At 63.8% G+C, this 111,639-nt stretch carries 117 protein-coding genes, 1 tRNA gene and 1 pseudogene (2 of these 119 cut by a window edge); 88 read left to right on the top strand and 31 right to left on the bottom strand.

The genetic code is table 11. The annotated features are described in order from the left end of the window. The 10 genes from AB7245_RS27515 to AB7245_RS27470 all read right to left on the bottom strand — a co-directional run. Positions 1-545: the 5' portion of a hypothetical protein gene (locus tag AB7245_RS27515; RefSeq protein WP_439035087.1), read on the bottom strand. Its footprint begins 256 nt before the window's first position; 545 of the gene's 801 nt are visible here — the first part of the coding sequence; its start codon is at positions 543-545; the stop codon falls past the left edge of the window. Positions 546-818: 273 nt separating this feature from the next. Then, entirely contained in the window at positions 819-1,415 is a 597-nt protein-coding gene (locus tag AB7245_RS27510) for a hypothetical protein (RefSeq protein WP_439035086.1), read from the bottom strand. A 4-nt stretch (positions 1,416-1,419) separates the two neighbouring features. Further along, entirely contained in the window at positions 1,420-2,154 is a 735-nt protein-coding gene (locus AB7245_RS27505; RefSeq protein WP_439035085.1) for a hypothetical protein, read from the bottom strand. After that, positions 2,151-2,447: a hypothetical protein gene (locus tag AB7245_RS27500; protein WP_439035084.1), complete on the bottom strand. Its 297-nt coding sequence runs from the start codon at positions 2,445-2,447 to the stop codon at positions 2,151-2,153. Before AB7245_RS27500 ends, AB7245_RS27505 begins: the two co-directional genes overlap by 4 nt. Before the next feature lie 150 nt (positions 2,448-2,597). Then, positions 2,598-2,891 (bottom strand): hypothetical protein, encoded by a 294-nt coding sequence (locus tag AB7245_RS27495; protein WP_439035083.1) that lies wholly within the window; start codon positions 2,889-2,891, stop codon positions 2,598-2,600. Between the two features lie 391 nt (positions 2,892-3,282). Then, the gene (locus AB7245_RS27490) at positions 3,283-3,933 is read right to left on the bottom strand and encodes a recombinase family protein (RefSeq protein WP_439035082.1); all 651 of its coding nucleotides are present in this window, start codon (positions 3,931-3,933) and stop codon (positions 3,283-3,285) included. Between the two features lie 451 nt (positions 3,934-4,384). Next, on the bottom strand, positions 4,385-4,888 hold the full coding sequence (locus tag AB7245_RS27485) for a hypothetical protein (RefSeq protein ID WP_439035081.1): 504 nt from the start codon (positions 4,886-4,888) through the stop codon (positions 4,385-4,387). Between the two features lie 352 nt (positions 4,889-5,240). Beyond that, positions 5,241-6,482: an AAA family ATPase gene (locus tag AB7245_RS27480; RefSeq protein ID WP_439035080.1), complete on the bottom strand. Its 1,242-nt coding sequence runs from the start codon at positions 6,480-6,482 to the stop codon at positions 5,241-5,243. After that, on the bottom strand, positions 6,479-7,213 hold the full coding sequence (locus AB7245_RS27475) for a DUF7146 domain-containing protein (RefSeq protein ID WP_439035079.1): 735 nt from the start codon (positions 7,211-7,213) through the stop codon (positions 6,479-6,481). Before AB7245_RS27475 ends, AB7245_RS27480 begins: the two co-directional genes overlap by 4 nt. 218 nt (positions 7,214-7,431) lie before the next feature. Next, complete coding sequence (locus tag AB7245_RS27470) at positions 7,432-7,752, bottom strand: hypothetical protein (RefSeq protein ID WP_439035078.1); 321 nt, start codon at positions 7,750-7,752, stop codon at positions 7,432-7,434. A 736-nt stretch (positions 7,753-8,488) separates the two neighbouring features. Here AB7245_RS27470 and AB7245_RS27465 point away from each other — a divergent pair. Together AB7245_RS27465 and AB7245_RS27460 are read left to right on the top strand one after the other, a co-directional pair. Further along, a pseudogene (locus AB7245_RS27465) lies at positions 8,489-8,656 on the top strand (GDP-L-fucose synthase); the annotation flags it as partial. A gap of 236 nt (positions 8,657-8,892) precedes the next feature. Continuing rightward, positions 8,893-9,096 (top strand): hypothetical protein, encoded by a 204-nt coding sequence (locus tag AB7245_RS27460; protein ID WP_063986285.1) that lies wholly within the window; start codon positions 8,893-8,895, stop codon positions 9,094-9,096. 124 nt (positions 9,097-9,220) lie between these two features. On the opposite strand, the gene AB7245_RS27455 is transcribed toward AB7245_RS27460, so the two are convergent. Beyond that, entirely contained in the window at positions 9,221-9,985 is a 765-nt protein-coding gene (locus AB7245_RS27455) for an IclR family transcriptional regulator (protein ID WP_245344277.1), read from the bottom strand. Between the two features lie 202 nt (positions 9,986-10,187). Between AB7245_RS27455 and AB7245_RS27450 the strand changes: the two genes are divergently transcribed. The 14 genes from AB7245_RS27450 (at position 10,188) to AB7245_RS27385 (ending at position 23,589) form a co-directional block, all read left to right on the top strand. Continuing rightward, positions 10,188-11,018, top strand: coding sequence for a transporter substrate-binding domain-containing protein (locus tag AB7245_RS27450; RefSeq protein WP_354115495.1), 831 nt, complete (start codon positions 10,188-10,190; stop codon positions 11,016-11,018). A 17-nt stretch (positions 11,019-11,035) separates the two neighbouring features. Continuing rightward, positions 11,036-11,752: an amino acid ABC transporter permease gene (locus tag AB7245_RS27445; RefSeq protein ID WP_085405391.1), complete on the top strand. Its 717-nt coding sequence runs from the start codon at positions 11,036-11,038 to the stop codon at positions 11,750-11,752. Next, on the top strand, positions 11,749-12,567 hold the full coding sequence (locus AB7245_RS27440; protein ID WP_245344279.1) for an amino acid ABC transporter permease: 819 nt from the start codon (positions 11,749-11,751) through the stop codon (positions 12,565-12,567). Before AB7245_RS27445 ends, AB7245_RS27440 begins: the two co-directional genes overlap by 4 nt. Then, the gene (locus AB7245_RS27435; protein ID WP_085405393.1) at positions 12,564-13,310 is read left to right on the top strand and encodes an amino acid ABC transporter ATP-binding protein; all 747 of its coding nucleotides are present in this window, start codon (positions 12,564-12,566) and stop codon (positions 13,308-13,310) included. The genes AB7245_RS27440 and AB7245_RS27435 overlap by 4 nt, the downstream gene beginning before the upstream one ends. An 86-nt stretch (positions 13,311-13,396) precedes the next feature. Beyond that, positions 13,397-14,713, top strand: coding sequence for an NAD(P)/FAD-dependent oxidoreductase (locus AB7245_RS27430; protein ID WP_085405394.1), 1,317 nt, complete (start codon positions 13,397-13,399; stop codon positions 14,711-14,713). A gap of 59 nt (positions 14,714-14,772) precedes the next feature. Beyond that, a complete protein-coding gene (locus tag AB7245_RS27425; protein WP_085405395.1) occupies positions 14,773-16,089 on the top strand; it encodes an NAD(P)/FAD-dependent oxidoreductase in 1,317 nt (438 codons plus the stop codon). Positions 16,090-16,564: 475 nt separating this feature from the next. After that, positions 16,565-17,962, top strand: coding sequence for an MFS transporter (locus AB7245_RS27420; protein ID WP_439035077.1), 1,398 nt, complete (start codon positions 16,565-16,567; stop codon positions 17,960-17,962). A 119-nt stretch (positions 17,963-18,081) separates the two neighbouring features. Continuing rightward, positions 18,082-18,909, top strand: a complete 828-nt coding sequence (locus tag AB7245_RS27415; RefSeq protein ID WP_085405397.1) for a 3-keto-5-aminohexanoate cleavage protein — start codon at positions 18,082-18,084, stop codon at positions 18,907-18,909. Positions 18,910-19,054: 145 nt separating this feature from the next. Beyond that, a complete protein-coding gene (locus AB7245_RS27410; protein ID WP_085405572.1) occupies positions 19,055-20,260 on the top strand; it encodes an MFS transporter in 1,206 nt (401 codons plus the stop codon). A gap of 137 nt (positions 20,261-20,397) precedes the next feature. Next, positions 20,398-21,084, top strand: a complete 687-nt coding sequence (locus AB7245_RS27405) for an outer membrane protein (RefSeq protein ID WP_085405398.1) — start codon at positions 20,398-20,400, stop codon at positions 21,082-21,084. Positions 21,085-21,302: 218 nt separating this feature from the next. Continuing rightward, complete coding sequence (locus AB7245_RS27400; protein ID WP_085405399.1) at positions 21,303-22,532, top strand: CaiB/BaiF CoA transferase family protein; 1,230 nt, start codon at positions 21,303-21,305, stop codon at positions 22,530-22,532. Between the two features lie 25 nt (positions 22,533-22,557). Next, positions 22,558-22,671 carry a 3-keto-5-aminohexanoate cleavage protein gene (locus AB7245_RS27395; RefSeq protein WP_085405400.1) on the top strand — a complete coding sequence of 38 codons (114 nt, stop codon included), beginning with the start codon at positions 22,558-22,560 and terminating at the stop codon, positions 22,669-22,671. 105 nt (positions 22,672-22,776) lie between these two features. After that, entirely contained in the window at positions 22,777-22,992 is a 216-nt protein-coding gene (locus tag AB7245_RS27390) for a hypothetical protein (RefSeq protein WP_014494475.1), read from the top strand. Positions 22,993-23,196: 204 nt separating this feature from the next. Then, a complete protein-coding gene (locus tag AB7245_RS27385; protein WP_085405401.1) occupies positions 23,197-23,589 on the top strand; it encodes a RidA family protein in 393 nt (130 codons plus the stop codon). A gap of 180 nt (positions 23,590-23,769) precedes the next feature. Here AB7245_RS27385 and AB7245_RS27380 read toward each other — a convergent pair whose 3' ends face one another. Beyond that, positions 23,770-24,441, bottom strand: a complete 672-nt coding sequence (locus AB7245_RS27380; RefSeq protein WP_085405402.1) for a TetR/AcrR family transcriptional regulator — start codon at positions 24,439-24,441, stop codon at positions 23,770-23,772. A gap of 209 nt (positions 24,442-24,650) precedes the next feature. On the opposite strand from AB7245_RS27380, the gene AB7245_RS27375 reads away from it, so the two are divergent. The 3 genes from AB7245_RS27375 (at position 24,651) to AB7245_RS27365 (ending at position 27,912) form a co-directional block, all read left to right on the top strand. Then, a complete protein-coding gene (locus AB7245_RS27375; protein ID WP_063982561.1) occupies positions 24,651-25,886 on the top strand; it encodes an acyl-CoA dehydrogenase family protein in 1,236 nt (411 codons plus the stop codon). A gap of 131 nt (positions 25,887-26,017) precedes the next feature. Beyond that, positions 26,018-27,076: a phosphotransferase family protein gene (locus AB7245_RS27370; protein ID WP_063982562.1), complete on the top strand. Its 1,059-nt coding sequence runs from the start codon at positions 26,018-26,020 to the stop codon at positions 27,074-27,076. Between the two features lie 209 nt (positions 27,077-27,285). Continuing rightward, positions 27,286-27,912 carry a LysE family translocator gene (locus tag AB7245_RS27365; RefSeq protein WP_063982563.1) on the top strand — a complete coding sequence of 209 codons (627 nt, stop codon included), beginning with the start codon at positions 27,286-27,288 and terminating at the stop codon, positions 27,910-27,912. 199 nt (positions 27,913-28,111) lie between these two features. Here AB7245_RS27365 and AB7245_RS27360 read toward each other — a convergent pair whose 3' ends face one another. The 3 genes from AB7245_RS27360 to AB7245_RS27350 form a co-directional block, all read right to left on the bottom strand. Beyond that, positions 28,112-28,414 carry a hypothetical protein gene (locus tag AB7245_RS27360; protein WP_085405403.1) on the bottom strand — a complete coding sequence of 101 codons (303 nt, stop codon included), beginning with the start codon at positions 28,412-28,414 and terminating at the stop codon, positions 28,112-28,114. 167 nt (positions 28,415-28,581) lie between these two features. After that, positions 28,582-29,769, bottom strand: a complete 1,188-nt coding sequence (argE, locus tag AB7245_RS27355) for an acetylornithine deacetylase (RefSeq protein WP_085405573.1) — start codon at positions 29,767-29,769, stop codon at positions 28,582-28,584. A gap of 93 nt (positions 29,770-29,862) precedes the next feature. After that, a complete protein-coding gene (locus tag AB7245_RS27350) occupies positions 29,863-30,513 on the bottom strand; it encodes a TetR/AcrR family transcriptional regulator (protein WP_085405574.1) in 651 nt (216 codons plus the stop codon). 94 nt (positions 30,514-30,607) lie between these two features. Between AB7245_RS27350 and AB7245_RS27345 the strand changes: the two genes are divergently transcribed. Beyond that, a complete protein-coding gene (locus tag AB7245_RS27345) occupies positions 30,608-31,090 on the top strand; it encodes an anthrone oxygenase family protein (protein WP_085405404.1) in 483 nt (160 codons plus the stop codon). A gap of 883 nt (positions 31,091-31,973) precedes the next feature. Here AB7245_RS27345 and AB7245_RS27340 read toward each other — a convergent pair. Further along, on the bottom strand, positions 31,974-32,759 hold the full coding sequence (locus tag AB7245_RS27340) for an SDR family NAD(P)-dependent oxidoreductase (protein ID WP_028152877.1): 786 nt from the start codon (positions 32,757-32,759) through the stop codon (positions 31,974-31,976). 134 nt (positions 32,760-32,893) lie between these two features. On the opposite strand from AB7245_RS27340, the gene AB7245_RS27335 reads away from it, so the two are divergent. Both AB7245_RS27335 and AB7245_RS27330 read left to right on the top strand, forming a co-directional pair. Then, entirely contained in the window at positions 32,894-33,592 is a 699-nt protein-coding gene (locus tag AB7245_RS27335; RefSeq protein WP_085405405.1) for a histidine phosphatase family protein, read from the top strand. Between the two features lie 69 nt (positions 33,593-33,661). Then, the gene (locus AB7245_RS27330) at positions 33,662-34,429 is read left to right on the top strand and encodes an SDR family NAD(P)-dependent oxidoreductase (protein ID WP_063982568.1); all 768 of its coding nucleotides are present in this window, start codon (positions 33,662-33,664) and stop codon (positions 34,427-34,429) included. Positions 34,430-34,714: 285 nt separating this feature from the next. Here the strand turns inward: AB7245_RS27330 and AB7245_RS27325 are convergent, their stop codons facing one another. After that, positions 34,715-35,938, bottom strand: coding sequence for a serine hydrolase domain-containing protein (locus tag AB7245_RS27325; RefSeq protein WP_085405406.1), 1,224 nt, complete (start codon positions 35,936-35,938; stop codon positions 34,715-34,717). A gap of 152 nt (positions 35,939-36,090) precedes the next feature. On the opposite strand from AB7245_RS27325, the gene AB7245_RS27320 reads away from it, so the two are divergent. The 12 genes from AB7245_RS27320 (at position 36,091) to AB7245_RS27265 (ending at position 54,473) form a co-directional block, all read left to right on the top strand. Beyond that, positions 36,091-36,166 (top strand) — tRNA-Trp (locus AB7245_RS27320). Positions 36,167-36,511: 345 nt separating this feature from the next. Continuing rightward, positions 36,512-36,703, top strand: coding sequence for a preprotein translocase subunit SecE (gene secE, locus AB7245_RS27315; protein WP_007611620.1), 192 nt, complete (start codon positions 36,512-36,514; stop codon positions 36,701-36,703). After that, the gene (nusG, locus tag AB7245_RS27310) at positions 36,703-37,260 is read left to right on the top strand and encodes a transcription termination/antitermination protein NusG (RefSeq protein ID WP_063982569.1); all 558 of its coding nucleotides are present in this window, start codon (positions 36,703-36,705) and stop codon (positions 37,258-37,260) included. The genes secE and nusG overlap by 1 nt, the downstream gene beginning before the upstream one ends. A 131-nt stretch (positions 37,261-37,391) precedes the next feature. Beyond that, positions 37,392-37,820, top strand: a complete 429-nt coding sequence (rplK, locus tag AB7245_RS27305; protein WP_006611824.1) for a 50S ribosomal protein L11 — start codon at positions 37,392-37,394, stop codon at positions 37,818-37,820. 6 nt (positions 37,821-37,826) lie between these two features. Next, positions 37,827-38,519, top strand: a complete 693-nt coding sequence (gene rplA, locus AB7245_RS27300; protein ID WP_014494487.1) for a 50S ribosomal protein L1 — start codon at positions 37,827-37,829, stop codon at positions 38,517-38,519. Between the two features lie 106 nt (positions 38,520-38,625). Continuing rightward, the gene (locus tag AB7245_RS27295; RefSeq protein WP_085405451.1) at positions 38,626-39,579 is read left to right on the top strand and encodes a 2-hydroxyacid dehydrogenase; all 954 of its coding nucleotides are present in this window, start codon (positions 38,626-38,628) and stop codon (positions 39,577-39,579) included. Positions 39,580-40,163: 584 nt separating this feature from the next. Beyond that, the gene (rplJ, locus tag AB7245_RS27290) at positions 40,164-40,682 is read left to right on the top strand and encodes a 50S ribosomal protein L10 (RefSeq protein ID WP_063986291.1); all 519 of its coding nucleotides are present in this window, start codon (positions 40,164-40,166) and stop codon (positions 40,680-40,682) included. A 54-nt stretch (positions 40,683-40,736) separates the two neighbouring features. Beyond that, positions 40,737-41,114 (top strand): 50S ribosomal protein L7/L12, encoded by a 378-nt coding sequence (gene rplL, locus AB7245_RS27285; RefSeq protein WP_063982571.1) that lies wholly within the window; start codon positions 40,737-40,739, stop codon positions 41,112-41,114. A gap of 483 nt (positions 41,115-41,597) precedes the next feature. Then, complete coding sequence (gene rpoB, locus AB7245_RS27280; RefSeq protein WP_085405453.1) at positions 41,598-45,716, top strand: DNA-directed RNA polymerase subunit beta; 4,119 nt, start codon at positions 41,598-41,600, stop codon at positions 45,714-45,716. A gap of 129 nt (positions 45,717-45,845) precedes the next feature. Beyond that, entirely contained in the window at positions 45,846-50,042 is a 4,197-nt protein-coding gene (rpoC, locus tag AB7245_RS27275) for a DNA-directed RNA polymerase subunit beta' (protein WP_071912831.1), read from the top strand. A 192-nt stretch (positions 50,043-50,234) separates the two neighbouring features. Further along, entirely contained in the window at positions 50,235-52,298 is a 2,064-nt protein-coding gene (locus AB7245_RS27270) for an FAD-dependent oxidoreductase (protein ID WP_085405454.1), read from the top strand. 132 nt (positions 52,299-52,430) lie between these two features. Next, a complete protein-coding gene (locus AB7245_RS27265; RefSeq protein WP_439035076.1) occupies positions 52,431-54,473 on the top strand; it encodes an ABC transporter ATP-binding protein in 2,043 nt (680 codons plus the stop codon). Here AB7245_RS27265 and AB7245_RS27260 read toward each other — a convergent pair. Beyond that, the gene (locus AB7245_RS27260) at positions 54,386-55,639 is read right to left on the bottom strand and encodes an FAD-dependent oxidoreductase (protein ID WP_085405456.1); all 1,254 of its coding nucleotides are present in this window, start codon (positions 55,637-55,639) and stop codon (positions 54,386-54,388) included. The genes AB7245_RS27265 and AB7245_RS27260 overlap by 88 nt on opposite strands. A gap of 683 nt (positions 55,640-56,322) precedes the next feature. On the opposite strand from AB7245_RS27260, the gene rpsL reads away from it, so the two are divergent. From rpsL to AB7245_RS27095, 33 genes are all read left to right on the top strand, one after another. Next, positions 56,323-56,694 carry a 30S ribosomal protein S12 gene (rpsL, locus tag AB7245_RS27255; RefSeq protein ID WP_007603006.1) on the top strand — a complete coding sequence of 124 codons (372 nt, stop codon included), beginning with the start codon at positions 56,323-56,325 and terminating at the stop codon, positions 56,692-56,694. 15 nt (positions 56,695-56,709) lie between these two features. Further along, on the top strand, positions 56,710-57,180 hold the full coding sequence (rpsG, locus tag AB7245_RS27250; RefSeq protein ID WP_063982575.1) for a 30S ribosomal protein S7: 471 nt from the start codon (positions 56,710-56,712) through the stop codon (positions 57,178-57,180). A 30-nt stretch (positions 57,181-57,210) separates the two neighbouring features. Then, complete coding sequence (gene fusA / locus AB7245_RS27245) at positions 57,211-59,283, top strand: elongation factor G (RefSeq protein ID WP_063982576.1); 2,073 nt, start codon at positions 57,211-57,213, stop codon at positions 59,281-59,283. Between the two features lie 40 nt (positions 59,284-59,323). Next, a complete protein-coding gene (gene tuf / locus AB7245_RS27240; protein WP_063982577.1) occupies positions 59,324-60,514 on the top strand; it encodes an elongation factor Tu in 1,191 nt (396 codons plus the stop codon). Positions 60,515-60,598: 84 nt separating this feature from the next. Beyond that, positions 60,599-60,907 carry a 30S ribosomal protein S10 gene (rpsJ, locus tag AB7245_RS27235; RefSeq protein WP_002712302.1) on the top strand — a complete coding sequence of 103 codons (309 nt, stop codon included), beginning with the start codon at positions 60,599-60,601 and terminating at the stop codon, positions 60,905-60,907. Positions 60,908-60,960: 53 nt separating this feature from the next. After that, positions 60,961-61,674 (top strand): 50S ribosomal protein L3, encoded by a 714-nt coding sequence (gene rplC, locus AB7245_RS27230; protein WP_085405457.1) that lies wholly within the window; start codon positions 60,961-60,963, stop codon positions 61,672-61,674. Position 61,675: 1 nt separating this feature from the next. After that, positions 61,676-62,296: a 50S ribosomal protein L4 gene (gene rplD, locus AB7245_RS27225; protein WP_011088150.1), complete on the top strand. Its 621-nt coding sequence runs from the start codon at positions 61,676-61,678 to the stop codon at positions 62,294-62,296. Further along, positions 62,293-62,595 (top strand): 50S ribosomal protein L23, encoded by a 303-nt coding sequence (locus AB7245_RS27220; protein WP_007603019.1) that lies wholly within the window; start codon positions 62,293-62,295, stop codon positions 62,593-62,595. Before rplD ends, AB7245_RS27220 begins: the two co-directional genes overlap by 4 nt. Positions 62,596-62,607: 12 nt before the next feature. Continuing rightward, entirely contained in the window at positions 62,608-63,441 is an 834-nt protein-coding gene (rplB, locus tag AB7245_RS27215; protein ID WP_028152985.1) for a 50S ribosomal protein L2, read from the top strand. Between the two features lie 12 nt (positions 63,442-63,453). After that, complete coding sequence (gene rpsS, locus AB7245_RS27210; RefSeq protein WP_008136357.1) at positions 63,454-63,732, top strand: 30S ribosomal protein S19; 279 nt, start codon at positions 63,454-63,456, stop codon at positions 63,730-63,732. Positions 63,733-63,742: 10 nt separating this feature from the next. Continuing rightward, positions 63,743-64,132 (top strand): 50S ribosomal protein L22, encoded by a 390-nt coding sequence (gene rplV, locus AB7245_RS27205; protein WP_011088147.1) that lies wholly within the window; start codon positions 63,743-63,745, stop codon positions 64,130-64,132. A gap of 18 nt (positions 64,133-64,150) precedes the next feature. Further along, positions 64,151-64,876, top strand: coding sequence for a 30S ribosomal protein S3 (gene rpsC, locus AB7245_RS27200; protein WP_063982580.1), 726 nt, complete (start codon positions 64,151-64,153; stop codon positions 64,874-64,876). Between the two features lie 32 nt (positions 64,877-64,908). Continuing rightward, positions 64,909-65,322, top strand: coding sequence for a 50S ribosomal protein L16 (rplP, locus tag AB7245_RS27195; protein WP_063982581.1), 414 nt, complete (start codon positions 64,909-64,911; stop codon positions 65,320-65,322). A gap of 5 nt (positions 65,323-65,327) precedes the next feature. After that, positions 65,328-65,534 (top strand): 50S ribosomal protein L29, encoded by a 207-nt coding sequence (gene rpmC, locus AB7245_RS27190; RefSeq protein ID WP_063986292.1) that lies wholly within the window; start codon positions 65,328-65,330, stop codon positions 65,532-65,534. Positions 65,535-65,547: 13 nt separating this feature from the next. Next, positions 65,548-65,796 (top strand): 30S ribosomal protein S17, encoded by a 249-nt coding sequence (gene rpsQ, locus AB7245_RS27185; protein WP_063982582.1) that lies wholly within the window; start codon positions 65,548-65,550, stop codon positions 65,794-65,796. Positions 65,797-65,880: 84 nt separating this feature from the next. After that, positions 65,881-66,249: a 50S ribosomal protein L14 gene (rplN, locus tag AB7245_RS27180; RefSeq protein WP_007603030.1), complete on the top strand. Its 369-nt coding sequence runs from the start codon at positions 65,881-65,883 to the stop codon at positions 66,247-66,249. Next, a complete protein-coding gene (rplX, locus tag AB7245_RS27175) occupies positions 66,249-66,563 on the top strand; it encodes a 50S ribosomal protein L24 (protein ID WP_063982583.1) in 315 nt (104 codons plus the stop codon). Before rplN ends, rplX begins: the two co-directional genes overlap by 1 nt. Continuing rightward, on the top strand, positions 66,556-67,113 hold the full coding sequence (rplE, locus tag AB7245_RS27170) for a 50S ribosomal protein L5 (RefSeq protein WP_063982584.1): 558 nt from the start codon (positions 66,556-66,558) through the stop codon (positions 67,111-67,113). Before rplX ends, rplE begins: the two co-directional genes overlap by 8 nt. 46 nt (positions 67,114-67,159) lie before the next feature. Beyond that, positions 67,160-67,465 carry a 30S ribosomal protein S14 gene (gene rpsN, locus AB7245_RS27165; protein WP_063982585.1) on the top strand — a complete coding sequence of 102 codons (306 nt, stop codon included), beginning with the start codon at positions 67,160-67,162 and terminating at the stop codon, positions 67,463-67,465. Between the two features lie 14 nt (positions 67,466-67,479). After that, positions 67,480-67,878 (top strand): 30S ribosomal protein S8, encoded by a 399-nt coding sequence (rpsH, locus tag AB7245_RS27160; protein ID WP_008136338.1) that lies wholly within the window; start codon positions 67,480-67,482, stop codon positions 67,876-67,878. 16 nt (positions 67,879-67,894) lie between these two features. Beyond that, complete coding sequence (gene rplF / locus AB7245_RS27155; RefSeq protein ID WP_063982587.1) at positions 67,895-68,428, top strand: 50S ribosomal protein L6; 534 nt, start codon at positions 67,895-67,897, stop codon at positions 68,426-68,428. Positions 68,429-68,439: 11 nt separating this feature from the next. Continuing rightward, positions 68,440-68,802, top strand: a complete 363-nt coding sequence (gene rplR / locus AB7245_RS27150; RefSeq protein WP_007603036.1) for a 50S ribosomal protein L18 — start codon at positions 68,440-68,442, stop codon at positions 68,800-68,802. A 44-nt stretch (positions 68,803-68,846) separates the two neighbouring features. Next, positions 68,847-69,437, top strand: coding sequence for a 30S ribosomal protein S5 (gene rpsE, locus AB7245_RS27145; protein ID WP_028152981.1), 591 nt, complete (start codon positions 68,847-68,849; stop codon positions 69,435-69,437). 25 nt (positions 69,438-69,462) lie between these two features. Further along, complete coding sequence (gene rpmD / locus AB7245_RS27140) at positions 69,463-69,657, top strand: 50S ribosomal protein L30 (RefSeq protein WP_011088137.1); 195 nt, start codon at positions 69,463-69,465, stop codon at positions 69,655-69,657. Positions 69,658-69,732: 75 nt separating this feature from the next. Beyond that, entirely contained in the window at positions 69,733-70,218 is a 486-nt protein-coding gene (rplO, locus tag AB7245_RS27135; protein ID WP_014494508.1) for a 50S ribosomal protein L15, read from the top strand. A gap of 148 nt (positions 70,219-70,366) precedes the next feature. Continuing rightward, positions 70,367-71,698: a preprotein translocase subunit SecY gene (gene secY, locus AB7245_RS27130; RefSeq protein WP_071912844.1), complete on the top strand. Its 1,332-nt coding sequence runs from the start codon at positions 70,367-70,369 to the stop codon at positions 71,696-71,698. 275 nt (positions 71,699-71,973) lie between these two features. Beyond that, a complete protein-coding gene (locus tag AB7245_RS27125) occupies positions 71,974-72,855 on the top strand; it encodes an adenylate kinase (RefSeq protein WP_085405458.1) in 882 nt (293 codons plus the stop codon). Between the two features lie 187 nt (positions 72,856-73,042). Beyond that, a complete protein-coding gene (rpsM, locus tag AB7245_RS27120; RefSeq protein ID WP_014494511.1) occupies positions 73,043-73,411 on the top strand; it encodes a 30S ribosomal protein S13 in 369 nt (122 codons plus the stop codon). A gap of 121 nt (positions 73,412-73,532) precedes the next feature. Then, positions 73,533-73,922 (top strand): 30S ribosomal protein S11, encoded by a 390-nt coding sequence (rpsK, locus tag AB7245_RS27115; RefSeq protein ID WP_007603045.1) that lies wholly within the window; start codon positions 73,533-73,535, stop codon positions 73,920-73,922. A gap of 112 nt (positions 73,923-74,034) precedes the next feature. Beyond that, complete coding sequence (locus AB7245_RS27110) at positions 74,035-75,066, top strand: DNA-directed RNA polymerase subunit alpha (protein ID WP_085405459.1); 1,032 nt, start codon at positions 74,035-74,037, stop codon at positions 75,064-75,066. 120 nt (positions 75,067-75,186) lie between these two features. After that, positions 75,187-75,603: a 50S ribosomal protein L17 gene (gene rplQ, locus AB7245_RS27105; RefSeq protein ID WP_014494513.1), complete on the top strand. Its 417-nt coding sequence runs from the start codon at positions 75,187-75,189 to the stop codon at positions 75,601-75,603. Between the two features lie 121 nt (positions 75,604-75,724). Beyond that, a complete protein-coding gene (locus tag AB7245_RS27100) occupies positions 75,725-76,564 on the top strand; it encodes a c-type cytochrome (RefSeq protein ID WP_085405460.1) in 840 nt (279 codons plus the stop codon). Positions 76,565-76,774: 210 nt separating this feature from the next. Continuing rightward, positions 76,775-77,563 carry an SDR family NAD(P)-dependent oxidoreductase gene (locus tag AB7245_RS27095; RefSeq protein WP_354115493.1) on the top strand — a complete coding sequence of 263 codons (789 nt, stop codon included), beginning with the start codon at positions 76,775-76,777 and terminating at the stop codon, positions 77,561-77,563. 187 nt (positions 77,564-77,750) lie between these two features. Here AB7245_RS27095 and AB7245_RS27090 read toward each other — a convergent pair whose 3' ends face one another. After that, positions 77,751-78,764 carry a zinc-binding alcohol dehydrogenase family protein gene (locus AB7245_RS27090; RefSeq protein WP_354115492.1) on the bottom strand — a complete coding sequence of 338 codons (1,014 nt, stop codon included), beginning with the start codon at positions 78,762-78,764 and terminating at the stop codon, positions 77,751-77,753. A gap of 133 nt (positions 78,765-78,897) precedes the next feature. On the opposite strand from AB7245_RS27090, the gene AB7245_RS27085 reads away from it, so the two are divergent. Further along, complete coding sequence (locus tag AB7245_RS27085) at positions 78,898-79,281, top strand: winged helix-turn-helix transcriptional regulator (RefSeq protein ID WP_028151187.1); 384 nt, start codon at positions 78,898-78,900, stop codon at positions 79,279-79,281. 41 nt (positions 79,282-79,322) lie between these two features. Here the strand turns inward: AB7245_RS27085 and AB7245_RS27080 are convergent, their stop codons facing one another. After that, complete coding sequence (locus AB7245_RS27080; protein WP_354115491.1) at positions 79,323-80,954, bottom strand: OprO/OprP family phosphate-selective porin; 1,632 nt, start codon at positions 80,952-80,954, stop codon at positions 79,323-79,325. Between the two features lie 313 nt (positions 80,955-81,267). Here AB7245_RS27080 and AB7245_RS27075 point away from each other — a divergent pair, with 313 nt between their 5' ends. From AB7245_RS27075 to AB7245_RS27065, 3 genes are read left to right on the top strand one after another with little or no spacing between them, the layout of a single operon-like run. Next, positions 81,268-82,674 carry a DegQ family serine endoprotease gene (locus AB7245_RS27075; RefSeq protein WP_166342277.1) on the top strand — a complete coding sequence of 469 codons (1,407 nt, stop codon included), beginning with the start codon at positions 81,268-81,270 and terminating at the stop codon, positions 82,672-82,674. Further along, positions 82,671-84,008 carry a replication-associated recombination protein A gene (locus AB7245_RS27070; RefSeq protein ID WP_085405466.1) on the top strand — a complete coding sequence of 446 codons (1,338 nt, stop codon included), beginning with the start codon at positions 82,671-82,673 and terminating at the stop codon, positions 84,006-84,008. The genes AB7245_RS27075 and AB7245_RS27070 overlap by 4 nt, the downstream gene beginning before the upstream one ends. 52 nt (positions 84,009-84,060) lie before the next feature. After that, positions 84,061-85,275, top strand: a complete 1,215-nt coding sequence (locus tag AB7245_RS27065; RefSeq protein WP_085405467.1) for an RluA family pseudouridine synthase — start codon at positions 84,061-84,063, stop codon at positions 85,273-85,275. A 137-nt stretch (positions 85,276-85,412) separates the two neighbouring features. Here AB7245_RS27065 and AB7245_RS27060 read toward each other — a convergent pair whose 3' ends face one another. After that, positions 85,413-85,859, bottom strand: a complete 447-nt coding sequence (locus AB7245_RS27060; RefSeq protein ID WP_085405468.1) for a hypothetical protein — start codon at positions 85,857-85,859, stop codon at positions 85,413-85,415. A 74-nt stretch (positions 85,860-85,933) separates the two neighbouring features. Between AB7245_RS27060 and AB7245_RS27055 the strand changes: the two genes are divergently transcribed. The 5 genes from AB7245_RS27055 to AB7245_RS27035 all read left to right on the top strand — a co-directional run bounded on the left by AB7245_RS27055 (position 85,934) and on the right by AB7245_RS27035 (position 90,303). Then, complete coding sequence (locus tag AB7245_RS27055) at positions 85,934-86,728, top strand: ATP12 family chaperone protein (protein WP_085405469.1); 795 nt, start codon at positions 85,934-85,936, stop codon at positions 86,726-86,728. 56 nt (positions 86,729-86,784) lie between these two features. Further along, positions 86,785-88,377, top strand: coding sequence for a flagellar hook-length control protein FliK (fliK, locus tag AB7245_RS27050; protein WP_085405470.1), 1,593 nt, complete (start codon positions 86,785-86,787; stop codon positions 88,375-88,377). After that, a complete protein-coding gene (locus tag AB7245_RS27045) occupies positions 88,374-88,637 on the top strand; it encodes an EscU/YscU/HrcU family type III secretion system export apparatus switch protein (RefSeq protein ID WP_028151179.1) in 264 nt (87 codons plus the stop codon). The genes fliK and AB7245_RS27045 overlap by 4 nt, the downstream gene beginning before the upstream one ends. A gap of 88 nt (positions 88,638-88,725) precedes the next feature. After that, positions 88,726-89,583 carry a class D beta-lactamase gene (gene blaOXA / locus AB7245_RS27040; protein WP_434057414.1) on the top strand — a complete coding sequence of 286 codons (858 nt, stop codon included), beginning with the start codon at positions 88,726-88,728 and terminating at the stop codon, positions 89,581-89,583. Positions 89,584-89,646: 63 nt separating this feature from the next. After that, positions 89,647-90,303: a carboxymuconolactone decarboxylase family protein gene (locus AB7245_RS27035; protein ID WP_085405471.1), complete on the top strand. Its 657-nt coding sequence runs from the start codon at positions 89,647-89,649 to the stop codon at positions 90,301-90,303. A gap of 138 nt (positions 90,304-90,441) precedes the next feature. On the opposite strand, the gene AB7245_RS27030 is transcribed toward AB7245_RS27035, so the two are convergent. From AB7245_RS27030 to AB7245_RS27020, 3 genes are all read right to left on the bottom strand, one after another. After that, on the bottom strand, positions 90,442-91,437 hold the full coding sequence (locus AB7245_RS27030) for a dienelactone hydrolase family protein (protein WP_085405472.1): 996 nt from the start codon (positions 91,435-91,437) through the stop codon (positions 90,442-90,444). A 73-nt stretch (positions 91,438-91,510) separates the two neighbouring features. Continuing rightward, the gene (locus tag AB7245_RS27025; RefSeq protein ID WP_085405577.1) at positions 91,511-92,104 is read right to left on the bottom strand and encodes a hypothetical protein; all 594 of its coding nucleotides are present in this window, start codon (positions 92,102-92,104) and stop codon (positions 91,511-91,513) included. A gap of 143 nt (positions 92,105-92,247) precedes the next feature. Beyond that, a complete protein-coding gene (locus tag AB7245_RS27020; protein ID WP_085405473.1) occupies positions 92,248-92,652 on the bottom strand; it encodes a DUF4260 domain-containing protein in 405 nt (134 codons plus the stop codon). 149 nt (positions 92,653-92,801) lie between these two features. Between AB7245_RS27020 and AB7245_RS27015 the strand changes: the two genes are divergently transcribed. Together AB7245_RS27015 and AB7245_RS27010 are read left to right on the top strand one after the other, a co-directional pair. Continuing rightward, entirely contained in the window at positions 92,802-94,334 is a 1,533-nt protein-coding gene (locus AB7245_RS27015) for an acyl-CoA carboxylase subunit beta (protein WP_038943754.1), read from the top strand. A gap of 65 nt (positions 94,335-94,399) precedes the next feature. Continuing rightward, positions 94,400-94,747: a hypothetical protein gene (locus tag AB7245_RS27010; RefSeq protein WP_085405578.1), complete on the top strand. Its 348-nt coding sequence runs from the start codon at positions 94,400-94,402 to the stop codon at positions 94,745-94,747. A gap of 105 nt (positions 94,748-94,852) precedes the next feature. Here the strand turns inward: AB7245_RS27010 and AB7245_RS27005 are convergent, their stop codons facing one another. After that, positions 94,853-95,509 (bottom strand): glutathione S-transferase family protein, encoded by a 657-nt coding sequence (locus AB7245_RS27005; protein ID WP_354115489.1) that lies wholly within the window; start codon positions 95,507-95,509, stop codon positions 94,853-94,855. A 196-nt stretch (positions 95,510-95,705) separates the two neighbouring features. Continuing rightward, positions 95,706-97,664 carry an alpha/beta hydrolase domain-containing protein gene (locus AB7245_RS27000; RefSeq protein ID WP_439035075.1) on the bottom strand — a complete coding sequence of 653 codons (1,959 nt, stop codon included), beginning with the start codon at positions 97,662-97,664 and terminating at the stop codon, positions 95,706-95,708. 107 nt (positions 97,665-97,771) lie between these two features. Here AB7245_RS27000 and AB7245_RS26995 point away from each other — a divergent pair, with 107 nt between their 5' ends. Further along, positions 97,772-98,101 carry a hypothetical protein gene (locus tag AB7245_RS26995; RefSeq protein WP_085405474.1) on the top strand — a complete coding sequence of 110 codons (330 nt, stop codon included), beginning with the start codon at positions 97,772-97,774 and terminating at the stop codon, positions 98,099-98,101. Positions 98,102-98,235: 134 nt separating this feature from the next. Beyond that, positions 98,236-98,517, top strand: coding sequence for a hypothetical protein (locus AB7245_RS26990; protein ID WP_028154910.1), 282 nt, complete (start codon positions 98,236-98,238; stop codon positions 98,515-98,517). 148 nt (positions 98,518-98,665) lie between these two features. Here AB7245_RS26990 and AB7245_RS26985 read toward each other — a convergent pair whose 3' ends face one another. The 3 genes from AB7245_RS26985 to AB7245_RS26975 all read right to left on the bottom strand — a co-directional run bounded on the left by AB7245_RS26985 (position 98,666) and on the right by AB7245_RS26975 (position 101,102). After that, a complete protein-coding gene (locus AB7245_RS26985; protein WP_063982626.1) occupies positions 98,666-98,914 on the bottom strand; it encodes a GCG_CRPN prefix-to-repeats domain-containing protein in 249 nt (82 codons plus the stop codon). 282 nt (positions 98,915-99,196) lie between these two features. Then, complete coding sequence (locus tag AB7245_RS26980; RefSeq protein WP_085405475.1) at positions 99,197-100,207, bottom strand: alpha/beta fold hydrolase; 1,011 nt, start codon at positions 100,205-100,207, stop codon at positions 99,197-99,199. A gap of 196 nt (positions 100,208-100,403) precedes the next feature. Then, on the bottom strand, positions 100,404-101,102 hold the full coding sequence (locus tag AB7245_RS26975; RefSeq protein ID WP_085405476.1) for an ArsR/SmtB family transcription factor: 699 nt from the start codon (positions 101,100-101,102) through the stop codon (positions 100,404-100,406). Between the two features lie 149 nt (positions 101,103-101,251). Here AB7245_RS26975 and AB7245_RS26970 point away from each other — a divergent pair, with 149 nt between their 5' ends. The 3 genes from AB7245_RS26970 to AB7245_RS26960 all read left to right on the top strand — a co-directional run bounded on the left by AB7245_RS26970 (position 101,252) and on the right by AB7245_RS26960 (position 102,816). Next, positions 101,252-101,560, top strand: coding sequence for an NIPSNAP family protein (locus tag AB7245_RS26970; protein ID WP_028151164.1), 309 nt, complete (start codon positions 101,252-101,254; stop codon positions 101,558-101,560). A gap of 24 nt (positions 101,561-101,584) precedes the next feature. After that, positions 101,585-101,935 carry an antibiotic biosynthesis monooxygenase family protein gene (locus AB7245_RS26965; protein ID WP_085405477.1) on the top strand — a complete coding sequence of 117 codons (351 nt, stop codon included), beginning with the start codon at positions 101,585-101,587 and terminating at the stop codon, positions 101,933-101,935. Positions 101,936-102,006: 71 nt separating this feature from the next. Next, entirely contained in the window at positions 102,007-102,816 is an 810-nt protein-coding gene (locus AB7245_RS26960; RefSeq protein ID WP_063982628.1) for an isocitrate lyase/PEP mutase family protein, read from the top strand. 162 nt (positions 102,817-102,978) lie between these two features. Here AB7245_RS26960 and AB7245_RS26955 read toward each other — a convergent pair whose 3' ends face one another. Beyond that, positions 102,979-103,374, bottom strand: a complete 396-nt coding sequence (locus AB7245_RS26955; protein WP_085405478.1) for a hypothetical protein — start codon at positions 103,372-103,374, stop codon at positions 102,979-102,981. A 167-nt stretch (positions 103,375-103,541) separates the two neighbouring features. Here AB7245_RS26955 and AB7245_RS26950 point away from each other — a divergent pair, with 167 nt between their 5' ends. Then, a complete protein-coding gene (locus AB7245_RS26950; protein ID WP_354115487.1) occupies positions 103,542-104,186 on the top strand; it encodes a trimeric intracellular cation channel family protein in 645 nt (214 codons plus the stop codon). A gap of 161 nt (positions 104,187-104,347) precedes the next feature. On the opposite strand, the gene AB7245_RS26945 is transcribed toward AB7245_RS26950, so the two are convergent. After that, a complete protein-coding gene (locus AB7245_RS26945; RefSeq protein WP_085405479.1) occupies positions 104,348-105,556 on the bottom strand; it encodes a c-type cytochrome in 1,209 nt (402 codons plus the stop codon). Between the two features lie 272 nt (positions 105,557-105,828). Between AB7245_RS26945 and AB7245_RS26940 the strand changes: the two genes are divergently transcribed. The 4 genes from AB7245_RS26940 to AB7245_RS26925 form a co-directional block, all read left to right on the top strand. Continuing rightward, positions 105,829-109,320, top strand: a complete 3,492-nt coding sequence (locus tag AB7245_RS26940; RefSeq protein WP_085405480.1) for an indolepyruvate ferredoxin oxidoreductase family protein — start codon at positions 105,829-105,831, stop codon at positions 109,318-109,320. 494 nt (positions 109,321-109,814) lie between these two features. Continuing rightward, complete coding sequence (locus AB7245_RS26935; protein WP_039147548.1) at positions 109,815-110,972, top strand: thiolase domain-containing protein; 1,158 nt, start codon at positions 109,815-109,817, stop codon at positions 110,970-110,972. Then, positions 110,972-111,361: a Zn-ribbon domain-containing OB-fold protein gene (locus AB7245_RS26930; protein WP_085405481.1), complete on the top strand. Its 390-nt coding sequence runs from the start codon at positions 110,972-110,974 to the stop codon at positions 111,359-111,361. The genes AB7245_RS26935 and AB7245_RS26930 overlap by 1 nt, the downstream gene beginning before the upstream one ends. Positions 111,362-111,562: 201 nt before the next feature. Next, positions 111,563-111,639, top strand: the beginning of a protein-coding gene (locus AB7245_RS26925) for a MaoC family dehydratase (RefSeq protein ID WP_085405482.1). The gene runs 784 nt beyond the window's last position; the window shows 77 of its 861 coding nt (coding positions 1-77); its start codon is at positions 111,563-111,565; its stop codon lies beyond the right edge, outside the window.

Below are 111,639 nucleotides of genomic sequence, written 5' to 3'. Positions count from 1 at the left end.
CGCTTATTGTCAGCCAGCATCTTGCTGATATTGTCGATGACAAATCCTCTAAGGCTCGGCCCGTCTCCTTGCACGAATGCCGCAGCACTCCCGTAGTGCTTGACCTCGTTCGGGCAATACCAGCCATAAACCAGCACCCCGAGCGAGATGGCACACAGGCCCAGGTACAAGAATATGAGACGGTAAGACACTCCTGCGTCCGGCGAGCCGTTTAGCTCCTTTATCAGATTAAGGAAGCTGACGACCGTTTGGTTGAAAAGAACCAGGTACCCGATCAGTGGAATCAGTATCGTTGCCTTTGCGGCAGACGAATTGCTCACGAACCTAAGCCGCGCCCACAAGGGAATCTGCCAAATCATGACGGTATCCAGCACAAGAAAGCCGCTGGATAACCTAAAGTAAGCTGACGCGCTAGATACACCCCCTTCTCGGCCTGCGGTTTCCCGATCGAGTGTCTCGCTAATGGCTTCTATCTCCTCTTTCGAGAGGACAATGGCGCGGCGCTCAAATAGCCTCTCCTTGGCGTGGCGCGTTATGTGCCACATCTACCGGCAACCAACCTCTGCATAATTGACCGGCTCATCAAACTGGTTATCCAGCACGCGCCCGTCATCCAGCAAAGAAACCCGTGTCCCTCGCCTGTCGTGAGATTGCAGACGAACATGGTGGCATAGATACCGGCCTTGGCCAGCTCAGCCGTCTTGGTGAAGCGACGTCGGTACAGTTGGCCGCCTCTCTCGGTTTTTAATTGCCGCTCGCCTTCAGCGCATTCGAGCCAATGTTAGGATACGCTTTCCGGGTCGATATTATCTCGCAATCTAAGCAAAGCCCGGCCGCGGCTTGGCCGCTGCGTGCGAGGGCAGCGTCGATGGCGTCGGCGTGCGCAGCGGGCTGCGGATGGTCGTAGCCATCGCGTCGCGAAGCGCGTCCGCTGCGGCTGCGATGCGCGGATTTGGATGACACCAAGGGCCCGGCGCCACGCCGAGCGTTTGCGGCTGGTGCCTGTGCGCACTGTCGAGCAGATCGCGCGCGGCATCGTAAATCACGTTGCCGCCGTGCAAAAAGTTTGCAAGCCCGTTCTTGATGATCGGGTCAAGGTTAATGGTCCCGTAAGCGAATTGTTCGAGACGCTGCCCGGTGATGATTGTGGTCTTGACATCGATCGTGCCGATCAGCGAATTCGCCAAGGCCTTGATGGCGATCTCGTCGCCGCCTGGTAACATCGAGTCCGCGATGCTGCGCGCCTTGGCCTTGGCCGCGGCTGCGTTGAAATCGTCGCAGATGTCGGCGGCGATCCTGGCACAGCTTGTGCCGCTCGGCCGCTCGATGCGCGAGCGAAGGTGCATTCGCAGAGCGTCGGTGCCGCTGATCGTTGGTTCGGCTGCGGGCTCGGCCTTGCGCGTGAACGACACCATGACGTCATCCTCCTATTGGCAATCGCGCGACCAGGTCGGCGAATTGCGAGCGCCGCGGCTTCAAGATCGCCTGCGGCAATTTTGTAATGATGTGCGCGGGCGCCGTGCGTGTCGGCTGCGGTGATGGTGCCGGCGACATCTCAGCCTTGCTCTCGGCGTTGCTCGACCATGCGGCTCGCAACTGTTCGAGCGCGGCCCGGCAGCGCGTGACCGACGCGAGCACGTCATCGGTGGCGGTGTCGCTGGCGCCGACGTCGCGGCGGCTCAAGATCAGCGCGGTCGAGCAGCTCGGTTTATCGGTCAGCGAGCATTCGTCGAGCACAGCCTTGCGAATCCTGAAGTGCCATCCGCTCGGCGAGTGTGCGTTGATGGTCTCGGCCTCGACGACGGTCGCCGCGATCGACAGCGCCGGCATGCGGCGCGCGACCGCGTCCTCGACCAGGGCCTCAATGCGGAGCCGGCCGGAATCATCATAGTGGAGATCAAGTATCCGGCCGATGACCTTGCCGGCATCATGCCGGAGCAACAGCGGCACACTGGCGAGATTCGACCATATGAGCGCGTGAGGTGCGAAGCTCATCCTTTGTGCGTCAACATCGGGCGATGACGCGATTCCATTGATGACCTGGGGAGCGGTCGCTGCCGAGAGCAGAGCGAGCACCTCCCGCGAGATCGGCCGGCAATGGTGCAGCCGCAGCAGCTCGCTATATTTTGCCTTCAGCTCGGCGCCGCGCATCATTTGAGCTTCCTTGCCTTGGCGACAGTGTCGAGCCCTTCGCGCAATCTGGCGAAGCGCCGCGCGAGGTCGTGGATCTTGTCTTCGACCGTGAGCTGGTCGGCGAGGTTCGCGGCCTGCTCGAATTCCTGGAACTGCGTCGGCAGTTTGTAGCGCTTCGCGGCCTTGCCGACAGCCGGCGTGCTGGTCAGGAACATGCCGCGCCGGATCGCATCCTTTTTCACGTGCACCTGCGCGGGCTCGGGCCCGGTGCCGCCGAGGATGAAATCGCCTTTGCGAATGTCGTTGCGCGGCATCGTCACCTCCATTGCGGCGTGGAGGCCGGCACGCCGTTACATTTTCCGGCCTCCCGCTCCATGCCGGCGCGATGGGTTGGGGGCAACGCCGGAGAGCCGCGAACACCTTGGACGCGGCGGATCATATCACTTTGGCGGAATCGTCAAGCTTCAACGCGCCGGCTGCGGCACGTCCTGGGGCAAGCGTTCGGCCTCGATGCGCAGCGCGGTCGCGAACGCCATGGCAGCGGTGCGGCCGAGCCGCTGTGCGGTCCAGTGTGCGGTCGGGACGGGCCAGCGACGGGCATGCTCGATGTTGATGCCGCCGCTTTCGCCGGGCCCTGGAGCCCTGCGCGCGCTCGCGGCAGCAGCCTTCAACTCGGCCAGCTCGACCGCGAAACGCTCCCGGCGGGCGCGCTGGCGCTCGGCTGCGGTCTTGTCCTTGGGAGGCTTGGTGCGCGGCATCGGATCACCCGTGACGTCACGGCAGTCGATGTTAATTTTCGCGGTCCGGCAAGAGGGAATTTCGAGAGGTCGAGCAGGCGGATAGCCGGCCGCGAGGGAGAGGCGTGGCGATGCGCCACCCGGTCCGCACCCAGTCCCCACCCGAGTCCCCACCCTGCTCGACGGGCCGGTTCCCGGCGCGCTTTTTGGAAAAAATCCGCCGGAAATAGGCAATTTCCGAGAAGTAGCGGTTTATTTTGAAGTTTATTGGAGGTTGTGGAGGAATTTTGGGAAAAATCCCCAGCCGGCGGTTTAGCCGCTTTGTGCGGCGCACCATGAAAAAGGTCCGAAATATGGATGTTCGAGGCCAGCCGCCTCAAGTTGCATGACAGATGTTGTACTACCTCCCCCCCTATGTCGTCAGCATATTGGAGATCGACTGCGGCGAGAACGGCTTGCCGGAGCTGTTGAGGTGACCGGCTTCAGCGAGCGCGGCGGAGATCTCACGCAAGGTGCGCCGGCCGCCCTTGGGACGCTTCCTGTGCAATTGTTTCGCGAGCGCGACCGCTTCAGGGTTGGTCTCTCCGAGAGGCCTGCGGCCCTCGACGCGCACGCCTGTTGCCCTTAGACGATCGCGTGCGCCCTTGAGCTTACTGACCAGCATTGACTTCTCGAACTGACTGACCGCACCGAGCACCTGACGGATCAGCACCGCGGTCGGGCCATCATCCAGGAACGCGGTCGGCGAATCCGCTGCGATCAGTTCGATGCCGCGGGCCTTCAGCATCTCGAAGCCGACCTCTTGCACGATAAGGTCGCGCGCGAATCTTGAGGCGGTCTCGACCACGATGGTGCGGCAGCCGTTGCTGAGCAGCCGTTCCATCATGGCCGCGAAGCCGGGCCTGCTCTCGATCGCGTCGGCGCCCTTGACGGCATCGTCGGTGAAGGTGGCTACGATCTCGGAACCGGTGGCCTTGGCATAGGCCTTGATCGCCGCCAGCTGGCGAGTCTGGCTATCGCCCTCGACGTTGGTCGCTGAGGAGGTCCGCAGATAAGCGACCATATGTTTCTTTCCGTTATTTTTCATCGTCTTAGGTCAAGTCCTGTCCATCGTTCTCAGGATATATGGACAAGATTCAGCCTGTTTACAAGCGGAAAAGGGCCCTCGGGATGAAGATCCACGGTAGCCCTGCAAGGCGATTAGGAGCCCGCTGGAGCGGGTAGCGTCTTCCGGGCTCCGATGTGCCGGCCGATCCTGGCCAACGCCCAGGCGCGGCCGGCCCTGGCTATGTCATCGGTCCCAGCTCGGACGTCGAGGCGGCTTTGGCGGCTTGAACGTGCGCAGCAAGTCGTTCATGTCGAGGCCTGGATCGCGGGAAGGCGCCGGCAATGTCCGGAACCATGCCTGCGAGCCCGGCTTCGGCCTGAGCTTGCGCACTGGCTCGGGCTTCGATGAAGGCGACGGCTCGGGCTCGACGGGCTCGCTCTCGCGGCCGAAGATAAACTCGACGATCTTAGTCCTCGACCACATCGGCGATATCGACTCCCGCAAGCTCAGCCAATCGCTCCAGCGGCATCGCTTTCAGTTCAGCGAGGCGACGTGATTTCGCATCCTGCACTGGCGCGCATTGCGGTGTGTGCTCGATGATCGGCGGATTCACGACAGCCATTGGCGAGCCGTCTTCGTTGTGGCCGGCAGGGACGCTGACGATGTTGATCGTGCCGACCATGACGGCGCTCGAATTGTCGGCGCCGATAGTCATCGGCAGAACTTTTCCGAGCAACCCGGCAAACGCTTTTTTGTGATGCAAGGCCAAGTCTTCGAGGAAGCCGGTCAACCCGCCTTCGCCATTGCCGTCGCGGCCAACATTGGCCGCAGCATCAACGATGCCTTTCTTCAGATCGCGAGTGAGCTTGTTGGCGACGCCGCGCCTGCGGCTCGGCGGAGGATGACCAGGGCCGATTTTTTGGGCCTTCGGATTAATCGGATCGAGCTGGAAACTGTCGGGCGTTGGCATCCCAGCGTTCTTTCCTACTTCATGGAGACAGGTCGAGAACGTTACACCCGCCCCGCGCGCCGTCCAATCCTCGCTTCCCTCTCAATCAAACTCGGACCCCTCATCGACGGACGCGGGCCTGCAGCCCGTCGTCTACGTTAGTAGGGTTTATTCTTCGCTTTTCGCCATCAACGATTTCAACCACTTACCTGCCATTCTTCGCCACTCTTCGCCTTTTACTTTTCGCCACTTTCGCCAAGTCAACTTTCGCTTGTGATATCAACAAGGTCCGGCGAGGAATAAGGGCGAAGAATACAATCTTTACACTGTCACACTTCGCCACTCTTCGCCTTACTCTTCGCCGCTTTTATTCCTATAAATCGATCAGTTTGCGGTATCCGGAGACGTGGTTTTTCTTGTCCCGGTCGGTGTGCTCGATGATCCCATTGGCCATCCAGCTGGCCAGCATTTGAGCGGCGACACCCTTCTTGGTTTTCCATCTCGCCTCGATCATCAGGCGCGCTGATCTGGCACTGTTGGGGGCACTGGACCACGGCGCGCCCTTGATCCAGGCCGCGTGGAGTTCGGTCAGAATCTCCTTGCAGACCGCCCGGCTGGGCCAGCCGCTGCCGCCTGCATTCTTGGGCGGAGCACCGACCGCCTCGACCACCAGCGAGGCGCTGCCACCTCCCAGCTCGATTTTGGTAGCCTTGAAATGCAGCTCCCAGCCGTCTTCGCCGTCCCGGACTTTTTCGACAAACATCAAGCCGCTCATCGATCCAGGATCGCGCCGTGCCACCATGATAAAATCGCCCGCGCCGGGAATGACGGTCGAGCCGCGGATGCCGCCCTCCTTGTTGGTGTGGTGAAGGCCGAATACGACAGTCCGGAAACGCTGGCGCACGGCGGTGCAGGCTTCCACGAACAGGCTCATGTCCTCCTGCAGGTTCTCGCGCGCGCCGGGCAGTACCTTTGAGACCGTGTCGACGAACACCGCGGCGATCGGCCCGTTGATCCTGGCGACGACGTCGTCCACCGTGGCCAGCAAGGCACTGTTATCGTCTTCCTTCATGAAGTTGATCGTTTCCTCGATCAGGTAAAACGGCACATCGTCGGCGCTCACCTTGTTGTGCTGCTCCCACGCGCTAATGCGGTCCTTGAATCGTGCGGTGCCCTCGCTGCAGATGTAGATCACCGCGCCATGGCATCGCAGATCACGCCCCCACCACTGACCTTGTCCGGTAGCGAGGCCCAGCGCGATGTCGAGCGCCGTGAAGGTCTTCAGCGAGCTTGGCGCGCCATAGATGAAGCCGAGCGATTGCTCCGACACCAGTCCGTCGATCATCCAGACCGGATCTGGTCGGGACTTGATCTGACGAACATTGGAAGTCTTGAAAAGCCGGCGTTGCGGACCACCAGGATTGCTGTTTGCCTTCGCACCCTGATCCGATGATTGCTTGGAGCCCTGCGACTTCGCATCATCACCAGGGGGTACCGTGCCGTTGCCCGGCTTATGATGATGCGACTCGCCATTCCTGAACGCAGTGTCCGGCGAGGGATCAGGCTCCTCCGGTGGCATATTCCGCTGCGGTCCTGCCTTGTTGAAGTCGATCATGACAGCGCCTCCAACCAATCGGTGCCTGGGACAGGTGGAATGCGAACGAAAACCTCGCAGCCAGCGACGGCCCAGCGTCTCGCGCAGACGTCGGCAGCTTGTTGACCGATACCGCTCTTGTCGTTGTCGGCGAAGATCGTCAGGCATTCGATGCCGGCCATCGGCGGCAATGTTCGAATAGCGTCGGCACAGCCCAGGGCCCAGACCGGACGCCACCCGGTGGCGCGGATCTTGAGCGCGGTCTCGATGCCCTCGGCGATGCCGAGTCCGAGACCGACGTCGGTGTCGGCGTCGAGCTTGACAGCGGCGCCCCCAACCGGGGCAAGCATTTTCTTTTTGAGCTGGCTACCATCGGGATTGAGAAAGATGCGATGGATCGCTGCCGGGGGCGTGGTCTCATCATCACCGATAATCGGCCGGAAGGCAGCGATCAGCGCCGGCTTGTAGATCGAGATTGCTTCCTCGGTCTCGCCGAACTTGACGCACGGATGGAATCGCAGCACGCGACCGCACAAATCATCGTCGAGTTCGAGGCCGCGACCGTCGAAATATGTCTTCACTAACGTGTCGCGCGGATCGTGCGCCTCGCGCCAGATCCTGTGCATCGAATTGTTGTTGCCGGTTTCCGCAGGCTTGATGACCGGAGCGGGCCGCGGTGTGTGGGCCAATCGGTCGCTATCTCCCATCAGTGTCCGGACTGCTTCACGGAATCCGACGCCGTCGAGAAACATCACCAGCGAGATGGCGCCACCGCCGCCCTTCGGATGACACTGACGGCATAGAAAGGCGTTCTTGCGGATCGAGATCGAGAACCGATCAGTGCCGCCGCAATGCGGACACGGGCCCTCATGATCGCCATGACGATTGAAGCTGAAGCCGCGCTGGCTTGCGACGTCACCGACATTGACGGCCCGCGCTTCAATGATCGTGTCGGCGTTGATGCGGCGGTTCATGCGTTCCCCTCCGAGCTTGGCCCGCGAAGCCGCACCACGCTGCCCAAATCAGGCAGCTGGCACTGCGCCGCTTCCGCCAGTGTCGTCTTCTCCTCCTGGCCGTCATCGGCATCGCGGAAGATGATCGGCATGGTCGGATCGCGGCCCTCTGCAAGCAGCGCGCGCGCCGCGCAGGTCATAGGATTGCGTGAAACGCAAATCGCACGGCCGCCCAACGCAGCAAGGAATTTGCGCCGGCCGCGGCGGTCGGTGATGTGATGAATGATAACGACATCGTCCGGGCGTGCGTGGTGGTTGGCCGTCACCCAATTCGGCATGACGACCTCCGCACGCTGCCGATGGATGATCTAGGTGGTCCGTCGCCGGGATCGTTACCGCGGCCTTTGATCGAGCCACCACGGGACCGAGATCGGCGCCGTCGGGCGCGGGGTCGGCGGCGGCTGCAAGCGCCGGCATTGGCGCTTAAGGAGCACGGGCAGAACGCGACGATGATCTCGTGCGGCCCGCGTGCGCGTGCCTGGGCGAGACGCAACAGCCGGTAGAATGATTGATCTGACAACATGGGCACGGACCTCGGTTCGGGTGAGGTCGCGCGGCGGGCACCTTGGAACCTAAAAGCTGGCGTGGTATTGATCGGCTGTTCGATGACCCATCAGATACGCCAGCTCTCCCGGTCGCGCAGTGCCTACTGCGCGGCCGTTTGCTTATGACAAACCCAAATTGTCATTAGTGCTCAGTGCGCCGGAAGGGGGCAAAATGTCATAATTGGCGTTGGGCCAATTAGATTGTCTGCTGCCTTCCAAGCTGAATACGAGGGTTCGATTCCCTTCACCCGCTCCAAATTTTTCGAAGATTTTGCGAGAGTGGTCAGGTTTCAGTCTGACAAATCGGCTGCTTGACACGTCCTGATGCTCGCTTTGCGATCGACTGTTTCGCGGTGGAACGATCGTGGTGTGTACTCTGGCGGGGGCCGCGCTCGGACCGCGGCTACTGCGGTGGTGAGGTGTTGCGTCAATACCGACGTCGAACTCGAAACCGCGACAAATGCGTGTCGGCGATATCAGTGTCGATAGCTCGCGTCCCGATGGAAGGCCGCGCAAACTGCTCGACGTCAGCCGTCTCGCCAAGCTCGGCCGGCGCGCCACGACCTCGCTTCACGATGGCTTGAAGTGCGCCTATGCGGGGTATCGGGCCGGCGCGCCGGTGGCGGCGCGAGAGTAGGAACCTTCACCGCAAGCAAGAGTTGGCCGGTCGGGCAGGGCGAAAGGCCACACGAGGCCGACCGTGCAAGGAGCTGTGCGCGTGCGCTCCACCGCGCAAATCGCGGTTCATCCGATGCTGGTGCCATCGACAAGACCGGCGCATTGCTGGTCGCCGACGACAGCGGCAACGCCGTGTGGCGGGTGACGGCGGCCCATCCGCAGGTCACGCAGCGCTGGATATCGAGGAGTTGCACCATGGGCCTTGCTCAATACGCGATCGTGCCGGTCGAGGACGAATGGGGCGTGCTGCATGACGGCGACGTCAAAAGCAAATACGCGACCAAGGAAGCCGCGTTCGAGTCCGCGGTCGCTGCCGCCTCCCTGGCGATCCGTCAGGGGCATGAGGTGCATGTCAGCGTGCCCGGTCGCGAAGCCGGCGAGAATGCGCTGGGAAGCTAGGGATACGATCAAGCCCGTGCGCTTGTGATCTTGAGCGAGTACCGCGCCACGACTGCGCATCATCCCTACGTGAACGAGATCCGCTAACCTGTTTCCGGCCGTCGCCACGCCACCCTGATCCTTCCTACTGACCGACGATGGCGTCGATTTCCTCTTTCAGGAGGGCGCCGTAATGTTCGAGGACGCCCGGCGTCAGCTTGGCGCAGAGCAGCGTGAAACTGAGCGCCGCGCCCGGCTTTTCGCCCGGCGTCATGATCGGCAATCCAACTCCGGCAATGCCGGGAATGAGCTCGCCCACATCCACCGCGTAACCGCGGCGACGGGTGTCGGCGATCAGCTGTCGAACCTTGTTCTCGGTGAGGTTGCGATAGGTCGCGTAGCGCCCGAGGTTGGCGCGGATGATGTAGTCCTGCTCGTCCTCGTCCAGGAATGCGAGCATTGCGATCGAGCCCGGGCCCACGCCGAGGGGGACGAAGCCGCCGATCGATCCCGTCAGCGTCGGCACGATGCATTCGCCGTCGCGCCGGTCGAGACAAACGGAATCGTGGTTGAAGCGGGCCATCAGATGGGTCGTGTCGCCGGTGCGGCGCCTGAGCCGGGACAGCGCGATCTCGCAGCGGCTGATGATGCCGGGGCCGCGAGCCGCGCGGACGCCGTAGATCGCCATGCGTGCACCCAACCTGTAGCGCCGTTTTTTGTCGTCGCGGGCAAGCAGCTTGTGACCGACCAGCGTGTTGAGGATGCGGTGACAGGTGGCGGTGTTTAGCCCGGAGCGGGCCGCCAGGTCCTTGAGCGATAGGCCCTCGACGCCGCCATCGGCGACGAGATCCAGCAGGATGACGGTCCGGTCGAGCAGCTGGGCTCCACCGGAGGGCGGTTGGGCGATCACCGGCACAGTATCTCACATTATGAAAAAAGAGGCCTCGGCAACTTGTACATTGAGAAAGATGCGTCTCCAATGATGAAAATTAGGTCGCTTGAGATTGATGCATATTTTTTGAGCGACCTGATTTCTGCATTCGCAAAGCTGATGGCTGACGCGGCGCTGTGGCAACAGCGCTGGAAGGCCGTGATTTATCCAGAGGAACAGGATGACAGGCTTCAAAACGATGATGGGCGTTTCCGCTGTTGCGCTCGCTGCTTTTTTTGCTGGTAGCGCCGCCGTGGCGGGCACGCTTGAGAACGTCAAGGCACGCGGCAAGCTCGTCGTCGGCGTGAAGAATGATTACGTGCCCTATGGCTTTCTGAACGACAAGGGCGACATCGTCGGCTTCGAGGTCTCGCTTGCGAAGTACGTTGCCAAGGAGCTCCTTGGCTCCGAGGATAAGATCGAGCTCGTGCCTGTCGTCGCGTCCAATCGCATCGAATTCCTGACCGCCGGCCGCATCGATGCGATCTTCGCCACGCTCGGCGTCACGGCCGAGCGCGCCAAGGTCATCGACTTCACGACGGAATACGTTTCCGCTGCCGGCCCGTCCGTGCTGGCGGCCAAGGAAGCGACGGTCTCCAAGTGGGAAGAGCTGAAGGGCAAGTCGGTCTGCGGCATCCAGGGCTCCTACTACAACAAGAAGATGACCGAGGAGTACGGCATCAATCTCGTGGCCTTCAAGACCCAGCCGGAAGCCTATCGTGCGCTGAAGGACAATCGTTGCATCGGCTTCGTCTTTGACGACATGACGCTTCAGCAGAAGCTCAAGGAGCCCGATTGGGCGAGCTACAAGATCGCGGTGGCGCCGTATGAATTCCAGCCGATGGCCGGCGGCCTCCGCAAGGGAGACACGGAATTCCACGAAGCCGTCGACAAGGCCATCGCGAAGGCCGAGGCCGAAGGCAAGCTGATTGCGTGGGAGACCGAGTTCGGCATGCCGCACTCCGACTACATCGCCGCGCGGGCGAAGGCTGCGGTCGCGAAGAAGAACTGACGCACACGGAGCGGCCTTTGTTCGGACTCGACTATTCCTGGCTCGCGGATCCTGCGTACCAGCAATGGCTGCTGACCGGTGTTGTCAACACGCTGAAGCTGGCGGCGCTCTCATCGGCGGCCGCCATCCTCATCGGGATGCTCGGGGCCCTCGGGCTCACGCTGCGGATTTTCTGGCTCGATGCCCTGATCGAGCTGTTCGTAGAGGTGTTCCGCAACACGCCGCCGCTGTTGCAGATGTTGTTTGCCTATTTCACCTTCTCGAACCTCGGCCTCAAGGTGACCGATCCGTCGACGGGATTATCAGTTCCGCTTCTCAGTGCCTTTGCCTGTGCTGCGATTTCGCTCAGTCTCTTCGGCGGGGCGCTGGCGACCGAAGCCTTCCGCTCCGGCATCGAAACCATGCCGCGGTCGATCATCGATGCCGCACGGTCGCTGGGGTACGGCCGATGGGGCCGCTTCTGGCGCATCGAGGCGCCGATCGCCACCCGCATCTGCCTGCCGGGACTGACGAACATCCTGACCAACCTCTTCAAGACGACGTCGCAGGCATCCGTCATCACCGTGCCGGAACTGATGTACTACGCGGGACAGATCTACAATGACACGTTTCGCACGCTGGAGGTCATGATTCTGGTCCTCCTCATATACGTGGTGCTGGTGTCCATCCTCACATTTGCGATGGCGAGGCTCGAAGCCTTCATGGCCTTCCCGGGTTACGGGAGGGGGCATTGATCGCGGGCTCCATGCTCTCCTATGAGGGAAAGAAGCGCGCCGTTCTGCTGCTGATCGCCCTTGGCGTCGCGGTCTGGATCGCGGTCGATGCGGCGGCGGGCGGCGCGGCGCACTGGAGCCGCGTGCTGGCGCGGCTTCCTCTGCTTCTCACCGGCTCGGCGTCCGGCTGGCCGATCACGGGCGGCTTTGCCCTCAATATCATTCTCTCGATCGCCTCCATGGCACTGGCGACGGTGCTCGGTACGATCATGGGTCTTGCGACGCTCGCCAGGTTCGGACCGATCCGGGTCCCGTCTCTTCTGCTGATGAATTTCCTGCGCAATTCACCCTGGCTCGTTCTGCTTTTTGCAACGCTCTATTTCCTGCCGTTTGAGATGCATGTCTTCGGCACGACCATTGCGTTCCCGCCGTTCGTGAAGGCCGTGATTGGCCTTGCGCTGCCGACGGCGGCGAATTTCTCCGAGGTGATCCGGGGCGCCGTTCAGTCCATTCACAGCGGTCAGTGGGAAGCGGCACGTTCGCTCGGCTATGGCACCGGCCAGATCTATCGCCACGTGATCATGCCACAGGCGCTGCGGCGCATGATCCCGGGCTGGATGAATTCCTACGCGTTGCTGATGATCGCGACAGCGCTCGCCACGGTGACCGGTATCCAGGACGTGCTGACAATTCTGAATACTTTGCTCGCCATGGAGAACGAGCGCGTGATCGTCTACTTCTATTTGACCATCCTCTTCCTGTTCATCGCCTATTGCTATCCGATCGCGGTCGTCGCGCGCCGGTTGGAACGCGCCGTGAAGGGAGAAAGCCTGTGAGCCGCATCGACGCGCTGATCGAGCTCGACAACGTCCGCAAGTCCTTCGGTGACGTCCCTGTTCTCAAGGGCATTTCGATGTTCGTGCAAAAGGGCGAGGCAGTCTGCATTATCGGTCCTTCCGGGTCGGGAAAGTCCACCATTCTGCGCTGCATCAACGGCCTGATTCCCGTGGACGAAGGCTTTGTCCGCGTCGGCGCACACCGGGTGCATGAAATGAGGTCGGAAAAGCAGATGCGGGTGCTGCGCCATCAGGTCGCGATGGTGTTCCAGCAGTACAATCTTTTCCCGCATCGTACGGCACTGGAAAACATCATGATGGCGCCGATCCAGGTTCTCGGACACGATCGCGCCGAAGTCGAGGAGCGGGCCCGCAAGCTCCTGAAGAAGGTGCGGCTCTCGGAGAAGGCGGACAGCTATCCGGGGCAGCTGTCCGGCGGCCAGCAGCAGCGCGTGGCAATCGCCCGCGCACTCGCGATGCAGCCGGAAGCGATCCTGTTCGACGAGGTGACGGCTGCGCTCGATCCCGAAACGGTAAAGGACGTGCTGTTCGCGATCCGCGAACTGGTGGAGGAGGGCCTCACCTGCATTCTCGTGACGCACGAGATGAAGTTCGCCCGGGAGGTCTCGCAACGCGTTTGTTTCACCGATCGTGGTCTGATCGTGGAAAGTGCGCCTCCTGCGGAACTCTTCGACAATCCGCGAGACCCGCGCACGCGCGAATTCCTCGGTCAGGTTCTCTGATCGCACCACCGGGGCGGACGCGCTGCGTGGTGCGGCCATCCCACGTGCAATGAAAATGAAAGGTGAGCCGGAAGGCCCAATACATCATGCCTCGTTTTGATGACATCTACGCCAAGGACTTCAAGGAGACGCCTTACTGGTGGGAGGCCGCGGAACCGGAGACTGATCTCGATCCGCTGCCGGAGCGAGCCGACGTCGTGGTCATCGGCTCGGGCTATGCCGGGTTGAATGCAGCGACTCATCTGGCGCGCGCCGGGCGCTCCGTCGTCGTCATCGACGGTGACCGGATCGGGGAGGGAGCCTCGACGCGTTCGGGCGGGATGGTGTCGAGTGGCCAGAAGCTGGTGGTTAGTGGTGCGATCAAGGGAATCGATCCCGTGCTCTTCTCGCGCCTGATCGGCGAGAGCAACGAGAGCTTCGATTATCTGAAGATGCTGGTCGAGACGGAGAAGCTGGATGCGGGGCTTGCGCTCAGCGGCCGCTTTTTCGGCGCCCACGCCGTGGGCGATTACGAAACTCTGAAGCGGCATGGCATGCTTCTGGCGGAAAAGACCGGCGTGACCGCACATTTCCTCGATCGCGCGCATCAGCGATCGGCGATCGGTTCGGACTATTATCACGGCGGCATGGTGATCGACGAATATGGCGGTCTGCATCCGGGCAAGTATCACAAGGCGCTGCGCGACCGGGCGCGCGCCGCCGGCGTCATGCTGCGCTCGCATGCGCGCGCGGGTATGGTGCAGGATGGTACGAAAGGAGAGAAGATCGTGCCGACCGCTCGAGGTGCCATCCGGGCTGCCCACGTGGTCGCAACCACAAACGGTTACACCGCCGCCGATGCGACGCCTGGCCTCGCCAGCCGTATCGTGCCGGTCAAGAGCTATCAGATTGCCACCGCGCCGCTGCCGGCCGATCTCTTGGCCGAGCTCGTTCCGCAGGCCCGCATGGTGTCCGACACACGCCGTGATTTGATCTACGCCAGGCCGTCGCCTGACGGGACACGGCTTCTGTTCGGTTCACGCCCGGGCATCTTCGACATGCCCGACAAGCTGGCCGCGAAGCGGCTTTATGCGCGCATGTTGGCCATCTGGCCGCAGCTTGCGGGCGTGAAGATCACTCATGCCTGGAGCGGGCGCGTGGCCATGACCGTCGACAAGATAGCCCATCTCGGGGCTCGCGACGGCGCGGATTTCGCGGCTGGTTGCAATGGCAACGGTGTCGCGCTGATGACCTTTCTCGGCTACCAGACAGCACGCAAGATTCTCGGCGAGCAGAACATGCCATCGGCCTTCGATCGCGAGACATTCACGGCCGTGCCCTTCTATTCGGGCAAGCCCTGGTTCGTGCCGCTCTTTGCCGGCTGGTATCGCCTGCGCGATTTCCTCGACCGTCCGGGACGCTGAGCCCGGGCGGCACATCCGGCCCGGCTCGCCTTCCGCGTACCCGTTTCAAGGAGGACCACGTGTCCAGGATTATTCCTGATCTTGTCGTCGCGCCGCAGGAGCTGCCTGCGCATGTGGACGTCGTCGTGATCGGCGGCGGCATCATCGGCGTGTCGACCGCGCTTTCGCTGGTTGAGCGTGGCGTCTCCGTTGCCCTGTGCGAAAAGGGATTGATCGGAGCAGAGCAGTCGTCGCGAAACTGGGGCTGGGTACGCCAAATGGGGCGCGATCCGGCCGAGTTGCCGCTCGCGATCGAGAGTCTTCGGCTCTGGCGTGGCATGAACGAGCGTATCGGCGGCGAAACCGGCTTTCGGCAGGCCGGCATCGCCTATCTCTGCGACACGGATGCCGACGTTGCGATGTATGACGAGTGGTTGAAACACGCCACGTCCTTCGATCTCGACTCTCGCTTCGTAAGGGGCGAGGCGCTGAAGACGCTCATGCCGGGTATGGCGAAACCGTTCCGTGCCGCGCTGCATACGCCGAGCGACGGCAAGGCGGAGCCGTTTATCGCCGTCCCTGCAATCGCGCGCGGCGCGGCCGCGAAAGGGGTGCATATCCTCACCAACTGCGCGGTCCGTTCCATCGAGCGATCGGCGGGCAGGGTGAGCGGCTGTGTCACCGAGCGCGGCGAGATCCGCTGTTCGTCCGTCGTGCTGGCGGGAGGGGCTTGGTCGCGCCTCTTCGCCGGCAACATGGGCATCGATCTTCCGGTCCTGAAGATCCTCGGCAGCGTCGCCCGCGTTTCTTCGATCGAGGGCGTTCCGGATTTTGCCGTTGGTGCAGGCAACTTCGCTTTCCGCCGCCGTCTGGATGGAGGGTTCACTGTCGCCCAGCGCAACGCGAACGTCGCCCCGATTACGCCGGACAGTTTTCGATTGTTCTGCGACTATGCGCCGACGCTCATCAAGAGCTGGAACGAACTGACGCTTCGCATCGGCGGTCAGTTCGTTCGCGAGGTGAAAATGGCCCGCAGCTGGAAGAGTGATGAGGTTAGTCCTTTCGAGCATGTCCGCATTCTTGATCCCGATCCGTCGCTGCGGTTCGTCCATGGCGGCGTCACCCATCTGTGCGAAGCCTTCCCGGCGTTCCGCGACGCCAGGATCATGCAAATGTGGGCTGGCCTGATGGATGTCACGCCGGATGCCGTTCCAGTTATCGCGCCGGTCGGCTCCGTTCCAGGCTTCTATCTCGCGACCGGCTTCTCGGGCCACGGCTTCGGTATCGGTCCTGGCGCCGGCGCCCTGATGGCCGATCTCGTGACCGGTTCGACGCCTTGCGTAGATCCCGCACCCTTCCGGATGGAGCGCTTCAAGCGCTTGAAGAGGGCCGCCTGATTTTTGATGCCCACGCCAAACAAGGTGTAGTCGTCACGGGAGCTCTTCTCGTGGCAGACGGCGGCGGCCGGTCTCCCACACACAGTCGCGCTGTCTGATGCGGGCAATCTTGCTGGCACGGGAGAAGCGAGCCCAGCGTGCGCTTGTGGCGAAAAGCGTGTTTTGAACTGACGGTCTGAAAATATCTGGTCGTCTCTGCGTCGGATGTCGACGACGCGTCTCCGCCGGAGCGCTGCTGATCGGCGCACAATCGCCAACTGTGTTCAAGTCCGGCGAAAATAACATCATGTTAGGTTTATCGCATAACTGGGTAATTGTGTTAGCCCGGCGAAAGCCTATTGTCGCGACCAATCGGATACCCATCGGCAGTGACAAGCGCTCGCGGAAGTCGGCAGAGCGCCCGGAGAATGCTGCCCAATTTCTAGCGAAGCCCGACAACGGGACGTCAGCAAACCCAGTGGAGGAATTTTCTGCGATGACCACGACTCGCACGATCCGTCACATGAGTCAGTCCAGGAAGGCCGCTGCCAGCGGCTGGATCGGTTCGGCTCTCGAATATTATGACTTCTTCATCTACGCGACCGCCGCGTCGCTGATCTTCCCGCAAATCTTCTTCCCGTCGGAAAATCCCACCGTCGCCATCGTCGCATCGCTGGCGACCTATGGTGTGGGATATGTGGCCCGGCCGATCGGGGCCTTCGTCCTCGGACATTGGGGCGACACCCATGGCCGCAAGACCGTTCTCATCGTCTGCATGTTCCTGATGGGCATCTCGACGATGGCGGTGGGTTTTCTGCCGACCTATCAGCAGGTCGGCATCCTGGCGCCGATCCTGCTCGTCATCCTGCGCCTTGTGCAGGGATTTGCGGTGGCCGGTGAAATCTCCGGCGCGAGCTCGATGATCCTGGAGCATGCGCCGTTCGGCCGGCGCGGCTTCTATGCCAGTTTCGCCCTTCAGGGCGTGCAGGCCGGACAAATCCTCGCGGCAGCCGTGTTCCTGCCGCTGGCGGCCTATATGCCGACCGACGCATTCAATAGCTGGGGATGGCGGATTCCGTTCCTGCTCAGCTTCTTCGTCATTGTCGCAGGCTACATCATTCGTCGCGAAGTCGACGAAACCCCTGCCTTTGCGCAAGAGGGCGCACGGGGAGAAACGCCGCGGTCGCCCATTGTTCAGGCCATCAAGCTGAGCTGGCGCGACATGCTCAGGGTCATCTGCATGGCTCTGATGAACGTCATCCCGGTCGTTGCGACCATCTTCGGTGCGGCCTACGCAGTGCAGCCGGCCTATGGCATCGGTTTTGCCAAGGACGTCTATCTGTGGATCCCGGTCCTCGGAAATATGCTGGCCATATTCGTCATTCCCTTCGTCGGCAATCTCTCCGACAAGGTCGGTCGCAAGCCTCCGATCATCGTGGGCGCGCTGCTCTCAGGCTTGCTTGCCTTCGTCTATCTCTATGCCATCAGCATCAGGAATGTGCCGCTGGCGATCCTGGTGTCGCTGCTGATGTGGGGCGTCGTCTATCAGGGCTACAACGCCATCTTCCCGAGCTTCTACCCGGAGCTGTTTCCGACCCGCACGCGGGTGTCGGCGATGGCGATCTCGCAGAACATCGGAACGACCATCACCGCGTTGCTTCCGGCCCTGTTTGCGACCGTGGCGCCTCCCGGCTCGGACAATATCCCCTTGACGGTGGGAGCGATCGCCTTCGGTATCACTGTCATCGCGGCGCTGGCGGCCGTGACGGCCCGGGAGACCTATCGGGTCAGTATCGACGATCTCGGCAATCCCGAGGCCGTTCCGATGCCGCGGGCCGACTATGAGCGGCAGCGTGCGGAGGCGGCGAGCGGTGCGGCCGCAATTCCGACCTGAAGGGCACGCAAGGAGCCTGCCGCTGCGATCGATGATGTTTGCAGCGGCAGGGCTCGATGCGTTACTTGAGTCCTATTCGAACTCCGTGCGCGCGAGCGCGATCATCATGAGGTCAAGGGATGAACCCCGTTGTTGTTGCTGTCGCCATCACCGGCTCCGTTCCGCGCAAGAAGGACAATCCCGCGGTGCCGATCTTGCCCTCCGAGCAGATCGAGTCGACGCAGGAGGCCTTCGAGGCCGGCGCCACGCTTGCCCATATCCATGTTCGCAACGATGACGAGACGCCGTCCTCCGACCCCGCGCGCTTCGCGCAGGTGCAGGAGGGGATCAAAAAGCATTGTCCGGGGATGATCGTTCAGTTCTCGACCGGCGGGCGGGGCCGCGATCCCTCGGCGCGGGGATCATCGCTTTATCTGAAGCCGGACATGGCCTCGCTGTCGACAGGATCGGTGAACTTTCCGACGATCGTCTACGAGAACGGCGCCGCCCTGGTCGAGACTCTCGCGACCGGCATGAAGACAAATGGCATCCGTCCGGAAATCGAGATCTTCGATCTGTCGCATCTACACGGTGCGCGGCGTCTGATCGAGGCGGGGCTGATGGACTCGCGCCCGCACGTGCAATTCGTCATGGGCGTCAAGAATGCGATGCCGGCCGACGAGCATGTCCTCGACATCCTCCTGGGAGAGCTGAAGCGGCTGATCCCGACAGCGACGTGGACGGCGGCCGGGATCGGACGCCATCAGGCCGAGGTCATGGGCTGGGCGCTTGCGCGCGGCGCCGACGCGGTGCGCACCGGGCTCGAGGACAATATCAGGATCGACAAGACCCGCCTGGCCGCCAGCAATGCTGAGCTCGTGACCATCGCCGGCGAGGCTGTCGCGCGCCACGGCCGGCGCGTCGCGACCGCGGCCGAGGCGCGATCCTTGCTCGGGCTCGCGGGGTAGGGGCTACTGCCTCCTGCTGACATGCTCCCGGCCGCCTTCTGCCATTCAGCGGCCGGCGTTCCGCTGCGCCAGGACTTCCGTTATCAAGACTCCCGCTATGACGTGTCTGTGCGCACGCATGCAGCTGGGGCAGGCGACGATCGGAATGCGGTTCTTGAAATCTGACGGCAGGCTCATCGGGGTCCTGCTGGTGCTTGCAATCACCCAGCTCATTGGATGGGGCACGATCGGCCTTCCGCCGATCGTCGGCCGTGACCTCGCGGCCGATCTCGGCATGAGCCTCCCGATGGTGTTTGCGGGCACCTCGACGCTCTATGTCACCATGGGCCTGTGCGCGCCTTGGCTCGCCAAGGCTTTTGCGCGGCACGGCGCACGCAAGGTGATGATGGTGGGCACCGTCGTGGCCGTGCCGGGCTATGTCCTTCTGTATTTTGCGCACGAGCCGATGCTCTATTTCGTGGCCTGGGTCATCCTCGGCATGGGCGGCAGCGCCACGCTGTCGACCGGCGCCTATATCATGCTCAACGAGGTCGCCGGGCGACAGGCCAAGAGCGCGATTGGCGCGCTCATGCTGGTGACGGGACTGTCCGGCAGCATCTTCTGGCCGACCACCTCGTTCCTGAGCGGCCATTTCGGCTGGCGCGGCACCTGCCTCGTCTACGCCGCCATGCTGTTTCTCGTTTCGCTTCCGCTTTATGCTTTCGCAACTCCGCGCCGGGCCGTCGCGAAGGAGGGAGGCACCGTTCCCGCAAAACAAGCCAACGCGCTGTCGATTCCGCGGAGCACGTTCGGCCTCGTCGTCGCCGCGATCACCGTCAATGCCTTCGTCACTTTCGGCCTGAGCGCCGTTTTCATCGAATTGCTGCGGGCCGAGGGGCTGGCGCCGGCGCAGGCGATCGCCTTCGGCTCGATGCTCGGCGTGATCCAGGTCAGCGCCCGCGGGCTCGACTTCCTCGGCGGCGGGCGCTGGGACGGCATCACGACGGGGCTTGTCGCTGGCACGGCGCTGCCCGTGGCCATGCTGCTCTTGATGCTGAGCGAGGGGGCGACCTGGGCGGTCGCGGTCTTCATCCTGCTCTACGGCGCCGGCAGCGGCGCCATGGCGGTGGCGCGGGCGACGATACCGCTGGTGTTCTACGACCAGGCCGAGTTCGCCAAGGCGTCGTCGATGATCGCGCTGCCGCTCAATCTGGCCTCCGCGATCTCGCCGCCCGTTCTTGCCGGCCTGCTCACCCAGTACGGCAGCCGCGGCGCGCTCGGTCTCACCTTCGTCTGCTCCTGCGCAGCGGTGCTGATCCTGGTTCTGCTCGGCCGCCGCCGACCGCAGGTGGCCGCGGCCGGTGTGGTGTGAGGTCGGCGGCACGTCGGTTGCCGCGAGTTGCCGGTCGCTTCCTATTCGTTTTCACCGAGTGTCGCCCGGCCGCCACAGCAAAAGCGGGGGGAACCCGCTAGAGTTGGAATCGTCAATCCCATGGGCTGGAATATGCAATGAAACGCACGCTGATCTGCCTCGCCGCGCTGGCCTGCTCCGCCGTCGCTGCGGATGCTGCCGACTTGCCCGTTAAGGCAGCGCGCTCTGTCGCCGTGTCGCCCTTCGCATGGACTGGCTTCTATGCAGGTGTCCAAGGTGGTTACGCGTGGAGCCAGGATCGCACTGTCGAATTCTTCTTGGGCGGGCCTCCGACCGGCTTCACGCATGGGTTCCGCGCGGCCGGCGGCTTCGGCGGTGTCCATGTGGGCTACAACCATCAATTGGACAGGCTCGTTGTTGGCCTTGAGGCCGATGTAGACGTGGGCCCGGTGAACGGCGGATTTAACATCCCGTTTTTCCGATACGACGCGCGCAAGGAGTGGGAGGCCTCCGTTCGCGGACGGCTCGGCTTTACACCGACTGAGCGCCTGCTGCTCTATGTGACGGGTGGCTTGGCGTTCACCGAGCTGAAGTACCGGTGGACGTCGACATTGGCAGTTCCCACGGTGGATGCCGACATTTCGAAGACCGGATGGACCGCAGGCGTCGGCGGAGAAGCGGCGCTGACCTATCGGGTTACGGCGCGCCTGGAATATCGCTATAGCGATTTCGGCACGTCCCGTTTCGACTGGCCCGACGTCGGGAGCTACGAGCAGCATCCTCGCTTCCAGTCCGTGCGCGGTGGAATCAGCGTCAGGTTCTAGCCGTCATCAGCGGCGCGGATCGCCGTGGCGGAGCGCCGGCGCAGGCGTGATAGCCGTGGCGCGGAAATTCGCCCGCCGCAGGGCCGCTCCTGCTGCCGGGCGATGGATAGCCGTATGCCCCGAACGCAGTGCTCAGAACTCCAAAATGGTGTATCCGCAGGGAGCGCGGCCAGGGCTTAAGGCCGCCGCGCCAATATCAGTTCCCGGAGGAAATCGACATGTCGGCCTTGCCGCTCTCAGGCATCAAGATCCTTGACCTCACCCGCGTGCTGGCCGGGCCCCTGTCGGCCCAGATGCTGGGTGATCTCGGCGCGGAGGTGATCAAGATCGAGCGGCCGGGCACCGGCGACGACGCGCGCGCCTTCGGCCCGCCTTATCTAACCGACCCCGAGGGCAAGGCGAACAACAACAACTCCTTCTATCTCTGCGCTAACCGCAACAAGAAGTCGGTCACCGTCAACATCGCCAAGCCCGAGGGGCAGGCGATCATCCGCGCGCTCGCCAAGGACGTCGACGTCTTCATGGAGAACTACAAGGTCGGCGACCTCAAGCGCTACGGCCTCGACTACGAGACGATCAAGGCGATCAACCCCGGCATCATCTATTGCTCGGTGACCGGCTTCGGCCAGACCGGCCCCTACGCCCCGCGCGCCGGCTATGACGCGATCCTGCAGGCGATGGGCGGCCTGATGAGCGTCACCGGCCATATCGACGGCGAGCCCGGCGAGGGTCCGATGAAGGTCGGCCCGTCGATCGTCGATTACATGACCGGCATGAACACCTCGATCGGAATTCTCTCGGCGCTGTACCATCGCGACGCCAATGACGGGCAGGGGCAGCACATCGACGTCTGCCTGTTCGACACCGTCATCGCATCGCTGTCGCACTGGCTGCAGATCTACCTCGTCAACGGCAAGATGCCGCCGCGCCGCGGCACCTGGGGCAATGGCGGCATGCCGGCCGGCGTGTTCCGCTGCACCGACGGCGAGCTGATGCTGGTGGTCGGCAATGACGGCCAGTTCCAGCGCACCTGCGCCGTGCTCGGCGAGCCCGAGCTCGCCAATGACAAGCGCTTCGTCAAGAACAACGACCGCGTCGTGCACGGCAAGGAAATCATGGCGATCTTTGCCGGCCTGTTCCTGAAGCAGCCGGTGGCCTACTGGCTGGACAAGCTGGAGGAGGCCGGCGTGCCGTCGGGGCCGATCAACAATTTCGAGCAGGTGTTTTCCGATCCGCACGTCCAGTCGCGCGGCATGCGGGTGAAGGTCGACCATCCGTTCGAGCCCGATCTGTCGCTGATCCGCAACGCGCTGACCCTCTCGGAGACCCCGATCGAGACTTATCGTGCTCCGCCGCTGCTGGGCGAGCACACCCAGGAGGTGCTCGGCGGCAAGCTCGGCTATGATGCCGGCAAAATCGAGCAGCTGAAGCAGCAGGGGATTATCTAGCTTCGCTTCCTGATCCTCCCAGGGCGTGCCGGCGAAGACCAATGCGGAGTTGGTCGCGCATGCGACAGCGATCCTGACCAGCCTGGGAGCGACGGTTGCGACCACGGACGACGCGCGCGCCATGTTCGGCCTTGCCTGAGGCTTGCGCGCAATCCCCAGATAAACCCGGTCCGTACCCGCACAGGCTTCCGCTTTGCGCGCGACTCTGATGCGATCCTCCTGACGCAAGTCCGGGAGGGAACGCATGTCCTACACGATCGGGTTTCAGGCCAAGGACCAGAAGGCAATTCTGGCGACCGAGGCAGCAACGGCCAATCAGGCCGTCGCCATCATTGCAGCGCTGCGGCAAAGCGCCGACGAGATAAAGTTCATCCGTTCGCCCCAGGAAGGCGAGATGGGCATCGAGATGCTGCTGCTGCTCGCCAAGGAAGAGGCCGAGGAGATGCCGCAGCGGGTGTAAGGCACGATCCGGAAAACTGCGCAGCGGTTTTCCCTCGCGACAAACGCGGAACGGGTTTGCGCGGAGATCATGCTCAAACAAAAACTAGAGCGCGATCTCATCGCGCTTTAGGCTCGCAGCCACACTTCGAGCTTAAGCGAAGCATGCCGGCTGCAAAATAATGTAGCAAGGCGCCAGTCTCGCTCGAACCGAAGGTGGCTGCCGATGAAACGCGAAGCGCTCCGCGTCGAACCGATCTCGTCCTTTCTCGACCGCGTCAAGGCGCCGACCTCGCCGGTCACGCGCGCCGGCAACATGATCTTCGTCGCCGGCCTGCCGCCGTTCGACCCCGAGACGGGCGAGATCGGGGGGATGCCAATCGCGCGGCAGAGCGAGATCATCATGGAGCAGATGAAGCTCTGCCTTCAGACGGCAGGCGCCTCGCTCGACAATGTCATGAAGTGCAACGTCTACTGCACCTCGACCAAACACTTCGCCGTCTTCAACGCGATCTATGCGCGCTATTTCCCGATCGATCCGCCGGCGCGCATCTTCGTCTGCACCCCGGAATGGTTCGGCCCCTTCGACGTCGAGATCGACTGCATCGCGATGATGTGAGGGGGATTTCCGCGGCCCATCCTTCGAGGCGCCCGCTTGAGGCGGGCGCCTCAGGATGAGGACGGAGCGCGCGGCTTAGATTCAACGGGCAACAATGCCGATTAGCCTCATCCTGAGGAGACCGCAAAGCGGTCGTCTCGAAGGACGAGGCGTGCACGAGAAATCGATCGAGCTCATTCGTCAGCGCGCGTCTCGCGCGAGTAGGCGCGCGGGCGCCTTCGTCTCGGTCCGCCCCGCCGTCAGCGCCATCGTCGCGACGCTGACGACGCGCGCGACGACGTCCTCGACGTCGTCGAGATCGCATTTGCCTTCCGACAGCTTCGTCAACCGCTCGCTCTCGCGGATGGTGTGGTGCGCCATGGCGAGCGCGAAGTTCAGGCCCCAATAGATATCGACGTCGCTGCGGTCGGGCAGGGACCGTCGCATGGCGCCCGCGAATTTCCGCAAATGGTCGATCTCGCGGTTCTTGATGCGGCGGATCGGCGGCACGGATTCGATCGAGGCGCGGATCATGAAGCGCGCCGCGGTGGATCGCTGGTTTTCCGGACCAAGGCAGCCGCGCAAGGTCGGGCCGACCAGGGCGCGCAAGATCACCTCGATCGGCGCACGACCGCCGCCTTGTTCTTCCGCGGCCTTCAATTCGCGCAGGCGTTCGCGGTTGGTGGCGATCGAGCGCGAGACGAACAGCTCCGCGATCAATTCGTCCTTCGAGCCGAAATGATAATTCACCGCCGCGAGGTTGACGTTGGCCTCCGCGACGATGTCGCGCAGCGTCACGTCGCCAAAGCCGCGATCGGCATAAAGCCGTTCGGCGGCGGCGAGAATGGCAGACCTCGTATGATCGCTGGCCATGGATGCCCCTCGGGGAGGGAGTTGCAATTCAAACACTTGTATGAAACTATCGTTTGAAGGCCGGAGAAAGTCAATCCGCAATCGAGACTCGTTCGCAACGCGCGAGCCGGTTCCGAGGCGTCCGCAAGCATTCGCGCTTGCGGGGCGCGTGCGGCGGGAGGACAGTCCGGCGCAAAACAGCTTTGCAAAGAGAGACCGAGGAGCGTCCCATGGATTTCGATCTGTCCCCCAAGCAGAAGGAATGGCTCGACCGCGTGCAGTCGTTCATGACCAAGCACGTGCGTCCGGCGGTGCCGATCTATAACGAGCAGGATCACAGCGGCGAGCGCTGGAAGGTGATCCCGGTTCTGGAGGACCTCAAGAAGAAGGCGAAGGCCGAAGGCCTCTGGAACATGTTCATGCCGCCGAACGAGCATGAGGACGACGAATTCCGCGGCGCGGGATTGACCAATCTCGAATACGCGCTGCTGTCGGAGCAGATGGGCCACATCTCCTGGGCTTCGGAAGTGTTCAACTGTTCGGCGCCCGACACCGGCAACATGGAAGTGTTCATGCGCTACGGCTCCAAGGAGCAGAAGCGCAAATGGCTGCGTCCGCTGATGGACGGCGAGATCCGATCGGCGTTCCTGATGACGGAACCGGCGGTCGCCTCGTCCGACGCCACCAACATCGAGACCAGCATCGAGAAGGATGGCGATCACTACGTCATCAACGGCCGCAAATGGTGGTCGTCCGGCGTCGGCGATCCCCGCTGCAAGATCGCGATCCTGATGGGCAAGACCGATTTCAAGGCGGCCAAGCATCAGCAGCAGTCGCAGATCCTGGTTCCGCTCGACACCCCCGGCATCAAGGTCGAGAAAATGCTGCCGGTGTTCGGCTTCGACGATGCGCCGCACGGCCACGCCCAGGTGCTGCTCGAGAACGTGCGCGTGCCGAAGGAGAACATCCTGCTCGGTGAAGGCCGCGGCTTCGAGATCGCGCAGGGCCGCCTCGGTCCCGGCCGCATCCATCACTGCATGCGCACCATCGGCAAGGCAGAGGAAGCGCTGGAGAAGATGGTGAAGCGGCTGATGTCGCGCACCGCCTTCGGCAAGAAGATCGTCGAGCACAGCGTGTGGGAGCAGCGCATCGGCGAGGCCCGCACCAACATCGAGATGACGCGTCTTCTCTGCCTCAAGGCTGCCGACATGATGGACAAGGTCGGCAACAAGACCGCGCAGGCCGAGATCGCGATGATCAAGGTCGCAGCCCCCAACATGGCGCTGAAGATCATCGACGAGGCGATCCAGGCCTTTGGTGGCGCAGGCGTTTCGGACGAAGCGGGTCTTGCCAAGGACTACGCCGGCATCCGCACGCTGCGGCTCGCCGACGGTCCGGACGAGGTGCACAATCGCGCCATTGCAAGGCTCGAAGTTCGGAAGTATGCCAATTCTCCCAAGCATTAAGAGGGAGAGCCCTGCGGCGCTCCCGACTTGAAAAAGACGACAGGGCTGATCCGCATTCGGTGACCGCTTGACGCAAGTGCGTCAGCGGTTACCGATTAGGATCATGTTCGGACTGAAGAGGGAGCGTCATCGTGGCTGACGGCGTCAGGAAAGACGAAGAATTCTCGGGCACCAAGCCGGTCGAGGAGCGTCATCGCTTCGACGAGATGCGGCTCGAAGCCTGGATGCGCGACAACGTCGAAGGCTATGAGGGCCCGCTGGTCGTCCTCCAGTTCAAGGGCGGCCAGTCCAATCCGACCTACCGGCTCAACACGCCGAACCGCTCATATGTGATGCGCCGAAAGCCGTTCGGCAAATTGCTGCCGTCGGCGCACGCGGTCGATCGCGAATATCGCGTCATCGCAGCCCTTGGAAAGCAGGGTTTTCCGGTCGCGCGCGCCTACGCGCTGTGCCAGGACGACAGCATCATCGGCGCCGCCTTCTACATCATGTCGATGGAGGACGGCCGGGTGTTCTGGGATCCGACGCTGCCGAGCCAGACGCCGGAGGACCGCCGCAAGATATTCACCAGCAAGATCGAGACGCTGGCAAAACTCCACATGTACGATCCCGTAGCGATCGGCCTCGGCGAGTTCGGCAAGCCCGGCAACTACTTTGCGCGGCAGATCGACCGCTGGACCAAACAGTACCGGGCGTCCGAGACGCAGCACATTCCGGAGTTCGAGAAGGTCGCCGAATGGCTGCCCAAAACCGTGCCGGAGCAGGCGCGCGTCTCGATCGTCCACGGCGACTATCGCCTCGACAACATGATTTTCCACGCGACGGAACCGCGCGTGCAGGCCGTGCTCGACTGGGAGCTGTCGACGCTTGGCGATCCCATGGCCGACTTCACCTATCTGTTGATGCAGTGGATCATGCCGGGCCTGGAGGGCGCCGACCTCAAGGCGCTCAACATCCCAAGCGTGGAAGAGGCCGCGCAGATCTATTGCAACGTCACCAAGATGACGGTGCCTGATCTCAACTGGTATTTTGCTTACAACCTGTTCCGCCTCGCCGGCATCACCCAGGGCATCGCCGGCCGCGTTCGCGACGGCACCGCCGCCAATGCCAAGGCGCTGGAGTCAGCCAAGCGCACCGTGCCGCTGTCGAAGGCGTCGTGGGAGTACGCGCAGAAGGCGGGCGCGGTTTAGACACACAAAGGCGCGGCTGATGGCCGCGCCTTTTCGCTTTGTGGTTCGCCGTCTCCACACTTTCGGTGTCATTGCCCGCGAAAGCGGGCAATCCAGTATCCCAGAGACAGCGCGTGGACGCAGAGGAGCCGCGGCGTACTGGATGCGCCGGTCAAGCCGGGGCATGACACCGCTGTCGTAGCGACATCAGTGAAAGAACGGCCAGCCACATGATCGATCACGCCACCCTCATCACCTACATCCTCATCGTACTCGGTTTTGTCTTCATTCCCGGGCCTGCGACGCTGCTCACCATGGCGCGCGCGGTTAGCTCGGGAACGAAGGTCGGCATCGCGACCGGCGCGGGGATTGCGGCCGGTGACTTGATCCACACTTCGATGGCGATCGTCGGTCTTTCGGCGATCATCGCGACCTCTGCGCTGCTGTTCAGCATCGTTAAATATGCGGGCGCTGCGTTCCTGATCTATCTCGGCATTCGCGCGATGCTCGACAAGGCGCCGGTCGAGCTGAACGGCGGCGCGCCCGCGATCGGCGCGGGCCGGGCCTTCCGGCAGGCCGTGCTGACCGAAGTGCTCAATCCCAAGACCGCGCTGTTCTTCCTTGCGTTCCTGCCGCAATTCGTGAGGCCGGAGCACGGTTCGATCGCACTTCAGCTTGCGATCCTCGGCATCGTCTTCGTGCTGCTGGGTCTCGTCAGCACCGTGGTGTTCGCCGTCGGCGCCGGTCGTCTGGGCAATCTCCTGCGCCGCCATCCGGCCGTGGTGAAATGGCAGGGCAAGGTGGTCGGGACCATCTACTGCGCTGTCGGCGTGCGGCTGGCGTTGCAGGAGCGATGAGGAACGCGTGCTCCCGTAGCCCGGGTGAGCGCAGCGACACCCGGGACGGCGGTCCCGCATGTTGCTAACGCTCATGCGGGCTACGCTCTGAACGGTTGCGGCGATGAACGCCATCGATGTCGACATCCTGCGCTCGCTGTTCATGCCCTTCTTCTTCGACGCGACGGCGTCGAGCGCCGCTCTGATGGTGATTGGCCTGCTACCGGGCGCGAATGGTGAACCTCGGTCCGACGTAGTAGCCGCCGTATCCGCGATCGTAATAGCCGGGACCGGCGTAGTAGTTGTAGCCCCTGCCGGGGAAGTAGCTGGGGTCGTCAAAGTAGCGCAGGACATAGCGTCCCCGGGTCCGCCAGCAGCGTCCATAATACTCGTTGCAGATCAGACCGACTTGGTCGACGTCGGAGATTTCGGCAGAGCCGATCGTCGTTGCGTTGAGCGGCGCGGCGGGAGCGGCGGCCGCAACCAGCGTGGCCCCGAGTGCGCCCAGTGCGATGGCCTTCATGGAGTTCTCCCTTCAGTTAGGCGAGAGTCTGGAGCCTAGCAGAAGGGAGCCTTGCCTGTCGGGCAAATCAGCTCCCGCAGGGTGGGCAAAGGCGCATCATTGTCCGCCATTCGCACGGGCAACAGAAGTGGCGGGTTACGCTGCGCTAAGCTAACCCACCCTACGGGTCAGCCCTTCACACAATGCGCGATCAGCCTTTCCACGAAGCCTGCGCATTTCTCCAGCTCCGCCATCGCCACGAACTCGTCGGGCGTATGCGCTTGCGCGATCGCGCCGGGGCCGATCACCACCGACGGGATATCCGCCATGCTGGCGAACAGGCTCGCCTCGGTGCCGAAGGCGACCTTGGCGTGGTCGTTGCGCCCGGCGAGGCTTTTTGCCAGCGTGACGATCGCGGCATCGGCATCGGTGTCGAGCGCGGGATAATCGAGGATCTCCTCGAAATCGATGCCGCACTCGGGATGTTGCTTCTTCATCTCCGGCTCGAGCTCGGCCTTGGCCCAGGCGACGATCGCATCCGTCACCTCGCGCGACTCGGTGATGCCGATGCCGCGGCATTCGAAATCCACCGTGCAGGTATCGGGCACGATGTTCAGCGCGGCGCCGCCATGCACGATGCTGGTGAGCAGCGTCGAATGCGGAACGTCGTAGAGGCTGTCATTCGATCGCGCGGCCGCAAGCTTCACGGCACGGCGACGGATTTCGGTGATCAACTCGGCCGCGTATTCGATCGCGTTGACGCCGTCAGGCGCGATCGAGGAGTGGCGGGCGAGACCACGGAATGTCGCGCGCACGCCGTGCTTGCCCTTGTGGCCGATGATGACCTTCATCTCGGTCGGCTCGCCGATGAAGGCGCCGAGCGGCTTGATCTTCTTCTTCGCGACCTCGCGCAGCATCGGCCGCACGCCGACGCAGCCGATCTCCTCGTCATAGGAGATGGCGAGATGGATCGGCGTCGTCAGCTTCGCTTCCAGCATCTCCGGCACCATGGCGAGGCACACCGCGACAAAACCCTTCATGTCGGTGGTGCCGCGGCCGTAGAGCTTGCCGTCGCGCTCGACCAGCTTGAACGGATCGTGGCTCCAGTCCTGGCCCACGACCGGCACGACGTCTGTGTGTCCCGACAGCACGAGGCCTGGACGGTCCTCCGGTCCGATCGTGACCCAGAGCGAGGCCTTCTGGCCGGTGTCGTCGACGATGCGCTCGCCCTTGACACCGAGGAAAGCGAGATAGCTCTCGATATGGGCAATCAAGGGCAGATTGGTGCGGTCGCTGACGGTGTCGAAGCCGACGAGGTCGGCGAGGAGGTTGCGAATGCGATCGGGTCGTGAACTCGGGAAAATCGGGTTGGGCATTGTCTCGTTCATGAGATGGAGGATGGCTTCGCGGCTTGCACGAAACATACCAATGGAGTGGCGGTTCGGGCAAATCCGGTCGCGAGGGGTGCTTTAGCCGAGTGCGGAGAGATCTTTCGGCAGCATTCGCTTGAACAGCTCAAGCGTACGCCGCGCCTCCGCCGGCGGCAAGGCGATGGCGTGACGAACCGCGGCCGCGATCTGGATCATCGCCAGTTGCGAGAAGGAGGTGAGGGCGGTGGCGGGCTGTTTCGGCGCGACACGCTTGAGCGCCTCGCGTAGGAGGCCGGCGAGAAAAGCCACATCCTCCTCGTCGATCTTCTGCAAGCTTCGGTCGGCCTGCGTCGCCTGCCAGATGCGATGCATCACGGGATGTTCGCGGAACATCTGGTCATAGCCGTCGGTGATGCGGCATAGCGCAGCGTGCAGGTCGGACAGCTTCTTCATCTCGGCGAGGTCGCGCTGGACGCATTCGCGGCCGATGACATTGCACCGCTCGGCGAGCGTCCCGATCACCGTGCTCTTGTCCGGAAAATATTGATAGAGCGAGCCGAACGCGATGCCGGTGCGCTCGACGATGTCGCTCATCCGGAAGGCGTCGCTGCCTTTCTCGGTGAGGATCTCGGCCGCAGCGGTCAGGATGCGGTCGAAGCGTTCGCGGCTTCGCTCCTGCGTCGGCACCAGCGGCGTGCGTCGCGCGGCCGCGTGCGTCGTCTTGTCCGTCCTGCTTTTCCGTTCCGGCATCCTGATTCCCGCCATCCGCGCTTGACGTCAAAAATAAGAGAGTTTATCGCATTTATCAAATACGAGAGTTTATCGTATTATAGGGAGCTGCGGCATGTGGCAGGGTTTTACGACCGGACTGCTCTGGTTTTCGGCGATCGGCTGCGGCCTCATGGCCGGAATCTATTTCGCCTTCTCGACCTTCATCATGGCCGCGCTCGGCCGGCTCGATCAGGCCGCCGGCATCGCCGTGATGAACGCGATCAATGTCGACATCGTGCGCTCGCTGTTCATGCCGCTGTTTCTCGGCACGACGGTGGTGGGTGCGGCGCTGGTGGTGATGGGGACGTTGCGCGTCAGCGAGCCGGGGGCAGTGAGCATGATCGCCGGCGGCGGCCTCTACGTCATCGGCATGTTCGTGGTGACGATGGTGTTCAACGTCCCGCTCAACAACGCGCTCGCCGCGTTGCAGCCGTCCGCGCCGGAGGCTGGCGCGGTGTGGGCGGCGTATCTGAAGGACTGGACGTTCTGGAACCACGTGCGGACGGTTGCGTCGGTGGTCGCGAGCGGGTTGTTTGTCGCAGCGCTGGCTTCGTAGGCCAAATCGGCATCGTAGCCCGGATGGAGCGAAGCGAAATCCGGGGCCACTATGTCCGGGGGCGCAAACCCCGGATTACGCTTCGCTCCAGCCGGGCTACAATATCTCCAGTCTACAAGACCTTGCGTTGCCCGTCGGGCAAAACACTCAAACTCTCGGTCAATGTGTACTCGCGAAAATATTCCACTTTACCGAAATTCGGAAACGGCGTATCTGTCGCCGCAACCCGGCCCAAGGAAGAGGGGCGTATCGCGATCGTCACGAACGCGGGCCGGGCGGCGGTGGACGTGGGCCACATCGGTGCGAAAAGCTTCGCAGGGCGGGCGACCGTGAGCGAAGACCTCGCGCCAACGACAGATGTGATCGGCGTACGGCCAAATCGTGTCGTCCTGGCGCCCGGGGTCTGTGCGCCAAGTCTTGCGGTGATGTGGCAGCCCGACCGGGCATGCGCATCAGCCATCCGCAACGGCGACGGGGGCAATAGTGCAACGCTCCCCGGGGAGAGCACGACATAAGCCGTTCCAACCACTGCGCAGGGAAGGCCGGGATGCTCCGGTTGCCCTGTTACCCGCTGTGCATTGTAGCGCAAACTACTCATGGCATAGCGGACAATGGGAGCCAACCGGCTCCCGGCCTTCCCTGCGCCCTCTTTCAATTGGGGGTGAGGCGACCAAGCAAAGCTCGGGCGAAACAAGCCGCGAGGATGCGAGCCCATGCCGGTCATTCAACAACGATCTCGTGCCCCGGACGCAGCGCAGCACGAAGTGATGCGCTGCAGAGCCGGGGCCCATGCAACAGCGGTTGCCGCGGCTTTCTGGGTCCCGGCTCTGCGCTGCAACGCCAAGAGGCGTTGCAGCGCGTCCGGGACACGAGAGAGCGCGTGCTAAACCGGCTTGCCCGTATACGGCATCGACGCCGTCAAACCACCGTCAACCGGGAACGCCTGGCCGTTGACATACGATGCTTCGTCGCTGGCCAGGAACAGCCCCATCGCCGCGAGCTCGTGCGGCTGGCCGGGGCGCTTCAACGGATTGAGCTGGCCGATTTTGTCTTGGGTGCCGCGCTCCTTGGCGCGGTCGAAGATCGGTTTGGTCATGCCGGTCTCGATCAGGCCCGGACACACCGCGTTGATGCGCACGCCGGTGCCGGTGAGCGAATACGCTGTGGTCTGCACCAGGCTGATCACGCCGGCCTTGCTCGCCGCATAGGGATGTCCGCTGGCGCCGGCCTTGAGGCCCGCGACGGACGCCGTGAGCACGATCGCGCCGGATTGCTGCTTCACCATGTGCGGCATCGCATGCTTCACCGCGAGGAACGGGCCGATCAGGTTGACGCGCAGCACCTCCTGCCACTGTTCCACGGTCTGCTCGCCGAGCGGCACGAGCCCGCCGGAAACGCCGGCATTGGCCCAGATCACGTCGAGCCGGCCGTGCGTCTTCACCGCCTTGTCGATGACGGCCATGACGTCCTTTTCGGAGCCCGCATCCGCCACCATGGCTTCCGCGACACCGCCGGCCTTCTTCACCTCGTCGACGGTCTCCTTCACCGCCTCGGTGCGATCGACCGCGATCAGCTTGGCGCCTTCCCTGGTGAAGAGGAGTGCGGCGGCGCGGCCGATGCCGCTGCCGGCGCCGGTGATGATGACGGATTTGCCTTGCAGACGGCCCATGCGTTTCTCCCTTTGGTATGCTGCGCGACGCTTGCCGCGCAACGGAATTTCAAACAAGATTTCAAACGGTAAAGTGTCTTGAGACACGTTCACACCTGACGTACAGCGACATCACACGGGATGGAAGAGTTTCGATGACAGGCACAGACAAGCCCAAAGTGGTCACGACGCGGTGGTGGTGGGTCCGTCATGCGCCGGTGCGCAATGACGGCGGCAACATTTACGGCCAGAGCGATCTCGCCTGCGATACCAGCGATACCTACGTGTTCAACGCTGTTGCCAAGGTGCTGCCACGCAAGGCGGTCTGGTATTCGAGCAATCTGATGCGCACCCACCAGACCGCGGAAGCGATCTGGGCGGCCGGCTTCCCAAGGCCCGCATCGATGAAATGGGAAGCAGACCTGGCCGAACAGAATCTCGGCCGCTGGCAGGGCATGAACCGCGCCCAGTTCATCGCCAGCCGCCCCGTCGGCGCGAGCTGGTTCGCCGATATCAACGAGCCCGCGCCCGGCGGTGAAAGCTTCATGGATCTCTACAACCGCACGCGCCGCACCGTCGAGCGGATCAACAACGAGGCGGCCGGGCAGGACGTGATTGCGGTTGCGCATGGCGGCACCATCAAGGCGGCGATCGGCCTCGCACTCGACGGCCAGGTAGAGCGGGCACTCTCGTTCGACATCGACAACTGCTCGATCACGCGGCTCGATTATTTCTCAAGCCCCGAACGCTCGGTCTGGCGACTGCCGATGGTCAACCAGCAGCCGTGGATCGCTGATGACGCGCACGCCGAGATGCATCAGCTGGCGGGGCCGGAAGTCAAGAAGCTCGCCTGACGCCATTGTCCGCTCGTGCGGACGCGGCGTAAGCTTCAAGCCAATCAAAACGCACTCTGGGAGGAAACCATGACCTTGTTCGACATGAAGGGGAAAGTCGCCGTCATCACCGGCTCGACGCGCGGCATCGGGCTTGCGATCGCCGAGCGCATGGCCGAGCACGGCGCCAAGGTCGTGATCTCCTCGCGCAAGGCCGACGTCTGCGACCAGGTCGCGAAGGGCATCAACGACAAGTTCGGCAACGGCACGGCGGTTGCGATCGCTGCCAACATCTCGTCGAAGGAGAATCTGCAAAACCTCATCGACGAGAGCAACCGCGCCTTCGGCAAGATCGACGTGCTGGTCTGCAACGCCGCGTCGAACCCGTACTACGGTCCGCTCGCCGGCATCTCCGACGATCAGTTCAGGAAGATTCTCGACAACAACATCGTCGCCAACAACTGGCTGATCTCGATGGTGGTGCCGCAGATGATCGAGCGCAAGGACGGCTCGGTCATCATCGTGTCCTCGATTGGCGGCCTGAAGGGCTCGACCATCCTCGGCGCCTACGCGATCTCCAAGGCCGCCGACATGCAGCTCGCGCGCAACCTCGCCTGCGAATACGGCAAGCACAACATCCGCGTGAACTGCATCGCGCCCGGTCTGATCAAGACCGATTTTGCCAAGGCACTGTGGGACAATCCGGAGAATTTGAAGGCCTCGACCTCGCGCTCGCCGCTGCTCCGCATCGGCATCCCCGACGAGATCGCCGGCGCCGCCGTGTTCCTGGGATCGAAGGCCGGCGACTTCATGACCGGCCAGACCATGGTGATCGACGGCGGCGCGACGATTAGTTGAGCCGTTGCGTGGGAGGGAAGGGGCACCCAGCCCGCCCACACACAGCTGTCATCGCCCGCCTTGTGCGCAATTGCGCACTGGGGCGGGCGACCCAGTATCCCAGAGGCCGGCGTTAGAGAGCTCGCTTTCACCACATCCGCCGCGGCGTACTGGATGCCCCGCTTGCCGCCTACGCTAAAGCTTCGGCGGCCCTGGACCTGAGCCCCGGCGAAGCCTTGGCGTAGCCGGGTCGCGGGGCATGACGGTGAGCGCGGAGATGCAGCGCCGCATCTAACCGTCGCCGCGTCAGTCCACCGCCGCGTAAACCAGATCCCGCACCAACGTCCGCGTGTGGTCGCGCTGCCCCGGGCCCTGGCTCATGAACACCGTGAACAGATCCTCCTTCGAGTCGATCCAGAAGAACGTCCCTGCAATGCCGCTCCAGAAATACTGGCCGACGCTGCCGGGGAACGGCGCGATGCCGGCCTCGCGGCGCACGGCGAAGCCGAGGCCGAAGCCGTGGCCCGGCGACAGCAGCGTGCCGTTGGTCACAACGTGCGGCCCAAGGTGATCGGATGCCATCAGCTCCAGCGTCTTGCGGCCGATGATCCTGTTGCCGTCGAGCGTGCCGCCGTTGCGCAGCATCAGCGCGAAGCGGGCATAGTCCATCGTGGTCGAGACCAGGCCGCCGCCGCCGGACTCCATCACCGGCTGCTCGAGCATGTTGAACAGCGCGACCTTGTCGCCGGTCCAGGGATCGGCTTCGAACGGCTGAGCGAGCCGGCCGGCATTGGCTTCGCTGGTGGAGAAGGCGGTTTCAGTCATCTGCAACGGCGCGAGGATGCGCTCAGTGAGGAGGGCGCCGAGCGATTTGCCGCTGACGACCTCGATGATGTGGCCGAGGATGTCGGTGGAGCGGCTGTAGTTGAACTGGTCGCCGGGATGGCAGACCAGCGGGAAGCTTGCCACCAGCGCGGCATGCTCGGCATTGGTGATCTTGCGGCTGCGGACGCGGGACTCCTGGTAGAGCTTGTGCACGGGGCCGTCGCCCTGGTGCTCATAAGTGAGACCAGAGGTGTGGCGGAGCAGGTCCTGCACCGTCATCGGCCGCCGGGGCGGAACCAGTTCCAGCTTGCCGCCGCTGACCACGCCGACCTTCTGGTCCGCGAACTCCGGAATGAACTTGGCGACGGGATCGGCGAGCAGGAGGTGGCCATCCTCGACCAGCGCCATGATGCCGACCGACACGATCGGCTTGGTCATCGAGAAGATCCGGAAGATCGAATCAAGCGCCATCGGCGCGGCCCCCACCGGGCTCTGCTTGCCGAGCGCCTCGAACCAGCCGACCTGGCCGCGCCGGGCGACCAGCACGGTCACCCCGGGAATGGTTCCCTTGTCGATCTCGCGTTTGAAGGCGTCCGACATCGCCTGGAGGCGAGGGCGCGACAGACCCAGCGTTTCCGGCCTGGCCTCGGGCAAAGGCGGGGTTTTCGGCGTGGTGGCGGCTTGGGCGGCGGCTGTGGCAGTCATGTTCACTCCCGGGGGCACATTATTATCGGGAATGAACTGTGGCCCAGAAGGCGCGGCACAAACAAGCGAAGCCAGCGCGCTTCACCCTTGCAAACGAGCCGTCCCCTGTGCTTGAAAGCGCCCCTGATCCGCGTGGCGACGCGAGGGTCCGTAGGAGTGTAGCTCAATTGGTAGAGCACCGGTCTCCAAAACCGGGGGTCGCAGGTTCGAGCCCTGCCACTCCTGCCAGCTAATCCCAGACAATCAGAATCGACAGGCAGGACGGCGACGGGCCGACAAGCTCGGACCGTGGATCATGCGGACCGGGTAAGCCCTTGATCCGGATCGGGTCCGCTGGCCTCGGCCGCGCGTGTCCCGGCCAGCCCACACCTTGACCTTTGGCCTCATCCGCAGTATCTACCCCGCACTCGCAGCCGGCCCGTTAAACGCGGATTTCCGGCGCGGCTTTGAAATCCCCGAACAATCGAGCCCGGTTTCCCGGCTCATCCTTCGAGACAGAGGGCTGGGCCAACGGCGGCTGTTCGGATCCCTGAAATTCATTCGCGTCTGTCGACGGACGTTGGACATCAAACGATGGCAGTCAGCCCGTTCAAGTTTTTGCAGGAAGTGCGCTCGGAGACCGCCAAGGTCACCTGGCCGACCCGTCGTGAGACCACGATCACCACCATCATGGTGTTCGTGATGGTCGCCGTGGCCTCGATATTCTTCTTCGCCGCCGACCAGATCATCCGTTACCTCATCACCTTCCTTTTGGGCATTCACTGATGGCAACAGCCGCTGCAACCCAATCGACCGACAAGCGCTGGTACATCGTCCACGCCTACTCGAACTTCGAGAAGAAGGTCGCCGAATCGATCCGCGAGCAGGCCAAGCAGCGCGGGCTCGAAGAGCTGTTCGAGCTGGTGCTGGTTCCGACCGAGAAGGTCACGGAAGTGCGCCGCGGCCGCAAGATCGACGCCGAGCGCAAGTTCTTCCCGGGCTACGTGCTGGTGAAGATGAAGCTGACCGACGAGGCGTTTCATCTGATCAAGAACACCCCGAAGGTCACGGGCTTCCTCGGCGCCGAGAACAAGCCGATGCCGATCTCGGAAGCCGAGGCCATGCGCATCCTGCACCAGGTGCAGGAGGGCGTGGAACGGCCGAAGGCGTCGGTGTCGTTCGAGATTGGCGAGAACGTGCGCGTGGCCGATGGCCCGTTCGCCTCGTTCTCGGGTGTGGTCGAGGAAATCGACGAGGCGCGCTCGCGCGTGAAGGTCGCGGTGTCGATCTTCGGCCGCGCCACGCCGGTCGAACTGGAATTCGGTCAGGTCGAGAAGGTCTGATCGATTGAGGCGTGAGGCTTCGGTCTCACGCTAGCAAGAGGCCGTGGGAGGGAGAGGGCGGTTGCCAGCCGCATCCGACCCAGACCACGAACCTGAAACCGCTGGCCCTGCCGGCACAACAGGAGTGATACATGGCAAAGAAAGTGACCGGATACCTGAAGCTTCAGGTCCCGGCCGGTGCGGCGAATCCTTCGCCCCCGATCGGTCCCGCGCTTGGTCAGCGCGGTCTCAACATCATGGAGTTCTGCAAGGCGTTCAACGCCCAGACCCAGAAGGAAGAGAAGAACACCCCGATTCCCGTCGTGATCACGATCTACGCCGATCGTTCGTTCACGTTCGAGATGAAGACGCCCCCGATGTCCTTCTTCCTCAAGCAGGCCGCCAAGATCCAGTCCGGCTCGAAGGCGCCGGGCCGCGACAAGGCCGGCAAGGTGACCAAGGCGCAGGTGCGCGAGATCGCCGAGAAGAAGATGAAGGATCTCAATTGCGATTCCATCGAGTCGGCCATGAAGATGGTCGAGGGCTCTGCCCGTTCGATGGGTCTGGAAGTGGCGGGGTAAGCGGTCATGGCAATCGGAAAGCGTTTGAACAAAGCCCGCGAAGGTGTTGACCGCGAAAAGCTTTACCCGCTCGCGGACGCCATCAAGATGGTCAAGGAACGCGCCAAGGCGAAGTTCGACGAGACCATCGAGGTCGCGATCAATCTCGGCGTTGATCCGCGTCACGCCGACCAGATGGTCCGCGGCGTGGTTACCCTGCCGAACGGCACCGGCCGTACGCTCCGCGTCGGCGTGTTCGCCCGCGGTGCCAAGGCTGACGAAGCCAAGGCTGCTGGCGCCGACGTCGTCGGCGCAGAAGACCTGGTCGAGAAGGTGCAGAACGGCTCGATCGATTTCGACCGCTGCATCGCCACCCCCGACATGATGCCGCTGGTCGGCCGTCTCGGTAAGGTGCTCGGCCCGCGCGGCCTGATGCCGAACCCGAAGATCGGCACCGTGACCATGGACGTCACCGGTGCGGTGAAGGGGGCCAAGGGCGGCTCGGTCGAGTTCCGCGTCGAGAAGGCCGGCATTTTGCAGGCCGGCGTCGGCAAGGCCTCGTTCTCCGAGGAGAAGCTGGTCGAGAACATCAAGGCCCTGGCCGATGCTGTCTCGAAGGCGAAGCCGGCTGGCTCCAAGGGCACCTACATCCAGCGCGTTGCGGTGTCCTCGACGATGGGCCCCGGCGTGAAGGTCGAGCCGGGCACCATTCTCGGTTAAGGCTTGCCTCGGCTGAGGTTTGGAAATTGCATGAGGCGAGGGGCGGAATTGGGCAACCGATTCCGCCCTTCGTCGTTTGTGGCGGCGTTTACTGGAAACAAGAACAATGGCTGACAAGGTCCTGATCTATTCGCGCTTCCCCAAGACGATGATGGCGCGCTTCGCCGAGCGGTTCGAGCTGCTCGACACCGGCGGCAAGCCAGCTCGTGATGTGTTTCCGGTGGCGGAGCTCAGCGGCATCCGCGCGATGCTGACGGCCGGCGGCTCGCCGCTCGGCGCAGAGGCGATGGACCTGTTTCCAAAACTCGGCGCCATCGTCTGCTACGGAACCGGCTATGACGGCGTCGACCTCAAGGCGGCTGCCGCCCGCAACATCGCGGTCGGCCACAGCCCCGGCGCCAATGCCGCCTCGGTTGCCGACATCGCGATGACCCTGATGCTGGCAACGACGCGGCGGATCCTGGTTGCCGACCAATATGTCCGCAGCGGCGATTGGGCGTCGTCAAAGCAGTCGCCGATGATGCGCCCGCAGGCCGGCATGCCCGGCCGCCGTATCGGCGTCTACGGCATGGGCGAGATCGGCCGCAAGATCGCGGCGCGCTGCGCCGCCTTCGAGAGCGAGGTCGGCTATTTCAGCCGCAGCAAATACGATCTGCCCTATCAATATTTCCCGACGCTGGAGGCGCTGGCCGACTGGTGCAGCGTGCTGATGATCGCGGTCCGGGCAGGGGCCGAGACCCAGCACGTCGTCAACGCCGATATCCTCGGGCGACTCGGGGAGCACGGCTATGTCGTCAACATCTCCCGCGGCTCAGTGATCGACGAGAAGGCCCTGGTTGCGGCCCTGACCGACAGGACGATCGCCGGCGCCGGCCTCGACGTCTTCGAGAAGGAACCGCACGCCCCCGACGCGCTGACGGCGCTCCCCAACGTCGTGTTCGCCCCGCATATCGGCGGCCACACCCTCGAATCGCACGTCGCCATGCAGAACTGCGTGCTAGCGAACCTGACGGAGTTCTTCGCGGGCAAACCGCTGCCATATGGGGTCAAATCGGCCTGAATCGGCCCTTGTCGGGCCGCCTCAAGCCCGGCCGGCAACGGATTGGAACTGGTGTGAATTTTGCTCTTGGCAAGCGGGCTCCGAGCGGTTAAAGAACCGCTTCCGGACGTGCCGGCCTCGGCTGGCGCGTTCGTGCACGCATTCCGAAAACCCGACAAGACAGGAGATCATTCCTTTTCAGGACGTCCGTGAGGATTTGCCCGAAAAGGAAGGAAAACCCGTCGGTTGGTGGAGTGCGGGCAGGGGTCGGGCGGTTCGCCGGCTGACCTCGTCCTGTCCAAGACTGCAGGCGCCCGCGGGAAATTTCGATTTCTCAACGGCTTAATCGCATGGCCTGCATAGACGGGTGAAGACCGGATTTCACTTCGCGCCCAGCTTTAACGGCTGGCTTGCGAAACGGGTCTGGTTCGGACCTCGACACGCCGTGGGCCTTAAGGGCTCCCGGAGGGCAGGCTTTGAATTGTCGTCTCGCCCGGCGCGTGTCCTAGGGGTTTTGGCCCCGAGGTTCAGGTTTTGGGTGGGGCGATGGGTGCAACCCGGCGGTCCCGCTTCTCGCGATGACCGCCAACCGGAAAGAGCTTGCTGTGGAACGAGCGGCAAAAAAGGAAGCGGTCGAACAGCTCAATGGGGTCTTCAAGACCACGAGCGTCGCGGTCGTTGCTCAATATTCCGGCCTGACCGTTGCCCAGATGCAGAAGCTGCGTATGCAGATGAAGCAGGCTGGCGCCTCGGTGAAGGTCTCGAAGAACCGTCTCGCCAAAATTGCTCTTGAAGGCACTGACGTCGTTGCCATCGGCCCCATGCTGAAGGGACCGACCGTGATCGCCACTTCGAACGATCCGGTAGCGGCGCCGAAGGTCGCCGTCGAATTCGCCAAGACGAACGAAAAGTTCGTCATCATTGGCGGCTCGATGGGAAAGACCGTCCTGAATGTCGACAGCGTGAAGGCACTTGCCTCGCTGCCGTCGCTTGATGAACTGCGCGCCAAGATCGTCGGCCTTCTTGTGGCCCCGGCGACCAAGATCGCTCAGCTCGCCAATGCGCCCGCGGGCAAGCTCGCGCGCGTCATCCAGGCTCATGCCTCAAAGGGCGAAGCGGCCTGACGCCCTTCGCAAAACTCAAACCCGAACCAGACTTACACTCAAGGAAACTGAACAATGGCTGACTTGCAGAAGATCGTTGACGACCTCTCGAGCCTCACCGTGCTCGAAGCTGCCGAACTCGCGAAGCTCCTCGAAGAGAAGTGGGGCGTTTCGGCTGCCGCGGCTGTCGCCGTGGCCGGCCCGGCTGGTGGTGGCGCTGCCGCCGCTCCGGCCGAAGAGAAGACCGAGTTCACGGTCGTTCTCGCCGCCGCCGGCGAGAAGAAGATCGAGGTCATCAAGGAAGTCCGCGCCATCACCGGCCTGGGCCTGAAGGAAGCAAAGGATCTCGTCGAGGGCGCGCCGAAGCCTGTCAAGGAAGGCGTGAACAAGGACGAGGCCGAGAAGCTCAAGGTCCAGCTCGAGAAGGCTGGCGCGAAGGTCGAGCTCAAGTAAGCAACGCTTACTGGCGCGAGATCCCGGGCGAGCATCAGCGAAGCCCGGGGTCTCGGACCACCCATCTAAGGGGTGGGCAATATGCAAAAGGCGTGCGACGGAACATCCCGACGCAGGCCGAACACGAAAAAGTGTTGGGATTTGAAGGTTAACCCCTCGAATCTCGACTATTGTCGCCCCATATCGGTTCGACAGCACGAAAGCGCGGTGGGCAGGGATGCCGGATTCCCTGTAAGCCGTTGGGAGAGCAGGCTATTTCGGGCTTTTGCAGTCCGTGAAGACAATCGTTGTGACGGGCGGGCGTGCCTATGCGCCCCGCGCGTCGTTTTGCGTTTTGAAGGTCTGAAGAACAGATTCAGGACATGACGGTCTGAATCTGGATTTTTGGTCCCCAAAGCGGGTTCGAAAAATTCAACCCGGGGAGCGGTGGCAACCGCGTCCTGGACGGCGCGCCCGGAGCGGGCGACGAAATGAGAGGCCACGATGGCGCAGCAGACATTCACCGGTCGCAAACGCGTTCGCAAGTTCTTCGGACACATCAAGGAAGTCGCCGAGATGCCGAACCTCATCGAGGTTCAGAAGGCGTCCTATGACCAGTTCCTGATGGTCGACGAACCCGTGGGCGGGCGTCTCGACGAGGGCCTGCAGGCGGTGTTCCGCTCGGTGTTCCCGATCTCCGACTTCTCGGGCACCTCGATGCTGGAATTCGTCCGCTACGAGTTCGAGCAGCCGAAATACGACGTCGACGAGTGCCGCCAGCGCGGCATGACCTTCGCGGCCCCCCTCAAGGTGACGCTGCGCCTCATCGTGTTCGATATCGACGAGGAAACCGGCGCGAAGTCGGTGAAGGACATCAAGGAGCAGGACGTCTACATGGGCGACATCCCGCTCATGACGATGAACGGCACCTTCATCGTCAACGGCACCGAGCGCGTCATCGTCTCGCAGATGCACCGTTCGCCCGGCGTGTTCTTCGACCACGACAAGGGCAAGACCCATTCGTCGGGCAAGCTGCTGTTCGCCGCCCGCGTCATCCCGTATCGCGGCTCCTGGCTCGACATCGAGTTCGACGCCAAGGACATCGTCTATGCGCGTATCGACCGTCGCCGCAAGATTCCGGTGACGTCGCTGATGTTCGCGCTTGGCCTCGACGGCGAGGCGATCCTGTCCACGTTCTACAAGAAGATTCTCTACAAGCGGACCAAGGAAGGCTGGCGCGTTCCGTTCGACGCCAACCGTTTCCGCGGCTACTCGACCATCAACGACCTGATCGACGCCGACACCGGCAAGGTCGTGCTCGAGGCCGGCAAGAAGCTCACGGTGCGCGGTGCGCGTCAGATGCAGGAGAAGGGCCTGAAGGCGCTGCGGCTGTCCGATGAGGAGCTCGTCGGCAACTATCTCGCCGAGGACCTCGTCAACCCGAAGACGGGCGAGATCCACGCGGAAGCCGGTGAAGAGATCACCGACAAGTCGATGAAGGCCCTCAACGAGCAGGGCTACAAGGAACTGCCGCTGCTCGACATCGACCACGTCAATGTCGGCGCCTACATCCGCAACACGCTCTCGGCCGACAAGAACATGACGCGTGAGGACGCGCTGTTCGACATCTACCGCGTGATGCGTCCGGGCGAGCCGCCGACGCTGGATTCGGCGCAGGCGATGTTCCAGTCGCTGTTCTTCGACGCCGAGCGCTACGACCTGTCCGCGGTCGGCCGCGTCAAGATGAACATGCGCCTCGACCTCGATGCGCCCGACACCCAGCGTACGCTGCGTAAGGAAGACATCCTCTCCGTCATCAAGACGCTGGTGGATTTGCGCGACGGCAAGGGCGAGATCGACGACATCGACCATCTCGGCAACCGCCGCGTGCGCTCGGTCGGCGAGCTCATGGAGAACCAGTACCGCATCGGCCTGCTGCGCATGGAGCGCGCGATCAAGGAGCGCATGTCCTCGGTCGACATCGACACGGTCATGCCGCAGGACCTGATCAACGCGAAGCCGGCGGCTGCCGCCGTGCGCGAGTTCTTCGGCTCCTCGCAGCTCTCGCAGTTCATGGACCAGACCAACCCGCTGTCGGAGATCACCCACAAGCGCCGCCTCTCGGCGCTTGGACCGGGCGGTCTGACCCGCGAGCGCGCCGGCTTCGAGGTGCGCGACGTGCATCCGACGCATTACGGCCGCATCTGCCCGATCGAGACGCCGGAAGGTCCGAACATCGGCCTGATCAACTCGCTCGCGACCTTCGCGCGCGTGAACAAGTACGGCTTCGTCGAGACGCCGTACCGCAAGGTCAAGGACGGTCGCGTCACCGACGAGGTCGTGTACCTCTCGGCGATGGAAGAGGGCCGCTACACGGTCGCGCAGGCCAACGTGCCGCTCGACCCGAAGGGCCGCTTCACCGAGGATCTCGTGGTCTGCCGTCACGCCGGCGAAGTCTTGCCGGTGACGCCGGACAAGGTCGACTACATGGACGTGTCGCCGAAGCAGCTCGTTTCGGTCGCCGCGGCGCTGATCCCGTTCCTCGAGAACGACGACGCCAACCGCGCGCTGATGGGCTCGAACATGCAGCGCCAGGCGGTGCCGCTGGTTCGCGCCGAGGCGCCGTTCGTCGGCACTGGCATGGAAGGCGTGGTTGCGCGTGACTCGGGTGCCGCGATCGCGGCGCGCCGTTCGGGCGTGATCGACCAGATCGACGCGACCCGCGTCGTCATCCGCGCCACGGAAGATCTCGATCCGACCAAGTCGGGCGTCGATATCTACCGTCTGATGAAGTACCAGCGCTCCAACCAGTCGACCTGCATCAACCAGCGTCCGCTGGTGAAGGTCGGCGACATCGTCAAGAAGGGCGACATCATCGCCGACGGTCCGTCGACCGATCTCGGTGAGCTCGCGCTTGGCCGCAACGTGCTGGTCGCGTTCATGCCGTGGAACGGCTACAACTTCGAAGACTCGATCCTGCTCTCCGAGCGGATCGTGAAGGAAGACGTCTTCACCTCGATCCACATCGAGGAGTTCGAGGTGATGGCCCGCGACACCAAGCTCGGGCCTGAGGAAATCACCCGCGACATTCCGAACGTCTCGGAAGAAGCGCTGAAGAACCTCGACGAAGCCGGTATCGTCTACATCGGCGCGGAAGTGCGCGCCGGCGACATCCTGGTCGGCAAGATCACGCCGAAGGGCGAAAGCCCGATGACGCCGGAAGAAAAGCTTCTGCGCGCCATCTTCGGCGAAAAGGCCTCCGACGTTCGCGACACCTCGCTGCGCGTTCCTCCGGGCGTGCAGGGCACGATCGTGGAAGTGCGCGTGTTCAACCGTCACGGCGTCGACAAGGACGAGCGTGCGCTGGCGATCGAGCGGGAAGAGATCGAGCGTCTGGCCAAGGACCGTGACGACGAGCAGGCGATCCTGGACCGCAACGTCTACAACCGTCTTGCCGAGCTCCTCGAGGGACGGCAGGGCATTGCGGGCCCGAAGGGCTTCAAGAAGGACACCAAGATCACCCGTGCGGTGCTCGAGGAGTACCCGAAGTCGCAGTGGTGGCTGTTCGCGTCGCCGAACGACAAGCTGATGGCCGAGATCGAGGCCATGCGGAAGCAGTACGACGAGTCGAAGAAGGGGCTGGAACAGCGCTTCCTCGACAAGGTCGAGAAGCTTCAGCGCGGTGACGAATTGCCGCCCGGCGTGATGAAGATGGTCAAGGTCTTCGTCGCGGTGAAGCGCAAGATCCAGCCCGGCGACAAGATGGCCGGCCGCCACGGCAACAAGGGCGTGGTGTCGAAGATCGTGCCGATCGAGGACATGCCGTTCCTCGAAGACGGTACGCATGCCGACATCGTGCTCAATCCGCTCGGCGTGCCCTCGCGCATGAACGTCGGACAGATCCTCGAGACCCATCTCGGCTGGGCTTGCGCCGGCCTCGGCAAGCGTATCGGCCAGACGGTCGATGCCTATCTGTCGAAGCAGGACATCAAGCCGCTGAAGGAAACCTTGAAGAAGGTCTACGGCGAGGACGAGACGATCAAGTCGCTCAACGACAACGAGTTGATCGAGCTCGGCCACAATCTGAGCCGCGGCGTGCCGATCGCGACGCCGGTGTTCGACGGCGCCAAGGAAGCCGACATCGAGGAGATGCTGAAGCTTGCCGGTCTCGACGCTTCGGGTCAGTCGACCGTCTATGACGGCCGTACCGGCGATGCCTTCGATCGCAAGGTGACGGTGGGCTACATCTACATGCTCAAGCTGCACCATCTCGTGGACGACAAGATCCACGCGCGTTCGATCGGTCCGTACTCGCTCGTTACCCAGCAGCCGCTGGGCGGCAAGGCGCAGTTCGGTGGCCAGCGCTTCGGCGAAATGGAGGTGTGGGCGCTCGAGGCTTACGGCGCGGCGTACACGCTCCAGGAGATGCTGACGGTGAAGTCGGACGACGTCGCCGGCCGTACCAAGGTGTACGAGGCGATCGTCCGCGGCGACGACACGTTCGAGGCCGGTATTCCGGAATCGTTCAACGTGCTGGTCAAGGAAATGCGCTCGCTCGGCCTCAACGTCGACCTGCACAACTCCAAGGTGGGACCGGCGCCGACGTCGGAAGCAGCCGAGTAATACGACCTTTCATGCCCGGCCTTCACGGCCGGGCATCGGCGCCCCTCCCGAGGCCTTGAGGGCAGGGCGCCCCGATTGAGTGATTTTCGAATTTGCGGCCGTAGGCGACCGGCACGCGAGGAGAAGACGATGAACCAAGAAATTATGAATCTCTTCAACCCGACGACTCCGGCTCAGGTCTTCGACCAGATCCGGATTTCGATCGCGTCTCCTGAGAAGATTCTGTCCTGGTCCTACGGCGAGATCAAGAAGCCGGAGACCATCAACTACCGTACCTTCAAGCCCGAGCGCGACGGCCTGTTCTGCGCCCGCATCTTCGGGCCGATCAAGGACTACGAGTGCTTGTGCGGCAAGTACAAGCGCATGAAGTACAAGGGCATCATCTGCGAGAAGTGCTCGGTCGAGGTCACGCTGTCGCGCGTCCGGCGCGAGCGCATGGGCCATATCGAGCTCGCAGCCCCCGTCGCCCACATCTGGTTCCTGAAGTCGCTGCCCTCGCGCATCGGCCTTCTGCTGGACATGACGCTGAAGGATCTCGAGCGGATCCTCTACTTCGAATATTACGTCGTGCTCGAGCCGGGCCTCACCGCGCTCAAGGACCGTCAGCTCTTGTCGGAAGACGAGTATCTGAAGGCGCAGGACGAGTACGGCCAGGATTCCTTCACCGCCATGATCGGCGCGGAAGCGATCCGCGAGCTGCTCAAGGGCATGGACCTCGAGAAGCTCGAAGCCACCTTGCGCCTCGAGATGCAGGAGACCGACTCCGACATCAAGCACAAGAAGCTCGCCAAGCGCCTGAAGATCGTGGAAGCGTTCCGCCACTCCGGCAACAAGCCGGAATGGATGATCATGACCGTGGTTCCGGTGATTCCGCCGGACCTGCGTCCGCTGGTGCCGCTCGACGGCGGCCGCTTCGCGACCTCGGACCTCAACGACCTCTACCGCCGCGTCATCAACCGCAACAACCGCTTGAAGCGGCTGATGGAGCTGCGTGCGCCGGACATCATCATCCGCAACGAGAAGCGCATGCTTCAGGAAGCGGTCGATGCGCTGTTCGACAACGGCCGCCGCGGCCGCGTCATCACGGGTGCCAACAAGCGCCCGCTGAAGTCGCTCGCCGACATGCTCAAGGGCAAGCAGGGCCGCTTCCGTCAGAACCTGCTCGGCAAGCGCGTCGACTATTCGGGCCGTTCGGTGATCGTGGTCGGTCCCGAACTGCGCCTGCATCAGTGCGGCCTGCCGAAGAAGATGGCGCTCGAGCTGTTCAAGCCGTTCATCTACTCGCGGCTTGACGCCAAGGGCCTGTCCACCACCGTGAAGCAGGCGAAGAAGCTGGTCGAGAAGGAGCGGCCCGAGGTCTGGGACATCCTGGACGAGGTCATCCGCGAGCATCCGGTGCTGCTCAACCGCGCACCGACGCTGCATCGTCTCGGCATTCAGGCGTTCGAGCCCGTGCTGATCGAGGGCAAGGCGATCCAGCTGCATCCGCTGGTCTGCGCCGCGTTCAACGCCGACTTCGACGGCGACCAGATGGCCGTGCACGTTCCGCTGTCGCTCGAGGCGCAGCTGGAAGCGCGCGTCCTGATGATGTCGACCAACAACATCCTGCATCCGGCGAACGGCCAGCCGATCATCGTGCCGTCGCAGGACATCGTGCTCGGTCTCTACTACGTCTCGATCATGCGTGAAGGCCTGCCCGGCGAGGGCAAGATCTTCGGCGACATGGCCGAGCTCGAGCACGCGCTGCACGCGAAGGTCATCCACCTCCACACCAAGATCAAGTATCGGTGGCAGGGCATGGACGAGACCGGCAAGGTCTCGACGCGCTGGATCGAGACCACCGCGGGCCGCGTCATGCTCGGCAATCTGCTGCCGAAGAACCCGCGGATTTCGTACGAGATCATCAACAAGCTGATGACCAAGCGCGAAATCTCGGGCGTGATCGACCAGGTCTACCGTCACTGCGGCCAGAAGGAGACTGTGATCTTCTGCGACCGCATCATGGCGCTCGGCTTCTACAACGCGTTCAAGGCCGGCATCTCGTTCGGCAAGGACGACATGGTCGTGCCGCACTCCAAGTGGAAGATCGTCGACACCACCCGTACGCTGGCGAAGGATTTCGAGCAGCAGTACAACGACGGTCTGATCACCCATGGCGAGAAGTACAACAAGGTCGTCGACGCCTGGTCGAAGGCCACGGAAGAAATCGCCAAGGCGATGATGAAGGAGATCTCCTCGACCAAGAAGACGGCGAGCGGGGCGGATGCCGACATCAACTCGATCTACATGATGGCTCACTCCGGTGCCCGCGGTTCGCCGGCCCAGATGCGCCAGCTCGCCGGCATGCGCGGCCTGATGGCCAAGCCGTCGGGTGAGATCATCGAGACGCCGATCATCTCGAACTTCAAGGAAGGTCTCTCGGTGCTCGAGTACTTCAACTCGACCCACGGCGCCCGTAAGGGCCTCGCGGACACCGCGTTGAAGACCGCGAACTCGGGCTACCTGACCCGTCGTCTCGTCGACGTGGCGCAGGACTGCATCATCACGCAGAACGACTGCGGCACCAAGCTCGGCATCAAGATGCGCGCCATCGTCGATGCCGGCACCGTGGTTGCCTCGCTCGGCTCGCGCATCCTCGGCCGTACGGCCTGCGAAGACGTGCGTGACAGCTCGGGCAAGGTGATCATCAAGCGCGGTACGCTGATGGAAGAAAGCCATCTGGATGCCATCCACCAGGGTGGCGTGCAGGAGGTGAAGATCCGCTCGGCACTGACCTGCGAGCTCGTCAACGGCATCTGCGGCATGTGCTACGGCCGCGACCTCGCCCGCGGCACGCCGGTCAACCACGGTGAAGCCGTCGGCGTCATCGCGGCGCAGTCGATCGGCGAGCCCGGCACCCAGCTGACCATGCGCACCTTCCACATCGGTGGTGCGGCGCAGCTCAACGAGCAGTCGTTCGTCGAATCCAACTTCGACGGCAAGATCGTGATCCGGAACAAGGCCATCGCCCGCAACAGCGAAGGTCACCTGGTCGCGATGGTCCGCAACATGGTGATCGCGATCGTCGATGCCGACGGCACCGAGCGTGCGACGCACCGTATCCAGTACGGTTCGCGCCTGCACGTCGACGAGGGCGACACCGTCAAGCGCGGCCAGCGCATCGTCGAGTGGGATCCCTACACTCGTCCGCTGCTCACCGAAGTCGAAGGTACCATCGGCTTCGAGGATCTGGTCGAGGGGCAGTCGATCTCGGAAACGCTCGACGAGGCCACCGGCATCGCCAAGCGCGTGGTCATCGACTGGCGCTCGACCCGCGGCGGCGCGGACCTCCGTCCGGCCATCGTGGTCAAGGGCAAGGACGGCAAGGTGCTCAAGCTCGCCCGTGGCGGCGATGCCCGCTACATGCTGTCGGTCGATGCCATTCTCTCGGTCGACGTCGGAGCCAAGGTCAATACGGGCGACATCCTCGCCCGTGTCTCGACCGAAAGCGCCAAGACGCGTGACATCACCGGCGGTCTGCCGCGGGTGGCGGAACTGTTCGAGGCACGGCGTCCGAAGGATGCGGCGATCATCGCCGAAATCTCGGGCACCATCCGGTTCGGACGCGACTACAAGAACAAGCGTCGCATCTCGATCGAGCCGATGGACAAGACCGACGAGGCACGCGAGTACCTGATCCCGAAGGGCAAGCACATCCACCTTCAGGACGGCGACGTCGTCGAAAAGGGCGACTTCATCGTCGAAGGCAACCCGGCGCCGCACGACATCCTGGCGGTCAAGGGCATCGAGGAACTCGCGGCCTATCTGGTCAACGAGATCCAGGAGGTCTACCGGCTCCAGGGCGTGCTCATCAACGACAAGCACATCGAGGTGATCGTCCGTCAGATGCTCCAGAAGGTGGAAGTCACCGACCAGGGCGACACGGACATGATCTCCGGCGAGCAGGTCGACAAGATCGAGTTCGACGCGCTCAACGAGAAGGCGAAGGAAGAGGGCAAGAAGATCGCTACGGGAACGCCGGTTCTGCTCGGCATCACCAAGGCGAGCCTTCAGACCCGCTCCTTCTTCTCGGCGGCCTCGTTCCAGGAGACCACCCGCGTCCTCACGGAAGCGGCGGTCAACGGCAAGGTCGATCCGCTCGAGGGCCTCAAGGAGAACGTCATCGTCGGCCGGCTGATCCCGGCGGGCACCGGCGCCTCCATGGCCAAGATCCGCGAAGTCGCGATGAAGCGCGACAAGCTGATCCTGGACGAGCGCGAGAAGCAGGCGGCCGTCGTGTCGCCCGCGCCGGAAGCGGAGCTTCCTGCGCTGCCTCCTGCGGAATAATCGTTCATCCGTAGGAATACCGAGGACAATGAAAAGGCCGGCGCAAGCCGGCCTTTTTGCTGCTTTGTTTGCCTGTTGCGGTGCAGGATCAACCTTTGTTCATCTTTCCTTCAGGCGCAAAAGCGCTTCTGCTAAGGGAAGTTAGACCGGTGGTCCCGTGACGGGGGCAGGGCCGGAGACCACGGAACTCATATGCTTGATCTCGCAATCGTAGGCGGCGGCCCCGGCGGGCTGATGAGCGCCTGGTACTTGAAGCGTAAGCTCGGCGACCTCTGCCGCATCACCATCTACGAGGCCTCCGACCGGCTCGGCGGCAAGATCGTCACGCGCAAATTCGATTCCGCGCCGGCGATGTACGAGGCCGGCGTTGCCGAGATCTACGACTACTCGATGACCGGTCCCGATCCGCTGCGCGAGCTGATCCAGCATTTCGGACTTCAGACCATTCCGATGGACGCCGAGCAGGTGCAGTTCGGCGGCGAGCTCCTCAACGACGTCGCAGGCATGCGCCGCAAATACGGCGCCAAGACTGCGGCTGCGATCGAGGCGTTCCGGAACCGCTGCGCCGAGGCGATGACGCCGATCGAATATTACGAGGGCGTCGGCGCGCACGACAACGAGAATCCCTGGGCCTACAAGACCGCCGAGCAGGTGCTCGACGAGGAGGTCGAGGACGAAACCGCAAAGCGTTTCTTCAAGGTGATGGCGCGCTCCGACATCGCGACCGAAAGCCACAACACCAACGGGCTCAACGCGCTCAAGAACTACCTGATGGACGTCGACGGCTATATCGGCCTCTATTCCATCCAGAACGGCAACGAGCAGCTGATCGAGTGCCTGCAGTCGGAGGTCAACGCCGACGTCCAGCTCAATCACCGCGTGCTCACCGTCGGCAAGGCGCCGACCGGCCGCTACCAGCTCAAGATGATGAACGGCAAGGGGCCGGAGACGCGCGACTTCGACCTCGTGCTGGTCTGCCTGCCGCATTCGTGGCTCGCGACGATGGGCTGGGAAGGCGAGCAGCTCCGCAAGTCGATGGTCAAGCACGTCTCGTATTTCGATCGTCCCGCGCACTATCTGCGCGTCTCGATCCTGTTCGACACACCGTTCTGGGGCGAGAAGATTTCCGGCGCCTGGTTCATGTCGGAAGCCTTCGGCGGCTGCTGCGTCTACAACGAGGGCGCGCGTCATGACGTCGGCAAGCACGGCGTGCTGAACTGGCTGATTCCCGGCTCCGACGCGCTGGCCTTCGCCAATTTGTCGGATCAGGAGCTGATCGACGCCGCACTGAAATCGCTGCCCGCCTCGCTCGGCGATGCGCGTTCGCATTTCGTGGAAGGCAAGATCCACCGCTGGCTGTCGTCGGTGAACGCCATCCCCGGCGGTCTGCCCGTGCGCGACGTCATGACCAATCACCGGCCGGAGCCGAAGGAGCATCCCGGCATCGTGGTGGTCGGCGATTATCTGTTCGACTCCACGCTGAACGGTCTGCTCGACTCCTCGGACGCGGCGACCGACATCATCCTGACCGAGATGATGCGCCTGCGCCGCGAGCGCGGACAGGAGGAGGGCGAGCCGGTCTCGGACAAGATCGACCGCGACTATTTCGAGAACTATCGCGGCCTCGGTCCCTACAGCGAAGCTTGGCGCCACTTCACCGATCCCGATTATCTCACCAAGCTGATCGGCATCGTCTGGGGCAAGGCCAAGGGCGCCAAGCTGCTGGTCGCGGGCTCGGCCAGCGGCGAACTGGTGGGCGCGCTGCGCGATCGCGGCATCGATGCCTTCGGCATCGAGAACAACCGCGCCATCCACGCCAGGACGCCGAAGGCGCTGAAGAAGTACAACAAGCTCGGCTCGATCACCGACATGCCGTTCAAGGATGGCGCCTTCGACTTCGTGTTCGAGACCAGCCTCTGCCATGTTTCCCCGAAGCAGGTGGTCCGCGCGATCCGCGAACTGAACCGCGTGGTCAAGACCGGCCTCGTGTTCGGCTCGATCACCTCGGACATGGCTTCGGTGGTGATCGACCGCTACGACCTGCTGCGCGGCGTCAAGAAGCTCGGCACCTGGTGGGAATGGTCCGAGCTGTTCTTCGGCAACGGCTTCGACCTGTCGATGCACCGCAAGGACTGCACCGATGCGCTCTGGGAGGCGACGCTTGCCGCCAACAAGGGCCCGGGCCAGTGGTACGCCGACGCCGACAGCCTGCGTTATTCCTTCTTCGACAAGGTCGAGGGTGAGGACGACGACTAGAGACAGGATCGGACCGGCGTAGCCAATTGCTTTGCCGAATTCGTCATGATCGCATAGAATCGGTGCGATAGCGGTTGCCGCTATTTCCTGCTTTCTCCGCGGTCATGCCGGCCGTCAGCATCGGTTGGTTTCATGGCGTCCAAGCCCCTCCCGCCCGACAAACAGAAACTCGCCACGGAAGAGGCGGCCGAGCTCGACGACAAGCTTGTCCCAGTCAAGCCGGACCTCGAAGACGACGAAGACGACGAGGACGACGAAGACGAGGAGGAAGACGAGCTGGAGCTCGACGACGACGATGAGGACGAGGAACTCGTCGTCTTTACCGCGCGCGAGGCCGCAGGCGCGCTCGCGACCATCCTGGGTTTCGTCAAGCCGTTCCTGTCCAACTACAAGCGGATGCTGTCATTCGTGGCGTTCGGCGTCTGCGTCGAGACGCTGTTCAACGTCATCATGCCGCTCAGCCTGAAGTACCTGATCGACGACGCGCTCGGCGAGGAGGATTTCCAGGCGCTCTACAAGATCCTCGGCGTGCTCGCGGTCGCCGGCATCTTCACCTCGATCGTGGCGGTCTGGTACGAGCGCTGGGACGCCAGGCTGGCTGCCTGCATCATCTCCGACGTCCGCAAGCGCCTGTTCGAACATGTCCAGGACCTGCCGGCGGCCTATTTCGGCCGCACCAAGCGCGGCGAGATCCTGTCGCGCTTTTCCGTCGACCTTTCGGCCTTCGAGGGCTCGGTCAAGACCTTCGCCAACAGTGCAGCGCTGCCGTTCCTGGAATTGATCGCCGGCATCATCCTGATGTTGTTCCTGAACTGGCAGCTCGCCGCGGTCGCGCTGCTGGTGTTCCCGATCACGCTGATCGGGCCGCGCATCCTCACCCCGAAGGCGGTGCAGGCCAATTACGAGCAGAAGCAGAACGAGAGCGCGCTGCTCGGCATGGTGCAGGAGAACGTGGCCGCGCAGGCCGTGATCAAGGCGTTCAGCCTGCAACGCAAGATGTTCGGCTTCTTCAGCTTCCGCAACGACGAGACCCGCCGCAAGATCGCTTCCGCTGCGTTCCTGTCGACCATGGTGGAGCGGACGGTCACCATTTCGGTGCTGCTGCTACACCTCGTCGTGCTCGCGATCGGTGCCTATCTGGCGACCAAGGGCCAGATCACCATCGGCACCTTCGTCACCTTCGAGAGCGCGTTCTGGGAGGTGTCCTACAACATCGGCCACGTGATGCACTTCATCCCGGTGTCGATCTCCTCGGCCGCCGCGATCCGCCACATGCAGGAGCTGCTGGACGAGCCGACGCGCGGCGCCGATCGTCCGGGCGCGCCCGATCTGCCGCGCATCACCAACGACATCACCTTCGACCACGTGACGTTCCAGTACGAAGGCAGCCAGACGCCGGTGCTGGACAATCTCAGCCTCAAGCTCAACGCCGGCAAGCGCATCGCCATCGTCGGCCCCTCGGGTTCCGGCAAGAGCACGCTGCTCAATTTGATCCTGCGGCTGTACGTGCCCAACGAGGGGCGCGTCGCCATCGACGGCGTCGACGTCCGCAAGGTGACGCTGGATTCGCTGCGCCGGAGCATGGCGGTGGTGTTCCAGGAGAACATGCTGTTCAACATGTCGATTCGCGAGAACATCCGGCTCGGCAAGGAAGGCGCGACCGACGAGGAGGTGGAGGACGCCGCCAAGAAGGCCGAGATCCACCGCTACATCATGAGCCTGCCGCAGCGCTACGACACGCCGGTAGGCGAGCGCGGCGATACGCTGTCGGGCGGCCAGCGCCAGCGCATCGCGATCGCGCGCGCGGTCATCCGTAACCCTTCCGTGCTGCTGCTGGACGAAGCCACCTCGGCGCTCGACCAGACCACCGAGGCCGCGATCAACCGTACGCTGCTGAAGGTCGCGAAGGGGCGCACCATGATCTGGTCGACCCATCGCCTGACCTCCGTGGTCGAGATGGACGAGATCATCGTGATCTCAGGGGGCAGGGCGATCGAGCGCGGCTCGCATGCCGAGCTGCTCGCCAGGAACGGCACCTATCGTAAGCTGTGGAACGACCAGATCCACCAGCCGCATGGCGCCGTGGCTCAGGCCGATGACGACAGCGACGATGACGACGAGGATGAAGACGACCTCGACGAGGATGATGAGGACGAGGACGAGGAGGAGGCGTGACCGAGGAAGTTCGGCTCCAGATGAATTGCTCCTCCGAGCGGCCGCAGCAGGCCTTGAACTGACCAAGCGATGAAGCGCGCCCAGCGCTGCGCGGTCCAGTAGGGACTCGTCGCGGTCGAGACGGAGCGGAACTCGAACGCCTTCGCCGCCGACCATTCGTCGCAGGCCCGCTTGACCGGATCGGCGTAGAAGGTGGCGATCTTGGCCCCGTCCATCCCGTCGGAGGCGAGCCACTCCGGGATATGGACGTTGCAGAGCCGCTCGACGTCGGTGAAGACCTTGTCACAGCCGGTGCCGGCGGCGGGGCAGGAGGTCGAGAACGCATCGCCCACCAGCACGAGGCCGGGCTGGCCGCTTGCGTCGTTCACATAGAGGTCGACCGGACGGATCTTGATCTCGCCGGCGATGTCGAAGGCGCCGGTGATCCGCTTGAGCCGGGGCAGGGTGGCGTTCAGCGTCTCGGCTGGCGCGCGGCGCAATTCGCGCAGCCATGGGTCGTCGACGCCGCGATAGACGAACAGATTGGCGCGCATCCGCGGACCGGTCGGAAACAGCGTGATGTAGGGGATTCGGTCGCTCGGCCGTTCCGAGAAATAGGTCAGCGCCGGGAAGTCGAACGAATTCCGCCCCGCCGGCACCACGTCGAACCCGATCGAGATCGAATGGCAGGCGCTGATGATTTTTCGCGCGATGCCGAGCTGGTGGCGCAGGCCGACGTTCAGGCCGTTGGCGAGCACGACGAGTCGGGCCGAGATCGTCTCCTCATTGGAGAGCGTGATCTTTTGCCGCTCCGGGCTCGTCTCGAGCGAGACCGCCTTTGCACAGATGCGCTCGACGCCAGCAGGGATCTCGTCGCGGACGGCGTTGACGAGCGAATCGTAGAGGATGTTGAACTGCCGACTCGGCGCCCTGTCGAGCAACCGGCCGAATCGGGCGATCCGGTTTTCGCCGGCAAAAGTCGCGCGGCGCAGCACCGATTCTCCGATTCCGGTCTTCAGGAATCGCTCGACCTGGACGTGACCACTGAGTTTTTCGACTCGAAAGTCCGCCGGATAGCTCTCATGCGGGTCGATCAGTACCGTCGAAATGCCGACGCGGCCGAGCATTGCGGCGGCGGTCGAGCCGGACAATCCCCCGCCGATAATGGCAATGTCGGTGTACCGCATGGTGCAAATCTCTGCCGCAGGCGGCAGATTGACGCATCAACAGGAAAAAAAGCCTTAGCAAGGGTTATAAAAGTACATTTTGCCCGGATATAAATTGCTTTTGGGCTGGCGGAACAGATGTCCGGTCCCCATATCCAGCAGGCGCGGCGAGTGCGGGCAAACAGCGATTTCGTCAGGTGGCAGAAGCGTTTTCTGACTGTCGTTTCACCTTGACTTGGCCGACTCTCACTTATAGAAAGCGCCTCACTTAACGACAGGCGGTGAGCATCGCCAGCGTCGGAACGGGCCACCCGTTGATCTCCAGGGATCTGATCCTCAGGGATCGCTAAGACGGGCACCAACCTCGACGAATGCCGCTCAAACGCTGTCGATCATAGCTAGGCAATGCCAGTGCGATTTTAGGTCTCTTGAGCTCGTTCTCTTGAGATCGAATTCGGATGCATGACCTCGGTGCGCGGGCCGCAGCTTTATGCTGATTGGCCTGAAACTGCGGTCCTCTGTGGCGTCGTAACGCTTTCCGCTCGGTGATGGAGCGGTTGGCGCAATTTCGCTTTGTGCGGATTGTTCCGTGCGAGGCGACCTCGTCGGGCGGGTGGCCCGAAAAGAATTGCGGATCCGGCAACGGGCCGCGCCAAGACAGCGGACCCGGAAGGGACCGCGGCAGAACAAAGGGTAAGGCCAGGATGCCGACGATCAACCAGCTGATCGCTCAACCGCGTGAAGTGCAGAAGTCGCGCAAGAAGGTGCCGGCGCTGCAGCAGTCGCCGCAGAAGCGTGGTGTTTGCACCCGCGTCTACACCACGACCCCGAAGAAGCCGAACTCGGCGCTTCGTAAGGTCGCCAAGGTGCGCCTGACCAACGGCTTCGAGGTGATCGGCTACATCCCGGGTGAAGGCCATAATCTTCAGGAGCACTCGGTGGTCATGATCCGCGGCGGCCGCGTCAAGGACTTGCCCGGCGTGCGCTACCACATCCTCCGCGGCGTTCTGGATACCCAGGGCGTCAAGAACCGTAAGCAGCGTCGTTCGAAGTACGGCGCGAAGCGTCCGAAGTAAGCGGGAACCAGCTCAATGTCTCGTCGCCACTCAGCGGAAAAGCGCGAAGTTCTTCCCGATCCGAAGTTCGGGAACATCATCGTCACGAAGTTCATGAACTCGGTGATGTACGCCGGCAAGAAGTCGGTCGCCGAAGGCATCGTCTACGGTGCGTTCGGTATCATCGAAGCCAAGACCAAGCAGAGCCCCCTCGGCGTGTTCGAGCAGGCACTCGAGAACGTCATGCCGACGATCGAAGTGCGCTCCCGCCGCGTCGGCGGCGCGACCTACCAGGTGCCGGTCGAAGTTCGTTCGGTGCGCCGTCAGGCGCTGGGCATCCGCTGGCTGATCTCGGCCGCGCGCGATCGCAACGAGAAGACGATGACCGAGCGGCTCTCGGCTGAGCTGCTCGACGCCTCGAACAACCGCGGCAACGCCGTCAAGAAGCGCGAAGACGTGCACCGGATGGCGGAAGCCAACCGCGCCTTCTCGCACTATCGCTGGTAACGGCGAAACACGGAATCTAAGGATCAACCCATGCCTCGCGTTCATGCCATAGAGAACTACCGCAATTTCGGTATCATGGCGCATATCGATGCCGGCAAGACCACGACCACCGAGCGCATCCTCTATTACACCGGCAAGAGCCACAAGATCGGCGAAGTGCACGAAGGTGCCGCGACGATGGATTGGATGGAGCAGGAGCAGGAGCGTGGCATCACGATCACCTCGGCTGCCACCACCGCATTCTGGGCCGGCAAGCGCCTGAACATCATCGACACCCCCGGCCACGTCGACTTCACCATTGAAGTCGAGCGTTCGCTGCGCGTGCTCGACGGCGCCGTCTGCGTGCTCGACTCGAACCAGGGCGTCGAGCCCCAGACCGAGACCGTCTGGCGCCAGGGTGACAAGTACAAGGTTCCGCGCATCGTCTTCGCCAACAAGATGGACAAGACGGGTGCCGACTTCTTCAAGTGCCTGGCCGACATCGTTGACCGCCTCGGCGCCAAGCCGATCGCGATCCAGCTTCCGATCGGTGCCGAGAACAACTTCAAGGGTCTCGTCGACCTCGTGAAGATGCAGGGCATCATCTGGAACGATGAATCGCTCGGCGCGAAGTTCGACTATGTCGACATCCCGGAAGATATGGTCGAGCAGGCCAAGGAATACCGCGAGAAGATGGTGGAAGCCGCCGTCGAGCTCGACGATGATGCATTGGCTGCCTTCCTCGACGGCAAGGAGCCGGACGAAGCGACGCTGAAGCGGTTGATCCGCAAAGCGGTGCTGACCGGCGCGTTCTATCCCGTGCTGTGCGGCTCGGCCTTCAAGAACAAGGGTGTGCAGCCGCTGCTCGACGCCGTCGTCGACTATCTGCCGTCGCCGATCGACGTGCCCGCGATCAAGGGCACCGACGACCGCGGCAACGAGGTCGTGCGCAAGGCGGACGACAAGGAGCCGCTCGCGCTGCTCGCGTTCAAGATCATGGACGACCCGTTCGTCGGCACCATCACCTTCTGCCGCATCTACTCCGGCGTCCTGCAGAGCGGCACCGGTGTCGTGAATTCGACGCGCGAGAAGAAGGAGCGCATCGGGCGCATGCTGCTGATGCATGCGAACAACCGCGAGGACATCAAGGAAGCCTATGCCGGCGACATCGTCGCGCTGGCCGGCCTGAAGGAAGCGCGCACCGGTGACACGCTGTGCGATCCCGACAAGCAGGTGATCCTGGAGAAGATGGAATTCCCCGAGCCGGTCATCGAGATCGCGATCGAGCCGAAGTCCAAGGCCGACCAGGAAAAGCTGGGCGTGGCACTGGCGAAGCTCGCCGCGGAGGATCCGTCCTTCCGCGTGTCGACCGACCAGGAGTCCGGCCAGACCATCCTCAAGGGCATGGGCGAACTCCATCTCGACATCAAGGTCGACATCCTCAGGCGTACCTACAAGGTCGACGCCAACATCGGCGCGCCGCAGGTTGCGTTCCGTGAGCGCGTCACCAAGAAGGCCGAGGTCAAGTACACCCACAAGAAGCAGACCGGCGGTACCGGTCAGTTCGCGGAAGTGTCGATCGTGGTCGAGCCGAACGAGCCCGGCAAGGGCTACGAGTTCGAGTCCAAGATCGTCGGCGGTGCGGTTCCGAAGGAATACATCCCGGGCGTCGAAAAGGGCCTCAACAGCGTGATGGGCTCTGGTGTCGTCGCGGGCTTCCCCGTGGTCGACGTCAAGGTTCAGCTCGTCGACGGCAAGTACCACGACGTCGACTCGTCGGCGCTCGCCTTCGAAATCGCATCGCGCGCGGCATTCCGCGAAGCGCTGCAGAAGGGCAAGTCCGTCCTGCTCGAGCCGATCATGAAGGTCGAAGTGGTGACCCCGGAAGACTACACCGGCTCGGTCATCGGCGACCTGAATTCCCGGCGCGGTCAGATCCAGGGTCAGGACATGCGCGGCAACGCCAACGTCATCAACGCGATGGTGCCGCTCATGAACATGTTCGGGTACGTGAACAACCTGCGCTCGATGAGCCAGGGTCGCGCGACCTTCACCATGCAGTTCGACCACTACGCAGAAGCGCCGGCCAATGTGTCGGCAGAAGTCCAGAAGAAGTTTGCCTGATTGTCGTCGGTCTCGAACTGACGATTGAACGGAGAGTCAAATGGCCAAAGCAAAGTTTGAACGTAACAAACCGCACTGCAACATCGGCACCATCGGTCACGTCGACCATGGCAAGACGTCGTTGACGGCTGCGATCACCAAGATCCTCGCCGAGACCGGCGGTGCGACGTTCACGGCGTACGACCAGATCGACAAGGCGCCGGAAGAGAAGGCGCGCGGCATCACGATCTCGACGGCGCACGTCGAGTACGAGACCAAGAACCGCCACTATGCCCACGTCGACTGCCCCGGCCACGCCGACTACGTGAAGAACATGATCACCGGCGCCGCCCAGATGGACGGTGCGATCCTGGTCGTGTCGGCTGCTGACGGCCCGATGCCGCAGACCCGCGAGCACATCCTGCTCGCCCGCCAGGTTGGCGTGCCCGCGCTCGTCGTGTTCCTCAACAAGTGCGACATGGTCGACGATCCGGAACTCCTCGAACTCGTCGAGCTCGAAGTCCGCGAGCTGCTCTCGAAGTACGACTTCCCGGGCGACAAGATCCCGATCATCAAGGGTTCGGCGCTCGCCGCTCTCGAAGATTCCGACAAGAAGCTCGGCCATGACGCCATCCTCGAGCTGATGAAGAATGTCGACGAGTACATTCCGCAGCCGGAGCGTCCGGTCGACCAGCCCTTCCTGATGCCGGTTGAAGACGTGTTCTCGATCTCGGGCCGCGGCACCGTCGTGACCGGCCGTGTCGAGCGCGGCATCGTCAAGGTCGGCGAGGAAATCGAGATCGTCGGTCTGCGCGCCACGCAGAAGACCACGGTCACGGGCGTCGAAATGTTCCGCAAGCTGCTCGATCAGGGCCAGGCTGGCGACAACATCGGTGCGCTGCTCCGCGGCACCAAGCGCGAGGACGTCGAGCGCGGCCAGGTGCTGTGCAAGCCGGGTTCGGTCAAGCCGCACACCAAGTTCAAGGCTGAGGCCTACATCCTCACCAAGGAAGAGGGCGGCCGCCACACCCCGTTCTTCACCAACTACCGTCCGCAGTTCTACTTCCGCACCACCGACGTGACCGGTGTCGTGCATTTGCCGGAAGGCACCGAGATGGTGATGCCGGGCGACAACATCGCGATGGAAGTGCACCTGATCGTGCCGATCGCGATGGAAGAGAAGCTCCGCTTCGCGATCCGCGAAGGTGGCCGCACCGTTGGCGCCGGCGTCGTCGCCTCGATCATCGAGTAATTACGAGAATAGGGATTGGCGCGTAGCGAGTGTGACATTCGCTATTCGCTATTCGCCACCCCCCACTAAAGAGAGACCACGGCAATGAACGGCCAAAACATTCGTATCCGTCTCAAGGCGTTCGACCATCGTATCCTCGATACGTCGACCCGCGAGATCGTGAACACGGCGAAGCGCACCGGCGCGCAGGTCCGCGGACCCATTCCGCTGCCCACCCGCATCGAGAAGTTCACCGTCAACCGTTCGCCGCACGTCGACAAGAAGAGCCGCGAGCAGTTCGAGATGCGCACTCACAAGCGCCTGCTCGACATCGTCGATCCGACCCCGCAGACCGTCGATGCTTTGATGAAGCTCGACCTGGCCGCCGGTGTCGACGTCGAGATCAAGCTCTAAGATTTTTGGATCACGTTCGCGACTAGCGGACAGAAAGAACAGGAAGCACGCCGATGCGCTCCGGAGTGATCGCACAAAAGGTCGGGATGACGCGGGTCTTTACAGAGGCCGGCGAACATATCCCCGTGACCGTGCTGAAGCTCGGCAATTGCCAAGTCGTAGCCCACCGCACTGAAGAGAAGAACGGCTACGTAGCGCTCCAGCTCGGGTCTGGCAGCCGCAAGACCGTGTATCTGCCCAAGGCAGAGCGCGGCCAGTTCGCGGTCGCCAAGGTCGAGCCGAAGCGGCAGGTCGAGGAATTCCGCGTCTCCGCGGATGCGATGATCCCGGTTGGCGCCGAGATTCTCGCCGATCATTTCGTCGTCGGCCAGTTCGTCGACGTCACCGGCACCTCGGTCGGTAAGGGCTTTGCCGGCGGCATGAAGCGCTGGAACTTCGGCGGTCTGCGCGCCACCCACGGCGTGTCGGTCTCGCATCGCTCGATCGGTTCGACCGGTGGCCGTCAGGACCCCGGCAAGACCTGGAAGAACAAGAAGATGCCCGGCCACATGGGTGTCGACCGCATCACCACGCTCAACCTTCGAGTCGTTCAGCTCGATGTCGAGCGCGGCCTGATCCTCGTCGAAGGCGCCGTTCCCGGCTCCAAGGGCGGCTGGATCCGCGTGCGCGACGCTGTCAAGAAGCCGCTGCCGAAGGAAGCTCCGAAGCCCGGCAAGTTCAAGGTTGCTGGCGAAGCGGACGCCGCTCCGGCTGCGCAGGAGGCGTGAGATGGAATTGAAGGTCACGACCCTCGAAGGTAAGGAAGCCGGCTCGGTCCAGCTTTCCGATGCCATTTTCGGCCTCGAGCCGCGCCAGGACATCATTGCACGTTGCGTGCAGTGGCAGCTCAACAAGCGTCAGGCCGGCACTCACAAGGCCAAGGGCCGCGCCGAGATCTGGCGCACCGGCAAGAAGATGTACAAGCAGAAGGGCACCGGCGGTGCTCGTCACGGCTCGGCCCGCGTGCCGCAGTTCCGCGGCGGTGGCCGTGCCTTCGGTCCGGTGGTGCGTTCGCACGCCACCGACCTGCCGAAGAAGGTCCGCGCGCTTGCCCTCAAGCATGCGCTGTCGGCCAAGGCCAAGGACGGCGACCTGCTGGTGATCGACAAGGCCGCGCTGGAAGCCGCCAAGACCAAGGCGCTGCTCGGCCATTTCTCGGGCCTCGGTTTGACCAACGCGCTGATCATCGACGGCGCCGAGCTCAACAACGGCTTTGCCGCTGCGGCCCGCAACATCCCGAACATGGACGTGCTGCCGATCCAGGGCATCAACGTCTATGACATCCTGCGCCGTCAGAAGCTCGTTCTGACCAAGGCCGCCATCGATGCGCTGGAGGCGCGCTTCAAATGACGAAGAACATCGAGCCTCGCCACTACGACGTGATCTTGTCGCCGGTCGTGACCGAAAAGGCGACGATCGCCTCGGAGCACAACAAGGTCCTGTTCAAGGTGGCCGCGAAGGCGACCAAGCCGCAGATCAAGGAAGCGATCGAGAAGCTGTTCGACGTCAAGGTTAAGAGCGTCAACACGCTGGTCCGCAAGGGCAAGACCAAGATCTTCCGCGGCAATCTCGGCTCGCAGTCGAACAGCAAGCGCGCGATCGTGACCCTCGAAGAGGGCCACCGGATCGACGTGACCACCGGTCTGTAAGGTCGTACGACGATGGCACTGAAAAAATTCAATCCCACGACGCCGGGCCAGCGCCAGCTGGTCATGGTCGATCGTTCGGCCCTCTACAAGGGCAAGCCGGTCAAGGCGCTCACCGAAGGCAAGCACTCCTCGGGCGGTCGCAACAACACCGGTCGCATCACCGTGCGCTTCCGCGGCGGCGGTCACAAGCAGACGCTGCGCATCGTCGACTTCAAGCGCGACAAGGTCGATGCGCCCGCGACGGTCGAACGGCTGGAATACGATCCGAACCGCACCGCGTTCATCGCGCTGGTCAAGTACGAAGACGGCACCCAGGCCTATATCCTGGCGCCGCAGCGCCTTGCCGTCGGTGATTCCGTGGTTGCCGGCAACTATGTCGACGTGAAGCCGGGCAACGTCATGCCGCTCGGCAACATGCCGGTCGGCACGATCATCCACAACATCGAGGTCAAGATCGGGAAGGGCGGCCAGCTCGCTCGTTCCGCCGGCACCTACGCCCAGCTCGTCGGCCGCGACCACGACTACGTGATCATCCGCCTGAACTCGGGCGAGCAGCGCCTGGTGCACGGCCGTTGCCGCGGCACGATCGGCGCGGTGTCGAACCCGGATCACATGAACACCTCGATCGGCAAGGCCGGCCGCAACCGTTGGCTGGGCCGCAAGCCGCATAACCGCGGTGTCTCGATGAACCCGATCGACCATCCGCACGGCGGTGGTGAAGGTCGTACCTCGGGCGGTCGCCACCCGGTCACCCCGTGGGGCAAGCCGACCAAGGGCAAGAAGACCCGCAGCAACAAGTCGACCAACAAATTCATTCTCCTAAGCCGCCACAAGCGGAAGAAGTAAGGAACGCCGGACATGGTTCGTTCAGTCTGGAAAGGCCCGTTCGTCGAGGGTTCTCTGCTCAAGAAGGCAGATGCCGCCCGCGCGTCCGGCCGTCACGACGTCATCAAGATCTGGAGCCGTCGCTCGACGATCCTGCCGCAGTTCGTCGGCCTGACCTTCGGTGTCTACAACGGTCAGAAGCACGTGCCGGTGGCCGTCAACGAGGAAATGGTCGGTCACAAGTTCGGCGAGTTCTCGCCGACCCGGACCTTCCATGGCCACTCCGGGGACAAGAAAGCCAAGAAGGCTTGAGGATTAAACGATGAGCAAACCTAAGCGCGAACGGAGCCTCGCCGAGAACGAGGCCAAGGCGGTCGCCCGGATGCTGCGGGTGAGCCCGCAGAAGCTCAACCTGGTCGCCCAGCTCATTCGCGGCCGGAAGGCAGCTGCTGCGCTCGCCGATCTGCAGTTCTCGCGCAAGCGGATCGCGGTCGACGTGAAGAAGTGCCTGGAATCGGCTATCGCAAACGCCGAGAACAACCACGACCTCGACGTCGACGATCTCGTCGTGGCGCAGGCCTTCGTCGGCAACGGCCTCGTGATGAAGCGCTTTGCCGCCCGCGGCCGTGGCCGCTCGGGCCGTGTCTACAAACCATTTTCGCAGCTGACGATCATTGTTCGTCAGGTCGAAGCCGAAGCAGCAGCGGCTTAAGGGTCGCAGGAGAAAACGATGGGTCAAAAGATCAATCCAATCGGTCTGCGTCTCGGCATCAACCGGACCTGGGATTCCCGCTGGTTCGCCGGCAAGCAGGAATACGGCAAGCTGCTGCACGAGGACGTCAAGATCCGCGAGATCCTGCACAAGGAGCTCAAGCAGGCGGCCGTCGCCCGCATCGTGATCGAGCGTCCGCACAAGAAGTGCCGCGTCACCATCCACTCGGCTCGTCCGGGCGTGGTGATCGGCAAGAAGGGCGCCGACATCGACAAGCTGCGCAAGAAGGTCGCGGACATCACCTCGTCCGACGTCGTCATCAACATCGTCGAGATCCGCAAGCCGGAGCTCGATGCGACGCTGGTGGCCGAGTCGATCGCGCAGCAGCTCGAACGCCGCGTGGCGTTCCGCCGTGCCATGAAGCGCGCCGTGCAGTCGGCGATGCGTCTCGGCGCGGAAGGCATCCGCATCAACTGCTCGGGTCGCCTGGGCGGCGCGGAAATCGCGCGCATGGAGTGGTACCGCGAAGGTCGCGTGCCGCTGCACACGCTGCGCGCCGACATCGACTACGGCGTTGCGACCGCGTTCACGACCTTCGGCACCTGCGGTGTCAAGGTCTGGATCTTCAAAGGCGAGATCCTCGAGCACGATCCGATGGCCCAGGACAAGAGAATGGCCGAAGGCGAGACCGGCGGCGGTGGTGATCGCGGTGGCCGTGGGCGCCGTGACAACGCTGCGGCCTGACGCCAGCACAGAGAATTTGAGGGCTTGAAGCCATGATGCAACCTAAGAAAACGAAGTTCCGGAAGGCGCATAAGGGCCGTATCCACGGCGTTGCGTCTTCGGGTGCGACGTTGGCCTTTGGCCAGTTCGGCCTGAAGGCGACCGAGCCGGAGCGCGTTACCGCGCGCCAGATCGAAGCCGCTCGCCGCGCGCTGACCCGCCACATGAAGCGCGCCGGCCGCGTCTGGATCCGCGTGTTCCCCGACGTTCCGGTGTCGAAGAAGCCGGCCGAAGTCCGCATGGGCTCCGGCAAGGGTGCTCCGGAACTGTGGGTCGCGCGCGTCAAGCCCGGCCGGGTGCTGTTCGAGATCGACGGCGTCAACACCCAGACGGCGCGTGAAGCGCTGACCCTGGCGGCCGCCAAGCTGCCGATCAAGACGCGCTTCGTCGAGCGCATTGCGGAGTAATGGCCATGGCCCAGATGAAGATCGAAGACATCCGTGCATTGAGCCCTGATCAGCAGGATGACGCCATCCTGAATCTGAAGAAGGAGCGCTTCAACCTGCGCTTCCAGCGCGCCACCGGGCAGCTCGAGAACACCTCGCGCCTGCGCGAGGCTCGCCGTGACATCGCCCGCATCAAGACCGTCGCCGCGCAGAAGCGCGCGAAAGAGAAGTAAGGGGCTTACGAATATGCCGAAACGTACTTTGCAAGGCGTGGTCGTCAGCGACAAGACTGCCAAGACCGTTGTGGTGCGCGTCGATCGCCGCTTCACGCACCCGATCTACAAGAAGACGATCCGCCGTTCGAAGAACTACCACGCGCACGACGAGGACAACCAGTTCAAGCCGGGCGACATGGTGTGGATCGAGGAAACCAAGCCGATTTCGAAGTTGAAGCGCTGGATCGTGATCCGGGGCGAACACAAGAAAAGCGCCTGATCTGTTGGCTTTAGCCGACTGACTTCAGGAAAATGTTGAGCGCCGGCTGGGCTGGCGCAAGAGAGAAGAGGACGAGGTGCATCAATGATTCAGATGCAGACCAACCTCGACGTGGCCGACAATTCTGGCGCACGCCGTGTCATGTGTATCAAGGTGCTCGGAGGCTCCAAGCGCCGCTACGCCACGATCGGCGACATCATCGTCGTCTCGATCAAGGAAGCGATTCCGCGTGGCAAGGTGAAGAAGGGCGACGTGATGAAGGCCGTCGTGGTGCGCGTCCGCAAGGACATCCGCCGCGCCGACGGTTCGGTCATCCGCTTCGACCGCAACGCCGCCGTTCTGATCAACAACCAGTCCGAGCCGGTCGGCACCCGTATCTTCGGGCCCGTGCCGCGCGAGCTGCGCGCGAAGAACCACATGAAGATCATCTCGCTCGCGCCGGAGGTGCTGTGATGGCTGCGAAGATCCGCAAGGGCGACAAGGTCGTCGTGCTGACCGGTCGCGACAAGGGTCGCACCGGCGAAGTATTCGAGGTTCGCCCGGACGCCGGCACGGCGCTGGTGCGCGGTATCAACATGGTCAAGCGTCATCAGAAGCAGACGCAGGCCCAGGAGGGCGGCATCATCTCGAAGGAGTCGCCGATCCAACTGTCCAACATCGCGTTCGTCGGCAAGGATGGAAAGCCGACCCGCGTCGGATTCAAGATTCTGGCGGACGGCAAGAAGGTCCGCATCGCCAAGAGCTCGGGAGCTGAGATCGATGGCTGAGGTCGCTTACACGCCGCGCCTGCGCGCGGAATATGACGCGAAGATCCGGACGGAAATGACCGAGAAGTTCGGTTATGAGAACGTCATGCAGGTTCCGCGTCTGGACAAGGTCGTGCTGAACATGGGCGTTGGCGACTCCGTCAACGACCGTAAGAAGGCCGAGAACGCCGCCGCTGAATTGACGCTGATCGCCGGCCAGAAGGCGATCGTGACCTATTCGCGTATCGCGATCGCGACCTTCAAGCTGCGTGAGAACCAGCCGATCGGCTGCAAGGTCACGCTGCGCAAGGCCCGCATGTACGAGTTCATCGATCGCCTGGTGACGGTCGCGCTGCCGCGCGTCCGCGACTTCCGCGGCCTGAACCCGAAGAGCTTCGACGGCCGCGGCAACTACTCGCTCGGCCTCAAGGAACACATCATTTTCCCCGAGATCGACTTCGACAAGGTCACGGAAGCCCGCGGTATGGACATCACCGTCTGCACCACGGCCAAGACCGACGACGAGGCGAGGGCCTTGTTGACCGCTTTCAATTTCCCGTTCCGGCAGTGAGACGCTGACCTAAAGCCTCTCAAACGCGGATACCCAGGAGCCAAGCATGGCAAAGAAGAGTTCAGTCGAGAAGAACAACCGGCGCAAGCGGATGGCGAAGAACGCCGCCCCGAAGCGCGAGCGGTTGAAGGCGATCATCGCCGACAAGACGCTGCCGATGGAGGAGCGGTTCGCCGCCACCCTGAAGCTTGCGGAAATGCCGCGCAACTCGTCGGCGACCCGCATCCGTCTGCGTTGCGAGCTGTCGGGCCGTTCGCGCTCGAACTACCGCAAGACCAAACTGTCTCGCATCGCGATGCGCGACCTTGGCTCCAAGGGCATGGTCCCGGGCCTCGTGAAGTCCAGCTGGTAAGGAGGGTCGTTTAGATGTCTACGCACGATCCAATCAGCGATCTGATCACCCGTATCCGCAACGCGCAGATGCGTTCGAAGTCCAAGGTCTCCACGCCTGGCTCGAAGATGCGCGAGAACGTGCTCGAGGTCCTCAAGACCGAAGGCTACATCCGCGGTTACGCCACGCTTGAGCATTCCTCGGGCCGCAGCGAGATCGAGATCGAGCTGAAGTATTTCGACGGCGAGCCCGTCATCCGCGAGATCGAACGAGTCTCCAAGCCCGGGCGTCGTGTTTACGCCTCGGTGAAGGCTCTGCCGCGGGTCAACAACGGGCTCGGCATTTCGGTGTTGTCGACGCCGAAGGGGATCATGGCCGACCACAGCGCGCGCGAAGCGAATGTGGGCGGCGAAGTTCTCTTCACGGTGTTCTGAGAAGGATTGTTGATCCATGTCACGTGTTGGCAAAAGGCCTGTGGCGGTTCCGTCGGGTGTGACCGCGACCGTCGACGGGCAGACCGTCAAGATGAAGGGGCCCAAGGGCCAGCTTCAGTTCGTCGTCCATAACGACGTCGAGGTGAAGCTCGAGAACGGCCAGGTCAAGGTGAACCCGCGGGTCGAGACCAACCGCGCGCGGGCGCTGTACGGTACTGCTCGCGCCCAGGTCGCGAATCTGGTCGAAGGCGTCACCAAGGGCTTCGAGAAGAAGCTCGAAATCACCGGCGTCGGTTACCGCGCCGCGATGCAGGGCAAGAACCTGCAGCTCGCGCTCGGTTACAGCCACGACGTGGTCTACGCGATCCCGGAAGGGATCACGATCACCGTGCCGAAGCCGACTGAGATCACGGTGACCGGCAGCGACATCCAGCGTGTCGGCCAGGTCGCCGCCGAGATTCGCTCCTATCGTCCGCCGGAGCCCTACAAGGGCAAGGGCGTGAAGTATGTTGGCGAATTCATCTTCCGCAAGGAAGGCAAGAAGAAGTAACGGAGCCGGTCATGTCCAAAGCCAAGGTTACCAATGCCCGGCGCAAGCGGAGTGTGCGGCTGAAGCTGCGCCGCTCCGGTGGCGGTCGTCCGCGTCTGTCGGTGTTTCGCTCGTCCAAGCACATCTACGCCCAGGTCATCGACGACCTGAAGGGCGAGACGCTGGCCTCTGCCTCGTCGCTCGAGAAGTCGATGCGCGACGGCGGCAAGACCGGCGCCGACATCGATGCGGCGAAGGCGGTCGGCAAGCTGCTGGCCGAGCGCGCCGCCGAGAAGGGCGTCAAGGAAGTCGTGTTCGATCGCGGCAGCTACCTCTACCACGGGCGCGTCAAGGCACTGGCCGACGCTGCGCGTGAGAGCGGGCTGAGCTTCTAACAGAATTTGAGGATTGAGGCGCAAGCCTCTGAAGGATTGGAAAAATGGCAGAACGCGAACAACGTGGTGGACGCGATCAACGCGGCGGCGGCGGACGTGAACGCCGGGAGGAGCGCGACAGCGAGTTCGTCGACAAGCTCGTCCACATCAATCGCGTGGCAAAGGTCGTCAAGGGCGGCAAGCGCTTCGGTTTCGCAGCGCTGGTCGTGATCGGCGACCAGAAGGGCCGCGCCGGCTTCGGTCACGGCAAGGCGCGCGAAGTGCCTGAGGCGATCCGCAAGGCGACTGAATCCGCCAAGCGCAACCTGACCCGCGTGTCGCTGCGCGAGGGCCGTACGCTGCATCACGACATCGCCGGCCGTCATGGCGCGGGCCGTGTCTACCTGCGTGCTGCTCCGGCCGGTACCGGCATCATCGCCGGCGGCCCGATGCGCGCCGTGTTCGAGACGCTCGGCGTCCAGGACGTGGTCGCGAAGTCGATCGGCTCGTCGAACCCCTACAACATGGTTCGCGCAACCTTCGACGCGCTGAAGCATCAGGATTCGCCGCGTTCGGTCGCAGCCCGCCGCAATATCAAGGTGTCCACCCTCCAGTCCCGCCGTATCGGCGGTGACGCCGAGGCGGCTGCCGACTAACGGAAGCTTTTCGGAGTAGACTCCCATGGCCAAGGCAGCAAAGACGATCAAGCTCGAGCAGACCGGCAGCGCGATCCGCCGCCATCACTCGCAGCGTTCGACGCTGATCGGACTCAAGCTCAACAAGATCGGCCGCACCAGCGAACTGCCGGACACCCCGGCGGTTCGTGGCATGATCGAGAAGGTTCACCATCTCGTTCGCATCGTCGACGAGAAGTAAGCAAAGGCGCAGGATCCCGAAAAGCGGGCACCCGTTTTCGGTGAAGATCATGCGCAAGAAACAAGGAGCAGGGCGATGAAGCTCAGCGATATCGCCGACAACGCCGGCTCGCGCAAGAAGCGTATGCGCGTCGGCCGTGGCATTGGTTCGGGCAAAGGCAAGCAGTCCGGCCGCGGTGGCAAGGGCCAGACCGCGCGTTCGGGCGTGCGCATCAAGGGTTTCGAAGGCGGCCAGATGCCGATGCATCGCCGTCTGCCGAAGCGCGGCTTCAACAACATCTTCCGCGTCGAGTTCGCCGAGATCAATCTCGACCGGCTCCAGGAAGCGGTCGATGCCAAGAAGATCGACGCCGGCAGCGTCGTGAACGTCGAGGCCCTGGTGAAGGGCGGCGTGCTGCGCCGCGCCAAGGCCGGCGTGCGGCTGCTCGGCCGCGGCGAGCTCAAGTCCAAGCTCAACATCGAAGTGCACGGCGCCACGAAGACCGCGATCGCCGCGGTCGAGAAGGCCGGCGGCTCGGTGAAGATCCTCGCCCCTGCCAAGGAAGAAGGCGAGGCGGCGTAACAACTGCGTCATTGGCCCGCGGCTCGCGGGCCTTTACGCGTGTGGGACGTGGACTTATCGAAGCCGAGCCCCAGATAATGTCCGGCGTCCGCTAGAGTAGCCCGGCCGCGGGCATGACGGCGCAATAGGCGGCGGGAGAAAGTCCAAGATGGCCTCTGCAGCGGAACAACTGGCAGCCAATCTCAATTTCGGTGCGTTTGCCAAGGCTGACGAACTGAAGAAGCGCATCTGGTTCACCCTGGGTGCGCTGCTCGTTTATCGGCTCGGGACCTACATCCCGCTTCCCGGCATCGATCCCAACATCTGGGAACAGGTGTTCCGCTCCCAGGCGGGCGGCATCCTCGGCATGTTCAACATGTTCGCCGGCGGCGGTATCCACCGCATGGCGATCTTCGCGCTGAACATCATGCCGTATATCTCGGCCTCGATCATCATCCAGCTCCTCACCACCGTCTCGCCGCAGCTCGAGGCGCTGAAGAAGGAAGGTGAGTCCGGCCGCAAGCTGCTGAATCAGTACACCCGCTATCTCACGGTGATCCTGGCCGCGTTCCAGTCCTACGGCATCGCGGTGGGCCTCGAGGGCGCCGGCAACGTCGTCAGCGACCCCGGCATGTTCTTCCGCCTGTCCACGGCGATCACGCTGACCGGCGGCACCATGTTCCTGATGTGGCTGGGTGAGCAGATCACCTCGCGCGGCATCGGCAACGGCATCTCGCTGATCATTCTCGCCGGCATCGTCGCCGAGCTGCCCGCGGCGCTCGCCAACATGCTCGAGCTCGGCCGTCAGGGCGCCATGTCGACCGGCCTGATCCTGGTCGTCATCATCATGGCGGTCGCCGTCATTGCCTTCATCGTGTTCATGGAGCGCGCGCAGCGCCGGCTGCTGATCCAGTATCCGAAGCGCCAGGTCGGCAACAAGATGTTCGAGGGCCAGTCCTCGCATCTGCCGCTCAAGCTCAACACCTCGGGCGTGATCCCGCCGATCTTCGCGTCCTCGCTGCTGCTGCTGCCGACCACGGTTGCCAACTTCAACGCCGGCAGCGGGCCGGAATGGTTCCAGTGGATCACGACCCAGCTCGGCCACGGCCGTCCGCTGTTCCTGATCATGTATCTCGCGCTGATCGTGTTCTTCGCGTTCTTCTACACTGCGATCGTGTTCAACCCGACCGAGACCGCGGACAATCTGAAGAAGCATGGCGGCTTCATTCCGGGCATCCGCCCGGGCGAGCGCACCGCGGAATATATCGACTACGTGCTGTCGCGCATCACCGTGCTCGGCGCTGTTTATCTGGCGATCGTCTGTTTGATCCCGGAAATCCTGATCTCCTACGCCTCGGTGCCGTTCTACTTCGGCGGCACCTCGCTGCTGATCGTCGTCAGCGTCACCATGGACACGGTGGCGCAGGTGCAGGGCTATCTGCTGGCGCATCAGTATGAGGGCCTGATCCGGAAGTCGAAGCTGCGCGGCCGCCGCCGCTAAGCGCGGGGTTCTCCGAGGGCGGCGCGACAGCGCCGCCGATTCGCCGCGCGAGCAACGCGCGGCGCCCGCCGAGGCGACCAGTCAGCCATTCCAAGACATCGGCAGAGCTGCTCTCCCTGCGACGCAATCACTGATTTCAAAGGCCTTCTTGGCGTCCTGGTATTTGCTCCCCTATGATATGGGTAGCGGTGCGACGCCGATTATGATTTGCACTGTCATTGGACTTCAAACACAGGTGCGCGACGTATCGCTCACCAATCGGGGGGCGTACGCCGATGAGAATTATACTTCTGGGACCGCCGGGGTCGGGCAAGGGGACCCAGGCGCAACTGCTGGTGCAGCGCTATGGCATCGTCCAGCTCTCGACCGGCGAGATGCTGCGCGCGGCCGTTGCGGCGGGAACGCCGGTCGGGCTGAAGGCCAAGGAGATTATGGCCAGCGGCGGCCTCGTGCCCGACGAGATCGTGGTGGGAATCATCTCCGACCGCATCGACCAGCCGGACGCCAAGAACGGATTCATCCTCGACGGCTTCCCGCGTACCGTGCCGCAGGCCGAGGCGCTGGATGAGCTGCTCAAGCACAAGCATCTCAAGCTCGACGCCGTGGTCGAGCTCCGCGTCAACGAGAGCGCACTCCTGAGCCGCGTCGAGACTCGCGTCGCCCAGATGCGAGAGCGTGGGGAGGAGGTTCGGGTCGACGACACCCCGGAGGTCCTGACCAAGCGGCTCGCTAGCTACCGCAGCCAGACGGAACCCCTGATTCACTACTATTCCGAGCGGCGGAAGCTCTCGACCATCGACGGCATGATGGCCATCGACGAGGTCACCCGCGCGATTCATCGTCAGCTCCTGGCCCTCGGGGCGGTCGAACCCAAGACGTATGGCAAGGCCCATGCGCGCAGCGCGGCCAAGTCGGCGCCCGCCAAGAAAGGTGCCAAGAAGGCCAAGGTAGCCAAAAAACCGGCGAAAACCGCCAAAAAGGCTGCCAAATCCGCTAAAAAGGCCGCCAAGAAGGCCGTGAAGGGCGCCAAGAAGGCGGCCAAGAAAACGACCAAGAAAACGGTCAAAAAGGCAGCCAAAACGACCGCCAAGAAGGCTGTCAAAAAAGGTGCCAAAAAGGCCGCAAAAAAGGTCACGAAAAAGCGAGCTAAGCGCTAGCAGCGGTTGACGAAAGCCCCCTGAATCCCCTAATAAGCCCCGCATCCAAGTCGGATAGTTTCAAACGATGCCGGGCCCCAGGAAGACCAGGGGTGGGCGTCGTGTTCGCGTTTGTGAACACCTGCCCGAGAAACCAAGCACTTAAAGCCTGATTCCTGACGAGGGATCGGCAACAGGAGAGAAGGCCGTGGCCCGTATTGCCGGCGTGAACATTCCGACCAACAAGCGCGTGCTGATCGCGCTCCAGTACATCCATGGCATCGGCCAGAAGATCGCTGGTGAGATCCTGGAGAAGGTGAAGATCCCCGAGGATCGTCGCGTCAACCAGCTCAGCGATGCCGAAGTGCTCCAGATCCGCGAAGTGATCGACCGCGACTATCTCGTCGAGGGCGACCTGCGTCGTGAGGTCGGCATCAACATCAAGCGTCTGATGGACCTTGGCTGCTATCGCGGCCTGCGTCATCGTCGCGGCCTGCCGGTGCGCGGTCAGCGTACCCACACCAATGCGCGTACGCGCAAGGGTCCGGCCAAGGCCATCGCCGGCAAGAAGAAGTAAGTTTTCGAATCCAATCGCGGCGTGTGGCGAAAGGGGAGACCCGTTCGCCACGCGCCTTTCGTTCCACAGGTGTAGCCGCTGGCATTACGGCGGCGTTTGAGATCTTCAGGAAAGGTACTCTATGGGCAAGGAAGCCACCCGCGTTCGTCGTCGTGAGCGCAAGAACATCGCCTCCGGCGTCGCGCACGTGAACTCTTCGTTCAACAACACGACCATCACCATCACCGACGCGCAGGGCAACACGATTGCCTGGTCTTCCGCCGGCACGATGGGCTTCAAGGGTTCGCGCAAGTCGACGCCGTACGCCGCGCAGGTTGCCGCCGAGGACGTGTCGAAGAAGGCGCAGGAGCACGGCATGCGCACGCTCGAAGTCGAAGTCGCTGGTCCCGGTTCGGGCCGCGAGTCGGCGCTCCGTGCGCTTCAGGCCGCGGGCTTCACCGTCACCTCGATCCGCGACGTGACCACGATCCCGCACAACGGTTGCCGTCCCCGCAAGCGTCGGCGCGTTTGATACCAAGTTGCGGGCGCATTGGTCGCCCGCAATGACTTTTTGCAAAGCCGCGCGAATGATCCGCGGCCTTTCTCCAACGCCAGTGTCTGCACTAGCAGTTTGACTGGCCTGTATGGGTGAAACAGTGACGATCCAGAAAAATTGGCAAGAACTGATTCGGCCGAACAAGCTCCAGATCCAACCCGGCAGCGATTCGAACCGTTTCGCGACCATCGTCGCCGAGCCGCTCGAGCGCGGCTTCGGCCAGACGCTCGGCAACGCGCTGCGCCGCATCCTGCTCTCCTCGCTCCAGGGCGCGGCGGTGCAGTCGGTGCACATCGATGGCGTGCTGCACGAGTTCTCCTCGATCGCGGGCGTCCGTGAGGACGTCACCGACATCGTGCTCAACATCAAGGACATCTCGATCAAGATGCAGGGCGAAGGCCCCAAGCGCATGGTCGTGAAGAAGCAGGGCCCGGGCGTCGTCACCGCCGGCGACATCCAGACCGTGGGCGACGTGGTCGTGCTCAACCCGGACCTCCAGATCTGCACGCTCGACGAGGGCGCCGAGATCCGCATGGAGTTCACGGTCGCCACCGGCAAGGGCTACGTGCCCGCCGAGCGCAACCGTCCCGAGGACGCGCCGATCGGACTGATCCCGGTCGACAGCCTGTACTCGCCGGTCCGCAAGGTCTCCTACAAGGTCGAGAACACCCGTGAGGGCCAGATCCTCGACTACGACAAGCTGACCATGACGATCGAGACCAACGGCGCGCTGACGCCGGATGACTCGGTGGCTTATGCCGCCCGCATCCTGCAGGATCAGCTCAACGTGTTCGTCAACTTCGAAGAGCCGCGCAAGGAAGTCGCCCAGGAGATCATCCCGGACCTCGCCTTCAACCCGGCCTTCCTCAAGAAGGTGGACGAGCTCGAGCTGTCGGTGCGTTCGGCCAACTGCTTGAAGAACGACAACATCGTCTACATCGGCGACCTCGTGCAGAAGAGCGAAGCGGAAATGCTCCGCACCCCGAACTTCGGCCGCAAGTCGCTGAACGAGATCAAGGAAGTGCTGGCCCAGATGGGTCTGCACCTCGGCATGGAAGTGCCGGGCTGGCCGCCGGAGAACATCGACGAGCTCGCCAAGCGCTTCGAGGATCACTACTGATCCGAATTACAACTAGCTAAGGCGCGAATTCATCGCGCTTTAGCGGGCGAACGCAGGCAGCCCACCTGAGCAACAAGTCCGACGAACCGTCGCGACGAATGGAATTCAAGGAATACAAAAATGCGTCACGGCAAGGTTCATCGGAAGCTCAACCGCACGGCCGAGCATCGCCGCGCGATGTTCGCCAATATGTGCGCCGCGCTGATCAAGCACGAGCAGATCGTCACCACGCTGCCCAAGGCCAAGGAGCTCCGTCCGATCGTCGAGAAGCTCGTCACCCTCGGCAAGAAGGGCGGCCTGTCCATGCGTCGCCAGGCCATCTCCGAGATGCGCGACAAGGATCAGGTCAAGAAGCTGTTCGACGTGCTGGCGCCCCGCTACAAGGACCGTCAGGGCGGCTACACCCGCATCATCAAGGCCGGCTTCCGCTACGGCGACAACGCCGCGATGGCCGTGATCGAGTTCGTCGACCGCGACGTCGATGCCAAGGGCCAGGACTCCGGTCCGGTGCAGGAGAAGGAAGCCGAGGCGGCGTAAGCCGGCCGGTACCTCAGTTTTCAGAAAGCGGCGCCCTCTGGGGCGCCGCTTTTTTGTATGGCGCGGCGATATCTCATGCCGCGCATCGTCTGGTGAACGCGATTCGGCCGGGGGGCTGTAGATGAGGATTGTGCTTGGGATCGCGCTGGCGCTGTTGATGTCGCCGGCCTCCGGCGAGCCGCTGGTCGAACGCGGTGCCTATCTCGTCAACAGCGTGATGGTCTGCCACAACTGCCACACGCCGCGCGGGCCGCAGGGCCTCGATCTCTCGCGCGCGCTCGCGGGCGGCAGCCAGGTCTTCGATGAGCCTGCCTTCAAGGTCACCGGCTCCAACATCACGCCGGACAAGGACACCGGCATCGGCAACTGGAGCGATGCCGAGATGAAGCGGTTTCTGGTCAGCGGTCACAGGCCGAACGGGACCAAGGTCGCGCCAATCATGCCGACCGCATTCTACACGGTGCTCACGGCCCGGGATCTCGATGCGCTTACCGCTTACCTGCGCTCAGTACCCGCAGTGCGCCACGAAACCCCGGCGCCGGAATACAGGATCGCGCTGAAGCCGGAAACGCCGACCTATGCCGGCAAGCAGGCGACCGAGGCCGAGATCTCCGACAAGCTCGCGCGCGGCCGCTATCTCCTGACCATCGCCCATTGTTTGGAATGCCACACGCCGGAGGGCCCGTCCGTCGTGCATGATTTCGCGGGTGCGAGCGGCAAGGGTGGCCGGACATTCAAGGGGCCGTGGGGCGAATCCGTCTCCCCCAACATCACCGCGGATCCCGCGGTCGGTATTGGGCAGTGGAGCGACGACGAAATCAAACGTGCGATTACGCAAGGCATCGCGCGCGACGGCCACAAGCTCAAGCCGCCGATGGCCTATGCTGCCTACGCCAGCATGACGGCCCAGGATCTCGATGCCATCGTCGCGTTTCTCAGGACGCTACCGCCGCGGCAATAGTGCCGCAGGGTGGGCAAAGGTGCGCTCTCAGCGCGCCGTGCCCACCATTTCGCTTTCAACTCGTGTCGACAAGATGGGCACGCTTCCGCCTTCGCTCTTCGAGCTACGGCGGACAAGTCGCTTTGTCCCACGCTACGATTTCGCAGTTGTGGCGATTGAAGCGGCGTGCGCTGGACACGATATCCGCTTCAGCAACAATGGAGATGATTCATGAAGATCGACCTTTCCGGAAAGACCGCCCTCGTGACCGGCTCCACCGCCGGCATCGGCCACGCCATCGCAAAAGGTCTCGCCGCGTCCGGCGCGAGCGTGGTCATCAACGGTCGCGGCCAGGACAAGGTCGATGCCACCGTGCGCAAGCTGGAAGGGGCAGGCCTTAAGGTCCGCGGCATCGCCGCCGACGTCTCGACCGCAGCGGGCTGCAAGGCGCTCGTCTCGGCGCTGCCGGAGGTCGACATCCTCATCAACAATGCCGGCATCTTCGAGCCAAAAGACTTCTTCGAGATCCCTGACGAGGACTGGAGCCGCTTCTTCGAGGTCAACGTCATGAGCGGCGTGCGGCTGTCGCGCGCCTATATGAAGGGCATGCTCAAGCGCAACTGGGGCCGCATCGTCTTCATCTCATCGGAGTCTGGGCTCAACATTCCCGTCGAGATGATCCACTACGGCATGAGCAAGACGGCCCAGCTCTCGGTCGCCCGCGGCCTCGCGCAGCTCACCCGCGGCACCGGCGTCACCGTCAATTCCGTGCTGCCGGGTCCGACCATGTCGGAAGGCGTCGAGACCTTCGTGAAGGATCTCGCCAAGCAGAATGGCCAGTCGGTCGATGAGGCCGCGGCCAATTTCGTCAAGCAGCACCGCCCGAGCTCGCTGATCCAGCGCTTCGCCAGCGTCGACGAAATCGCCAACATGGTGGTCTATGTCGCGTCGAAGGAAGCGTCCGCGACCAACGGTGCGGCGCTGCGCGCGGAAGGCGGGATCGTCAACACGATTGCCTGAGGTTGCGCGAAGGCGTGGCACCGGAAGCGTGGCACCGTAGGGTGGGCAAAGCGACTTGTCCGCCGTAGCTCGAAGAGCGAAGGCGGAAGCGTGCCCACCACTTTTGTCGCACCCGTTGCGAGATGGTGGGCACGGCGCTAGCGCGCCTTTGCCCACCCTATGCAGCTTCGCCCTAACGTTGTGACTGCTACCACCCCTCCAACACGATCTTGCCGCGCGACTTGCCGCTTTCGAGCAGCGCATGCGCGCGCTTGAGGTTGGCTGCGTTGATCGTGCCAAAGGTCTGGTCGAGCGTGGTGCGCAGAACGCCCTTGTCGATGAGGTCGGAGACGTCGTTGAGCAGATGATGCTGCGCGATCATGTCGGGCGTCTGGAAAGAGGAGCGCGTGAACATCGATTCCCAGTGTACCGAGATCGCCTTGCCCTTGAAGGTGCTCACGGCGAACTCCGGGGGATCGTCGATCAGGCCGAACCGGCCCTGCGGCGCCATGAACTCGGCGATCGCCTTGTAGTGCTGGTCGGTGAAGGTGAGGCTCGCCACCAGCGCGACCGGCGGCAGCCTCAAGCTCTCGATCTGCTCCTTCATCGGCTTGCCGTGGTCGATCACCGCATGCGCGCCGAGATCGAGGCACCATTTTTGCGACTCCGGCCGCGTCGCCGTCGCGAGCACCGTGAGGCCCGTGAGGCGGCGCGCAAGCTGGATCAGGATCGAGCCGACGCCGCCGGCGCCGCCCGTGATCAGCAGCGTGCGCGGATCGACGCTCTTGCCGGGCACCGCGCCGAGCCGGTCGAACAGCAATTCCCAGGCGGTGATGGAGGTGAGGGGGAGGGCTGCGGCCTGCGCGAACGAGAGCGACTTCGGCTTGACGCCGACGATGCGCTCGTCGACCAGGTGGAATTCGGAATTGGTGCCCTGGCGCAGGATCGAGCCGGCGTAAAACACCTCGTCGCCCGGCTTGAACAGTGTGACGTCCGGACCCACGGCATCGACGACGCCGGCCGCGTCATAGCCAAGAATCTTCGTCTCGCCCTCGGGCGGGGCGGCACGCTTGCGTACCTTGTAATCAACCGGGTTGGCCGAGATGGCCTTCACGGCGACGCGGATATCGCGCCCCTTGGGCTCGGGCTTTGCGGTCTCGAAATCGATCAGCGCGTCCTGATCCTCGATCGGGAGCGATTTTTTGTAGCCGACGGCCTTCATGGCTTGTCTCCATCAAATGGCGCGTAGCTTGTGATCTGCGCCTGGCCCGCTAACTGTCCCGCTAGCCCCGATTTGGCAAGTACTGTAAATTCGGGGATATAGTCCCTGTTTGGATACTATTGGGAAAACACGCATGAAGCGGCGAGATTTTACCCGGCGTCCCGGCTGCTCGGTCGAGGCGACGCTGGACCTGATCGACGGCAAGTGGAAGGGCGTGATCCTCTACCACCTCCAGGACGGCACCCAGCGCTTCGGCGAACTGCGCCGCCGGATGCCCGGCATCACCCAGCGCATGCTGACAAAGCAGCTTCGCGCGCTGGAGGAGGACAAGCTCGTCATCCGCAAGGTCTATGCCGAGGTGCCGCCGCGCGTGGAGTATTGCCTCTCCGAGCTCGGCGAGAGCCTGCGGCCGGTGATCGACATCCTGAAGGCCTGGGGCGAGAGCCATCAGCAACGGCTGTCCTGCGCGCCGCCGCCCGAAGCGGAGCCGGTCAAGAAGCCGAAGCGCGCAGCGTAACTCTCCGGGAGCGGACCGTGCCGCTCCCGGAAGAGATTGCATCAGAACGCAAACTGCGTGCGCAACGCGACCGCATCGAACTTCGAGCCGGTGTCCGCCGCCGACACCGCCGAGGCCTGCTTCGACACCGTGCCATGCAGATAGTCGAGCATGAAGCGCACATTGCCGTTGACGTACCAGTTGAGCGCCAGCGTGTAGACGGTTTGCCGCCCGCCGGCGATGCCGGCGGCGGTCGCCAACTGATCGTTCAGATCTATGGTCGAGTAGCGACCGGCGATCTCCCAGGCACCCCAGCCGCCGCCGTTGATCGAGAACGGATTGTTCGGCTTGACGCCGCCATAGGCCGCGTTGCTCGGATTGTACTTGCGCGATTCACCGGTCAGGACATAGGCCGCCTGTGCGTAGCCGCCCTGGAATTTCAGGCTCGACGTACCGATGGGCGCCACCGCGGTGTTCGCACCGCGATCGATGTTGAACCAGTAGTATTCGCCCTGGACCCAGAGCGGTCCATAGGTGGCCGCGGCTTCCACGCCATAGACCTGCGCGCCCGCCACATTTGCAATCGCTCCGGTCGAGATCAGCGTCGTGGGATCGATGCGCAGCTCGGGACGATCGCTGAGCGTGAGCGTTTGCGTGTTCGCGAGCAGATTGCGCGGCGGCTGGATCAGCCATTCCGCGTCGGCGCCGAGATGCACCGAGTAGTCGTTGCCGCTCACGACCTGACCCGCAACGCGGGCGGTCGCGCCGTATTGCTCGCTGGTCCCGGGAGGTGACACGCTCGAGGCCGAGTGAATGGCACCCGAGGTCGGGCCGGTCACGTAAGCGCCGGCCCAGAACACGTCATTGTACCAGCGGGCACCGGCGGCGGAACGGAAGTCGCCGGCGGCGATATTTTGCGCGATGATGCCGACCGAGGCGCGTTCCATGAAGGCAATGTCGTTGGAACTCGTGGATTCATCCAGGGTCCAGGCAAGGTCCATGATGCCGGCTTCGATTGCCATCTTGCCGCCGAACGGCTTCAGCCCCGTGTAGCTCACCCAAGCATTCTCGATGCCGGAGGTGCCTCCGCCCGGCAGGAAGCCGACAGGGGTCGCGCCGGCGGCGCCCGTGCCGCCAAATCCGTCGGACGAGCCCCCGAAATCGTAGATCAGCGCGAAATTCCAGTCTTCGAGGAATTTGCCGACGACACCGATGCGCGCGCGACGCACGTTTTCGCCGCTGTCCAGCTTTTGCGGCACAGTTGCCGCCGTGTTGGGACGATAGTCATAGCCGCCCATATCGTAGTGCACGCGACCGGTGATCGCGACGCAGTTTGCCCCATCGGCGGTGCAGATGGTCGGCCGGTTGTTCGGCATCGTCACGACGGCGCCGGACGCGGGCGCCGGTCCCTTGAGCGGGATCGCCGCGTTAGCATTGGCCACGACCGCCTTCGCCTCCGAGCGGGCTTCGGCCTTGGCCTCTGCCTTTGCTTCGACTTTGGCCTTCGCCGTGGCCGCCGTGTTGGCGGCGGTCTGGCTCTGGAGCTTGTCGAGCTTCTGCTCCAGCATCTTCAATTGCTGCTTCAGCAGTGCGATCTCCTGATCGCTGCTGCTTGCCGTTTGGGCCTGGGCCTGCGAGGCCGCCAGCGCACCGGCGAGACCAATCGCGGTGGCTGCAAGTCTTGTCCTGCTCACATCATGACTCCATCGTTTGACGAACTTCCCCAAGTCGTAACGGGAGAGCCTAGGTATGAACGATGACTGCCCCGCGACGCTGCGCCCGGTTGCGCGGTTCCCACTGATGCCAATTCGCCGCAACCGAATCCGCTCGCCACCACAATGCTGGATGACGCGCATCATGCCAATCCACCGCCCAGGTAAATTGTCATTTCGCATGCGGGACTTGCAAGGCGGACACACCGGAAAGGCGGCTGAATAATGCCGCCTGGCGCCCTTCTATTGGCGGGCGAACGCGCCTATATTCCGGCGTCTTTTCCGAGAGGTAGGAATGTTTCGATCGACCCGGACCGCCGTCATCACGGCATTGTGCATAGCGTTTTCAGCCCACCTCAATCCGGCCGCCGCACAGGACCGTCGCGTCCCGTCCTCGCCCGCCGAGCTGCGGCTGTCCTATGCGCCGATCGTGCAGCGGGTGCAGCCGGCCGTCGTCAACGTCTACGCCGCCAAGGTGGTGCAGAACCGCAATCCGCTGCTGGACGACCCGATCTTCCGCCGCTTCTTCGGCGTGCCGGGCCAGCAGCCCGAGCAGATGCAGCGCTCGCTCGGCTCCGGTGTCATCGTCGATGCCTCCGGCCTCGTCGTCACCAACGTCCACGTCATCGAGGGCGCGGACCAGGTGAAAGTATCGCTGTCGGACAAGCGGGAGTTCGAGGCCGAGATCCTGCTGAAGGATCCGCGCACCGATCTCGCCGTGCTGCGCCTGAAGGACACCAAGGAGAAGTTTCCGACCCTCGACTTCACCAATTCCGACGAACTGCTGGTTGGCGACGTCGTGCTCGCGATCGGCAATCCCTTCGGCGTCGGCCAGACCGTGACCCACGGCATCATCTCGGCGCTCGCGCGCACCCAGGTCGGCATCACTGACTACCAGTTCTTCATCCAGACCGATGCGGCCATCAATCCCGGCAATTCCGGCGGCGCGCTGGTCGACATGAGCGGAAAGCTTGCCGGCATCAACACCGCGATCTATTCGCGCTCCGGCGGCTCGCAAGGCATCGGCTTTGCGATCCCCGCCAACATGGTGCGCGTCGTCGTGGCCTCCGCCAAGAGCGGCGGCAAGGCGGTGAAGCGGCCGTGGTTAGGGGCAAAATTGCAGGCGGTGACGCCCGAGATCGCCGAGAGCCTCGGCCTGCGTTCGCCGACCGGCGCGCTGGTCGCAAGCGTGGTCTCGACCGGCCCCGCGGCCAAGGCCGGCCTGAAATCCTCCGACCTCATCACCGGGATCGACGGCCAGACCGTGGATGATCCCAACGCCTTCGATTACCGTTTCGCCACGCGTCCGCTCGGCGGCACGGCGCAGATCGACGTGCAGCGCGGCGGCAAGCCGCTCAAGGTCACGATCGCGCTCGAGACCGCACCGGACTCCGGCCGCAACGAACTCGTCGTCACCGCGCGCTCGCCGTTCCAGGGCGCGAAGGTCTCGTCCATCACGCCGGCGGTTGCCGACGAGCTGCATCTGGACGCCGACACCGAAGGCGTCGTGATCACCGATCTCGGCGGCGACAGCGCGGCTGCGAGTGTCGGCTTCCAGAAGGGCGACATCATCCTCGCCGTCAACAACCAGAAGATCGGCAGGACCGCCGACCTCGAAAAGGCGGCGGGCGAACGGCCGCGGATCTGGCGCATCACGCTGGTGCGTGGCGGCCAGCAGATCAACGTCACGCTGGGCGGATGAGCCCGAAGCGACCACAGGAGACGCCAACTCTCTTCGCCGCGGCGGGGCTCGACCACGAGGCTCCGCATCCGCTGCCGGATCGGCTGCGCCCGCGTGCGCTGTCGGAGGTCGTTGGCCAGGACCATATCCTCGGTCCCGACGGTGCGCTGACGCGCATGCTGGAGACGCGCACGCTCGGCTCGCTGGTGTTCTGGGGCCCGCCCGGCACCGGCAAGACCACGGTGGCGCGGCTGCTGGCGGATGCGACCGATCTGCATTTCGAGCAGATCTCCGCGGTGTTCTCCGGCGTCGCCGATCTGAAGAAGGCGTTTGACGCCGCACGCGCCCGCCGTGAGATGGGCAAGGGCACGCTGCTGTTCGTCGACGAGGTGCATCGCTTCAATCGCGCCCAGCAGGATTCGTTTCTGCCGGTGATGGAGGACGGCACCGTCGTGATGGTCGGCGCGACCACCGAAAACCCGTCCTTCGAGCTCAACGCGGCGTTGCTCTCTCGTGCGCGCGTGCTGGTGTTTCGCTCGCTCGATGCCGCCGCGATCGAAAAACTGTTCGCGCATGCCGAAGAGGTCGAAGGCCGCAAGCTGCCGCTCGATGACGAGGCGCGCGCCGTGCTGGTGCGCATGGCCGACGGCGACGGCCGGGCATCGCTGACGCTGGTCGAGGAGGTCTGGCGTTCGGCGCGGGCGGACGAGATTTTCAACGCGGCGCAGGTGCAGGAGATCCTGCAGCGCCGCGCACCGATCTACGACAAGTCGGCCGACGGTCACTACAACCTGATCTCGGCGCTGCATAAGTCGGTGCGGGGCTCCGACCCCGACGCCGCGCTGTATTACCTCGCGCGCATGCTCGATGCCGGCGAGGACCCGCTGTTCCTGGCCCGCCGCGTCGTACGCATGGCGGTCGAGGACATCGGCCTTGCCGATCCGCAGGCGCTCGTCATTGCCAACGCGGCCAAGGACGCCTTCGACTTCCTCGGCCATCCCGAGGGCGAGCTCGCGATCGCGCAAGCCGTCGTCTATCTCGCCACCGCGCCGAAATCGAATGCCGTCTACACGGCTTTCAAGGCCGCGATGCAGGTCGCAAAACAGGCCGGCTCTCTGCTACCGCCAAAGCACATCCTCAATTCCCCGACCAAGCTGATGAAGTCCGAAGGCTACGGCGCGGCCTACGAATACGACCACGACACCCCCGACGCCTTCTCCGGCCAGGACTATTTCCCGGAACTCCTGGGCCGCCAGACCTTCTACGACCCGCCCGAGCGCGGCTTCGAGCGCGAGATCCGCAAACGGCTGGATTACTGGGCGAAGCTCCGGAAGGAGCGGGGAGGCTCTCGCTAGAAACGGCCATTTCGCCGTGACGGCAGCCGGCTTTTAGGGTAGGCAGGCAACCATGAGTCGCCGCATCAAGAGAATGAACCCAAAGCCCCGTTCGCGTGACGAGCGCGACGATTCGCGTCCGTTCAAGGCGCGCACCGCCAAGAAGGCGGGACCGCGTCCGGGTGCCAAGCCGGGTGCGAAGCCGCCGCGCTTTGCGGCGGAGCGTGCCGAGCGGCGGCCGCCCAAGGCTGCGCCCGAAGCGTCTGCGCCGGCAAAGCCCGTCGAGGCGCTGCTGCCGACGAAGGTGCAGACCGTCAAGGTGACGGCTGATGAAAACAACATGCGCGTCGATCGTTTCCTGGAAGCGCGCTTTCCCGGCCTGTCGTTCTCCCACATCCAGCGCGTCGTCCGCAAAGGCGAGTTGCGGGTCGACGGCAAGCGCGTCGACAGCAAGGACCGCCTGGAGGAGGGCCAGAGCGTCCGCATTCCGCCGCTGAAGCTCGACACGCCGAAGGCGGCCAGCCCACTGTCGGAAGCTGCGCAAAAAACGCTTGCCGCGCTGAAGGAGATGACGATCTACGAGGACGACGACGTTCTCGTGCTGAACAAGCCGTTGGGCCTCGCCGTGCAGGGCGGCTCGGGCATGACACGGCACATCGACCAGATGCTGGAGGTGATGCGTGATTCCAAGGGCCAGAAGCCGCGCCTCGTGCACCGCATCGACCGGGAGACCTCGGGCTGCCTGCTGATCGCCAAGACGCGATTTGCCGCCTCGCATCTGACCGGCGCCTTTCGCTCGCGGTCCGCGCGAAAGACCTATTGGGCGCTGGTGCCGGGTCTGCCGAAGCCGAAGCAGGGCCGCATCTCGACCTTCCTCGCGAAGGAAGAGAGCGAGGACGACACCATCATGCGCATCGCCCAGCATGGCGACGAAGGTGCCAGCCACGCGGTGACGTATTATGCGGTGGTAGAGACCGCCGGCAACAAGCTGACCTGGGTGTCGCTCAAGCCCGTGACCGGCCGCACCCATCAGCTGCGCGCCCACATGGAGCATATCGGCCACCCCATCGTCGGCGATCCCAAATATTTCAACATCGAGAACTGGCAGCTGCCGGGCGGCCTGCAAAACCGGTTGCATCTGCTTGCGCGCCGCATCGTCATTCCGCATCCCCGCGGCGGCGTGATCGACGCCACCGCGCCATTGCCGCCGCACATGCAGCAGTCGTGGAATCTGCTCGGGCTCGATGCGAGCCGGTTTGATCCGATCGAGAACGCGCCGGAAGAGTAGGGATTGGGGCCTCGCTACCAGCCCCGTCATTGCGAGGAGCGAAGCGACGAAGCAATCCAGAATGCTTCTGCGGATATAGTCTGGATTGCTTTGCTGCGCTCGCAATGACGGTGTTGAGGCAGTGGCGACTGGCCCCCTCACTTCCGAAACTGCTCCAGAAACATCCGCAGACTGTCATGCGGGCTCTCGACATCGGTGATCAGCCAGCCTTCGGGTCCGTTGACCAGGACGAAGTTCAGCGTGACCTTCCGCCCGCGATTGTCGAAATTCGCCGCGACATAGGTCTTGTCGTATTGCCTGCGAACGACCGCGATCGCGACCGGGCCGAGCTTCCAGTTCGGGCTCTGCACCAGGAAGTCGTAGGGCTCGACCCTCGGCGCGCTCCAGGCCCTGCGCAGGCTGGGGTCGAACAATTGCCGGGCGGAGGCGGCATCGCGCGGCAGGCCTTTTGACAGCTCCGGCGCGCCTTCGCCGTAGTGCGCGTAGACATTGCGGACCAGCGATTCCGGGGTGCGGAAACCGGCGTCCGCCGCGGCCAGCCAGAGCCCGGCGAGCAGGGCCACAATGCCCGCAAGTTCCCTCATGTCTTGCCGCTCGCTTTATCAGCCGCCAGTCTTGGCTTACAAGCCTAGCATTCAGAGACCGGGGCCGAAACGAGATGCGCGAATTGTTCGATGAGGTTGCGGGGCGGTCCCCGCTCGATCCGCAGGAGGCGGTGCGCCAGGCCGCGCGTACGCCGCGGCGCAAGCGCTTCTACAAGGAGGCGGGCGTGGCCGAGGCCGAGGGCGGCTTCGCCATCACGCTGGACGGCAGGCCGATCCGGACGCCATCGGCCCGCCAGGTGGTGATCCCGTCGCGCGCGCTGGCCGATGCCGTGGCCGCGGAATGGGCGGCTCAGGGCGAGACGATCGATCCCGTGACGATGCCGCTGACGCGGATCGCCAACAGCGTCGTCGAGGGTGTCATCGATCGCGTCGAGCTCGTCAGCGACGACCTTGCAAAATACTTCGAGACCGATCTGCTGTTCTATCGCGCCGGCCACCCCGAAGGGCTGGTCGCCCGCGAGGCCACGCATTGGGACCCCGTGCTGTTCTGGGCCGCGGAGACGCTGGGCGCGCATTTCATCCTGTCCGAGGGCATCATGCATGTGAAGCAGCCGGACGAGGCCGTTCAGGCCGCCCGCGCCGCGCTGCCCGGTGATCCCTGGTCGATCGCGGCGCTCCACGTGGTCACGACCCTGACCGGTTCTGCGCTGCTGGCGCTGGCGCTCGCCCATGGCGTGCGCGATGCCGGCCAGGTCTGGGCCGCCGCCCATGTCGACGAGGACTGGAACGCCGAGAAATGGGGCGTGGACGAGGAGGCGGCTGCCCGCCGCGCCGCCCGCCTGAAGGATTTTCAGGCCGCCGTGGCGGTTTTGGCGGCCGTGAAGCCGCAAGCGGACAAAGGTCCTTAACGAGAGGTTTACGACGGGGCCTTAGGGTGGGGCCAGCGTTCCCAGGGCCCCTTCAGATGCCGACGCCGATAAGCTCGATCGTTCCCGTCAGTGCCGCCAGCCCTGTGGCTGATGCGGCGACGCCCGATCTTGTGCTCCAGGCCGGCAGCGTCGTGGACGCAAGGGTCGTCAGCGTGATGGCCGACAATCTGGTGCGGATCGCGATCGCCAATCTGTCGATGGATGTGATGTCCGAGGTGTCGCTGACACCGGGGCAAAATCTCCAGCTCGCAGTGTCGCAGAACGACGGCAACATCAGGCTCGCCATCATGAACGGGGCAGGCGAGGCGACGGCCGATCAGATCACGCTGACGCCGCGGGCGGTGTCACTCGTGGACAGCCCGTCGCTGGCGCCATCTGCGACCACCGCACGCAACACGCTGACGCCGTTGGAGCAGGTCGCCGTCACCGTGGCTTCGGCCGAGGCGGCGACAAAACAGGGCAGTCAGGCGCCGCTGTTCGCCAATCTCGCCTCCGTCGTCACCGGCAGCGATCTGCCGGCCGGACTGAAGCAGGCGGTGCTGGACGTGCTGGCGCAGCAGACGCCGCTCAACACCGCCCTCGACGGCGGTGATATCGAATCCGCCTTCCAGAAGTCCGGCCTGTTTCTCGAGGCGTCATTGGCCGCAGGCGCAACGCCGTCCTCCGGCACAATGCCGGACCTGAAGGCCGCGCTGCTGGTGCTGCGCCAGACATTGGCCACGCTCGAGACCGCCGCGCCACAGGCGCAAGGCGCCGCGATCGCTACGGCGGGGACATCGCAGGTCGCCGCCGTGCCGGCTCAGGCTGCGTCGCCGTCGACCGAGCTCGATATGACCCAACAGCCGCAGATGCCGCGCAGCGCCCATCTCGCGGCCGCTGTGCTCGCCGACATCGCCGGCGGCGCTCCGCAGGCCGCGATGCCGCGAACCATGTCCGCCGGCCTTGCCGCGGCCCTCCTTCAGGAGGTTACGCAAAACCTGCCGCGCCTGATCGGCAACGTGCCCGGCTCCAACAAGGCCGTGCCCGACGGCCATCTCTTCGAGGCCGCGGCGCGCGCGACACCGCCGCCGTTCCGCGGCGCGCTGCCGGCGCCGCAGGGGATCGCCTCGCCATCGCTCGCGCCGGATACGCCGCTCTCCGCAACGGTGCACCGTCTACTCGACGACACCGATGCCGCGATCGCGCGTCAAACGCTGCTCCAGGTCGCTTCGCTGCCTGATCGCACCGATGCCTCCGGCCATCGCATCGACCCGACCGCGCCGCAATGGAATTTCGAGATTCCCTTTGCGACGCCGCAGGGCACCGCGATGGCGCAATTCGAGATCTCGCGCGATGGCGGCAATGAGTCCTCTGATCCCGCCAAGCGCGCCTGGCGCGCGCGCTTCACGCTCAATGTCGAGCCGGCCGGCCCCGTGCATGCGCTGATCACGCTCAACGGCGACAAGACCTTTGTGCGGATGTGGGCGGAGCGGCCCGCGACCGCGCAGCAGCTCCGCGCCGGCATCGGCGAGCTCAATCAGGCCCTGACGCGCGCCGAGCTCAAGCCCGGCGACATCCTGGTGCGCGACGGCACGCCGCCGCAGCCGGCGCCGGCCCGCGCCGGCCACTTCCTGGATCGCGCCACATGAGCGATCCATCCAAGCTCGCAATTGCGCTGCACTACGAGAAGGGCAGCAACGCGCCCGTCGTCGTCGCCAAGGGCAAGGGCACGATCGGCGAAAAGATCGTCGAGATCGCCAAAGCCAACGACATCCCGATCGAGGAGAACGAGATCTTGGCCGGCGCGCTGTCCAAGGTCGAACTCGGCGAGGAGATTCCGCCCGACCTCTACAAGGCCGTCGCCGAAGTGCTGGTGTTCGTGTTGCGGCTGTCGGGCCGGGGGCGGTAGAGCATGATCCGGAAAAGTGTGCAGCGGTTTTCCGACAAGATCATGCTCAACAAATAACCTGTCATCGTTTCACCACGATAGCAGCTGCATGGTCGCGGCCATCTTCATTGCCCAACGGATACCGCTCTTGCTGACCCGCCGCTCCACGCTTGGCCTTCTCGCCGCAGCTGCCACCATGCCGCAGCGTGCGTTCGCGCATGTCGCGCCGCCGCGCAACGAGATCCGCGACAGCCTGGCAAAGCGCTTCACCGATCTCGGCACGGCGGGCACCTTCGTCGGCTACAAGGTCGAGGACTATCTGATCGTCGCCAGCGACAAGGAGCGCTCGGGCGAAGCGAAGCTGCCGGCCTCGACCTTCAAGATCCCGAACTCGCTGATTGCGCTGGAGACCGGCGTGGTCACCGATCCCGACAAGGACGTGTTCCCCTGGGACGGCGTGAAGCGGCCGATCGAGGCCTGGAACAAGGACCACACGATGCGCAGCGCCATCGCGGTCAGCGCCGTGCCGGTCTATCAGGAGATCGCGCGCCGGATCGGGCAAGAGCGGATGCAAAAGTATGTCGACATGTTCGACTACGGCAATCGCGATATCGGCGGCGGCATCGACCAGTTCTGGCTCACCGGCAATTTGCGCATCGACCCGGTCGAGCAGATCGATTTCGTCGATCGGCTGCGCCGCCGCGCGCTGCCGATCAGCAAGCGCAGCCAGGACCTCGTCGCCGACATCCTGCCGGTGACCAAGGTCGGCGACAGCGTCATCCGCGCCAAATCCGGCTTGCTCGGCGCCGAGCGCGGCGAGCCGTCGCTTGGCTGGATGGTCGGCTGGGCCGAGAAGGGCGAGGCGCACACCGTGTTCGCGCTCAACATGGACTGCAAGGAGCCGCGTCTCGTCGGCGAGCGCATGCCGTTGACGCAAGCCTGCCTTGCCGAGATCGGCGCGATCTAGCTGGCGCGTACGAACCTGCTAGCATCCTTCCGACCAAACAAAAGAAAAGGTCGGGAGGATAAAATGAAGTCAACGCCACTCTGGCTGTCGTCGCTCACGTTGGCCGCCGCCGGCGGCTGGCTCGCAGCCACGATGTTTGCCGCACCCGCCACCAGCAAGGAGCCGCGCTTTCCGCAGCTCACCATGGACCAGCTCGACGCCAAGCAGAAGCCGCTCGGCGAGCAGATCATGAAGGTGTCGAGCGTCGGCATCGGCGGGCCCTACAATCCGATGATCCGCAGCCCGGCGCTCGGCCAGCGACTGTTCGACCTGTTCTACTATCTGCGCTGGGAGACCTCGGTCCCGACCAAGCTGAATGAGTTCGCGATCCTGATCATCGGGCGGCAGTGGCGCTCGCAGGTGGAATGGTTCGCGCATGCGCCGCTGGCGGCCAAGGCCGGCCTGTCGGCGGATATCATCGCGGAGCTGAAGGCCAACAAGCGGCCGTCGAAAATGGCCGATGACGAGGCCGTGGTCTACGACTTCGTCACCGAGATCACGACGACCAAGAAAGTTTCTGACGAGACCTACACGCGGGCGAAGAAGGTGTTCAACGATCAGCAGATCGTCGATCTCACCGCGGTTGCCGGCAATTACGTGATGGTCGCGATGCTGCTGGCCATGGCGGAAGAGACGGTGCCGCCGGACAAGCAGGAGCCGTTCAAGCCGGGCGAGCCGTAGGAGGCGCGAGGAGCCCGCGACAAAATTGCGATGCCGTAGGGTGGGCAAAGGCGCATAGCGCCGTGCCCACCATCATCTAGTTGGTGGGCACGCTTTCGCTTTGCCCACCCTACGGCAGCGCGTGCGGGGCGGACAGTCTCACCCCAACTTGAACAGCGCCTGCAAAAACTCCACCACCGCCTTGCGCGACTCGGCGGCGGTTGTGGGGTTGCCGCCGACATGTGGGTTGAGCTCGACGCAGGAATCCTTGTAGGTGAACGGCGCGTTGGTATCGCCGTTCATCAGCACGCCGCCGTCGCCTTCCTTGATACGGCAGTTGCGCACGGTCTGCGCGTTGGCCGACACCGCAACGGCGCTGACGCCGAGCAGGCCGCTGTCGAAGCCGTGCGCGCTGTCGGGGTATTCGGTCAGCACCACATCGCGCCCGGCCGTCTTGAGCCGTCCGACGAACGCCTTGCAGCTCGTCACGGGATTGTAGTCGTCGGGCGTGCCATGGAAGATGCGGATCGGGCGTGCGGCGACGTCGCCGTCGCTTTGATACGTCGTCGAGCAATCCGGATAGAAGGGAATGTAAGCCGCGAACTGCACGCCGGACTTGTTCCAGAGCTTGTTGAAGCGATCGAGGCTCGCATAGAGCGTCGCCTGTCCGCCGCGCGAGAAGCCCATCAGCACGATGCGGTCAGGATCGACGCGGGGATGCTTCGCAAGAATCTCCAGTGAGCGGTAGATGTCGACGATCAGGTTGAGCCGGCCGAGCAGGGCCTGGTTCGGCCCCACCACCGTCAGCCCGCGGCCGGTAAAACCGTCGATCACGAAGGTCGAGATGCCCATGGCGTTGAAAGCGTGCACCCAGGCCTCGGTCGTGGCGCCGACGCCGCTCGAGCCGTGCATCAGCACCACGACGGGAAGCTTGCCGGTGCCCTGGGCGACGCGGAATTCGCCGGCGACCGTCACCGGCTTGCCGGCCGCCGCATCGCCGCTGAGGAATTGCTGGTCGGAGAGGGTGAGCGAGGGGATCGGATAGATCTCGGCGCGAGTGGCGACTTCCTTCGGCAGGGATTGCGCGTTGGCGCCAATGCCGGCGAGCAGTGTTGAAATGCAGAGCGCCATAGCGACGCGGAATGCCGTCGGCATCGTGATCCTCCCCCATGATTTTCATGGAGTAGAACAACGGACCTGCGCACTGTCAATTTGATGCGCGACGACCTCAGGTCTTATCCGCCTTCTTCGCCATCAGCGCCTGGTCGATCGCAAAGCCGCCGATCTCGCTCATCGCTTCCGAGATCACGTCGCCCTTGCGGGCAAAGCCGGCGGAGAGGACATCGAACTGCACCCGTGCCAGACGCAGCACCTCGAGCGGCACCGAGACCGCGGTGTCGTTGAAGCTGTCGACGGAGGCGCGCAAGCCGTCGAGCTCGGTGGTGAGCTTGCCGATATGGCTTTCCGCATCCTGCATCAGGCCGAGCAGCTTGCCGCGTTCGGCGTCGAACGCGGCGCGCTCGGCTGCCGCGGCCGCGGTCACCTCGGCGAGCTGGGTCCCCAGCGCCGCGATCTGGCTGACCATGGTGCTTGAGGCGAGCGCGGTCGTCTCGCGCAGCTCTACAAGGCGCTTGGTCTCTTCCTGTTGCTCGTGAAACAGCCGTTCGGCGGACATCGCCCGTTGCTTGAGCGATTCGATCAGCGCGGCCGCGCGCAGCAGCATCTCGCCGTTGCGCCCCGACACCATGCTGGCCATCCGCCGCAGGAAGTCGGTGGTTTCGGACGGGCTGTTCGGCGGCAGGGGGACGACCGTGGCGGACATGGGTGATGCTTGCAGCCAGACGTGGTGACCGCCGCCGTACCGACTGAGCTCACGCAACATTCGGCGCCTGATCGTGAAGGGAGCAAGCCTGAATCGGCCGGCCCGGTCAACCGGTGGGGGCCGACAAAACGACGGCAATCCCCTCAGGCGTCTTTCTGGCGGCCGATCCGCCCGAGATGGGTGAAGCCGAACCCGGCCGAATATTTCAGGCCGTAGCCGAGCGCCCGGTCGATGCCGATATGGGCGAGCCAGATCATGGCGATGGACAGCGTGAGCGGCGAGGCGAAGCCGAAGCCCAGCGTCAGCAGCGCCACCGGCGCCATGTAGCTGTGGGCGGCATTGTAGACCAGCGCCCCGAATCTGGCGTCGGCGAGGTACGCCAGGAAGCTCAGATCGGGGACGAAGAAGAGCAGGGCGAACACCAGCCACGAGCCGCCCCAGGAGGCGTAGAGCATCACCATCCCCGTGAACAGGGTCAGGCCTTCCAGCCGCAGCAGGATCTTGACGCCGCCGGTCGCCGCGCCCGTCTCGGCCGTTACCTCATCCATTGTCGTCTCCCAGGCAAAACTCTGTAATTCCTTGCGCTTTCCCGCTGCGGCAAGGCAGCCCTGCGGCGCCGAAAGCGGCTTCCCGGCCCGCAAAATGCCGTGTTAGAACCCCCGGCAATCGCATTTAGGCTAAGAACTGGCGGGAGCAAATGAAGAATATCCTGGACGCCCTTGAAGATCGTCGCGCCGGCGCAAAGCTCGGCGGCGGGGAGAAGCGCATCGAGGCGCAGCACGCCCGCGGCAAGCTGACCGCGCGCGAGCGCATCGAGCTCCTGCTCGACAAGGGATCGTTCGAGGAGTTCGACATGTTCGTCGAGCACCGCTCCACCGAGTTCGGCATGGAGAAGAACAAGATCCCCGGCGATGGCGTCGTCACCGGCTGGGGCACTGTCAACGGCCGCAAGACGTTTGTCTTCGCGAAAGACTTCACGGTGTTCGGCGGCTCGCTCTCCGAAACGCACGCGCTGAAGATCACAAAACTTCAGGACATGGCGATGAAGGCGCGGGCGCCCATCATCGGCCTCTATGACGCGGGCGGCGCCCGCATCCAGGAGGGCGTCGCCGCGCTCGCCGGCTATTCCTATGTGTTCCGCCGCAACGTGCTCGCCTCGGGCGTGATCCCGCAGATCTCCGTCATCATGGGGCCCTGCGCCGGCGGCGACGTATATTCGCCTGCCATGACCGACTTCATCTTCATGGTGAAGAACACCAGCTACATGTTCGTCACCGGCCCCGACGTGGTGAAGACCGTCACCAACGAGGTCGTCACGGCCGAAGAGCTCGGCGGTGCCTCGGTGCACGCCACGCGCTCCTCGATCGCCGACGGCGCCTTCGAGAACGACGTCGAGACGCTCTTGCAGATGCGGCGCCTGATCGACTTCCTGCCGTCCAACAACACCGACGGCGTGCCGGAATGGCCGAGCTTTGACGACATCGGCCGGGTCGACATGTCCTTGGACACGCTGATCCCCGACAATCCGAACAAGCCATATGACATGAAGGAGCTGATCCTGAAGGTCGTGGACGAGGGCGATTTCTTCGAGATCGCAGATGCCTTCGCCAAGAACATCGTCACCGGCTTTGGCCGCATCGCCGGCCGCACCGTCGGCTTCGTCGCCAACCAGCCGATGGTGCTGGCCGGCGTGCTCGACTCCGACGCCTCGCGCAAGGCCGCGCGCTTCGTCCGTTTCTGCGACGCCTTCAACATCCCGATCGTCACCTTCGTCGACGTGCCGGGCTTCCTGCCGGGCACCGCGCAGGAATATGGCGGCCTGATCAAGCACGGCGCAAAACTGCTGTTCGCGTATTCGCAGTGCACGGTGCCGCTGGTCACCATCATCACCCGCAAGGCCTATGGCGGCGCCTTCGACGTCATGGCCTCCAAGGAAATCGGCGCCGACATGAACTACGCCTGGCCGACCGCCCAGATCGCCGTGATGGGCGCCAAGGGCGCGGTCGAGATCATCTTCCGCGCTGACATCGGCGACCCCGACAAGATCGCGGCGCGCACCAAGGAATACGAAGACCGCTTCCTGTCCCCCTTCATCGCCGCCGAGCGTGGCTACATCGACGACGTCATCATGCCGCACTCGACGCGCAAGCGGATCGCCCGGGCGCTGGCGATGCTGAAGGACAAGAAGGTGGAGACGCCGGCGAAGAAGCACGACAATTTGCCGTTGTGAGGCCTCGTAGCCCGGATGGAGCGTAGCGAAATCCGGGTTTTTAACCCAAGTGCCGCATGTCGCTGATGACCGAAGACGATCCGACCGACGAGATTTCAGACATTGAGGCGCGGATCGAGCGGCTGGCCGAGATCGCCGAGCGATGCCGGAAGTACATTCTAGCATCCAAAATCGCGATTGGCGGCGGCGGCGCGCTGTTGTTGATCACGATCCTTGGGTTGTTCGGGACAGGTCTGACCGCGGCGCTCGGATCGATCGCCCTGGTGCTGGGTGGGATTGTGTCGCTCGGTTCGAACATCAGCACGCTGCAGCAAACCGAGAGCGCCATCGGTGCTGCGGAGGCGCTTCGCGCGCAACTGATCGGCAGGATCGACCTTCGCGTGGTTGAGGACACGCCGCTGAAATTGGTGTGAGGCGAAATTCGTAGGGTGGGTTAGCCCCGCGACTGCGCGAAGCGCAGTTCGCGCGGCGTAACCCACCATCCTTGTTGAAGCATGCGCTGGCGGATTGCGCTTGCGCTAATCCGCCCTACGTTTGGCATCCGCCGCAGCGAAATGCGTCATCTGATCGGCGTGGGCTTTTGCGAACGCCGGACGGCCCGTGGCGCGTGCGACGTAGTCGCGGCAGGCAGGACTGTCCGCCAGGCCGTCGAACTTGTCGACGACGCGCAGCACGTCCGACATCAGGATGTCGGCGACGGAGAAAGACCCCGCCAGCCATTCGCGGCCGGCCAGCACCGTCTCCATGTGCTTGAGCCTGAGTTTTAGGAAGTCGTCGACGAACTTCACGGCAGGTGAGCCATCGTCGCTGCCGGTGAACTTGAACATCGTCCAGGGCAGGGCAGGCATCTCCACCGAATTGAGCGCCGCGAACACCCACTCCTTTGCCTCGCTGCGACCGCGCGGATCGGTGGGCATCAGCCTGTCGCTGAGTTCGCCCAGATGCAGCAGGATCGCGCCGCTCTCGAAGATCGAGAGGTCGCCGTCGGTCAGCCACGGCACCTGGCCGAACGGCTGGTGCGCGAAATGCGCGGCGTCCCGCGGGCCAAACGGCACGCTCGCGACGCGGTAGGGCAGCGCGGCTTCTTCCAGCGCCCAGCGCACACGAAGGTCGCGCACGAAACCCCGCGGCATCTCGGGAACCCAATCGAAGGTGGTGAGGGTGAGGTTGGCCATGCGGTGTCTCCGTGCTGTCTGGGCATAGGACGGATGAAGGACGCGCGTTCCGACAGGCGCGGACGGTTTTTCTCCGCGGGCAGGGACCGTAGGGTGGGCAAAGGCGCACTTGCGCCGTGCCCACCATCTTTTGGCCGACGACAGAAGTGGTGGGCGCGCTCCGCTTTGCCCACCCTACGGGGCCACTGGGCTTCGCTCACTGCCCAAGCTTCGCCAACTTGCCTTGCTTCGCGGCGTCGACCGCGCGCTCTGCATCTTCCGGCAGCAGGGTCCGCTCCGCCACCTGCCGCGCCGCCTCGCGGCGGACCGCCGCCACATACGCCCCATCATCTGCATATCGCTCCGCGATCGACAGCCTGGGATCGTGCACTTCCTTCCGCGCGGCCTCGGTCGGTGCGAATGGCACCACCGCGCCTTGCAGCGGATAGAGCGCCGTCGGGCCAAATCCTTGCGCGCGCGGATTCCATGCGGTGTAGGTCGCGCGTGGCACCGCGAGCGCAAGCTGGCGGATACCTGCGATGGCCATGCCGTCATTGTCCGCCTTCGGCACGAACACGGGATAGCGGCCGATCTCCTTGGGCGGCAGCACGCTCTGGTCGGAGAAGGCGGCGAGCGTGTGGATGCCGGCATAGGGCAGGCCGGGGATATCCATCGGCACCGCGCCTTGCGCCGGCACCAGCGTGCCGTGGGCGCGCATGGGGACGCGGCTTGCGGGCGGCTTGATGCCGTCGCTGATCCAGGCGTTGAGGTCGGTGAGCAGCGCGCGCATCGGCCCGCCCGCATGCATCGGGTTCCGCGGCAGCGACATCGCCGGCACGCCCTTGCGCATCACGTCGGCGGCTTCTGCGAAATGCGGCGTGCCTGCGATCATGTAAGCGCGGACGTTGTCGGGGAGGTCGAGGTGGTTGCCGGCGAGGTCGGTGACCAGCAACGAGGCGTGCGAGGCCCACCATTCGTGCTCGCTGTCGGTCTGCATCATCTTCGGACACGTCGCCGAGAGCGCGCAACGGCGGAGCAGGCCGTCGGTCTTGCCGGAATAGGGATCGCTGAGGCTCGCATAAGTGAAGGGGAAGAGATCGGCCTGCCACGCCGGATCCTGCGGATGGCGCGGGTTGCGGCCGGGCTGGCCGAAGCGGACGTTTGTCGCCATCCGCCGCGTGCCCGCGACATGCGGCATCAATCCGTCGAACACCGTGCGCCCCTGGAGATCCTCGTTGAAGCCGAGATAGAGGAAGTCGCGCAGGAAGCGGCCGGATTGCGACACGCCGAAGCCGATGGCGCGGCTGACGGAGGGATGCAGGCCGTTCAGCAGCGGGTTCGCCTGCGTCTCGTCGTGGCGGAGAAAGCTGACGACGTCGCGCACGGCGGCATAGCCCATGCCGAGCGGGACAGGATCGCGCGCGGTGTAGGTGATCTCGTAGAGCGCGCCGGCATCAAAACCGTCGGGCCGGGTGATCTCCACCGTCACGGGATCGACGAGCTTTGCGAGGAGGCCAGAAGGCGACTGCCGCGGATCGGCCCAGGCGGCGCGCACGGAGACCTTGAGGTCGGCGGCGTCGGTCGCCGGCCAGGTCAGCGTCGCACGCGCGGGATTGGTCGTGTTGTCGAAGACCACCTCTTCGCGCGCGGGCCCGGTGATGGTCTTCAGCACCGGCGCCGTCATCGCCATCTGGCCGGGCTTGGAGGGGATGTCGCCCTGCCAGCCGACCCAGACCATCGTAAAGCCTTGGCGATGCAGGAAGCCGATGCCGGCGTCCTCGGCCTTGTCGGCATTGTTGGCGCCGGGCTGGGCGGAATCGTCGAACAATTGCGGTGCCAGCTTGCGGCCGCGATTGGGCACCTCGAGCAGCAGTGTGCCGTTGCCGTGGGTGGGATCGGTGGGCCGCAGGATCACGACGTCGGCGGTGGCTGCCACCTTGCCGTCGGAGCTACGCGGCGCGAGCGCGAGGTCGGTGATGACAGCGTTGCGATCGTCCGACGGGTTGAGCGCGAAGGTCGCGCGCGCGGTGATGCGCTCATAGGTGCCGACATCGCCAAAGCTGCGTCCGGCAAAGGCGGGCTCGCGCGCGAGGATGTCGAAGCGGACGATTTCGGCGAGCGAGACCGTGGGCCACAGGCACGTGATCGCAACGAGGCCCGTGATGATCCTGCGCATGGCCATTCCTTCCCCCATCGGCGCGATCCGAATGTTCCGTCGCGCGGGCTTTTTTGTTGCCGCGACTATAACCGTCTATGCTGCGGCCAAACAACGGGAGGAAACACATGCCTGCTGCCTACTCCGTCGTCCGTGCCACCGTCACCGACGCCAGCAAGCGCGCCGCCTTCGACACATGGTACGAGACGGAACATGTGCCGGACGCGGTGAAGGCGTTCGGCGTGAACAAGGCCTGGCGGTTCTGGAGCCTCGACGATCCCTCGCTGCATCAGGCCATGTATCAGTTCGATGACGAGGCCAGGCTGGCTGCGATGCTCAGGGGCGATGCGTTGAAGCAGCTCGTCGCCGATTTCAATCGCGACTGGCCGGACGTGAAGCGCACGCGCGAGACGCTGGTGCTGGCGCAGGAGTTTGCGAAGCAGGACGCCGGAGCGTAGCTCGCACCGAGTCCCGCAGCTCGTTCGTCCCTGACACCCATGTCATGAACCTGAAGATGCGATTCAGCTTCCGTTCATGTCGTGATCGCGACACTCCCTCTGCATCACTTGCTCGATAGCCTAGAGGACATGTCATGGAGCGTCGGAACTTTTTGAAACTTGCATTCGGCGTCGCGGCTGGAGCCGCGACGTTGACCGCGACCGCACAAGCTGCGCCGTTGGCGCCGCAGCCGCTTGGTGATCCCGCGCGCGCGCCGCAAGGCAATCCCGACGCTCGTCCCGCCGTCACCACCAGTGAGGAGACCGCGCAGCTCAAGCCCGAGCAGGTGCATTGGCATGGCCACCACCGCCATTGGGGCTGGCGCCGCCGCCACTGGGGTTGGCATCGCCGGCGCTGGCACCGCCACCACTGGTAAGCTCGGCACAAGCCAGGCCTTGAACGGGGATCGCGATTGCGGTCCCCGTTTTTATTCGGAGCCGGCGGATGCGACGCCAGGCGTTCAAAACGAAAATGGCCGCGCAGGCTTTCGCCGCACGGCCATCTCGCGATACGAAAAGGTCAGATCAGATCGGGCGGCAGCGGCCACCCCACCAACGGAAGCCGTACGGGCAGACGCGGGCGCGGGGCACGACGACGACCGGCGGGGCAACCACCACCGGGCCGGGCCGCACAACGACCGCACCGCGCATCGGGCGGCAGCCGCCATAGGCGCCGCGGTACCAGCCGGGGCCGCAGCCACCGGCGGCGCTGGCCGCTTCGCTGAAACCGACGACCGCGCTGGCGAGCATGACGGCGGCAAACAGGTATTTCATGTGATCTTCCTCTTGTCCTTGGGCAGGTTTTTGGGGCGCTTGCGGCGCACAATGAATCAAAAGACACGATTCGACACGTTAAATTTGGGGACGTGCCGACACGTCGCGATCCAAACCTGCCAATCATGACCTGAATGCGGCATGAACATTCTCCGCATGCGGCTTCCGGCGACAGCGATGGCGATGGCGCGCCGTCCCGATGGAATCGGAACGGAGCTCCAGGTTCTTTGTTCTGATGCGTTTCTTTGACGCGAACCGGTATCGACGTCGCTCGAAAACGCTCTAGCGGCCGAGAAAGCCCAGCACCAATTCCTTGTACTTCTCCGGCGCCTCCAGGAAGACGAGGTGTCCGGTGTCCGGGATCACTTCGGCCCGCGCGTTCGGCATCTTGGCCGCAAGCGCTTTCGCGAGCTCCGCGTTCTGGCCCATTTTCGCGCGCAATGCCTCCGGCGCGTTCGGACGGCCCGGCGCGTTGTGATCGTCGGCGCCCATGATGAACAGCGTCGGCTCTGTGATCAACGCGACCTCGTGCGCGACCGGCTCGCGATAGATCATCTGGCCGGAGCTGACGTAGGCGCGCAGCCAGCGCGGATAATCGGGACTGCCTTTGATGTTGAAGCGGGCGTCGACGAACGGCGTGATCGCGTCGTCCGGCAGCTTGATCGCGTAATTGGTCTGGAGCTGCTTGCGGTAGCCGTCGGGTGTGAGCTTGTCCTCGGTCTCGATGATCTTCTCGGTCGGCGTCGGCGGCACGTAGAGGCGGTAGTCTTCCAGCCCGATCGGCGCGGTCAGCACGAGATGGGCGACGCGGTCCGGATAGGCGCGGGCGATGCGTACGCCCAGCATGCCGCCGAGCGAATGCGCGACGACCTCGGCTTTGTCGATCTTGAGATGATCGAGCAGGGCGATGGTGTTGCGCGCCAGATTGTCGAAGTGCAGTTCGCCTTGCGGCTTGGAGGATTTGCCGAAGCCGATCTGGTCCGGCACCACGACGCGGAAGCCTGCCTCGCTCAGCATCTTGATGACGGGCGCCCAGTAGCTCGACGGAAAATTGCGCCCGTGCAGCAGCACGACGGTGCGGCCGTTCGGCCGCTCGGGCGTGACGTCCATATAGGCCATGCTGAGCTGCTCGCCGTCATTGATGACAGGCAGCAGATGCACGGGATACGGATAGGCAAAGCCTTCGAGCGCGATGCCATAGGGCTCGCGCGGGGTAGTGTCGGCGGCGTAAGCGAAAGAGAGCGGGGCGGTGAGGAGGGCGGCGGCAAGCGCGACCGGGAGGAGGCGGTTCATGAAGATCTCGTAATTGGAGCCGTCATTCCGGGGGCACGTCGAACACGCGAACCCGGAATCTTGAAGTTCCAGGTTCGATGCTTCGCATCGCCTCGGAACGATACTGCGCTTAAAGCGATGGATGGCCCGGTCAAGCCCGGCCATGACGGAAGCCGTGGTTCACACGCAAACGTGCGATCTCACGCACCTGGCGTGATCAATCCTTCCCGGTCCCGAACAGCGTCGCAAACTGCTTCTCGCCGGTACGTGTGAAATTCACCACGCGGCTGCCGGGCGTGGCGTCGCGCGCGGCCCATTTCAGCTCGGCGAACCGCTGCATCATGGCGGCGCCCAGCGTGCCGGCGAGATGATGGCGCCGCTCGCTCCAGTCCAGGCAGGCCTTGCACACCGGACGGCGCGGATGGGTGAGCATGTCGGGCAAGATCTGCAAATGCTTTGCGAGGAAGCGCTCGCCCTCGGCCGTCAGCTCGATGTCCTGCTTCTTCTGCCTGACCAGGTTTCGTGTGCGTAGACTGTCGAGCATCTGCACGCCGAGATCGCCGGCGAGGTGGTCGTAGCAGATCCGCGCGCGCCGCAGCGCCGGATCCTTCGGCCCGGTGCGCACGCGCATGTGGCCGGTCCGCGCGGCAAGGCCCGCAAGGCCTTCGAGCACGCCGGCCACGTCATCGTCGGTGAGGCGGTAGTAGCGGTGGCGGCCCTGCTTCTCCGGCTCGATCAGCCCGCCGGCCTCGAGCTTGGCCAGATGCGAGCTCGCGGTCTGCGGAGTGATGCCGGCCTCCTGCGCGAGCTCGCTCGCCGTCAGCGCGCGGCCGTTCATCAGCGCGGTGAGCATGTTGGCGCGGGCGGGGTCGCCGACCAGCGAGGCAATCATGGCGATGTCAGGACCTGATTTCATGCTTCGACGGTAGCCGAAGCATTGCGGTGGAGCAAGGACGTAGTCTGTCCCTGCGAACACGTCATTGCGAGCGAAGCGAAGCAATCCAGTTGCTTCAGCGGCGACGGTGTTGCTCGCGCTTGTCGCGATGAAAAATCAGGGAGCTCACCATGTCCGTCACCGTCTTCATCCGCTACCAGCTCGATCCCTTCAAGCGCGCGCAGTTCGAGGAGTACTCGAAGCGCTGGCTCACCATCATCCCGAAATGCGGCGGCGACCTGATCGGCTATTTCATGCCGCATGAGGGCACCAACAACATCGCGTTTGCGCTGATCACCTTCGAGAGTCTTGCCGCCTATGAGGCCTATCGCGCCCGGCTGCGGCAGGACGCAGACGGCATGGCCAACTTCCATTTCGCGGAGGAGAACAAATTCATCCTCGCGGAAGAGCGCACCTTCCTGCGCAAGGTGGTATTGTAGACCGCCAACGCAAAGGAGACGCCCATGATTGCCGTGATTTTCGAAGTCTGGCCCAAGCCGGAACATCGCCAGGACTACTTCGACCTCGCGGCCGACCTGAAGCCGATCCTGCAAACCATCGATGGCTTTATCTCGGTCGAGCGCTTTGAAAGCCTGACCGAGAAGGGCAAGATCCTGTCGGTGTCGTTCTGGCGCGACGAGGCGGCGGTTCAGGCCTGGCGCAACACGATGGAACACCGGCGCACGCAGGCGAAGGGCAGGGCGAAGATCTTTGCCGATTATCACCTGCGCATCGCCAGCGTCATCCGAGACTACGGCATGAATGATCGCGAGCAGGCGCCGAAGGACAGCCGCGCCGTGTACGACGCGCACTAGCGTTTGCGGGCGCGCACTGGCGCTGCCCAGTGCGCGCGCTTATGTCTGCGCGGCCAACAAGGGAGAGAAACATGCATGTGACAACCGCTGACAAGCGCGCGACGTTCAAGACGATGCACGAGAGCGGCTGCTTCATCCTGCCCAATCCGGTCGACGTCGGCAGCGCCAAGGCGTTGCAGCATCTCGGGTTCAAGGCACTGGCCTCATCGAGCGCGGGCTTTGCCTGGACCATCGGCAAGGCCGACAACCACGTCACGGTCGACGACGTCTGTCAGCATTTGGCAGCATTGTGCTCGGCCGTCGACATCCCCGTGAATGCGGATTTCGAGGGCGGCTTTGCCGTCGAGCCGGACAAGGTCGCGGACAATGTCGAGCGCGGTGTGCGCACCGGCGTCGCCGGCCTCTCGATCGAGGATTCCACCGGCGACAAGGACAAGCCGCTCTACGAGCGCGCGCTGGCGGTCGAGCGCATCAAGGCCTCGCGCAAGGCGATCGGCGACAGCGGAACGCTGCTGGTCGGCCGCTGCGAGGCGTATTTGTGGGGCGTCACCGACCTCAAGCTCGTTATCGACCGGCTCACGGCCTATGCGGACGCAGGCGCCGATTGTCTCTATGCGCCGGGCCTGAAGACGCGCGAGGACATCGCCGCCGTGGTGAAGGCTGTCGCACCAAAGCCGTTCAACCTGCTGATCGGCGCGTCCGGCCTGTCCTTGCAGGAGGCCGCCGACCTCGGCGTGCGCCGCATCAGCGTCGGCGGCTCGCTCGCCCGCGCCGCCTGGGGCGGCTTCATGCGCGCCGCGAAGGAGATGGCGGAGAAGGGGACGTTTACGGAGCTCGGCACCGGCTATTCCGGCGGCGAACTCAACAAGATGTTCAGCTAAACGAAAAGCGGCGGGATGTAAGGTCCCGCCGCTCTCTCATCCTCTCGGTGTCATGCCCCGCGCAAACGGGGCATCCAGTACGCCGCGGCCTCTCGATTCAATCTCCGCCGCTGGTGGAATACTGGGTCGCCCGGTCAAGCCGGGCGACGACAGCTGTTGTCGTTACTTCGCGCCCTCAGACGGGGCGGCCGGATCAGGCGCCGCCGGCTTGCTCGGGGCAGCACCCGTGGTCACGCCGGGTCCGGTGTTGTTGCGCGGCGTCACGTCACGCATGCCGGGAGGCGCGGCCGGATTCGCAGGCGGAGCCTGCTGGGCGGTCTGCGTTGTCGGCGTGTTGCTGGCCTGGTTGCCGGTGCTCGTGTTGTTCAGTCCGTAGAACACGGCACCCAGTACCAAGGCGATCGCCACTGCGAACAAGGCTACCTTGCCGCTGGAGGCGGGGCCTTCGCCAAGCTCGGGATCGACCTGAAGCTCGGCATCCCGTCGCGCCGCACGGACATACTCATCATCGGCGAGATTCGGGCGATACGGATCGTTGGGAAAACGGTCGTCAGCCATCGATTTTGTCTCCTCGATTATTGCGGCTGGACAACCCCTAGATGCGAGATTCTGTTCCGCCCTCCTTAGTGCTTTCGTCGCATGTTGCCCTTGTGCAAGGGATCGGGAACCTGTTCATTTTGGAACAGTTGCGCGTCGGTTCCATCGAAGGGGAAGGGAACAAAGCGATGTGGAGCGTGCCGCCGAGCGATAGCGTGCTGCATCTGTTGTCGCTGGTCGCGGTCGCAGCGCAAGGCATGACCGCCGCGCTCGCGGCCGGCCGCCGGAGCATGGACTGGCTCGGCGTCTGCTTCCTCGGCTGTATCACCGCGCTCGGCGGCGGCACCTTGCGCGATCTCTTCCTCGGGCATTATCCGCTGGCCTGGGTCGCTCATCCCATCTACCTCGCGCTGGCCGGCGGCGCCGCCTTCCTCACCATCCTGATCGCGCGGCTCGTGCACCGGCTGAAGGTGGCCTTCATCGTGCTCGATGCCATCGGCCTCGTGGTCTTCACCATGGCCGGCTGCGACATCGCCTGGCAGACGGGTGCCACGCTGCCGATCGTCATCGTCTCCGGCATGGTGACCGGCTGCGCGGGCGGGGTGCTGCGCGATGTGCTCTGCAACGACGTGCCGCTGCTGTTCCGCTCCGAGCTCTACGCGACCGTTTCGGTGGCGACCGGCCTGTTCTATGCCACCGCGTTCGGCTTGAAACTCAACGCGGAGCTCTGGACCATCTTGACGTTTGTCCTCGGCGTCAGCTTCCGCCTGCTCGCGGTGCACTACAAATGGGAGATGCCGAAATTCGTGTTCACGGAAGGCGAGGAGCGGTAGGGCTTACTTCGCCTTTCGTAGAGTTTGAGCGCTATCGCATCCACGGCGTCATGGCCGGGCCTGTCCCGGCCATCCACGACCTTTGCCACGGCACGAAAGAACGTGGATGCCCGGGACAAGCCCGGGCATGACGACCTCTGGTGAATACTGAGGAGCGTGAACTACTGCTCCTTCCGCGCCTTCGCCACCTGCGCCGTGGTCACCAGCGGCGCGGCGTTGCCCCAGGAATTGCGGATGTAGTTCGTCACGGCGGCGATCTCTTCGTCGGACAATTGCTTGGCGTAGCCCGGCATCTCGCCGCTGTTGGGCGCGCGTGGCGTCGTCACGGTGTGGGCGCCGTCGAGGATGATGCGCAAGCTGGAGGACGGATTGACCGATTGCAGAAGCGCGTTACCGGGCAGCGGCGGATAGATGCGCGGCGCGCCGGAGCCGTCGGCTTCATGGCACGCGATGCAGAGTTTTGCGTAGACGGCCTGACCGGCCTTCATCTCGGCATCGTCGGGCGGCGTCACGATCGTCTCGCGCCGCGACGGCGGCAGGCTCTTCAGATATTCCGCGATGGCGCGCACATCGGCATCGCTCATCTTCGAGGTCGAGCCGACGACCACCTCGGCCATTAGCCCGCCAGCATGGCTTTTGACGTTTCGCCCGCTTTGCAGATACTCGGTGATGTCTTCGACGCTCCATGACTTCAGCCCGGTGCGCGCGGCGCCATCGAGCCTTGGTGCGTACCAGCCGCCGACCTCGTTGCCCGACAGCGCCTGCGCAGTTTTGTCCGCGCCGAAATAGTTCTTCGGCGTGTGGCAGGCGCCGCAATGGCCGAGCCCGGTGACGAGATAGCCGCCCCTGTTCCACGCCGCGCTCTGGCTCTGGTCCGGCTCGAACAGGGCGGGCTTGAAATACATCGCGTTCCAGACCCGCATCAAGCCGCGATGGCCGAACGGCCAGCGCAGCTCCGGCGGCTTGTTGCGGCTTGCGACGGGCGCCAGCGTTCCGAGATAGGCCCGGATCGCCAGCGTGTCGTCCTTGGTCATCTTCGTGAAATAGGGATAGGGGAAGGCCGGGTAATAGTTCGAGCCGTCGGGCGCGATGCCGGTGCGCACCGCGCGGGTGAAATCGGCGTCGGTCCAGGCGCCGATCCCGGTGTCACGATCCGGCGTCAGGTTCGGCGCGTAGATCGCGCCGAAGGGCGTATCGATGCGCTTTCCGCCCGCGAATGGCTTTGCCGGATCGGCGGTGTGGCAGCCCGCGCAGTCGCCGGCCTCGACCAGCGCCTTGCCATAGGCGATCAGCTCCGGCGATGGCTCGGCGGCGCGGGCCGCGCTCGCAACTGCACTGCACAATGCGACAACAGCCAGAATCATTCGCATCGAAAGCTTCCCCTGCGACCAATCGCCCGGATAGGAGCCTCACGTCGTTTCGCGTCGGTGGGGGTATGGTGACACAAATTGAAAATGCGCGATGCCTTTGCAGCCACGAAATTGCGATTATTACCCGGCGCTTCCTTTGGTCCAGATTTGTGATGCGGAGCGTTAAATATCCGACATAGAGTGGCGGAGTTGGTCGGCGCGCCCTAGCTAAAAACAACGGGCAGGCAACGGCTTAAGTGGCCAAACGCTCAAAAGGCCGGAAGAGGACAAGAATGGGTATCAACCAGGGTCCGATCAGTCTCGACCAGAAATACACCCAGGAAACCGGACACGTCTTCACCACGGGCATCCAGGCCCTGGTCCGGTTGCCGATGGCCCAGATCCGGCGTGACCGCGCCAACGGCCTCAACACCGCGGGCTTCATCTCCGGCTACCGCGGCTCGCCGCTCGGTGGCTACGACCAGCAGCTCTTTGCGGCGCGAAAACATCTCGAGCAGTACAACATCAAGTTCCAGCCCGGCGTGAACGAGGATCTGGCGGCGACCGCGGTGTGGGGCTCGCAGCAGCTCAACCTCTCGCCCGGCGCCAAATACGATGGCGTCGTCGGCATCTGGTACGGCAAGGGCCCCGGCGTCGATCGCTGCGGCGACGTGTTCCGCCACGGCAATGCCGCCGGCTCGGCCAAGAACGGCGGTGTGCTGTGTCTGGCCGGCGACGACCACGGTGCAAAATCCTCCACTGTTCCGCATCAGTCCGACCACGCCTTCATGTCGGCTTTGATGCCGTATCTCTATCCCTCCAGCATCCACGAAATGATCGAGATGGGCCTGCTCGGCATCGCGATGTCGCGCTATTCGGGCTGCTGGGTCGGCATGAAGGTGATCACGGAGACGGTGGAGACCACCGCCGAGATCGACCTCACCGACGAGATGAAGCCGTTCATCATCCCGCCCGATTTCGAGCTGCCGCCCGGTGGCCTCAATCTGCGCTGGCCTGACGACCGCTTCGAGCAGGACCGCCGCCTCCAGGACTACAAGGGCTTTGCCGCGATCGCCTTTGCGCGCGCCAACAAGGTCAACCGCGTCACCATGGATTCCCCGAACGCCCGCTTCGGCATCATGGCGTCGGGCAAGAGCTATGAGGACGTGCGCCAGGCGCTGCGCGAGCTCGGGATCACCGAGGAGGTCGCCGCCAAGATCGGGCTTCGCCTCTACAAGATCGGCATGCCCTGGCCGCTGGAGCCCGAAGGCGTACGCCAGTTCGCGGTCGGGCTCGAAGAGATATTCATCATCGAGGAACGGCGCGAGATCGTCGAGAACCAGGTCAAGCAGGAGCTGTTCAACTGGCGCGACGACGTCCGCCCGCGCATCGTCGGCAAGATGGACGAGCACGACAAGCGCTTCCTGACCTTCGCCGCCGAGCTCAGCGTTGCCTCGCTTGCGACCTCGCTCACGGAGCGGCTTCTCCGCCTCAATCTCAACCCCGAGATCGCGGAGATGCTCCGCGCCAAGGCCGACTGGTTCAACGGCCGCCAGGCCACGCAAATGCAGGCGACGGCGCCTGTCTCTCGCGTACCGTATTTCTGCTCCGGCTGTCCCCACAACACGTCCACCAAGGTCCCCGAAGGCAGCCGCGCGCTCGCCGGCATCGGCTGCCACTTCATGGCGCTGTGGATGGATCGCTCGACCGAGACGTTCACGCATATGGGCGGCGAGGGCGTGCCGTGGGTCGGCATCGCGCCCTTCACCAACGAGAACCACATCTTCGCCAATCTCGGCGACGGCACCTACTTCCACTCCGGCCTTCTCGCCATCCGGCAGGCGGTCGCCTCCAAAACCAACATCACCTACAAGATCCTCTACAACGACGCCGTCGCGATGACGGGTGGCCAGCGCCATGACGGCGATCTCTCGCCGCAGCAGATCACGTTCCAGCTCCACGCCGAAGGCATCCGCGAGATCTACCTGGTCTCGGAGGCGCCCGATACCTACCCGGCCGACACCATCGCGCCCGGCGTGAAGCTGTATCACCGCGACGAACTCGACAACGTCATGAAGATGTGCCGCGAGTACAAGGGCACCTCGGCGATCGTCTTCGTGCAGACCTGCGCCGCCGAAAAGCGCCGCCGCCGCAAGCGCGGCCTGATGGAGGATCCCGCACGCCGCGTCATGATCAACCCGGCGGTCTGCGAAGGCTGCGGCGACTGCTCGGTGCAGTCGAACTGCATCTCGGTCGAGCCCCTGGAGACCGAGTTCGGCCGCAAGCGCGCCATCAACCAGTCGTCCTGCAACAAGGACTATTCCTGCGTGAAGGGCTTCTGCCCGTCCTTCGTCACCGTCGACGGCGGCAAGCCGCGCCATCGTGCGCCGGCCGATCTCGGTGACATCGGCGAGCTGCCGGAGCCCGCGTCTCGGCCGACGGTGGACAAGCCCTATAATATCGCAGTCGGCGGTGTCGGCGGCACCGGTGTGCTCACGATCGGTGCGCTGCTCGGCATGGCTGCGCATATCGAGGGCAAGGCGTCGATGATCCTCGACATGTCGGGCCTGGCGCAGAAGGGTGGGGCGGTGCTCAGCCACGTCCGCCTGTCGGATCATCCGGCCGAGGTGACCTGCTCGCGCATCGTCACTGGTACGGCAGATCTCGTGCTCGCCGCCGACGAGGTGGTCGCGGTCGCCAAGGACACGATCTCGCTCTGCGACACCAGCCGCACCCGCGGCATCATCAACAGCCACGTCATTCCGACCGCCGACTTCGTCCTCAACCGCGACTTCAACTTCCAGACCCGCAAGTTGAACGGGCTGCTGGAAACGGCGCTGCACAAGGACTCGGTGTTCTTCGACTTCACCAAGCCGGCCGAGCAGCTGCTTGGCGACAGCATCGCCACCAACATGATGATGATGGGATATGCCTATCAGAAAGGCCTGTTCCCGCTGTCGGCAGAATCGATCGAGCAGGCGATCGAGGTCAACGGCGTCGCGATCAAGATGAACAAGGAGGCCTTCCGCCTCGGCCGCCTCGCGGTCGCCGATCCCCAGCGCCTCGCCGACATGCTGAAGGGGACGGACGAGGTGGTTGCGCCGAAGACGCTCGACGCGATGACGCTGGATGAGGTCGTCGCGCATCGCGCCAAGCACCTGACCGCGTACCAGAGCGGCCGCCTCGCAAAACGCTATCGCAAGCTGGTCGATCAGGTTCGCGAAGCCGCCAAGCAGGGCGGTTATGACGATGCGCTGCCGCGCGCGGTCGCGGTGAACTACGCCAAGCTTCTGGCCTACAAGGACGAATACGAGGTTGCGCGCCTGTTCACCGACGGTGCTTTCGAGCAGCAGCTCCGCGACCAGTTCGAGGGCGACTTCAAGTTCAACTTCAATCTGGCCCCGCCGATCCTCAGCAGTGGTGTCGACGCGCTCGGACGCCCGAAGAAGCGCGCCTTCGGCCCGTGGATGCTGAAGGTCTTCCGCGTGCTGGCGAAATTCAAATTCCTGCGCGGCACGCCGCTCGACATTTTCGGCCGCAGCGCCGACCGCAAGCTCGAACGCGATTTGATCGTGGGCTACGAGAAGGACGTCGCCACCGTGCTCGGCCTGTTGTCGCCGGTCACCGTCGACACCGCGGTCGAGCTGCTATCGCTGCCCGACCGCATCCGCGGCTACGGCCCGGTCAAGGAGAAGGCCGTCGCGGACGCGAAAGCCCGCTACGCCCAGCTCGCGGCCGACCTCGCGAGCCCGCCGCCTGCGCCGAGGCAGATCGCGGCGGAGTAGGGGCGAGCCACGATCTCGTAGGGTGGGCAAAGGCGCAAAGCGCCGTGCCCACCATCTCACCACGATTGAGCCGCAAGAGGTGGGCACGCTTCCGCCTTCGCTCTTCGAGCTACGGCGGACAAGTCGCTTTGCCCACCCTACGATTTCGTCTTTGAAATCAACCACCGTCCCACTGTGCATGGGGTTGTTTTCGCAAAAAAGAAAATCGCTTGTGCCGTCGGGCAAAACACCTTTAGGACTCTGGCCGTCATTGCGAGCGCAGCGAAGCAATCCAGAAATGCCTCCGCGGATAGACTCTGGATTGCTTCGCTGCGCTCGCAATGACGACGCGGTGGCGGAGTGGCCTTCCCGCCGCACTTCGAGATTGCGGTAGCCGGGAGTTGCGCCAACGCGCTGCCCTCTCGCCCGACGGAATATTTCCGCGCTTGCCAAGCTGGCCCCCGCGGTTCAGAAAAACGGAGCAAGAAGAAACGCGAGCGCGGAGACCTGACGTTTTGACCATCAAGGGCAAGGCCTACATTGCCGGGATCTACGAACACCCGACCCGGCATGCGCCGGACAAATCCACCGCCCAGCTCCATGCCGAGGTCGCCAAGGGCGCGATCGAGGATGCCGGGATCAGCAAGGACGACGTCGACGGCTATTTCTGCGCGGGCGACGCCCCCGGCGGCGCATGGCCGATGGTCGATTATCTCGGCCTGAACACCAAAAAACTCCGCCACGTCGATTCCACCGAGACCGGCGGCTGTTCCTACATCATCCATCTCGGCCATGCCGCTGAAGCCATCGCGGCCGGCAAGTGCTCGATCGCGCTGATCACGCTCGCGGGCAAACCGCGCACCGGTGTGATGCCGCCGCGCGCAGCCGGCGCGGAAGCCGATTTCGAGTCCGCTTACGGTGCGACCACGCACAATGCCTATGGCATGTGTGCCATGCGCCACATGCACGACTATGGCACCACCAGTGAGCAGCTCGCCTGGATCAAGGTCGCGGCCTCGCATCACGCGCAATACAATCCGCACGCGATGCTCAAGGACGTCGTCACCGTCGAGGACGTCCTGAACTCGCCGATGATCTCCGATCCGCTGCACCGCATGGATTGCTGCGTCGTCTCCGACGGCGGCGGCGCGCTGATCGTGACGACGCCGGAGATTGCGAAGAGCCTGAAGAAGCCGCTGGTCAAGCTGATCGGCCATGGCGAGGCGATGAAGGGCCCGCGCGGCGGCAAGGATCTCGATCTCACTTACTCCGCCGGCATCTGGTCCGGCCCGCGCGCGTTCGAGGAAGCCGGCATCACGCCGAAGGACATCAAATACGCCTCGATCTACGACAGCTTCACCATCACCGTGCTGATGCAGCTCGAGGACCTCGGCTTCTGCAAGAAGGGCGAGGGCGGCAAGTTCGTTGCCGACGGCAATCTGATCTCGGGCGTCGGCAAGCTGCCGTTCAACACCGACGGTGGCGGGCTCTGCAGCAACCATCCCGTCAATCGCGGCGGCATGACCAAGATCATCGAGGCGGTCAGGCAGCTGCGCGGCGAGGCGCATCCGAAGGTGCAGGTCAAGAATTGCGATCTCGCCATCGCCCACGGCACCGGCGGCCTTCTGGGCGTTCGCCACGCCGCCTCGACGGCCATTCTGGAGCGCGTGTGATGAGCGAAGCGAAAAAGTATCCGGCACCGGTCACGAACCCCGAGACCGCTGCGTTCTGGGACGCGGCCAAGCAGGGCAAGTTCATGATCAAGCGCTGCACCGCGTGCGGCGAAGCGCATTACTTCCCGCGCTCGATCTGCCCGTTCTGCTATTCGGACAAGACGGTGTGGGAGGAGAGTTCGGGTGAGGCCACGATCTACACCTGGAGCCTGATGCGCAAATCGCCGACCGGCCCCTATGCCATCGCCTATGTCACGCTGAAGGAAGGGCCGTCGCTTCAGACCAACATCGTCGACTGCGATCTCGAGAAGCTCAAGATCGGCCAAAAGGTGAAGGTGGTGTTCAAGCCGACCGATGGCGCACCATTGCCGTTCTTCACGCCGGCGTAATTTCTTCCTTCCCCCCTTGTGGGGGAAGGTGGCGCGAAGCGCCGGATGAGGGGTATCGCTCCGCAGAGGGACTCTCTGTGCGGAAGCAACCCCTCACCCAAATGAGTTTGCCGCACGGCTCTCGCGGCCCTCTCCCACAAGGGGAGAGGGCACATTAACGAGCGCCGCTGCTCGCGGAGAGACCGGGAGGAAACCAGAAAAATGTCCGCCAGATACGAAGAACTCAAAGGCCTCAAAAATCTCGGCCAGAAATACGCCTATGGCGATCGCGAAGTCAT

It is taken from the genome of Bradyrhizobium sp. 604_D8_N2_3, assembly GCF_051810765.1.
Taxonomy (GTDB): domain Bacteria; phylum Pseudomonadota; class Alphaproteobacteria; order Rhizobiales; family Xanthobacteraceae; genus Bradyrhizobium; species Bradyrhizobium barranii.
This window is presented reverse-complemented; position numbering and strand designations above follow the sequence as displayed.

Coding starts and splice junctions, on each gene's coding strand:
- AB7245_RS27510 (WP_439035086.1), bottom strand. CDS start 1,415: ATGGTGTCGTTCACGCGCAAGGCCGAGCCCGCAGCCGAACCAACGATC.
- AB7245_RS27505 (WP_439035085.1), bottom strand. CDS start 2,154: ATGATGCGCGGCGCCGAGCTGAAGGCAAAATATAGCGAGCTGCTGCGG.
- AB7245_RS27500 (WP_439035084.1), bottom strand. CDS start 2,447: ATGCCGCGCAACGACATTCGCAAAGGCGATTTCATCCTCGGCGGCACC.
- AB7245_RS27495 (WP_439035083.1), bottom strand. CDS start 2,891: ATGCCGCGCACCAAGCCTCCCAAGGACAAGACCGCAGCCGAGCGCCAG.
- AB7245_RS27490 (WP_439035082.1), bottom strand. CDS start 3,933: ATGGTCGCTTATCTGCGGACCTCCTCAGCGACCAACGTCGAGGGCGAT.
- AB7245_RS27485 (WP_439035081.1), bottom strand. CDS start 4,888: ATGCCAACGCCCGACAGTTTCCAGCTCGATCCGATTAATCCGAAGGCC.
- AB7245_RS27480 (WP_439035080.1), bottom strand. CDS start 6,482: ATGATCGACTTCAACAAGGCAGGACCGCAGCGGAATATGCCACCGGAG.
- AB7245_RS27475 (WP_439035079.1), bottom strand. CDS start 7,213: ATGTTTCTCGACGGCGTCGGATTCCGTGAAGCAGTCCGGACACTGATG.
- AB7245_RS27470 (WP_439035078.1), bottom strand. CDS start 7,752: ATGCCGAATTGGGTGACGGCCAACCACCACGCACGCCCGGACGATGTC.
- AB7245_RS27460 (WP_063986285.1), top strand. CDS start 8,893: ATGGGCCTTGCTCAATACGCGATCGTGCCGGTCGAGGACGAATGGGGC.
- AB7245_RS27450 (WP_354115495.1), top strand. CDS start 10,188: ATGACAGGCTTCAAAACGATGATGGGCGTTTCCGCTGTTGCGCTCGCT.
- AB7245_RS27430 (WP_085405394.1), top strand. CDS start 13,397: ATGCCTCGTTTTGATGACATCTACGCCAAGGACTTCAAGGAGACGCCT.
- AB7245_RS27420 (WP_439035077.1), top strand. CDS start 16,565: ATGACCACGACTCGCACGATCCGTCACATGAGTCAGTCCAGGAAGGCC.
- AB7245_RS27415 (WP_085405397.1), top strand. CDS start 18,082: ATGAACCCCGTTGTTGTTGCTGTCGCCATCACCGGCTCCGTTCCGCGC.
- AB7245_RS27410 (WP_085405572.1), top strand. CDS start 19,055: ATGCGGTTCTTGAAATCTGACGGCAGGCTCATCGGGGTCCTGCTGGTG.
- AB7245_RS27405 (WP_085405398.1), top strand. CDS start 20,398: ATGAAACGCACGCTGATCTGCCTCGCCGCGCTGGCCTGCTCCGCCGTC.
- AB7245_RS27400 (WP_085405399.1), top strand. CDS start 21,303: ATGTCGGCCTTGCCGCTCTCAGGCATCAAGATCCTTGACCTCACCCGC.
- AB7245_RS27390 (WP_014494475.1), top strand. CDS start 22,777: ATGTCCTACACGATCGGGTTTCAGGCCAAGGACCAGAAGGCAATTCTG.
- AB7245_RS27385 (WP_085405401.1), top strand. CDS start 23,197: ATGAAACGCGAAGCGCTCCGCGTCGAACCGATCTCGTCCTTTCTCGAC.
- AB7245_RS27380 (WP_085405402.1), bottom strand. CDS start 24,441: ATGGCCAGCGATCATACGAGGTCTGCCATTCTCGCCGCCGCCGAACGG.
- AB7245_RS27375 (WP_063982561.1), top strand. CDS start 24,651: ATGGATTTCGATCTGTCCCCCAAGCAGAAGGAATGGCTCGACCGCGTG.
- AB7245_RS27365 (WP_063982563.1), top strand. CDS start 27,286: ATGATCGATCACGCCACCCTCATCACCTACATCCTCATCGTACTCGGT.
- AB7245_RS27360 (WP_085405403.1), bottom strand. CDS start 28,414: ATGAAGGCCATCGCACTGGGCGCACTCGGGGCCACGCTGGTTGCGGCC.
- argE (WP_085405573.1), bottom strand. CDS start 29,769: ATGCCCAACCCGATTTTCCCGAGTTCACGACCCGATCGCATTCGCAAC.
- AB7245_RS27350 (WP_085405574.1), bottom strand. CDS start 30,513: ATGCCGGAACGGAAAAGCAGGACGGACAAGACGACGCACGCGGCCGCG.
- AB7245_RS27345 (WP_085405404.1), top strand. CDS start 30,608: ATGTGGCAGGGTTTTACGACCGGACTGCTCTGGTTTTCGGCGATCGGC.
- AB7245_RS27340 (WP_028152877.1), bottom strand. CDS start 32,759: ATGGGCCGTCTGCAAGGCAAATCCGTCATCATCACCGGCGCCGGCAGC.
- AB7245_RS27335 (WP_085405405.1), top strand. CDS start 32,894: ATGACAGGCACAGACAAGCCCAAAGTGGTCACGACGCGGTGGTGGTGG.
- AB7245_RS27330 (WP_063982568.1), top strand. CDS start 33,662: ATGACCTTGTTCGACATGAAGGGGAAAGTCGCCGTCATCACCGGCTCG.
- AB7245_RS27325 (WP_085405406.1), bottom strand. CDS start 35,938: ATGACTGCCACAGCCGCCGCCCAAGCCGCCACCACGCCGAAAACCCCG.
- secE (WP_007611620.1), top strand. CDS start 36,512: ATGGCAGTCAGCCCGTTCAAGTTTTTGCAGGAAGTGCGCTCGGAGACC.
- nusG (WP_063982569.1), top strand. CDS start 36,703: ATGGCAACAGCCGCTGCAACCCAATCGACCGACAAGCGCTGGTACATC.
- rplK (WP_006611824.1), top strand. CDS start 37,392: ATGGCAAAGAAAGTGACCGGATACCTGAAGCTTCAGGTCCCGGCCGGT.
- rplA (WP_014494487.1), top strand. CDS start 37,827: ATGGCAATCGGAAAGCGTTTGAACAAAGCCCGCGAAGGTGTTGACCGC.
- AB7245_RS27295 (WP_085405451.1), top strand. CDS start 38,626: ATGGCTGACAAGGTCCTGATCTATTCGCGCTTCCCCAAGACGATGATG.
- rplL (WP_063982571.1), top strand. CDS start 40,737: ATGGCTGACTTGCAGAAGATCGTTGACGACCTCTCGAGCCTCACCGTG.
- rpoB (WP_085405453.1), top strand. CDS start 41,598: ATGGCGCAGCAGACATTCACCGGTCGCAAACGCGTTCGCAAGTTCTTC.
- rpoC (WP_071912831.1), top strand. CDS start 45,846: ATGAACCAAGAAATTATGAATCTCTTCAACCCGACGACTCCGGCTCAG.
- AB7245_RS27270 (WP_085405454.1), top strand. CDS start 50,235: ATGCTTGATCTCGCAATCGTAGGCGGCGGCCCCGGCGGGCTGATGAGC.
- AB7245_RS27265 (WP_439035076.1), top strand. CDS start 52,431: ATGGCGTCCAAGCCCCTCCCGCCCGACAAACAGAAACTCGCCACGGAA.
- AB7245_RS27260 (WP_085405456.1), bottom strand. CDS start 55,639: ATGCGGTACACCGACATTGCCATTATCGGCGGGGGATTGTCCGGCTCG.
- rpsL (WP_007603006.1), top strand. CDS start 56,323: ATGCCGACGATCAACCAGCTGATCGCTCAACCGCGTGAAGTGCAGAAG.
- rpsG (WP_063982575.1), top strand. CDS start 56,710: ATGTCTCGTCGCCACTCAGCGGAAAAGCGCGAAGTTCTTCCCGATCCG.
- fusA (WP_063982576.1), top strand. CDS start 57,211: ATGCCTCGCGTTCATGCCATAGAGAACTACCGCAATTTCGGTATCATG.
- tuf (WP_063982577.1), top strand. CDS start 59,324: ATGGCCAAAGCAAAGTTTGAACGTAACAAACCGCACTGCAACATCGGC.
- rpsJ (WP_002712302.1), top strand. CDS start 60,599: ATGAACGGCCAAAACATTCGTATCCGTCTCAAGGCGTTCGACCATCGT.
- rplC (WP_085405457.1), top strand. CDS start 60,961: ATGCGCTCCGGAGTGATCGCACAAAAGGTCGGGATGACGCGGGTCTTT.
- rplD (WP_011088150.1), top strand. CDS start 61,676: ATGGAATTGAAGGTCACGACCCTCGAAGGTAAGGAAGCCGGCTCGGTC.
- AB7245_RS27220 (WP_007603019.1), top strand. CDS start 62,293: ATGACGAAGAACATCGAGCCTCGCCACTACGACGTGATCTTGTCGCCG.
- rplB (WP_028152985.1), top strand. CDS start 62,608: ATGGCACTGAAAAAATTCAATCCCACGACGCCGGGCCAGCGCCAGCTG.
- rpsS (WP_008136357.1), top strand. CDS start 63,454: ATGGTTCGTTCAGTCTGGAAAGGCCCGTTCGTCGAGGGTTCTCTGCTC.
- rplV (WP_011088147.1), top strand. CDS start 63,743: ATGAGCAAACCTAAGCGCGAACGGAGCCTCGCCGAGAACGAGGCCAAG.
- rpsC (WP_063982580.1), top strand. CDS start 64,151: ATGGGTCAAAAGATCAATCCAATCGGTCTGCGTCTCGGCATCAACCGG.
- rplP (WP_063982581.1), top strand. CDS start 64,909: ATGATGCAACCTAAGAAAACGAAGTTCCGGAAGGCGCATAAGGGCCGT.
- rpmC (WP_063986292.1), top strand. CDS start 65,328: ATGGCCCAGATGAAGATCGAAGACATCCGTGCATTGAGCCCTGATCAG.
- rpsQ (WP_063982582.1), top strand. CDS start 65,548: ATGCCGAAACGTACTTTGCAAGGCGTGGTCGTCAGCGACAAGACTGCC.
- rplN (WP_007603030.1), top strand. CDS start 65,881: ATGATTCAGATGCAGACCAACCTCGACGTGGCCGACAATTCTGGCGCA.
- rplX (WP_063982583.1), top strand. CDS start 66,249: ATGGCTGCGAAGATCCGCAAGGGCGACAAGGTCGTCGTGCTGACCGGT.
- rplE (WP_063982584.1), top strand. CDS start 66,556: ATGGCTGAGGTCGCTTACACGCCGCGCCTGCGCGCGGAATATGACGCG.
- rpsN (WP_063982585.1), top strand. CDS start 67,160: ATGGCAAAGAAGAGTTCAGTCGAGAAGAACAACCGGCGCAAGCGGATG.
- rpsH (WP_008136338.1), top strand. CDS start 67,480: ATGTCTACGCACGATCCAATCAGCGATCTGATCACCCGTATCCGCAAC.
- rplF (WP_063982587.1), top strand. CDS start 67,895: ATGTCACGTGTTGGCAAAAGGCCTGTGGCGGTTCCGTCGGGTGTGACC.
- rplR (WP_007603036.1), top strand. CDS start 68,440: ATGTCCAAAGCCAAGGTTACCAATGCCCGGCGCAAGCGGAGTGTGCGG.
- rpsE (WP_028152981.1), top strand. CDS start 68,847: ATGGCAGAACGCGAACAACGTGGTGGACGCGATCAACGCGGCGGCGGC.
- rpmD (WP_011088137.1), top strand. CDS start 69,463: ATGGCCAAGGCAGCAAAGACGATCAAGCTCGAGCAGACCGGCAGCGCG.
- rplO (WP_014494508.1), top strand. CDS start 69,733: ATGAAGCTCAGCGATATCGCCGACAACGCCGGCTCGCGCAAGAAGCGT.
- secY (WP_071912844.1), top strand. CDS start 70,367: ATGGCCTCTGCAGCGGAACAACTGGCAGCCAATCTCAATTTCGGTGCG.
- AB7245_RS27125 (WP_085405458.1), top strand. CDS start 71,974: ATGAGAATTATACTTCTGGGACCGCCGGGGTCGGGCAAGGGGACCCAG.
- rpsK (WP_007603045.1), top strand. CDS start 73,533: ATGGGCAAGGAAGCCACCCGCGTTCGTCGTCGTGAGCGCAAGAACATC.
- AB7245_RS27110 (WP_085405459.1), top strand. CDS start 74,035: ATGGGTGAAACAGTGACGATCCAGAAAAATTGGCAAGAACTGATTCGG.
- rplQ (WP_014494513.1), top strand. CDS start 75,187: ATGCGTCACGGCAAGGTTCATCGGAAGCTCAACCGCACGGCCGAGCAT.
- AB7245_RS27100 (WP_085405460.1), top strand. CDS start 75,725: ATGAGGATTGTGCTTGGGATCGCGCTGGCGCTGTTGATGTCGCCGGCC.
- AB7245_RS27095 (WP_354115493.1), top strand. CDS start 76,775: ATGAAGATCGACCTTTCCGGAAAGACCGCCCTCGTGACCGGCTCCACC.
- AB7245_RS27090 (WP_354115492.1), bottom strand. CDS start 78,764: ATGAAGGCCGTCGGCTACAAAAAATCGCTCCCGATCGAGGATCAGGAC.
- AB7245_RS27085 (WP_028151187.1), top strand. CDS start 78,898: ATGAAGCGGCGAGATTTTACCCGGCGTCCCGGCTGCTCGGTCGAGGCG.
- AB7245_RS27075 (WP_166342277.1), top strand. CDS start 81,268: ATGTTTCGATCGACCCGGACCGCCGTCATCACGGCATTGTGCATAGCG.
- AB7245_RS27070 (WP_085405466.1), top strand. CDS start 82,671: ATGAGCCCGAAGCGACCACAGGAGACGCCAACTCTCTTCGCCGCGGCG.
- AB7245_RS27065 (WP_085405467.1), top strand. CDS start 84,061: ATGAGTCGCCGCATCAAGAGAATGAACCCAAAGCCCCGTTCGCGTGAC.
- AB7245_RS27060 (WP_085405468.1), bottom strand. CDS start 85,859: ATGAGGGAACTTGCGGGCATTGTGGCCCTGCTCGCCGGGCTCTGGCTG.
- AB7245_RS27055 (WP_085405469.1), top strand. CDS start 85,934: ATGCGCGAATTGTTCGATGAGGTTGCGGGGCGGTCCCCGCTCGATCCG.
- fliK (WP_085405470.1), top strand. CDS start 86,785: ATGCCGACGCCGATAAGCTCGATCGTTCCCGTCAGTGCCGCCAGCCCT.
- AB7245_RS27045 (WP_028151179.1), top strand. CDS start 88,374: ATGAGCGATCCATCCAAGCTCGCAATTGCGCTGCACTACGAGAAGGGC.
- blaOXA (WP_434057414.1), top strand. CDS start 88,726: ATGGTCGCGGCCATCTTCATTGCCCAACGGATACCGCTCTTGCTGACC.
- AB7245_RS27035 (WP_085405471.1), top strand. CDS start 89,647: ATGAAGTCAACGCCACTCTGGCTGTCGTCGCTCACGTTGGCCGCCGCC.
- AB7245_RS27030 (WP_085405472.1), bottom strand. CDS start 91,437: ATGCCGACGGCATTCCGCGTCGCTATGGCGCTCTGCATTTCAACACTG.
- AB7245_RS27025 (WP_085405577.1), bottom strand. CDS start 92,104: ATGTCCGCCACGGTCGTCCCCCTGCCGCCGAACAGCCCGTCCGAAACC.
- AB7245_RS27020 (WP_085405473.1), bottom strand. CDS start 92,652: ATGGATGAGGTAACGGCCGAGACGGGCGCGGCGACCGGCGGCGTCAAG.
- AB7245_RS27015 (WP_038943754.1), top strand. CDS start 92,802: ATGAAGAATATCCTGGACGCCCTTGAAGATCGTCGCGCCGGCGCAAAG.
- AB7245_RS27010 (WP_085405578.1), top strand. CDS start 94,400: ATGACCGAAGACGATCCGACCGACGAGATTTCAGACATTGAGGCGCGG.
- AB7245_RS27005 (WP_354115489.1), bottom strand. CDS start 95,509: ATGGCCAACCTCACCCTCACCACCTTCGATTGGGTTCCCGAGATGCCG.
- AB7245_RS27000 (WP_439035075.1), bottom strand. CDS start 97,664: ATGCGCAGGATCATCACGGGCCTCGTTGCGATCACGTGCCTGTGGCCC.
- AB7245_RS26995 (WP_085405474.1), top strand. CDS start 97,772: ATGCCTGCTGCCTACTCCGTCGTCCGTGCCACCGTCACCGACGCCAGC.
- AB7245_RS26990 (WP_028154910.1), top strand. CDS start 98,236: ATGGAGCGTCGGAACTTTTTGAAACTTGCATTCGGCGTCGCGGCTGGA.
- AB7245_RS26985 (WP_063982626.1), bottom strand. CDS start 98,914: ATGAAATACCTGTTTGCCGCCGTCATGCTCGCCAGCGCGGTCGTCGGT.
- AB7245_RS26980 (WP_085405475.1), bottom strand. CDS start 100,207: ATGAACCGCCTCCTCCCGGTCGCGCTTGCCGCCGCCCTCCTCACCGCC.
- AB7245_RS26975 (WP_085405476.1), bottom strand. CDS start 101,102: ATGAAATCAGGTCCTGACATCGCCATGATTGCCTCGCTGGTCGGCGAC.
- AB7245_RS26970 (WP_028151164.1), top strand. CDS start 101,252: ATGTCCGTCACCGTCTTCATCCGCTACCAGCTCGATCCCTTCAAGCGC.
- AB7245_RS26965 (WP_085405477.1), top strand. CDS start 101,585: ATGATTGCCGTGATTTTCGAAGTCTGGCCCAAGCCGGAACATCGCCAG.
- AB7245_RS26960 (WP_063982628.1), top strand. CDS start 102,007: ATGCATGTGACAACCGCTGACAAGCGCGCGACGTTCAAGACGATGCAC.
- AB7245_RS26955 (WP_085405478.1), bottom strand. CDS start 103,374: ATGGCTGACGACCGTTTTCCCAACGATCCGTATCGCCCGAATCTCGCC.
- AB7245_RS26950 (WP_354115487.1), top strand. CDS start 103,542: ATGTGGAGCGTGCCGCCGAGCGATAGCGTGCTGCATCTGTTGTCGCTG.
- AB7245_RS26945 (WP_085405479.1), bottom strand. CDS start 105,556: ATGCGAATGATTCTGGCTGTTGTCGCATTGTGCAGTGCAGTTGCGAGC.
- AB7245_RS26940 (WP_085405480.1), top strand. CDS start 105,829: ATGGGTATCAACCAGGGTCCGATCAGTCTCGACCAGAAATACACCCAG.
- AB7245_RS26930 (WP_085405481.1), top strand. CDS start 110,972: ATGAGCGAAGCGAAAAAGTATCCGGCACCGGTCACGAACCCCGAGACC.